The sequence below is a fragment of the Micromonospora sp. CA-248260 genome, assembly GCF_050942205.1.
GTDB lineage: Bacteria > Actinomycetota > Actinomycetes > Mycobacteriales > Micromonosporaceae > Micromonospora > Micromonospora antibiotica.
The window spans coordinates 111,480-225,113 of sequence record NZ_CP192021.1; the positions used below are offsets into that span (position 1 = coordinate 111,480).

Genomic DNA, 113,634 nt, shown 5'->3' on the forward strand with positions numbered 1-113,634 from the left:
TGCACTCCGCGCGGCGGAGTTGGCCGGGCAGGAACTCGCCGATGCCCACCTCCGCGAACCCCTGGCGGGCATACTCGCCGATGCGGAGGTAGATCGGGAACAGTGCGTCCCGGCCCTGAACCTGCTCGCCGTCGATGAGTGCTCGGGCGTGGGTCAGCGCCAGGTAGCGCAGCAGGGTGGTCTTGCCCGTTCCCGGATCGCCCAGGACCAGCAACTGGGCGGTGTCGCGGGCCGCGTCGAGCACCGGCTGGCTGGCCGGCTGTTCGGTCTCGGCGGCGAACCGGTGGCCGTACTCCGTCTGCAACCGGTCGAGGGCGGCCTCGAAGCCGGTGTGGTCCAGCTCCTCCGCGGCCACCAGGGTGGCCAACCGCTCCCGCTCGCGCTCGAACCAGGCCCGCGCTCGGTCGCCGGGGTTGCGGTCCCGTTGTGCCTGCAACCCGACGAACACCTCGCCCAACGGAAGCTGCACGGTGGTGTTCCGGACCACCCCCACGGTACGCAGGTAGCGGTGCTGGTCGATCAGCCAGCGCAGGTAGGCGATCCGGTCGTCATCGGTGGCGTCGACCGCGCCCAGGTGCTCGGCGATGCGGCTGGTCGCCTGGGCGGTCGACGCGGCATCGGAGCGGCCGAGCATCCCCTGGAGGGCCGCCTCACGGCGTACCTCGGTGTCCAGCCCGTCGAGCAGGGCCTTGAACGCCGGCCGCAGCAGGCCGATCCGGTCGAACCGCTCGTCGTCGGAGGCGGCCGGGCCCAACGAGTCGACGGCCCGTTCCGCCAGCCGCACCGGCGAGGTCGGCACACCGGGGACGAGCACCTTTGCCAGCTCGGGAGTGCCCTCGTGCACCCAGAAGCCGTCGTTGACGTCGAACTCGGCCAGCCGGTCGCCGTACGACCGGTTCAGCTCGGTGAGGGCGCGGCGCAACGCGCGCTCCAACGCCTTGCGTTCCGGGTCTCCCCACACGCGGGCCTTGATTTCCTTGGCGGCGGCGGTGCCGATCTCCTTGCCGAGCTGCGCCAGGATCGACTTTGCCAGCGCCGTGGCCAGCGCGACAGGGTCCATGGCCGGCAAGTGTAGGCGTCACCGACCACAAGGGAGGGTCGCATAGCCGACCGGCTCCCAGTCGGCACGCACGTCGATACCCGGCCGGCACGTACGTCGATACCCGGCCGGGCCGGGCATCGTGACCCGGACGTCGGTCGGGACGGTCGACGCGCCGGGCAGCCGCGTCAGCGGGACAGGTCGACGGTGACGGTGACCCGGCCCCGGTCGTCCCGACGGGCGACCGCGTGTCCGGCCCGGTCGGCCCCGTTGAGGTTCAGCGAGATCGGGCCGCCCTCGCCCAGGAAGTTCCGCCACCACTGCTTGGCGTCGGGCATCGCGACCCGGATGACCACCGCGTCGCCGGTCCGTCGGTAGGCGACCGGCGTGCTGAACGTCCGCCCGGAACGGCGACCGGTGTAGGTGACCACGGTCAGGTGCCGCCGGAGGAACCGCCCCCAGCGTGGCGACGACCGCAACGCCATGACCCGGGTGTTGAACGTCCGGGCGAACCCCGAGGGGAACGATCCTCGTTGACCCACCGGGCCTCCGTCGTCGATGTGAAAGCTCCACGCCGACCGTAACACCGACTGGCCGGTCCCGGGATCGTGAGTGAGAGCCGCGATTGCCGGCCGCCACGGGTCGGGGGGAGTGATACCGGCGTACACCGGTATGCCTGTCAGTCATATTTATGCCACTGAGGCATACCACTCGTGCGGGAACACCGTGGAGACGCGGCGCGCCCGGAGGGGCGAGGCGCGGGTCGCCGCCGCGTCCGGAAGGGCGGTGGGTCGCCGCCGCCGCGCCCGGAGGGGTGAGGCGTGGGTCGCCGTCGCCGCGCCGGAGGGGCAGCGGGCACGACGGAGCCGCGCGGGAGGGTCCGACCCTGCCCGCGCGGCCCCGGACGGGACGGTCAGCAGCGACCGACCATCGTCTTGACGTCGTAGGTGGTGTTGACCCAGGTGTCGGCCACGTAGCCGGTCACGCCCGTCGCCGGGTTGGTGATCCGGTCCCAGGTGGACGACGGCCAGTAGCCGCCGCTGACGTACTCGCCGAAGGTGTAGCAGGCGATCTTCACGGTGGCGCCGTAGTTGACGGAACCGGCGATGCCGTAGGTGGTGCCCGGCCCGGTGCGGATGTTGAGCGACGGGTTGGCCAGGATCGTGCCGGTGACGGCCGGCGGGTCGCCGGTGCCGCCGAGGCGGGCCACGGCGGCCTGCGCGGCAGACAGGTAGCCGGCGTACGCCCCGTTGTTGTACGTCGACCAGGGCTGCCAGTTGCTGCCGCCGCTGGAGATGTTGTAGGCGGCGTTGGCGTTGCACTGGGCGTTGTACGCGCAGCTGTCGGTGACGGTGGGGTGGTAACAGTTGTTGATCTGCCACAGCCCCCGGTCCAGCGAACCGTTGGAGCAACCGGAGGTGGGGCCGTTGCTGCCGACCGCCGACGGGTTGCAGGAGGACTCGGCCATCGCCACGGCCACGGCCGTGACCAGCGGGTTGTTCCGGAACCCGGCGGCGTACGCCACCTGGGCGCACAGGTCGATACCGACCGCGTTGACGCCCACCCGGTTCGCCTTCGCGCCGATGGCAGGGCCACCGACGCTGGCCGGCTTGGCCTGGTCGGCCGGGCGGGGTGCTGCCTTGGTCTGGTCGGCCGGGCGGGGGGCCGACGCGGCGTGGGCGGCCGGGCCGGTGGTGGCGGGTGCGGCGGTGGCGGGGGTGGGCATGGCGCTGACGCCGACGACGGCGACCAGCGTCAGGCCGAGGGCCAGGCGCAGGGCACGTCGGGCCGCGGGGGCGGCAAGGGGGAGACGCATCGTGATCCTTTCAGCGGACGACCGGGAGGGGAGCCGGGACGGGTGGGGGCGTCAGCGCCCGGTCCACTCCGGGTCGGCGTAGGACCAGCCGAGGTACGGCGCACCGGGCCAGGACTGCGAGACGCGGCGGACGGTGGCCGCCGAGGTGATGTAGTTGCCGTTGCCCTCGGAGAGCATCACGTGGCCGTAGTACCCGTTGATCGACGCGGCGGCGTAGAAGACCAGCGCGCCGGCCGGCGGGGTGCCCGTGGTGCGGATCATGCCGCGCGAGTACAGCGAGTTGTAGTGCACGATCGCCGACGCGTAGCCGCTGGCCGCCCGACCGTAGGCGTGCCCGACGAAGTTGTCGCACCAGCCGTCCCACTGGTGGTTGGAGTCACCCAGGTCCCCGTTGGTGTACGCCTGGCCGATCACCGACCGGGCCCAGGCCATGGCGCGGTCCTCGCGGGTGCCGGTGGGCGGCGGGGTGGTGGTGCACTCCGGCTCACCGGCCAGGTACTGGTTGAACCCCGGCGTGTTGGTGTAGTAGTCGCTGATCCAGCCGCTGGCCGGGGAGCTGATCCGGTGCCAGACGGTGTTGCCGGAGATGTTGCGCCCGCGTACCGCACACTCGGCGACGAACCCGGTGCCGTCACCCAGGAGCGCCACCGAGCCGGCGTTCGCGTCGTACGGGCTGGTGCGCACCATCAGGCCGGCGCCGCCCGTGCCGGCGACGCTGTAACCGGAGATGCCGGCGAACGACGGTGCGGCCGTGCCCACCAGGACCACCGCCGTGACGGCGCAGGCGGTGAGGATCCGACCCACGAGTCGCGGCAGTGCCCGGCGGGGCACTGCGCCTGTGGCATTCGTACCGTTCGGCTGGTACACGCGGTTCTCCTTGTCGAGAGTTCGGCACCGCCCCGGGATCGGCGCGGTGGGCCCGTCGGACGGTGACTCGCGCGGTCCGGTATCCCCGGGGTGAACGCGATTTCGAGCCGTTCGGATGCGTGCCGGGGCCGACACTCCCCGTGAGATCATATTCAGCGGCACCTATCCGGCGGGTGGCTGCTCCGGGGTCGATCCTGTCCTGACGCCCGCCTGTAAAGCACTGGCATGACGCACGTTGACACCAGGGTTTACACGCAGGGGAGGGCCCATGACGGGGCGAAGTGGACGACTTGACGGCCAGGTTCCCGCCGATGCCGGGGACCACGACGACAACGGCCGCAATCATGCGGGCGTTGCTCGGGACCACGACGGCGAGGGCGGCGGGCACGACGGCGAGGGCGGGGATCACGACGGCGAGAGCCGGTACCACGAATTCGTCGCTGACCTGGCCCGGCTTCGGCGCGAGGCCGGGCAACCGTCGCTCCGGAAGATGTCCGCGACCGCGCACTACTCGCACACCGCGCTGGCGGGTGTGCTGTCCGGGGCCCGCCTGCCGTCGCTGGAGCTGACCATGGCGTTCGTCCGGGCCTGCGGCGGTGACGAGGCGGCCTGGCGGGCCCGCTGGCACCGGGAGGCCGGCTCGGGGCCGCAGCAGCCCGTGCCGGAGCCGGCGGGGTTGCAACAGCCGGGGTCGCAGCCGGTGACGGCAGAGTCACCGGGGGAGTCGACACCGCGACGGCCGGTGACGCGACGGCCGGCGGTGCCCCGGTGGGCGCTGACCGCGACGGCAGGGCTGACCGTGCTCCTCGCCGGCTCGATCGTGCCGCTGCTGGTCGACGCGCGCTCCCACCCGAACCGGCAGGCCGAGCGACCCGTGGACGCGTCGCTCCCGGCACCCGCCGCCGCTCCTCCGACCGACGGGGCCGACCCGCAGGAGGAACGCTGCCAGGTCGACGCGGTCAGCGCGGAAACCGTCCCGGTCCCGGACCCCGATCCGAAACAGCCGCCCTACGGGAGCCTGACGCTGCGCTACTCGCCGCGCTGCCGGGCCGCCTGGCCGCTGTTCGTCTCCACCGAGCGGGTCCCGACCGGGTCGACCGTCCGGCTGTCGGCCACCCGCCCCTCCGACGGGGCGGTCACCCGGTTCGACTACCCGTTCATGGTCAAGCGTCAGGTGTACAGCGTGTTCGGCAACGTCCTGCGGACCACCCCGGGGTGCGTGTCCGTCACCGTCGACATCACCGCGGCGGACAACCGCAGCGTGCTGGCGAGCGCGCGGACCCCCTGCGTACGACCCGACGCCCGGACATGACACCGCCCTCCGCGCCGGGCGCGGAGGGCGGTGCTGGCTCGTCGGTCAGACGTGCTGGGTCTCGGTCGTCGAGGGGTGCAGCTCGGCGGTGGTCTCCGTGACGAACCGGCCGGTGCTCGCGCTGCGGTGGACCTCCTGGTCCCCGCCGCCACCGACCTGCTCGGTGGTGGTGTGCCGGGGGTCCCGCTCGGTGGTGCTCTCCTTGACGAACCGGCCGCTGCGAGCGCTGCGGTCGACCTCGTTCTCGTTGCCTGCCATGGGGGTTACCTCCTCGGGCCACGTCACTGTGCCCCATAGACTGCCCAGCCCACAGCGCCCGAAACACCGACGGCGGGGCACGGTCCACCGTGCCCCGCCGTCGGTACGCCGTTACTGGCCGGCCGGCTTCAGGCAGAGCACCCGGTCGACCCCGCCGCCCGGCAGCACCACGTGCGGCTGGGTCGGATCGGTGCACTTCTCCTTGGCGTCCACCTTGGACACCACCGTGAAGGCACCCGGTTCGTTGCAGCCCGCCGCACTCGCGTTCTCACCGGACTGCTTGACGCAGGAGCCGACGGCCGGGTTGAAGGGAGCCGGCCCGTCGTCCGAGCCGATCTTGCCGAGGAGCATCAGCAGGCCCAGCGGGACGGCCAGGATCAGCACCGCCACGATCAGCACCAGGGCGAGCACCCGCCCGTTGCGTACCTTCGGGGCGGGCTGCTCGGCCTTCTGCTCCGGCTCCGGGTCCGGCTTGAACGCGTCGAAACGCCCCTGCTCCGATTCCGCCGGCCAACTGGCGGTGCCGGGCTGCTGACCAGCTGGTGCGGACTGCTGACCGGCGGCCGGGAACTGCTGACCGGCGGGCGGGAACGGGGAGGCGTACCCGCCGTGCGCGGGGTCGTGCGCCGGGTGGCCGTACCCCGGCACGGGTGCGGCACCGGCCGGTGCGCCGCTGGTCGGGCCGGCACCGTACGGCTCGGCCGGCCGGTCCGTCGGCCCGTGCGGGCGGGTGCCGTTCATCGGTCGGTTGCTGCCGGCCGGGTCGGCGAAGGCCGGGATGCCGCCACCGAACGCGGGCGGGGCGGCCGGCGGCGCGGACGAGGGCGCGTCGGCACCGAAACCGTGCGCCCGGTCCTGATCGTCGAAGCGGGACCGCTCCGGACCGTCGAACCGGGTCCGGTCCTGGTCGTCGAAGCGGGGGCGTTCCGGCTCGTCGAACCGGGGCTGCTCGGCACCGTCGAACCGGCTGCGGTCCTGGTCGGCGAAGCGGGGGTCGTGCTCGGGCCGGTGGTCGTCGTGCTCCGGGGTCTCCTCCGCCGGCTCCGGGCGGGCCGGTCGCCCGTACACCCGGGGCTGCGGAACCGCCGGACCACCCGGACGGGCCACCTGGTCGCTGGGGGGGACGACCCGGCTGGCCATGGGTACCGAGGCGCTGGCGGAGGCCCGGCCGACAGCACCGGCCTCCCCGGCGTCGGCGGCCGGCACCGAGGCGCGACCGGCACCGGCGCTCTCGGCCTCGGGGGCGAGTCGCTGGGCGGGCAGTGCCGGACCGGCCGACAACTGCGGCTGCTCCGGCGCACCCCAGGCCGCTGCCTCACGGCCGTGCGGCGACTGCTCGGCGGGCCCACCGAACGCGGCCGGCGGGACGTAGTCGGCGGGCGGCGCGGCGGCCAGGCTCGCCCCGGGGACGCGCTGCTCCTGCGGCGGGAGCGGCACCGCGTTGGCCGGTGAGATGCCGGGGGCCGGCCCTGGCTGGTAGATCGGCTGGTCCTCGTTGCGTCGGGGCTCCCACGCCCCCTCGGCGGGCTGGCCGGCGGGCTCGGGGTGGCCCCACGCCTGCCCGGGCGCCCACGGCTCGGCGTCCGGCACGACCGGGCGCTCGACACCCGCCCGCTGTGGCGGGTGGTGGTCACCGGCGGCACCGCCCCAGGCGGGGGGGCCGTCGGGTGCGGCCACCGACGCGGACGCCCGTCCCGGCAACTCCGGGGGCGTCCAGGCCCCGGGCTCCGGGTGGTCCTCCCGGGAGGGTACGGCGGCGGCACCACGGGAGCCGGCCTGTGGTGCCGGCCACTCCTGGCCCGGTGCCGGGTCGTCCTGTTCGGTGCGGGGCGGGGCCCCGGCGGGCCAGGCGTCGAGGGCGGGCTGCTCGCGGCGGCCCTCCCAGCGGGCCGTGGCGGGCTCTTCCGGTGCCCCCCACGACGGCTGCCGGTCCTCCTGCGACCCGTTCGACCAGTCACCGGGACGACCGGTGTCGTCCGGTCCGGACCGGTTGGCGGACCAGCCGCCGGAGCGGGCCGGATCGTCCTCGGTGGACCAGCCCTCGGCACCCGGTGCGGTGCCCGGCGACGCGTGGCCGCCCGGGTGTCCACCGGTCTCCGGCTGCGGCCACCCCGCCTGGTTCGTGGGCTCCGGCTGGGCCGGTACGGGCACCGAGGCCCTACCGGCGGAGCGGTGCGCCTCGTCGGGGTGCGCCGGAGCACTGGTCGCCCAGCCGCCGGAGTTGCCCGGCGCGTCCTGCGGGTCGGCCGGCCAGCCACCCCGCGCCGGATCGGCCCCGGCCCGGTCCTCGGCCGGCCAGCCGTTACCCCGGGCGGCGTCGCCCGGCCAGCCGTTGGTGCCCGCTGCCTCGTCCCGCTGTGGCGCGGGCGCGGTACCCCAGCCGTTGGTGCCGGGGGCTGCTTCCTGCTGCGCGGCTTCCTGGCCCGCCCAGCCGGCGGGCGAGGTCGGGGCCGGATCGGCCGGAGTGGACCAGCCACCGCCCGCCGGCTTGTCGGGCTGCGGCACCCGGGCGGCACCCCGGGCACCGGCGTCGGACTGCGCCCAGGCCGGGGCGGGCTGCTCGGACTGTGCCCACGCGGGCTGCGGAGTGGACTCGGCGTTTCCGGCGGCCGGTGCGGGCGCGGTGGCCCAGGCGGGCTGCTCCGGCTGCCCGGCCCAGGCGGGCTGCGACGGACCGGCCGGCGGGGTCCACGCCTCGGTGGGCGGTGACTGCCGGGCCGGCGGGGCCCACGCCTCGGTGGGTTCGGACTGTTGCGGAGCCTGCGCGCCACCCCAGGCCGCCGGTGGGGCGGGGGGTGTCCAGGACGGACCGGTCGGGTTGGCCCGGCCGGTGGGGGGTGGCGGCGCCCAGCCGAGGTCGGGCGTGGCGGGGGTGCCGTACCCGGGGTCCTGCTGCGGCTGTCGGTCGCCGTACGGCACCGGTCCGCCGGAGCCCGGCGGCACCTCGTCCGGCTCCTGGCCGGGGCGGTGCTGGCCCTCGGACGTCATGGGTGCGCCTCCTCCATCACATGTCGGCCGCCGATGCCGTCCGTCCGGTCGGCCGTGTCGCCGGTGCCCGGCGGGTCGGCCGTGCGGGCTCCCCGCACGGTATCCGGTTCGCGCGCGCGGCACCTAGGGAGCACCGGCCGTCACTCCACGTCACCGGGCGGTGTCGATCGGCATCCATCGGGCGCGATCGGTGCCCAGGTCGGCGGTTGGCGACCGGAACCACCGTACCGGGCGTCATGGCGAGGGGGAATCCCGGTCTCAGGGGGTGCGGAACGCCGACGACCCGCCCGGGGCCCGGGCGGGTCGTCGATCTGGAGGAGGGGGAGAAAAGTCGGTGTGGCGTCAGCTCAGGTGACGCTGGGCGATCGCGAGGATCTCCTCGCGGACCGCGGGCGAGTTGGCGGAGCGCAGCGCGTGCTCGATGGCACGGGCCCGACGGGTGGCGTCACGACGGGTGCGGATTCGCTCGATCATGCTCATGGTGTCTTTCCTTCGGCTATTCGGTTGTCGGCCCCTTGATGACTCCATTCAACACCCATCGGCCGCCGATTGCCATCGATTATTAGGTGAGCTGCAACACGGGCCTAAGGATCGTAGGTCAGGGGGCGATGTGGGCCACTGTTTCTTTCCCCAACGGCAACGGCCGGTGTGCCGAGTGTTCACCCTGGGCACACCGGCCGTTGCCGGAACGTCACCGGTCTCAGGTCCAGGCGAGCAACGCCGCCTCCGGGTCGGCGAGGAAGTCCCCGATGTCGCGCAGGAACTTCGAACCCAACTCGCCGTCGATGATCCGATGGTCGAAGGAGAGCCCCAGGGTGGTCACCTGGCGTGGCTTGACCTTGCCCTTGTGCACCCACGGCAGCTCGCGGACCGCACCGAAGGCCAGGATCGCCGACTCACCCGGAGGCAGGATCGGGGTGCCGGTGTCCACCCCGAACACCCCCACGTTGGTGATCGTCAGGGTGCCGCCGGACATGTCCGCCGGAGAGGTCCTCCCCGCCTTGGCCGTCTGCACCAGACCCGTCATCGCATCCGCCAGCTCACGCAGCGTGAGTCGACCGGCGTCCTTGATGTTCGGCACGATCAGGCCACGTTCGGTGGCCGCCGCGATACCGAGGTTGACGTACTCCTTGACGACGATCTCGTCACCGGCCCAGGTCGAGTTGACCATCGGGTGCCGCCGGACCGCCAGCAACACCGCCTTGGCGACCAGCAGCAACGGCGACACCCGGACGTCCCGCCACTCCCGCCGCCCGCGCAGCCGGTCCAGCGCCTTCATCGCCCGGGTCACGTCCACGGTCAGGAACTCCGTGACGTGCGGTGCGGTGAACGCCGAGCGGGACATGTTCTCGGCGGTGAGCCGACGTACCCCCTTGACCGGGATGCGCTGCTCGCGGTCCGCGCCGAAGCTCGCGGCCGAGGTGGCCGGCGACGTCGCCGCCAGCGGCTCGGCCACCGCCGTGCTCCCGTCCACCGCCCGCTGTACGTCCGCACGGGTGATCGACCCGAGCGGACCCGACCCGGTCACCGTGGCCAGGTCGACCCCGAGGTCCTTGGCGAACTTGCGCACCGGCGGCTTCGCCAGCACCGGGCCGGCGACCCGGCCGTTGCCGTTCACCGTCGGCGCGACCGGTGCCGCAGCGACCGGCGCCGCAGCCACCGGCGCGGCCGGAGCCGCCGTCGTGACCTGGGCCGGCTCGGTCGGCCGGGGGCTGGTGGCAGGTTGCCGGGGCGGGCCGTCCCTGCGCTGCCGACGCTTGGCCGGCGCGTTGCGCGGGCCGTAACCGACCAGCACGGCGGTACGCCCACCCGGGGCGACCCCACCGATCAGACCCGGCTCGACCATGCCCTCGGCGGGCGCGACCTGCACCGCCGCCAACGAAGCAGCCGACGGGGTGGGCAGGTCCGCCGACGCGGCGGCGGTCGTCGACTCCGGCACCGGCCCGGCACCCGGGTCGGTGTCGATCGCGATGATCGGGGTGCCGACCTCGACCGTGCTCCCCTCCGGGTGGAAGATCGACCGCACCTCACCGGCCCACTTCGCCGGGATCTCCACAGCCGCCTTGGCCGTCTCCACCTCGACGATCGGCTGGTTCAGCTCGATGACGTCGCCCACCTTGACCAGCCAGGCGAGGATCTCCCCCTCGGTCAGACCCTCACCCAGGTCGGGCAGGTTGAACTCCTTGATCCGGGACATCGCGCTCACCAGCCGAAGGTGCGGTCGACGGCGTCGAGCACCCGGTCGAGGTCGGGCAGGTACTCCTCCTCCACCCGGCTCGCCGGGTAGGGGGTGTCGAAACCGGTGACCCGCAGCACCGGCGACTCCAGGGAGTAGAAACACTCCTCGGTGACCCGGGCCGCGATCTCCGAGCCCAGCCCCAGGTTGCCCGGGGCCTCGTGGACGACCACGCACCGGCCGGTGCGCCGCACCGACTCGTAGACAGCGGTCAGGTCCAGCGGCGAGAGCGTACGCAGGTCGACGACCTCCAGCTCCCGGCCGTCCTCGGCGGCGGCGGTCGCCGCGTCCAGCGCGGTACGCACCATCGGGCCGTACGCCAACACGGTCGCGTCGGTGCCCGGCCGCACCACCCGGGCGGAGTGCAGCGGGTACGCCCCGGACAACGGGGCGTCCAGGTCGACCGGACCCTTCTCCCAGTAGCGCCGCTTCGGCTCCAGGAAGACGATCGGGTCGTCCGAGGCGATCGCCTGCTGGATCATCACGTACGCGTCCTGCGGATTGGCGCAGGTCACCACCTTCAGCCCGGCGGTGTGCGCGAAGTACGCCTCCGGCGACTCGGAGTGGTGCTCCACCGCGCCGATGCCCCCGCCGTAGGGGATCCGGATCACCATCGGGATGGTGACCTTGCCCTGCGAGCGGTAGTGCATCTTGGCCACCTGCGACACGATCTGGTCGTACGCCGGGTAGACGAAGCCGTCGAACTGGATCTCGCAGATCGGCCGGAAACCCCTGATGGCCAGGCCGACGGCGGTGCCGATGATGCCGGACTCGGCCAGCGGGGTGTCGATCACCCGCTGGTCGCCGAAGTCCTTCTGCAACCCGTCGGTGATCCGGAAGACGCCGCCGAGCTTGCCGACGTCCTCGCCCATGATGACGACCTTCGGGTCGTTCTCCAGGGCCCGACGCAGACCGGTGTTGAGGGCCTTGCCGAGGGTGAGCGTCTCCGTGGCCATCAGTGCGCGCTCCCCTCGAACGACTCCAGGTAGGTGCTGAACCGGGCCCGCTGGGCGTCCAACTCGGGCGAGCCGTGCGGGTAGACGTGGTCGAACATCGACACCGGGGCCGGGTCGGGCAGTTCGAGCACCCGTTCGCGCAGGTGCACCGCCTCGGCGCGGGCCTGCTCGTCGACCTCGGCGAAGAACGCGTCGTCGGCGATCTGCTGCTTGTCGAGGAACGCCTTCATCCGGGCGATCGGGTCCTTGGCCTGCCAGGCCTCGACCTCACTGGCGATCCGGTAACGGGTCGGGTCGTCCGAGGTGGTGTGCGCGCCCATCCGGTAGGTGTACGCCTCGATCAGGCTGGGGCCCTGGCCGAGCCGGGCGTTGTCCAGCGCATGCCGGGTCACCGCGTACGACGCGAGCACGTCGTTGCCGTCGACCCGGACACCGGGGAAGCCGAAACCGCCGGCCCGTCGGTAGAGCGGCACCCGGGTCTGGCGTTCCAGCGGCTCGGAGATGGCGTACTGGTTGTTCTGGCAGAAGAAGACCAGCGGGGCGTTGAAGACGCTGGCCCAGACGAACGCCTCGTTGACGTCGCCCTGACTGGTGGCGCCGTCGCCGAAGTAGGCGATCACCGCCTCGCCGTCCTCGGTGCCGGTCTTGCCGTCCATGTGGACGCCCATGGCGTACCCGGTCGCGTGCAGGGTCTGCGCCCCGATGACGATCGTGTACATGTTGAACTTGAACTCGTTCGGGTCCCAGCCGCCCTGGTCGACGCCACGGAACAGGCCGAGCGGCATGATCGGGTCGATGCCCCGGCAGTAGAGGACGCCGTGCTCCCGGTAGGTCGGGAACGCCATGTCCTGGCTGCGCAGCGCCCGTCCGGAGCCGACCTGGGCCGCCTCCTGACCGAGCAGCGAGGCCCACAGGCCCAGCTCGCCCTGCCGCTGCAACGCGGTCGCCTCGGCGTCGAGCTTGCGGACCAGCACGAGGTCGCGGTAGAGGCCGCGGTACTCCTCGTCGGTGAAGTCGACGCGGTACTCGGTGCCGTCCGGGCCGGTCGCGCTCTCGATCCGCTCCCCGGTGGGGGTGAGCAGCTGTACGAGTTCCGGCTCAGCGGTCGCGGCGGCTCGCCGGGACCGGGGTGCGGCTCGCCGGCCGCGGCTGGAGACCGCAGGGTCGCCCTTTGCCATCCGTCTCTCCCTGTCGTGTCTGTGCCCGAGCCGGGGGGTCACCCGTCCGCGCACAACGTGCGCCGGCCCGGCTGTTGCCGGACTGGTTCCTGGCGGCCGTGCCTAGCCCCGGTGGGGGTTGCCGCACGACCTGAGCCGGATCCATGGGTCGAACCCGGTTCGGGAGCGTCGGCGAGCAGCCATGCCTGCCACGGGGTACGCGGAGGTGCGGCTGCGTTGCCGTCGTGCCTGAATGATTGCAGAGGAGGTGAGCGGCCCCACAGTATGGCCCTCCCGCCGGTGGCGACATGTCCGCTTGGTGACCCGTGGACTTTTTTGTCACCGTGCCGCGCCGCGCCTGCGCCGGCCGGGCCTGCGCCCGCGCGGGCCGCGCCGATGTCGGGCGATCGTCGCCGGACCGGCCGGGTGACGGACTTTTTGTGTGTCGACACGCTGTGGTGCCTGGTGAACTGGGCGCCACTGGGTCAAGCTGACCGGTATTGGTGGGCGTTTGGCGCATAATGTCCGTTCTGATCCGTGCTGCCCACCGGCGAACACGTCCAGGTCGACGAGGGAGTGTGCGGTGTCCGAGCCAGGTGACGGTCCTCCGGTCCCCCTCCTCGGCCGGCACCGGGCCGGCGGCGGCAGCTACCGGCGGATGATCGGCGTCCACCGGGCACCCGGCGTCGGTGCGCCGCACCGGGGCTACCTGTTCACCGTCGCCCTGCTCGCCGGGGCCGCCTCGATGCCGGTGCTCGCCGCGATCAGCGCCGGCTCGGCCACCGTGGGCAGCACCGCGTTGCCGGACGACGGCACCCCGTTCCTGCCCACCCCGTCGGTCGGGCCGGTCGTCGTCCCGGTGCCCGCCACCGGTCAACCGGCCCGCCCACCGGCCACCGCCCCGGCACCGCCCGCCACCGCCCCGGCTCCCGCCACCACCGGCCCCGTCCACCGTCGGGCTGTGCCCGCCGCCACGCCCCGGCCGATCCGCCGGACGTCGGCACCCAACGCGCCGTCCCATCCCACCCCCACCCCCCACCCGACCCCCACCGCCACACCCCACCCCACGCCGAGCCCGAGTCCGGACCCGGACCCGGACGTCGAGCCGACCGCCACCCTCTCCGAGCCACCGCCGGACCCGTCGCCGACCTCGGCACCCTCCGACACCGCCACGCCCACCTCCGCACCCCCGCCCACCCCCACCCCCGCACCCACGTCGACCCCGGAGCCCGCCCCGACGCCCGGGTCCACGTCGCCCCCCGCGTCCACCCCGACGCCAGGCCAGACCGCCACCCCCGAGCCCCGACCCACCTTCACGGTCACGCTGGTCCCCACCGCGCGGCCCCGACCCACCGCGACGGCGATCCCGGCCGGCACGACCCACCCCACGCGTCCACGGTCGCAGACCCGTCCCGTACCGCGCGTCGGACCAACCGCCGGTCGCCCGTCGATCCCGGTCGCCCGCCCGTCGGCCACCCCGGTCCCCGCACCGCAGGCACCCGCCGTACCCGTGTCGCAGACCTCCGCCGGGTCCGCGTCGACCCTCCACGACACCACCGACCCGGACGGTACGGTGACGAGCGAAGCCGCAGGCTGAGCCGCGGCGGCCCGGATGCCGTCGGTCGACCCGTCGACCACTGCGGTGTGCCGGATCGGGCACCACGGATGCGGGGGCGGAACGCTGAGTACGCGCGACGAGGGCGGCGACCGGGCCGCCCCCGACCTGGCCGACCCTGCTCCGTTCGGAGGGTCACCTGCCGCTGCCGAGCCGGTCGGGTCGGGGGCGGTGGCGACCCGGGTGGCCCGGCTGGTGACCGAGGTGACCGCGCCGGCCGTGCTGGTCACCGCGCTGACCGTGGTGATCGGCTGGCACGGTGCGGGTGGGGCGCGCGGACTGGCCTGGGGGCTGCTCGCCACGGTCTTCGCCGCCGGTATCCCGTTCACGTATATCCTGGGTGGGGTGCGGCGGGGTCGACTCACCGATCATCACATCGGTCGCCGCGAGCAGCGTCGGGTGCCGCTGCTGCTCGGGCTCGCCTCGGCGGCCACCGGGCTGGCCCTGCTCGCGGCGCTCGGTGCACCGCGCCCGGTGCTGGCCCTGGTCGCGGCCGGGGTGGTCGGCCTGGTGGTCGCGGTGGCGGTCAGTCACTGGTGGAAGATGTCCATCCACTCGGCGGTGGCCGCCGGCACGCTGGTGGTGCTGGTGCTCACCTTCGGCCCCCGGCTGCTGCCGGCCGTGCCGCTGCTCGCCCTGGTCGGCTGGTCCCGGGTGCGGCTGCGCGACCACACGGTCGCGCAGGTCGTGGTGGGCGCGCTGGTCGGCGGCCTGGTGGCCGGGCTGGTCTACGCGCCGCTCTCCTGAGCCCTCGTGCCGAGCCGGGCAGACCTGGCGCAGCGCCCAGACCGGTCGCAGCGCCCGGCGACCGGTGCCGGTGGGACGGGTGCCGGTGGGATCGGTGCCGGGTGGTCGGTCCGGGCAGTGACGAGGTCGGGGGCGGTGATCCGGTCCGGGCAGTGCCCCGGTCCGGGCAGTGACGAGGTTCGGGCGGTGACGAGGTTCGGGCGGTGACGAGGTTCGGGCGGTGACGAGGTTCGGGGCGGTGACCCGGTCGGGGCGTCGGGCCCGGCGGGCGGTTCAGGGTTCGGGGCGGAGCATGGGCGGGTGGAGCCGGGTGGCCGGGCCCCGGCGGAACAGTTGGGCAGGTCGCCCCCGGTCGCCCTCGGTGGCCCGGCCGGCGGGGCTGACGAAGCCGGGGGTGCCGGTGACCTTGCGGTGGAAGTTGCGCGGGTCCAGCCGGGTGCCCCAGACCGTCTCGTAGACGGCCCGCAGCTGGGCCACGGTGAATTCGGGCGGGCAGAAGGCGCTGGCCAGCGGGGTGTACTCCAGCTTCGCGCGGGCCCGTTCCAGGCCGTCGGCGACGATCCGGTCGTGGTCGAAGGCGAGCTGGCCGGGGGTGAGCCGGTCGACCGGCACCCACTCCGCCGAGGCGGCGTCCGAGCCGGCCACCGGGGTGGGCAGGTCGGGCAGCAGGGCCAGCCAGGCGACGGTGACCACCCGTCCGCGCGGGTCGCGGTCCGGCCGGCCGTACGTGCCGAGCTGCTCCAGGTGGCCGGCCGGCTCGGGGAGCCCGGTCTCCTCGGTCAGCTCCCGGACGGCGGCGTCGGGCAGATCCTCGTCGATGCCGACGAAGCCGCCGGGCAGCGCCCACCGGCCCTCGTCCGGCGGGATGCCCCGGCGGACCAGCAGCAGGTGCAGCGCGTCGGCGCGCACGGTGAGGACCACCAGGTCCACCGTCACGGCGAAGGGCGGGTAGTCGGTCATCTCTTTATCACCACCTTGACGATAACCTATCAGAGTGGTTATCGTCGGGTAGACGAAAAAGAGGAAGGTGTGAGACATGGCCGACGTGACGAGGCGACTCTTCCTGCGCCACCTGCGCGGAACACCGACCAACTGGGTGCGGCTGCACGTCGACGGGCGGGTCCGGCGGGAAGGGACCGGCCAGTCGTTCTGGTACCGACCGCTGACCGCCGTGCTGAGCGAGGTGCCGGTCGACGACCGGGAGCTGCCGCTGCTCTTCCACGCGCGTACCGGCGACTTCGCCGACATCACCGTCCAGGCCACCGTGACCTACCGGGTGGCCGACCCGACGCTGGCCGCCGCCCGGCTCGACTTCTCGATCGACCCGCGCACCGGTAAGGCCCGGTCCCGACCGCTCGACCAGGTGGCCACCCTGCTGGCCGAGCTGGCCCAGCAGCCGGCCCTGGACCTGCTCGCCCGGGTTCCGCTGGCCGAGGCGCTGACCACGATCGCACCCATCCGGGAGGCGGTCTCCGCAGCGCTCGACACCGAGCCCCGGCTCGCCGACATCGGGGTGGCCGTGGTCAGCGCCCGGGTGGTCGCCGTCCGGCCCGAACCCGAGCTGGAACGCGCCCTGCAGACCCCCACCCGGGAGGCCGTGCAGGTGCAGGCCGACCGGGCCACCTACGCCCGCCGGGCCCAGGCCGTCGAGCAGGAACGCGGCATCGCCGAGAACGAACTCCAGAACAAGATCGAGCTGGCCCGCCGGGAACAGCAGCTCGTCGAGCAGCACGGCGCGAACACCCGCCGCCGGGTCGAACTCGACGCCGCCGCCGAGCTGGCCACCGCCCAGGGCAAGGCGGAGCGGGAACAGGTCGCCAACGCCGCCGCCGCCGAACGGGCCCGGGTGTCCGCCACCGCCGAGGCGGACAAGGAGCGGCTGCTCGCCGCCGGTGCCGCCGACAAGGAACGGGTGCTCGCCGTGGCCAAAGCCGAGACGGTACGCGCCGTCGGCGCCGCCGAGGCCGAGGCGGAGGCGGCGAAGCTGGCCACGTACGCCACCCTGCCGCCCGGGGTGCTGCAAGCCCTCACCGTCCGGGAACTCGCCGGCCAGCTCCCGCCGATCGGCCAGCTCACCGTCACCCCGGACCTGCTGGCCGACCTGCTCGGCCGGCTCACCGGCCCGACCGGGACGGTGGACCGGTGAGCGGCACACTGACCCCCCGGGTGGTGGTGGTCCGCCGCCGCAGCGAGCTGGAGGAGTTGCTCGCCCGGCACGGCACCCGGGCGGCGGCCCAGTGGTACCTGCGCGCCCGGGGCCGGGACCTGGCCGAGGTGGTGGACCGGCACGAGGCCCTCCAGGCGGCGCTGACCGCCGTCGGGGCCGCCGTACCGGCCGACTGGCGGCGTGGCACGGTCGACCGGGACGACCTGCCCCGGTTCCTGTTCGGCCCGGAGGACGTGATCGTCGCGGTCGGCCCGGACGGTCTCGTCGCCAACGTGGCGAAGTACCTCACCGGGCAACCCGTCGTCGGCGTCGACCCGGAACCGGGCCGCAACGCCGGGGTGCTGGTCCGCTGCACCGGCGACCAGGTGGCCGCCCTGCTGCCGGCGGTGGCCGCCGGGACCGCGCCGCTGCGCCACCGGGCCATGGTCCGGGCCACCCTCGACGACGGACAGGAACTCGTCGGCCTCAACGAGGTGTACGTCGGGCACGCCTCCCACCAGTCGGCCCGCTACCTGCTCGACGTCGGCGGGGACGGCCGGCCCCGGCGGGAACGGCAGTCGTCCTCCGGGGTGGTCGTCGGCACCGGCACCGGGGCCACCGGCTGGTGCGCCTCGATCGCCCGGGACCGGTCGGCAGCCGTCCCGCCGCCCGCCCCTCAGGAGCCGGCCCTGTGCTGGTACGTGCGGGAGGCGTGGCCCTCACCGGTCACCGGGGTCGAGCTGGTCGCCGGCCGACTCGACGGCACCGACGCGCTGGAGCTGACCGCCGAGTCCGACGGTCTGGTGGCGTTCGCCGACGGGCTGGAGGCCGACCGGCTGACCCTGCGGTGGGGCCAGCGGGTACGCCTCGACGTCGCCCCGGGCCGGCTGGCCCTGGTCGAGCCGTAGACCGGCCGGGGACGTCACGGGGCCACCCCGGCGCGTCGCCGGCCACCGCGTCGTCGGGTGGTCAGCGCGTCGCCAGGCCCGCAGCGCGTCGTCGGACGGTCAGGGGGTGTCGTCCCCCAGCCGTTGCCGGTTGGCCTCGATCCAGGCGTCCAGGGCGACCGGGTCGTCGGGGTCGATGCCGTCAGCCATCAGCTGGGCCACCGCCGCCGTCGCCGGGCTGCGCCGCTCGCCTGTTGAATAGAGCCGGGCGAACTCCGGCACCAACTCCTCGATCGCCTCGTCGGTCTGGGTGCCGGCCCGTTCGGGCAGCCCCCGCCGCCGGGCCGCGAACGCCGCCCAGGCCCGCAGCACCCGGGGCAGCAACGCCGCGTCGTCCATGTCCAGCACGGCCCGCCGGTGCACCCAGTCGAGCAGGAACAACCCGGCCACCGCCGGGCTCCAGCGCAACGGGTCGGCGTCCGGGAAGCTCGCCGAGTGGTCGAAGAGCAGCCCCAGGCAGAAGTGCAGCGAGGCCAGCTCGGCGTCGCTGTCGAGGGTGTTCAGCCCATGGCGGGCCGCCTCGGGGGAGGACAGGAAAGCCCGGACCAGCGTGGTGCGCTCGTCGGCGCTGAGCGGCTGCGCGTCCCAGCCGGTGGTGCCGGCGCTCGGCTCGGGCAGCACCGCCAGCCGTGCCCCGACCAACGCCCGGTCGGTGGCGAGCGAACCCTCGGCGGGCAGGTCACCCAGGTCGTCGGTGATCGTCAGGTGACGACCCACCTCGCCGTGCATCCGGGCCGGGTCCTCCTCCCGGAACCATGTCAGGTCGTCGTCGGCGCACATCTGCCGGACCTGCTCCAGGATCCGTTCGGCCGGCCCGCCGACGAAGACGTCCTTGGTGATGCCGATGTTGTGGTCGACCAGTGCCACCAGGGCGTGCTCCGGGCCGCCCGACTCGTCGTCGTAGGCGAAGGTGGCCAGGTAGGAGGTCTGGTCGCCGTACACGTCGCCGTACGACCAGGTGCCGGTGAGATGGACTCGGCCGAGCTGACCGGCCCAGGCCGGGGCCTGCGCGCCGGGGCGGACCTTCGCCGCGCCCTCGGCATCGGGCACCAGCGCGGCGAAGACCTGACGGATGGTGGTGGCGGCGGCCGTCCGGCGGCGGGAGGTGGCGGCGAGGAAACCGGAGACGAATTCCCGGACCGCCGTTTCCCGGTCGGTCTCGGCGATCGCGTAGACGCTGCCCAGCAGCGCCGTGCCGAGCATCTCGGCGTCGAGCGCGCAGTCCAGCCTGGTCACGTCGCGGGCCGCGGAGAGCACCGCGTCGTAGGGGGTCTTTGGCGTGGCCATGGCACGACCCTACGCCGCCGCGCAGCCCCGGACACCTGTGCCGGCGGCGGCGTTCACCGGGTGGCGTCCTGCCAGGCGCAGCGGGCGAGGGCGTACCGGTCGAGGAGGGCCCGGACGGGGATGAGGACGTACTCCGCGCCGACCCGGGCGACCGCCTCGGTGAGCCGCTGCTCGGCCCGCTGTCGGGCCCGTCGGGCCGCCCAGCGGATCACCGGCCGGGTCACCGCGGCCACCAGCAGACCGGCGAGCAGCCCACCGAGCAGGAGCACAGTCGGCAACGGTGCCTCCCCCACCCGGGGATAGTCCAGCGCCGGCAGACCCAGGGCACGCAGCGCGTAGCCGAGCACCAGCCAGCCGAGCCCGGCCACGGCGGCGAGGGTGACCAGCCACTGGAGGGCACCGACCAGCCGCCACCAGAACGGCCGGCGGTCCATGCCCAGGTCGGTGCCGGCGACCGCGCCGTCCAGCGCGTCCGGCAGGTCGGCCAGCCGGGACCGGGCGGCGGCGGTCACCGCGGCCGGCCAGGGTGCCGGGAGTTTCTCGCCGGACCGGTCGCCGACGGCGCGGATGGCCAGCCCGAGGGCGGACTGCTGGGCGGCTGTCGGGTCGGGCACGGAGGTGGCAGCGAGCACGGGCTCCGCCGGGCGCTGCGGATCGGTGGTCGGGCCGGGCAGGTGCAGCCGGTGCAGCGGGTCGGGGCGCAGTTTGCGCCAGCCGCGTACCAACGGCCAGCCGGTGGCCCCGCCGGCCCGGTGCCGGTACGCCCCCTCGACCGCGGCGGCCACCGCCGGCACCCCGGCCGACTCGGCCAACGCCCGGTCCAGGGCGCGGACCGTCGCGGCGTCCGGGACGTGCCCCGGGGCTTCGACGGCGACCAGTTCGCCCAGGGACGCCGCCACCGTGTCGGCGTCGCCGGAGAGCCGGCGCAGCGCGGCCTGCCGGTCCGACACCGCCCGTTCCAGCGCCTCCCGCAGCCCGGTCATCCCGTCCGGCTCGACCGCCGTGGTGGCCAGCAGCGGCACCCCGTCGAGCCCGTCGACGTCGAGCAGCCGGCGCAGGTCGGCCAGCACCCGGGGCAGCTCGGCCGGGGGCAGCCGGTCGGCCTGGTTGAGCACCACCACCGTCACGTCCCGGTGCCGGTGGAACTCGCGCAGGTAGCTGTTGTGGATCACCCGGTCGGCGTACTTCTGCGGGTCGACCACCCAGACCACCAGGTCGACCAGGCCGAGCAGCCGGTCCACCTCCAGTCGGTGGGACCGCTGCACCGAGTCGAAGTCGGGCAGGTCGAGCAGGATCAGCCCGTGCAGGGCCGACTCGTCGTCGCCGTCGAGCGCGCTCTCCCGGACGAACCGGTGCCGGGGCAGCACCCCGACCCAGTCGAGCAGCCGGTTGCCGCCGTCCAGCGGCCCCCAGACGCAGGCGTGCGCGACACCGGTGGTGGGCCGGCGCACCCCGACCGGGGAGAGTTCCATCCCGGCCAGGGAGTTGAACAGGCTGGACTTGCCGCTGCCGGTGGCGCCGGCCAACGCCACGACGGTGTGGTCCCGGGACAGCGACAACCGGGTGCCGGCCCGCTCGACCAGGGTGTGCGCGCCGACCAGCCGGGTGTCGGGCACCTCGCCGTCGACCGCGTCGAGGAACCGGCGGATCGCGTCGAGGCGGGCCACCAGCGCGTCGGCGTCGACCCGCTGGTCACCCCGGAGCGCCTCGCGCATCCGACCGACGATGTTGGTCACCGGGTGCCGTCCTCGGAGGTCGGGGTCGGGATCGGTAGGGCCTGGCCGGTCTGGCCGGCGAGGCCGCTGTGGTGCCGGGCCAGCTCGACCCGGCCGCCGGCCCGGCGCAGCGCCGCGCCGACCTCCGCACCGGGTCGGGCCCCGTCGGTGCGGGCCAGGTAGCGGGCCGCCTCCTCGTCCAGCAGCGCGCGGACCCGTTCCAGCAGGTCACCCCGGGCCTTCGCGGCGAGGGTACGCACCGCCTGGTCGCCGAAGATCGCCTGGAGTACGGCCTGCGCGGCGACGGTGGTGCCGGCCCCGGTGGCCACCTCCAGCCCGGTCGGGATGAACGCGGTGGAGGCGAAGACGGCGATCATCACGGCCAGCCCGGTGGCGTTGACCGCGTACGCGGCCGTCCGGGCCACGAACCGCCGGTCGCCGCCCTCCTCCCGCACCAGCTCCAGCACCCCGCGCTGCCAGTCCCGGACCAGCCGCTCGGCCCGCTCGGGCAGGTCGGCCGACGGGTGCGCCAGCGGCGGGTCGAGTAGCGCGGCCCCGGCCGGGTTCGCCTTCCAGGCGGTGTACGCGTTCTCCGCCGCCTCGGAGGCGACCCCGCGCAGCAGGGTGACCAACTGTGACTCGATGGCGTTGCGCAGGTCGGTGGCGGGGGTGGCGGGCCGGCCGGTTACCGCGGCGACGACCCGGTCGCGCAGCCGGCCGATCCGGGCCTCCAGCGTCCGGAAGAACTCGCCGGTGCCGACGAACTCCTGCCAGCGGGCGAGGACCTCGCCGCGGAGCAGCCGGCCGTCCTTCAGCCCTTCGGCCACGGTCCGGTGCGCGCCCTGGTAGGCGGCCCGGACCCGGTCGTCGAGGGCGTCGGCGGCGACCATCTGCTCGTCGGCCGCGTCGGCGAGCATCTCCACCGTCGGGTGCAGTGAGGCGAGTGCGCCGTCGAGGGTCTGCCGGACCACGGCGGCCCGGGCCTCGGCGTCGGCGGCGAGCCGGGCGAACCAGGTGCCCAGCGGTGCGGTGACCCGGTCGGGCAGCAGGCCCTGGCCGTCGACCCAGGTCTCCGGCAGGACGAACAGCGGTGCCGCGCCCAACTCCTGGGCGGCGAGCATCTCGGACAGGTGGGCGGCGATCTCGTCGGCGGCCTCGGGGGGCACCCGGTCCAGCACCATGGCGATCGCGGCACCCCGGGAGCGGGCGGTACGCAGCAGCTCCCACGGGACGGCGTCGGCGTACCGGGCGGCGGTGGTGACGAAGAGCCAGAGATCGGCGGCGGCGAGCAGTTGGCCGGCGAGGGCCCGGTTGGCGTCGACCACCGAGTCGATGTCGGGGGCGTCGAGGAAGGCCAGCCCCGGGGGGAGCGCGGGCGCGGTGACCAGGTGCAGGGTGCCCGGATCCTCGCTGGGTTCGTTGGTGCGGGTCAGGCCGGGCAGCAGCTCACCCTGGCGGAACCAGGCGGCGTCGGCGGGGTTGCAGACCAGCACCGGGGAGCGGGTGGTGGGGCGGAGCACGCCGGCGGCGCTCACCCGGGCCTGGACCAGGCTGTTGACCAGGGTCGACTTGCCCGCGCCGGTGGAGCCGCCGACGACCACGAGCAGCGGGGCGTCGAGCCGGGCCAGCCGGGGCAGCAGGTAGTCGTCGAGCTGGTCGGTCAGCGCCCGGCCGGTGTGCCGGGCCGGCTCGGCCGAGGGCAGCGCGAGCGGAAACCGGGCCGCGCCGATCGCGGCCCGCAGGCCGGTGAGGGCGGCGGGCAGGCCGTCTCCGGTGGGGCCGGGCGGCGTCTCGTCGGTCTCCGACGGCCCGGTGCGGGCGGCGACGGTGGGCGCGCCGGACCGGGTGGCGGGATCGCCGTGCGTCGTCACCGCTAAAGCGTGCCCGACCGATGCAACAGAGACAACCGGAGGGTAGTAACGGTCGGGTTGCGTCGGGTCGGCTCAAGTCGACTTGCGCTTTGGCGATCGCGTGGCACTATTGAGTCAAGTTCACTCAACTTGTGGTGTGGTCGCTGCGGGCGGCCCTCCCGGGCAGGCCCTCCGACCTGCCCACCCGTAACGAAGCGAGGAAGCGAAGATGGCACGTGCGGTCGGTATCGACCTCGGCACGACGAACTCCTGCGTCAGCGTTCTCGAGGGCGGTGAGCCCACCGTCATCGCCAACGCTGAAGGCTCGCGGACGACCCCGTCGATCGTCGCGTTCGCCCGTAACGGCGAGGTGCTCGTCGGTGAGGTCGCGAAGCGCCAGGCGGTGACCAACCCGGACCGGACCATCCGCTCGGTCAAGCGGGAGATCGGCACCAACTGGACCGTCGACATCGACGGCAAGAAGTACACCCCGCAGGAGATCTCGGCGCGCACGCTGATGAAGCTCAAGCGGGACGCCGAGGCGTACCTGGGTGAGCAGATCACCGACGCGGTGATCACCGTTCCCGCCTACTTCAACGACGGGCAGCGGCAGTCCACCAAGGAGGCCGGTGAGATCGCCGGCTTCAACGTGCTGCGGATCGTCAACGAGCCGACCGCGGCGGCCCTGGCGTACGGGCTGGACAAGGGCTCCAAGGAGCAGACCGTCCTCGTCTTCGACCTGGGCGGCGGCACCTTCGACGTGTCCCTGCTGGAACTGGCCGAGGGCGTCGTCGAGGTCAAGTCGACCAGCGGTGACAACCAGCTCGGCGGTGACGACTGGGACCAGCGGATCATCGACCACCTGGTGAAGACGTTCCGCGGCGAGCACGGCATCGACCTGGGCCAGGACAAGATGGCCCTCCAGCGGCTCCGCGAGGCGGCCGAGAAGGCCAAGATCGAGCTGTCGGCGGCCACCACCACCAACATCAACCTGCCGTACATCACCGCCGGCGCGGCCGGCCCGCTGCACCTGGACGTGACGCTCAGCCGCGCCGAGTTCCAGCGGATGACGCAGGACCTGCTGGACCGCTGCAAGGGCCCGTTCGAGCAGGCCGTGAAGGACGCCGGCATCAAGATCTCCGACGTCGAGCACGTGATCCTGGTCGGCGGCTCCACCCGGATGCCGGCCGTCACCGACCTGGTCAAGCAGCTCACCGGTCGCGACCCCAACAAGGGCGTCAACCCGGACGAGGTCGTCGCCGTCGGCGCGGCCCTGCAGGCCGGTGTGCTCAAGGGTGAGGTCAAGGACGTCCTGCTGCTCGACGTGACCCCGCTGAGCCTGGGCATCGAGACCAAGGGCGGCATCTTCACCAAGCTCATCGAGCGCAACACCACCATCCCGACCAGGCGCTCCGAGGTCTTCACCACGGCCGACGACAACCAGCCGTCGGTGCTGATCCAGGTGTTCCAGGGCGAGCGCGAGATCGCGGCGTACAACAAGAAGCTCGGCACCTTCGAGCTGACCGGCCTCCCGCCGGCGCCGCGTGGCGTGCCGCAGGTCGAGGTCGCCTTCGACATCGACGCCAACGGCATCGTCAACGTGCACGCCAAGGACCTGGGCACCGGCAAGGAACAGAAGATGACGATCACCGGCGGCTCCTCGCTGCCGAAGGACGACATCGAGCGGATGCGCCGCGACGCCGAAGAGCACGCCGACGACGACAAGCGTCGCCGCGAGGAGGCGGAGGCCCGCAACGTGGCCGAGGCGCTCCAGTGGCAGACCGAGAAGTTCCTCGCCGAGAGCGGCGACAAGCTGCCGACGGAGAACCGGGAGCAGCTCAACGAGGCCCTCGGCGAGCTGCGCGGCGCGCTCGGCGGTCAGGACATCGAGAAGATCAAGGCGGCCCACGAGCGGCTCGCCCAGGTCTCCCAGCAGGCCGGTTCGCTGCTCTACGCGCAGCAGGCCGAGCAGGGGGAGCAGCCGGGCGCGGCAGGTCCGGGCGCGGGCGCCGGTGCCGGCGCGGGTGCCGGTGCCGCCGGGGCCCCGAAGGCGGGCGGCCCGGACGACGTGGTCGACGCGGAGATCGTGGACGAGGACAAGAAGTGACGGTCCGCGCCGGACACGAACTCACCGCACAGGGATCGAGGTAGTCGTATGACGGAGAAGCCACGAGTCGCCGACCCGGGCGCCTCCGGGTCGACGCCGGGTGGCTCCGAGCCCGCCGACGACGGGCCGCGGGTCGTCATCCGGAACAACCGCAAGCTGGGCAGGACCGAGGAGCCGCCCGCCGCCGCCGACGCCGGGGCGGACGCCCCGGCCGAGGGGCTGGTCGAGGAGGCCGAGGTGATGGTCGACGAGATCGAGGCCGAGGCGACCGCGCTCGACGGGCCGGCACCGACCGGTCCGCCGGTGGTGGACGCCCCCGCGCAGCCGGTCGACGACAGCCCGACCGGCTCGCCGCTCGGCGCCGAGCTGGAAGCCCTCCGGGCCGAGCTGGACGAACGGACCCGGGACCTGCAACGGGTGTCGGCGGAGTACGCCAACTACCGCAAGCGGGTGGACCGGGACCGGGGCGTGGTCCAGGAGCAGGCGACCGGCTCGGTGCTCGCCGCGCTGCTGCCCATCCTGGACGACCTGGACCGGGCCCGGGAGCACGGCGACCTGGTGGGGCCGTTCGGCACGGTGGCCGAGCAGCTCACCACGGCGCTGGGCAAGTTCGGCCTGACCCCCTTCGGCGAGAAGGGCGATCCGTTCGACCCGACCCGGCACGAGGCGGTCGCGCACCAGACCTCGCCGGACGTGGACGAGCCCACCTGTGTCCAGGTGATGCGCCGGGGCTACCTGCTCGGTGAGCGGCTGCTGCGGCCGGCCATGGTCGCGGTCGCCGACCCGCAATAGTGCACGGCCATCCGGTCGCCCCGCCCACCCGCACCCGGTGGGCGGGGCGACCGGGCCACATCTCACGGAAGGGGGTGGACCGGTGAGTTCCAAGGACTGGATCGAGAAGGACTTCTACGCCACGTTGGGCGTGGAGAAGTCCGCCTCCTCAGACGAGATCAAGAAGTCGTACCGGAAACTGGCCCGGGAATCGCACCCGGACCACAACCCCGGTGACCCGAAGGCCGAGGAGCGGTTCAAGGGCGTCTCCGAGGCGTACGCGGTGCTCGGCGACGACACCAAGCGCCGCGAGTACGACGAGATGCGCTCGCTGTTCGGCTCGGGCGCGTTCCGTCGGGGCGCGCCCGGCACGGGTCAGCCCGGCGGTGCCCCGTTCGACGTCTCCGACCTGTTCGGCGGCGGTGGCGGGGACACCCGGTTCGGTGGTGGCGGCTTCACCGACCTGTTCAGCTCGATCTTCTCCGGCGGTGGTGCCGGTCCGACGCGGGCACGTGGCCCGGCCCGGGGCCGGGACGTGGAGACCGAGGTGGCCCTCGACTTCGGGGACGCGGTGCGTGGTGTCACCCTGCCGTTGACGCTGCGCGCGCCCGGGGTCTGCGACACCTGCCACGGCAACGGCGCGAAGCCCGGCACCCAGCCGACCGCCTGCCCGGTCTGCCACGGCGCCGGGGTGACCACCCGGGACCAGGGGTCGTTCAGCTTCTCCGAGCCGTGCCGCAACTGCCAGGGCGTCGGCACGGTCGTCGAGGAGAAGTGCCCCGAGTGCCACGGCACCGGCGGGGTCACCAAGACCCGCACGTTGAACGTCCGCTTTCCCGCCGGGGTGGCCGACGGGCAGCGGATCAGGTTGGCCGGGCGGGGCGAGCCGGGTCAGCGGGGTGGACCGGCGGGCGACCTGTTCGTCCAGGTGAAGGTCCGCCCGGACGACCTGTTCGGGCGTACCGGTGACGACCTGACGCTGGCCGTGCCGATCACCTTCGCCGAGGCGGTGCTCGGCACCGACCTGCGGGTGCCCACGCTGGACGGCGCGGTGACCCTGCGCGTGCCGCCGGGGACCCCGTCCGGTCGGGTGCTGCGGGCCCGGGGCAAGGGTGTGGTGCGTCGCGACGGTCAGGCCGGTGACCTGCTGGTCACGTTGGACGTGGTGGTGCCGGCGACGGTGTCGGACGAAGCCCGGGCGGCGCTGGAGTCGTTCGCCGACGCGACGCCGCCGGCGGCCCGGGAACATCTCGACGCGCGGGTGCGTCGGGTCGGTTGACCGGTTGACGGGTGCGGAGGTGAGTGGAGATGTCGGACGGGTTCGTCGGTTCGGGTGACGCCGCCTACGAGGCCAAGGTGCTGATGATCTCGGTCGCGGCACGGATGGCGGGAATGCACCCGCAGACGTTGCGTCAGTACGACCGGCTCGGCCTGGTGCAGGCCGGTCGGGCGGCCGGTGGCGGGCGACGCTACAGCGTGCGGGACGTGGTCCTGCTGCGTGAGGTCCAGCGGCTCAGCCAGGACGAGGGTGTCAACCTGGCCGGGGTGAAACGGATCATCGGGCTGGAACGCCTGGTGGAGCAGGCCCAGCAGCGGGTGGCCCGACTGGAGGCGGAGCTGGACGCCGCCTACCGCCGGATCGCCGAGCTGGAGACGCTGGCCAGCGGTTTCTCCCGGGGTGACCTGGTGCCGACCAGTCGCACCTCCACGGCGCTGGTGGTCTGGCGTCCCCGCCGCACCCCCGACCGCTGACCCTGGCCCGGCCCGCCGGGTCGGCGGTGGTCTGCGGTCGGGGTTTTCCGGCGGTGGGTGGTCGTTCCGGCTAGCCTGTTGTCAGGTCCAACCAGGTCAATTCGGACTCCGACGGCGGGGGGAACCGTGGCGGAATCGGCGAAGAAAGTGGCCCGGCAGGCGGAGGAGCGGCTCAACAAGGTGGCCGAGAACGTCCGGGAGAAGTTCGACCGGGTCACCGAGGGCAAGTTCTCCGACACGGTGAAGAACGGCAGGTTCGCCGAAGGGGCCGACCCCGGGGCGGACCGGGAGCGGACCGGGGAGAAACGCCGCAACCAGGGCGGATCGGCACGCTGACGATCCGTCGACGTGCGGGCCGGGACCCACGGGGGGTCCCGGCCCGTTCGCCGTCCGGCTGCGGGTGCGCCGCCGGTCAGCCGAGCCGGCGGTTGTCCCGGACCAGGCCGCCCTCGCACCAGTCGTGGTAGGTGAAGAGTTCCTGCCGGGCCAGCAGCGCCCGACTGTTGTACGCCCAGTTGCGCATCAACTCGTCGCCGTCGCGTTCGGCCTGCTCCACCAGTTTGCGGAAGCGACGCTTGGGGTGGGCGCGGAAGTTCGTCCGGATGCCGTCGGCCGCGTAGATGTAGAGGCAGTGCAGGGCGAAGCGGCGCGCGGGGCAGGCCGGGTCCAACGCCAACTCGAACAGGGTGAGCACCAGGTGGTCGCCGGAGACCAGCAGGTCCCAGTCTTGTGGCAGCGAGGTCAGCGGCACCGAGTCCGGCTGGTACGCCCAGGCCCGTAGCTCCCCCGACGACGGGTCGACGGGGTTGGCGAAGCCGTGGAACGGCGGATCCTGCACGCTCACCGGCAACCTTCCGCTCACATCCACGGGGTGCCTCCGTCCGCCCGCGGGACCCTGTCCTGCTGGGGCGCAACGCTAGCCGCCGCTGCCCGGCCGGCGGAAGACCCCGCCGGGAGCAATTCGGCAACGGAGGCCCTGGCCAGGCCACCTGTGTGAGGGGCCTGGTCAGGCGGTTCTCAGTCCGTGGCGGGTACCGGCTGGGGCTGTCGGGCGGCGATCCGTCGACGCAGCCTCTGCTTGAACCAGCGCATGTCGGGCAGGCGGGCGAGCATCGGACCGGTGATCACGGTGATCAGCACGTACGCCGTGGCGAGCGCCGCCAGTTTGGGTTCGACGGTGCCGGCGGCGACGGCCAGACCGGCGATGACGATGGAGAACTCGCCGCGCGGCATCAACGCGAAGCCGGCCCGCCAACGGCCCGGTTCGGCGATGCCGGCCCGGCGGGCCGCCAGGTAGCCGGTGAGCAGCTTGGTCCCCATGGTGACCACGGCCAGCACGATCGCGGGCAGCAGCACCGGCGGCATGTCCCGGGGGTCGGTGACCAGGCCGAAGAAGACGAAGAAGACCGCGGCGAAGAGGTCCCGCAGCGGGGAGAGCAGTTCGGTGGCGTGGTGCGCCACCGGCCCGGACAGGGCGATGCCGACCAGGAACGCCCCGACGGCGGCGGAGACCTGGAGCCGGGCGGCGATGCCGGCGACCAGCAGGGTCAGGCCGAGCACCCCGAGCAGCAACGCCTCCGGGTCCTTCGCCGACAGGGCGGCGGAGATCAGGTGGCCGAAGCGGATGGCGACGACCAGCACGATCACCACGGTGAACACCGCGACACCCAGCGCGATCCCACCCTTGACCAGGCCCACGCCGGCCAGCAGCGCGGTCACCAGCGGCAGGTAGAGCGCCATCGCCAGGTCCTCGATGACCAGCACGGAGAGGATGACCGGGGTTTCCCGGTTACCGACCCGGCCGAGGTCGCCGAGCACCTTGGCGATCACCCCGGACGACGAGATCCAGGTGATGCCGCCGAGCACCACGGCGGCCACCCAGCCCCAGCCGAGCAGCAACGCGAAGCCGAAACCGGGCAGGGCGTTGAGCGCCGCGTCGATCAGGCCGGCCGGGGCCGCCGAGCGCAGGTTGCCGACCAGCTCGTTGGCGCTGTATTCCAGGCCGAGCATGACCAGCAGCAGGATGACGCCGATCTCGGCGCCGACGGCGAAGAACTCCTCGCTCGCGGCCAGCGGGAGCAGGCCACCGTGCCCGAAGGCGAGCCCGGCGAGCAGGTAGAGGGGGATGGGGGAGACGCCGAACCGGCGGCTGAGCCGGCCGAGCAGCCCGAGCAGAAGCAGGAGCGCGCCGACCTCGATGAGCAGTGTGGTGGTTTCGTGCATACGCCTCAGCCGTCCGGGTCACTGTCGGCGAGGATGGCTGTCACCCCGTCGAGACCCTGCCGGGTCCCGACCACGACCACCACGTCACCGGCCGCGAAGCGGAAGGTGGGATCGGGCGAGACGTTGACCTCGCCCTGCCGGAGCACCGCCACGATGGAGGCGCTGGTGCGGGTACGTGCCTTGGTGTCACCGAGCCGCTTGTTGACGTACTTCGACCCGGCCGGGATGGCGATCTGCTCGGTGAGCAGCCCGGCCGCCTGCTCGCGCAGGCCGGAGAGCTGACCCAGCATCAGCGACGCGCCGAGGATGTCGGCCAACGCCTCGGCCTCGTCGTCGGTCAGCGGGATGTCATGCTGGCAGGAGTCGGGATCGTCCGGGTCGTAGAGGACCAGGTCGCGGCGGCCATTGCGGTGGGAGACCACACCGAGCCGGCGACCGGACTCCGTCATCAGATCATGACGTACGCCGATTCCGGGTAGGGCGGTCTGTTCGACACGTACTCGCACGGACGCGAGGCTATACCCTGCGCCCAAGCTGGGCCCGTTGGACGTCTGTGCTGCTGGCGGGCGCTTTCCGGCAGGCACCGGCTGTGCTCGCCGGCTCGCCGGTCGGTAACCCTGTGGGGCCGGGTGGCTGGCTCAGGACGAGCCCTCGGCGGGTGCGGCGACGAAGACGCCGACCCCTTCGAGGGTTTCGGTGAGCCCGGTGGCACGCAGGATCATCATGGCCTTGCCGACCACGGTGTCCGACACGCCGTATTCCCTGCACAGCTGCGACCTGCTCGGCAGCTTGGTGCCGGGCGGCCACTCTCCTGAATCGATCTTGTTCTTCAGCTCGTCTGCGAGCACCTGGTACTGCTGCTTGGGCATGCTTCACTCCCCGGATGGCACGCCTATCTGATCACGCTCGCACCTCCAACCTCAAGCAATTGTGGGTGGGTCGTTGACCTGCAACCGGTACCGATTGTAGGTTCGAGGTGAACGCCCCCGGATGGCACTCGGGGCGCTCAGACGGTCGGGGCGGGCATCCCCCGTGGCCCGTCCCGACCATGTCACCGGCCCTGTCGTCGTACCGCTGAGGTGGGCTGCGACGGCAGGGCGGGCAGCCCGGCCGAACCGGCAGCGCGGCCGGGCTGCCCTTCCAGCACCGCGACACCGAGCCGTCCAGCGAAGGAGCGCCATGGGGTACGAGTCGCCGCACCCACCGTCGAAGCTCGACCTTGGTCAACTCAGGTGGGGCGATATTGCGGTGTCCGAGCCATCGCTATACCGCCATTGGGCCGATACTGCTTCGGCCCGCCCGGGGTGGCGTGAGCCGGGTCGGGCGGGTGGGGAGGCATGACCGGGCGGTATGTCGTACACCTGCCGGTGGTCGCTGCGGACCTGGCGCGGGCCAAGATGCTCGCCCGGACGGCGGCCCGCTCGCTGGCCTTCCTCGCCCACGTCGACCCCGGCGAGACCACCGTCTCCGCCGAGGACGACCAGGGGGTACGCCACCGGGTCTTCTGCGACAACCGGCTGGACAGTGGTCGGCGGTGCGTGCTCCGGGCCGACCACGAGACCCCTGCGCCGCCCGCCTGCCCCGCTGACTCCTGAGCGGAGGTGGGCGAGGCGGGGTGGAGTGCGGCAGGGTGCGGTGGGTCAACTGAGGTGGGCCGGAGTTCGTCGGCCGACCTCGAACGAGAGTTTGTGACGCGAGTCACATAGCGAGAGTTGAGCGGAATAGGCTCAACTCTGGTGGTGTCTCTTACTAGTGGACACGCCGATCCCGGGGGAGCCCATGAACACGGAACGACTCACCACCAAGAGCCGCGAAACCATCACCGGTGCCGTCGCGCTGGCCAACCAGCGTGGTCACGCCACCGTGGAACCCTGGCACCTGCTGTCGGCACTGCTCGACACCGACGGTTCCACCGCTGCCGGCCTGCTGCGCGCCGCGGGTGCCGACCCCGCCGAGCTGCGCCGGGTCGCCCAGCGCGCGGTCGACGCGCTGCCCGCAGCCCGTGGGTCCAGCATCGCCGAGCCCACCCTCGCCCGCGAGTTCGTCAACGCCATCGGGGCCGCCGAGCAGATCGCCCGGCCGCTCGGCGACGAGTACACCTCCACCGAGCACCTGCTGGCCGGTCTGGCCCGGGTGGGTGGCGCGGTGTCCAACGCGCTGAAGTCGGCTGGGGCCACCGAGGAGAACCTGGTCGCCGCGTTCCCGACGGTGCGGGGCGGGGACCGGCGGGTCACCACCGCCGACCCGGAGCAGACCTACCAGGCGCTGACCAAGTACGGCGTCGACCTCACCGCGAGCGCCCGCGACGGCAAGATCGACCCGGTGATCGGCCGGGATTCGGAGATCCGCCGGGTGATCCAGGTGCTCTCCCGGCGTACCAAGAACAACCCGGTGCTGATCGGCGAGCCCGGCGTCGGTAAGACCGCGATCGTCGAGGGCCTGGCCCAGCGGATCGTGGCCGGCGACGTGCCCGAGTCGCTGCGCGACAAGAAGCTGGTCTCGCTCGACCTCGGCGCGATGGTCGCCGGGGCGCAGTACCGGGGGCAGTTCGAGGAACGGCTCAAGTCCGTCCTGGAGGAGATCAAGAACTCCAACGGGCAAGTCATCACCTTCCTCGACGAGCTGCACACCGTGGTCGGCGCGGGCAAGGGCGAGGGCTCGATGGACGCCGGCAACATGCTCAAGCCGATGCTGGCGCGCGGCGAGCTGCGGATGGTCGGCGCGACCACCCTCGACGAGTACCGCGAGCACATCGAGAAGGACCCGGCGCTGGAGCGTCGGTTCCAGCCGGTGCTGGTCGGCGAGCCCACCATCGAGGACACCATCGGCATCCTGCGCGGCCTCAAGGAACGCTACGAGGTGCACCACGGCGTCCGGATCACCGACGCCGCCCTGGTCGCCGCCGCGTCGCTGTCCGACCGGTACATCACCGACCGGTTCCTGCCCGACAAGGCGATCGACCTGGTCGACGAGTCCGCGTCCCGGCTCCGCATGGAGATCGACTCCCGGCCGGTCGAGGTGGACGAGATCGAACGGGCGGTCCGCCGGCTGGAGATCGAGGAGATGGCGCTGGCCAAGGAGCCCGACGCCGCCTCCGCCGAGCGGCTGGAGCGGCTGCGTAAGGAGCTGGCCGACAAGCGCGAGCAGCTCACCGCCCTGTCCGAGCGCTGGCAGACCGAGAAGAGCCACATCACCAAGCTCTCCACCGCCAAGGAGGAGCTGGAACGCCTCGGCGGCGAGGCCGAACGGGCCGAACGCGACGGCGAGCTGGAACGCGCCGCCGAGCTGCGCTACGGCCGCATCCCGGCGCTCAAGGCCGACCTGGCGCGGGCCGAGGAGGAACTCGCCCGGCTCCAGGCCGACGGCGCGATGCTCAAGGAGGAGGTCGGCGCGGACGACATCGCCTCCGTCGTCGCCTCCTGGACGGGCATCCCGGCCGGCCGGCTGCTGGAGGGCGAGACCGCCAAGCTGCTGCGGATGGAGGAGTCGCTGGGCGGCCGGGTCGTCGGCCAGGCCGAGGCCGTCGGTGCCGTCTCCGACGCAGTGCGCCGGGCGCGGGCCGGCGTCGCCGACCCGGACCGCCCCACCGGCAGCTTCCTGTTCCTCGGCCCCACCGGCGTCGGCAAGACCGAGCTGGCCAAGGCGCTCGCCGAGTTCCTCTTCGACGACGAGCGGGCCATGGTCCGCATCGACATGAGCGAGTACGGCGAGAAGCACTCCGTCGCCCGCCTGGTCGGTGCCCCGCCCGGCTACGTCGGCTACGAGGAGGGCGGGCAGCTCACCGAGGCGGTGCGCCGCCGCCCCTACTCGGTGATCCTGCTGGACGAGGTGGAGAAGGCCCACCCGGACGTCTTCGACATCCTGCTCCAGGTGCTCGACGACGGTCGGCTCACGGACGGTCAGGGTCGTACCGTCGACTTCCGCAACGCGATCCTGATCCTCACCTCCAACCTGGGGTCGTCGGTGATCAGCGACCTGACGCTCGCCGACGAGCAGCGCCGGGAGGGGGTGCTCGCGGTGGTCCGCTCGCACTTCAAGCCGGAGTTCCTCAACCGGCTCGACGACATCGTGGTCTTCGCCGCGCTGCGCGGGGACGACCTGCGGTCGATCGTCGACATCCAGCTCACCCGGCTGCGTCGGCGCCTCGGCGACCGCCGGCTGGCGTTGGACGTCAGCGACGCCGCCCGGACCTGGCTCGCCGAGCACGGGTACGACCCGATCTACGGTGCCCGCCCGCTGCGCCGCCTGGTCCAGTCGGCCATCGGCGACCAGCTCGCCAAGGCCCTGCTGGGTGGCGTGATCCGGGACGGCGACACGGTACGGGTCGACCTGTCCGACGACAAGAACGCCCTCACCGTCACCTCCACCTGACCCCCGCCCCCGCCGCCCCTCCCCCTCCCGCCCCGCCCCCCCGCCCCGCCCCCCGCCCTGGTGATCAAGAGGTTTACGTCACGAGAGCGCTTTCCCTCGACGTAAACCTCTTGATCACCCCCCGCCCCGGCCTTCCTGCGCCGGTGATCAAGAGGTTTACGTCACTGGGAGCGCTCTCTGGTGACGTAAACCTCTTGATCACCGCGGTTGGCGAGAGCTGAGTGCGGTTGGGCGGAGGTTGAGTGGGGGCGGGGTGGGTCGAGTGGGGGGTGGGGCGGGTTGGGTGGGGGTGGGGTGGGTGGTCAGGGGTGGGGCGGGGAAAGGAGAGGGGCATGTTCGGGATGCGGAAGAAGAGCGGCGACCCGGAGCTGGACGCCGCCGTGCGGGAACTCGCCGGGGCGGACACTGTCGCCTTTGGCGGGGTGGGGTTCGCCGGCACGCTGCTGCCGGTGACCGAGGCGTACCGACGGGTGGGGGAAGCGTTCGCGCAGCGCCCCCGGCAGGCCCGTGAGCAGGTCGACTGGCTGCTGCGGCACGGCTCGCCGGCCGGCCGGGCGTACGCGGCGACGCTGTTGGAGGGGGTCGATCCGGCGGCGGCCCGGGATGCCTGGGCGGCCCTACGCGGCATCGACGACGAGTTCACCACCTTTGCCGGCTGCACGATGGGCAGCACCACGCTGGGCGGGTACGCGGCGGACCGGCTGGCTGGTCAGCACACCGACGATGACACTCGGTAGCTGACTGTTTACTCAGGATTCGCTGAGTTTCCCCAGGTGCGCGGGGTGCGCGGGGTTGTTACCGTCTCCGCCGATGCACTTGGGGAGGTGGTCGGGGTGAACGGTTCGGTCGCGTACGTCGTGGCAACGTTGGGATGTCTGATCGGGGTCGCCGGGATCGTGGTGGCGGCGGTGGCTTTCAGCCGGAGTCGGGAACCGAACCGGCCGACACCGGCGAAGGACCCGTTCCGCGACACCGACTCCGACGCGCTGCGCGGGGACCCCCGCAAGCTCAAGCCCGGCGACATCGTCGAGATCCGTGGGGTGTCCTACGCGGTTCGTGGCTCGGTGCACCTGGTCGAGGGCGGCTGGAGCTGGGCCGAGCACCTGCTGGACACCGTCGAGGGCGACAAGCGCTGGCTCTCCGTCGAGGAGGACCCGGACCTGGAGCTGGTGCTCTGGACGGCCGAGCCGGCCGCCACGATCACCCCGGGCGCACCCACCCTCGACTTCGCCGGCCGCCGCTACTCCTGGGAGGAGTCCGGCCAGGCCCGCTATTCGGCCACCGGCAGCACCGGCCTCGACCCGTACGGCACCGTCCGCTACCAGGACTACCGGGGCCAGGGCGGCGAGCGGCTCTCCTTCGAGGCGTACGGGGACGCCGGCTGGGAGGTGGGCCGGGGCGAGCGGCTGCACCGCGCGGACGTGATGGTGTACCCGCAGTCCGGCCCGGGGGGGTCCTGATCGTGCTGGTCAGCCTGGACACCCCGTACGTCGACACCTGCGCCGCCGACCTGAGCCTGGCGCTCGGTGGCCCGGAACGCCCCGCCCTGCACATCCGTGACGTGACCCTGCCCGGCGGCGTACGGCTGCGGCTGCGCCTGCTCGGCGCGTCCCACCAGGTCGTCCTCACCACCCCGACCGGGTTCACCACCCCGGCCGCTTCGACCGGGCTCGCCGACGCGGACATCCCGACCGGGCTCGGCACCCCGGCCGCTCCGACCGGGCTCGGCACCCCGGCGGCTTCGACCGGGCTCGCCGACGCCGACACCTCGACCGGGTGGGCCGACGCGACGGGTCCGGCAGCGGCGGGTGGGCTGGTCGAGACGGTCGCCTGCCTGCCCGGTCGGCCCCCGCACCTGCCCGGCGACCTGCACGACGAGGCGGGTGGCTACCGGTTCACCGCGACCGTGCTGCGCCCCGCCGAGGGGGAGCTGCACACCCGGATCGCCGCGCTCCGCGCCGACCTGGCCGACGACCCGTACGCCCTGGTCGGGGTCTTTCCGGGGGACCCGGACGCGGTCACCGCGCTGGCCGTACGCCCCGACGCGCCGGACGGCACGGTGGGCTGGCGCACCTGGCACGCGTACCCCCAGACCAACGAACTGGTCCTGACCGAGACGGTGGTGGACCTTCTGCGAGCCCCGCAGTCGCGAACGGAGGAGGCACCGTGAGCGCGAGGAGTGAGCCGGTTCTGCGAGCCCCGCAGTCGCGAACGAAGGAGACACCGTGACGTACCGACGTTGGTTCGTGGTGGGGGTGGCGTTCGCGGTCGTCGGCGCGCTGGTCGCCGCCTTCGCGATCTTCTACGGCAACTTCTCGCCCCGGGGCTACATCGAGGACCGCTACACCCGGGCGGCGGCCCGGGACATCGGGCGGGACGCCGTCGCGTACACCTCGAACCGGACCCCGAGCCAGGTGGCGGACGACGTCACCGGTGCCTGGAAGCCGGCCGACCAGTACGTCGACGGCAGCGGCGTCTACCTGCGCTACGACGACGACTCGTTGGTGATCCTGCCGATCGCCGCCGGCTCGCTGATTTTGCTGGAGCGGATGCGCACCGCCTACCCGCGTTACCACTCGACGGTGGGCAGCCACTGGGGTTGGGGTCGGGGCAGCACCGTGCGTGGTGGCGGCCCCGGCTCCGGCAAGTGACGCGTATCGATCCCGACCGAACGAACCCCTGGAGCACGCTGTGCAGAACCTGGTCACCGACCTGCTGGTCACCCTCGCCTACGGGGTGGTCGGTGTCGTCCTGATGGCCGTCGGCTACGTGCTGGTGGACGTGGCCACCCCGGGCAAGCTCCACGAGCTTATCTGGACCGAACGCAACCGTAACGCCGCGCTGCTGCTCACCTCGAACCTGGCCGGCGTCGGCATCATCGTGGTGGCCGCGATCGCCGCCAGTGAGGACGACTTCCTGCTCGGCCTGGTCGGTTCCGCCGCGTACGGGATCGTCGGCCTGGTCATCATGGCCCTGGCGTTCGTGCTGCTCGACGCGTTGACCCCGGGCAAGCTGGGCACGCTGCTGGTCGACCAGCAGCCGCACCCGGCGGTCTGGGTGTCGGCGATGGTGCACCTCGCCACCGGCGCGATCATCGCCGCCGCCATCAGCTGATGACCACGGCGAAGCAGCCGGCGAAGCCGAAACAGAACGCGGGTGCCTGGGTCGTCTGGATCGTCCTCGGCCTGGTCGTGGTGGTCTGCGTGGGCAGTAGCCTCTTCAACCGGGACTCCGGCGGCACCGACGTCCCCGCCCCGGCGGCCGACGAGCGCGCCGACACCGTGCCGCTGCTCGCCCAGGCGACCGCCAGCCAGGGCATCTGCTACGGCTGGCGGCTGGAGGAGTCGTTCCTCTCGCCGGTGAGCGTCGGCTCCAACCTGGGTGACGGGGTGGCGGTGGAGGAGGACGACCGCTGCCCGCGCTGGGTGCAGGTCCGGGCCCGGATCACCTACACCGCGGAGAGCAGCGAGAGCAGCGACTCGGCGACCATCACCGTGACCGGCTCGGGCGACTTCTCCCGGGCCGACCTCTACGCCGTGCAGACCGGTCTGACCCGGTTCGGCCTGCACGAGGACGTCTTCGTGGACGACCCGGGCTGGGCGATCTGCCGCGCCGCCGTGGCTTTGCCGCTGCTGGTCGCCGAGACGGGTGCGGCACCACCGGCGGCCACCCCGACCGCCGACCCCGGCGCGGTGGCGGCCCCGCTGCCGGACACCGGCAGCGACTTCTGGCGGGACCGCTGGGGTACGGTGCTGGCCGCCGCCGGCCTGCTGCTGGTCGCCGTCCTGCTGATCACCGTCGGGTTCGTCCAGCGCGGCCGGCAGCGGGCGGCGACGCCGGCCGGGCGTTTCCGGGGGGCGCGGTGACCACGGTCGACGAGACTCCGGCGGTCCGGCCGCGCTGGCGGTGGGCCCGCGCGTCGGTGCTGCTCGCGGTCTTCGTCTGCGCCGCCTGCGGCCTGGTGTACGAGTTGGCCCTGGTCGCGCTCGGCAGCTACCTGATCGGCGACACGGTCGGGCAGGCGTCGATCGTGCTCGGCGTGATGGTCTTCGCGATGGGGATCGGGGCGCTGGTCGCCAAGCCGTTGCAGCCCCGGGCCGCCGCCGCGTTCGCGGTGATCGAGCTGACCCTGGCCCTGCTCGGCGGCCTGTCGGTGCTCGGCCTCTACGCCGCGTTCGCCTGGCTCGACCTGTACGGCCCGGCGCTGGTCGGCACCGCGTTCGTGCTGGGTCTGCTGATCGGCGCGGAGATCCCGCTGCTGATGGTGATGCTGCAACGCATCCGGGAGCAGGCCGCCGGCAGCGCGGTCGCCGACCTGTTCGCCGCCGACTACGTCGGCGCGCTGCTCGGCGGGCTCGCCTTCCCGTTCCTGCTGATCCCGGTCTTCGGCCAGCTCAAGGGCGCGTTGGTGGTCGGCGCGGTGAACGCGGTGGCCGGCCTGGCCCTGGTCTGCACGGTGTTCCGCGCCGAGCTGAGCCGCCGGGCCCGGCTCGTGCTGGGCGCCGGCTCCGTGGTGGTCGCCCTCTGCCTGGGGTACGCCTGGGTCACCGCCGCCGACTTCGAGGTGACCAGCCGTCAGCAGCTCTACCGCGACCCGGTGGTGCACGCCGAACGCTCCCGCTACCAGGAGATCGTGCTGACCCGGTCGGTTCGCGAGGTCGGCCACTCCGTCACCGACCTGCGGCTGTTCCTCAACGGCGACCTCCAGTTCAGCTCGATCGACGAATATCGCTACCACGAGGCGCTGGTGCACCCGGCGATGCGTGGCCCGCGCGGTGAGGTGCTGGTCCTCGGTGCCGGCGACGGTCTCGCGGTCCGCGAGATCCTGCGCTATCCGGACGTGCGCCGGGTGACCGTGGTCGACCTCGACCCGGCGGTGGTGGCGCTGGCCCGCTCCGAGCCGCAGCTGCGCGCGCTCAACGGCGGTTCCCTCGACGACCCCCGGGTCCGGGTGCTCAACACCGACGCCTTCGGCTGGTTGCGGACCGCCGGCGAACGCTTCGACGTGGTCGTCGCCGACCTGCCCGACCCGGACGAGACGGCCACCGCCAAGCTCTACACCGTCGAGTTCTACGCCCTGATCCGTTCGGTGCTCGCCGAGGGCGCCCGGCTGGTGGTGCAGTCCGGGTCGCCGTACTTCGCGCCCCGGTCGTACTGGTCGATCGAGGCGTCGATCCGTGAGGCCGGCTTCGCCACCGTGCCGTACCACGTCGACGTGCCGTCGTTCGGTGACTGGGGGTTCGTGCTCGCCGCGCCGGGCGGGACCCCGCCGCCCCTGGAGTTACCGGCCGACGCGCCCCGGCTGCGTTTCCTCGACCCGGGGGTGCTGCGGGCGGCGGCGGCCTTCCCCGCCGACCGGGGCCGCCTGGACGTGCCCTCCTCCACCCTGTTGCGGCCCAGGGTGCTCGACTACGCCCGCAGCGAGTGGCGCGGCTACTAGCCTCGGACTGATGTCACCGTCGCTGCGCCGCCGGCTGCCACCGCGTGCGGTGGACGCTGCGGCGTACCTGCAGGCGTTCGTGCTGTCCGGGGTGGCGACGGTGCTGGTCACCCGGGCGTTCCTGCACGCCACCGGCTACCCGCAGCTCGGCGGCGGTGGCCTGCACATCGCGCACGTGCTCTGGGGTGGCCTGCTGATGACCGTCGGCCTGGGCGTCGCGCTGATCTTCCTCGGTGGGGCCGCCCGGATGGCCGGCGCGGTGCTCGCGGGGGTCGGTTTCGGGCTGTTCATCGACGAGGTCGGCAAGTTCGTCACCGCCGGCACCGACTACTTCTACCGGCCGGCCGCCGGGATCATCTACGCCGTGTTCGCCCTGCTGGTGGTGATCACCCAGGCGCTGCGCGAACGGATCCGGCTGACCCCCGGCGAACGGGTGGCGAACGCGTTGGACGTGATCGTCGGCGGGGTCGGCCGGGGGTTGACCGACCGGCGCAGGGTGGCCACCCTGCGGCTGGTCCGGGGTGCCGGCCCGGAGGTCGAGTCGGCGGTCTCCGCGCTGCTGGACGTGGTGCCGCGCCGGGAACCACCGCCACGGCGGTTCTGGCAGCCCTGGGTGGCCCGGCTGCGCGGCGCGCTGCTCCGGCTGACCGCCCAGCGTTGGGTGGTCCTGCTGGTGGTGGCCTACCTGGTCATCGAGCCGGTGGCGACGGTGGTGGCGGTCACCACCGAGGGGGTGACCGGCGAGCTGGACCAGCTCGGCGAGTGGGGCGCGGTGCTCGGGGTGTCGGCCTCGGCGGTGGTCGCCGGGGTGCTGAGCATCCGCGCCGCGTTCCTGCTCCGCAACGACCGGCGGGCCGCGTTCCGGCTGTTCAAGCTGGCCCTCCTGGTCGACCTGCTGTTCGGGCAGATCTTCAACTTCACGGTCAACCAGTTCGGCGCGGTGACCGGGCTGGCGGTGGACCTGCTCCTGCTCGGTGTGGTGACCGCCGAACACCGCCGGTTGGTGCGCGAGTCGTGACCCGGGGAAGCGCCCGCCTGATCCGCTTCGGTCGCGGCCCCGCGCCCGGCCGATGGATGATTCGGCAGGTCGATCATCGGGTACGGCTCCGTCGTAGCCGGTACGACGGGACTGCGGACGTTACCGTGGTGCGGTGATCTAGGAAGGAGAATCATGGTCGATTCCCACAGCACGCCCGCCCGGACCCGTCCGGGTCTGGTGACGCTCTCCAGCTATCTGCTGATGTTCTTTGCGGCGCTCCAACTGATCGGGCTGATCCTCACCCTCGCGATCAGCGGCAAGCTCCGCCAGGCGTTCGAGGACGCGTTCGAGGGGACCGCGAGCGAGGTCGAGGGGCTCGGCACCGCCGTCGTGGTCTTCGCCGTCGCCGCGTCCGCCATTCTGCTGCTGATCGCGCTGGCCCTCGTCGTCCTGGCGATCTTCAACAACCGGGGCAAGAACGGCAGCCGGATCGCCACCTGGGTGGTCGGCGGCATCATGGTCTGCTGCGTCGGTGGTGGACTGGTCAACGGTTCCGCCGGTTTCAGCGGTTCCGCCGGCTCCGGCTCCGGCAACGCGCCGAGCGCCGAGGAGTTGGAGCGCAGCATGAACGCCGTGCTGCCCTCCTGGTACAACCCGGTCAGCACCCTGCTCGGCGTGCTGAGCCTGTTGGCCCTGCTGGCGGCGCTGATCCTGCTCGCCCTGCCGAAGTCCAACGAGTTCTTCCGCAAGCCCAAGGGCGGCTGGGAGCCGCCGGTTCCCGGTGCCGCCTACCCGGCCACCCCGGGCTACCCGGCTACCCCCGGTTACCCGGCCACCCCGGGTTACCCGGCGACGACGGACTACCCGCAGCCCGGCACCCCCGGCCAGCCCGGCACCCCCGGACCGTCGTCGACCCCGGGTCAGCCCGGCCCGTCGGCGTCCACCCCGGGCGTGCCGGATCAGCCGCAGCCGTCCGACGGCCAGTCCTGGCAGCCGCCGTCGGGTGGGGAGCCGGACCGGCCCGCCGGAGGCAGCGGCCCGGACGACCCGCAACGCCCCGCCGGCAGCTGACGGGCGCGTAACAGCGACACCGACGATTCCCTCCGAGTAGGTTGCACACCGACGCCTACCGGAGGGAATCGTCGTGTCGTACCCGGATCAGGTGCCGGCCCGCCGGCCGGTCGTCGTCACCACGGCGGCGGCGCTGCTCGGGCTGATGGCGCTCGCTGCCGGGGTCTACGCCGTGACCACCCTGCTCGCCCTGGGCGGCACCGTCGACCGGTTCCGGGTGGCCGCCGCCGACACCGCCGCCGACCCGGGCGACGTCGACGGCGTGGTCCGACTGCTGCGGCTCGGCACGGTCGGCGCGGCGGTGCTGACGGTGCTGGTGGGGCTGCTGCTGGTCGGCCTCGCCGGTGGGCTGCTCGCCCGTCGTCGGGCGGCCCGGATCGGCGTCTGGGTGGTCTGCGGGCTGGGCCTGCTCGCCGGTGGGTGCGCGCTCGCGGCGCTGGTCGGCCAGCGGGTCAGGCCGCTGCGGCTGGGCAGCGGGGACCAGGGCGTCGCCGACCTGTTCGGCACCCTCGACGACGCCTACCCGTCCTGGTGGGTGCCGGTGAACGCGGGGGTTTCGGTGGGCCAGGCCCTCGGCTACCTTGTGGTGGCCGTGCTGCTGGTGCTGCCGGCGGCGAGCACCTGGTTCGCCACCCGCCGCCCGGTGGGCCCCGGCTCCGGGCCGCCCCCGTTCACCCCGGCGTCCGAGCCTGACCCCGGTGCCGTTCCGCCGGTGCCGCCGCCCCGTTGAGGAGCAACCGTGACCGCCGACCGACCGGCTCCGGGCCGCCGCGCGCTGATCACCGGTGCCACCGCCGGCATCGGTGAGTCGTTCGCCCGCCAACTCGCCGCCGAGGGCTGGGACCTGATCCTGGTGGCCCGGGACGCCACCCGGCTCGACGCGACCGCCGCCGAACTGACCGGCCGGTACGGCAACCAGGTCCAGGTCGTACCGGCCGATCTGTCCACCGACGACGGTTGCGCCCGGGTGGAACGGCGACTGACCACGGGCGACCCGGTGCACCTGTTGGTCAACAATGCCGGGCTCAGCCTCAGTCGGCCGTTTCTGCGTTCCACCGTCGCCGACGAGACCCAATTGCTCCGGTTGAATGTGCACGCGGTACTCCGGCTCACTCTCGCCGCGCTCGGGCCAATGATCGAACGCGGCGATGGGGCAGTGATAAATGTCTCTTCGGTTGCCGGGTTCGGCCCGGTGATGCCGGGCTCCACCTATCCAGCCAGCAAGGCATGGGTCACCAGCTTCAGCGAGTCGATCGGGCAATCCACCCGGGTGGCGGGCGTGCACGTGATGGCGCTCTGCCCCGGCTACACCCGCACCGGCTATCACGAGCGCACCGGCATCGACATGTCCGGCATGCCACGGTGGATCTGGCTGCGGGCCGACGACGTGGTCGCCGAAGCCCTGCGTGACCTGCGGAAAGGCAAAACGGTCAGCGTGCCGGACTGGAAGTACAAGCTGGCCGTCGCGAGCCTTCGACACGTACCGCGGCGGTTGTTGCGGGGTGCCTTCCGGGACCGGCGGGGGCAGCTCGATCCGGCCGGGGAGTGAGCGGGCGTCGGCGCGGTACGGCGCGCGGGCCGCCCGCTGTCCTGCGACAACTCTGCCCGTGCGATCGCGCAGCGTAGCCGTCCATCGCCAGTCATCGGTCGATCGGGTGACCGATCCGGGTGGGCCGCACACACGACCCACAGACTTGCGCAGTACCCTCTATCGGCATGGGGGACCACGACGACCTGCGTAAATTCATCACTGACCTGGCTGTGGTCCATGGCCGGGTCGTGCTCTCCTCGGGGCGGGAGGCGGAGTGGTACGTCGATCTGCGTCGCGTGACTCTCCATCACCGGGCCGCTCCCCTGGTCGGTCGGGTGATGCGGGAGCTGACCGCCGACTGGAATTACGACGCGGTCGGTGGGTTGACCCTGGGTGCCGATCCGATCGGCATCTCGATGTTGCACGCCGCCGCGGAGACCGATCGACCCCTGGACGCCTTCGTGGTCCGCAAGGCCGGCAAGGCGCATGGTCTCCAACGGCGGATCGAGGGTCCTGAGGTGGCCGGCCGGCGGGTACTGGCGGTGGAGGACACCTCGACGACGGGCGGCAGCGTGTTGACGGCCGTCGAAGCACTACGCGAGGCCGGGGCGGAGGTCGTGGGCGTGGCGGTTATCGTCGATCGTGGCGCCAGCGACGTCGTACGCGCCGCCGGACTGCCGTATCGGGCGGCCTTTACGTTGGCTGACCTCGGCCTTGTGGCGTGAAAATTTGCCGATTCGGATCTGCTGATATGCAGGCGGATCGATGCTGCTGGTGGAAGGATGGAATACGTGGGAACTGCGTTGGCTGAAATGACCATGCCTCAGATCTCGCCGCTTGCCGGCGAGCCGATCGAACGTGCCGACGCCGAGCGGCTGGCGGGGGTCCTCAAGGCCCTCGCCGACCCCGCTCGGCTGCGGCTGCTCAGCCTGATCCAGTCGGCGCCCGAGGGCGAAGCGTGCGTGTGTGACCTCACCGCGCCGCTCGGCCTCTCGCAGCCGACGGTCAGCCACCACCTCCGCATCCTCACCGAGGCCGGCTTGCTGGAGCGGGAGAAGCGTGGTGTGTGGGCCTACTACCGGCTGGTGCCGTCGGCGATCGCTACGATCGCCGACCTCCTCACGCCGCCGCGCAAGCGGGCCACCAAGAAGGCCCGCTGACTGCACCCGTCGCCCCCACCAGGGGGTGACGTCCGATGGCGTACCAGGGGTGGCGTCATCGGGTGGTGACGGTTCTCCGTCACCGGTCAGTTTGCTGATCCACCACCGTGCCCGCGGTGGCGTACGCGTATGCAACGGCCGGTCCTCTCCCCGAGGGCCGGCCGTTCGTCGTCCCGGCGTTCAGCGGCCCTGACCGTGCTCCGGGTACCGTCCACCGTCCTGCGGCGGCTGGGGCTGACCGTAGGTCTGCGGCGGGAACTGCTGGTCGCGGCCGTGCGGCTGGCCGGGCTGCCCACCGCCGTAGGGCTGCTGCTGCGTTTCACCGTGCTGCTGCCCGTGCTGCTGCGTTTCACCGTGCCGCTGCCCGTGGTGCGGGTGGTGGTGCTCGACGGCGTCCCGGACGGCCTCGACCGCCCCCACCGCGCTCGCGGCGGCGACCACCGCGACGGCCTCACCGCGTCGACGGGCCTTACGGTCGCGCAGGAACTCGAAGAAGATCGGCAGCACCGAGATCAGGATGATCAGCGCGACCACCGGCAGGATGTACCGGTCGATCTTGTCGCCGATGGCGTTGTAGATCTGGTCGGCGAGCAGGTAGCCGATCAGCAGGATGCCGTCGACCCAGAGGATCGCCCCGACGACGTTCCACAGGAGGAACTGCTTCGCCGGCATGCCGAGCGCACCCGCCACCGGGTTGAGGAACGTCCGCACGATCGGGATGAACCGGGCCAGCACCACGGCCTTGGCCGGGCCGAACTTCTGGAAGTAGAACTCCGCCTTCTCCACGTACTCCTTCTTGAAGAGTCGGGAGTTGGGGCGCTCGAACATCCGGCGGCCGTAGCGGGCCCCGAGCCAGTGCCCGAGCTGGGCCCCGACGATCGCGCAGATCGGCCCACCGATCAGCAGCCCGACCAGGGAGAGCCGGGTGCCGTCGCCGAACATCGCATCGGCCACCGGCGAGGCGGCGACCCCGGCCAGGAAGAGCAGCGAGTCGCCGGGGAAGAAGAACCCCACCAGCAGACCGGTCTCGGCGAAGAGGATCACCCACACGCCGACCAGTCCGAAGGTCTGGAGCAGATCCTTGGGGTCGAGCGGATTCAGCGCGACCGTCTCGGCGACCACCCGCGTCTTCTCACCTGTGTCCACGGCCACACACCATACCGAGCCCGCGAAGCGTCGGTCGCGGCACGCGCCCCTTCGACCGTGATCTCACCCCGGGCCCGCCCGGACGGGCCGCGACGCGGCCCCACCCAGGCCACGACGCGCCCGGGTCGGGCCACGACGCACACCCGCCCAGACCACCCGCGTCTGCTCAGGCCACGACGTGCGCCCGCTCAGGCCACGAAGTGCGACCGGCGGCGGCGGGCCGCCAGGTAGCTGCCGACCCCGGCCACCAGCAACAGACCACCGACGGTGGCCACCAGGCCGGTCGGGGAGCCGGTGATCGGCAACGAGCCGTCGTCGCCACCCTGACCACCCGAGGCGGGATTCACCAGGATCTTCGCGGTGTCGTTGCTCGGGTCGAGGTCCTTCGCGCCCACCGGGCCGTTGCTCAGCTCGACCTTGCCCGTCAGGGCGCCCGCCCGATCGATGCGGAACGAGAACGGCAGGGCGACCTTCCCACCCTTGCGGATGACGTCGTACTGGTAGCAGAGGTAGGCGCGGGCACCCGGCCGGCCGCCCTCCTCGTCCTGGATGTCGGCGTCGAGGCAGTTCTTGGGTGCCTTGACGGCGGTGACACCCTTCGGCACGGTCATCGTGACGACCGTGTAGAAGTCGCGACCGCCGTTGGACGACGAGGCCGGTCCCCGGTTGGTGTAACCGATCTTGACCGGCACGGTCTCGCCCACCCTGGCGGTGATCCGCACCTCGTCTGCCGCCAGGTCGGCCCGCTGGTTGCCGGTGACGGTCAACTCGACGGCGGTTTCGTTGTCGGTCGGCCTGACGTCGGTCTGTGCTGCCCGGGACGTGCCGCCGGGCAGGCGGGTACCGGTCGACTCCAGCCGCAGCACACCGCCGGTCCCCTGCTGGTCGAGCGTGTAGCTGGGCTGCGCGTCCGCCCAGTCCTGCGCGGTGAACCAGGTGGCGGTGCCGGGCTGGATGTTCGGCGCCGAGACGTCACGGGGCACGGTGACACCGAAGCCGCCGTCGACCCGGAGTGCCCGGCCCGGCGCGATCTCATCGTCGAAGGTGCAGGCGAACAGGTTCGGCGTGAAATGCACCAACCCACCCTTGCTGCCGTAACGGCAGTTCTGGTAGCGCTTCGACGGGGTGAGCCCGTACGCGGCCGAGACGAGGAGCACCACGCCCCGCGCGGTCTCCTTCCCCCGGTTGCCGACCGACAGGCCCATCGGCACCGTGGCACCGGGACCGCCGGCCAGCGTGACTGCGGGACCCGCCACCAGGTCGACCCCCTCGCCGATGAGAACGGTCGAGGCGGTGGTGCTCGTACCCGTCTGAGGGCTGGTCACGGTGATCCGGATGCGGCCCTCCTGACCCACCTCGGCCCCGGGGCGCGGCAGCACCGGGATCAGCAGCAGGTTCGACCTGTCGTTGTCGATGGCCGAGCAGGTCAGGACGGTGCCCTTGCGGGTGCAGGCACGGCTTGAGGGATTGCGTACGTCGGCGAAGGCCTCGACGGCGCCGAAGTCCACGGTGGCGGTGTACTCAAGCGGGAGCCGGTCGCCCAGCACGTTGAGGGACACGTCCTTGCCCGGACCGCCCGGGGCGAGGGTGATGTTGTTGGCGTAGGTGGTGAACCCGGCCACCGTGACCACATCGGGGGAAGCTCCGGGGCTGGCGGGGGCGGCCGGGGCCGGAGCGGCGGAGGCGACGACGCACACGCCCACCACACCGAGTCCGGCCAGCCAACGACGCGTCGCGTGCTTGCGCATCAGTGGATCCTGTCCTGAGGAAGGGCTGGGGCGGTTGTCGCAGCCTACGGAATCCGTCCCGGTCGGGCGCCCCGCGACGACGGGTGTCGGCGGAATGGACCGAACGGTCGTCGACTCCACCCAACGACCCGACCCACCCTGCGACCCGCCCTCTGCCCGACCCGACCCCCTGCCCGACCCGCCCTCTGCCCGACCCGACCCCCGGGCTGTCCGCCCTGGGCCGGGTTCGCTCACCCGGCCCGGGGCGGGCGGTCAGAGGCGTGGGTCGACCGGCTCCGACTCGCAGGCGAGGATCGCGAAGACCAGCGCGTGCCGACGCCACAGCGGGACGTCGGCGGCGTACCCGTCCAGGGCGGCCAGGCCGAGCGCGTGCTCGCGCAGCGCCAGCCCCCGCTTACGGCCCAGCGAGCGGCGACGCAACGCGGCGAGCTGGTCGGGAGCGGTGTAACCGGGGCCGTAGATGATCCGCAGGTACTCCCGGCCCCGGCACTTGATCCCCGGCTGGAGCAGCGAACCGCGTGCCGACCGGGCCGCCGGACCGGCGTACGGCTTGACCACCATCCCCTCGCCACCGGCCCCGGTCAGCGCCGACCACCACTCGGTGGCCGTCGCCACCGCCGCCTCGTCGGCCAGCTCCACCACCTGCCGTCGGGTCGGCGTGAAGAACTCCGGGTCGGCCGCGCAGAGCCGGTCGGCCAACGCCAGGTGCCAGCCGTGGTCCCGGTCGGTGAAGGTCACCGTCGCCCCGGCCAGCACCGCGAACGGCGCCAGGGTCACCCCGCGCAGCCCTTCGGTGGGGGCCACGTACGCCCGGTAGGCCGCCGAGTAACCCTCGATCTCCGCCCGGCGGGCCGCCATCCGGTCCCGCAGCGCGTCCACCGGCAACCCGCGGGCGCTCGCGGCCTCCAGCGCGGCCAACGCCGCCGGCACCGCCGCCCGGCCGGCCGCCCCGACCCCGGCATACTGCTCGCGGATCAGCCCGCCCGCCTTCGCCGACCAGGGCAGCAGCTCACAGTCCAGCAGCAGCCGGTCGGTGCCCAACTCGTCCCACAGCCCGGCCGTGCCGACCGCCGCCCGGACCCGGTCCAGCAGCTCCCCGTCCCACGGCGGGCCGAAGAATGGCCGGCCGGTGCGGGTGTGCACCACCCCGCCGCCGAACGGACCCGGTTCCCGTTCGACAAGCACCACCGCCCGGGAACCCATGTGCTTCTCCTCGCACACCACCCGCTGCACGCCGGCCGACCGGTAGTCGTCGAACGCCTGCGCCGGGTGTTCCAGGAACCCTGGCACGGTCGACGTCGAGCAGGGTGCCATCGTCGGCGGCAACCAGACCAACCGGCCCGGGTCCACCGCGAACCGGCTCATCACCTCCAGCGCGGCGGCGGCGTTCTCCGCCGGCACGGTCAGCGTGCCGTAGGCGTGCTCCAGGTGCCGCCGCCCGGTCACGTCGGCCAGGTCGAGCACCGTGTCCGGGCGGGTCGGGGTGCTGACCAGCGGCCGGGCCGGGGCGTACCACTCCCGCTGGGCGTCGACCGAGACCAGCTCCCGTTCCGGGTAGCGCAGCGCGGTGAGCTTCCCGCCGAAGACGCAACCGGTGTCCACGCAGATCGTGTTGTTGACCCATTCCGGCGTCGGGGTCGGGGTGTGCCCGTACACGACCGTGGCCGCACCCCGGTAGTCGCGCGCCCACGGGTAGCGCACCGGCAGGCCGTACTCGTCGACCTCGCCGGTGGTCTCGCCCCAGAGCGCGAACGAACGGACCCGGCCCGACGTGCGGCCGTGGTAGGCCTCCTTCAACCCGGCGTGCGCCACCACCAGCCGGCCGCCGTCCAGCACGAAGTGGCTGACCAGGCCGTCGATGAAGGTCGCCACTCCGGCCACGAACGCCGGGTCCTCGGCGTCGAGCTGCGCCATCGTCTCGGCCAGGCCGTGGGTGAGCTTGACGTCCTGGCCACGCAGCTTGCGCAGCAGCTTGTGCTCGTGGTTGCCCGGCACGCAGATCGCGTGCCCGGCCGCCACCATGCCCATCACCAGGCGCAGCACGCCGGGGGAGTCCGGGCCGCGGTCCACCAGGTCACCCACGAAGACGGCGGTACGACCAGCCGGGGGCACCGCGTCCACCGGGCGACCCGCGTCGTCGCGGTGCAGCAGGTAACCCAGCCGCGTCAACAACGACTCCAGCTCCGCCCGGCACCCGTGCACGTCACCGACGACGTCGAACGGCCCGGTCAGCTCCCGCCGGTCGTTGAACAGCTTCTCCAGCCGGATCCGCGCGGCGTCGATCTCCTCGACCCCGCGCAGCACGTGCACTGTGCGGAACCCCTCCCGGGCCAACTGCCCGTACGACCGGCGCAGGTCACGTTGCATCCGGGCCAGCACCTGCCGGCCGTGCGTGCGGTCGGTGCGGGCCCGGGTCCGTTCCCAGGCCAGCGCCTCCGGCACGTCCAGCACGATCGCCACCGGCAGCACGTCGTGCTCCCGGGCCACCGCCACCAGCCCGGCGCGGGCGTGCGGCTGGAGGTTCGTCGCGTCGACCACGGTGAGCCGGCCCCGCCGCAGCCGCACCCCCGCCACGTGGTGCAGTGCCCCGAACGCGTCGGCGGAGGCGGACTGGTCGTTCTCGTCGTCGGCGACCATCGCCCGGAACGCGTCCGAGGCGAGCACCTGACTGGGCGCGAAGTGCCGGGCGGCGAAGGTGGACTTGCCCGAGCCGGAGACACCGACCAACGCCACCAGGGCCAGCTCGGGAATGTCGAGAGTGGTCATCGGGTCGCCTCCTGGCTGCCCACGGCGGTGAGGACGGCGAGCTGGGTGGGGTGGCCCAGCTCGGGGTCGTGGTCGCCGACCCCGCTGATCGTGGCCGTGTAGCCGTGCGCGGCGGCCACCCGGTCGACCCACGCCGCGAACTCGGCACGGGTCCACTCGAACCGGTGGTCGGGGTGCCGGAACCGACCCGCCGGCAGCCCCTCGTACCGCACGTTGTACTCCGCGTTGGGGGTGGTCACCACGACCGTGCCCGGCCGGGCGTGACCCAGGACGGCATCCTCCAACGCGGGCAGCCGGGCCGGGTCCAGGTGCTCGACGACCTCCATCAGCACCGCCGCGTCATAGCCGCGCAACCGGTCGTCCCGGTAGGTCAACGCCGACTGCCACAGCCGGACCCGGTCCTGCTGCCGCTGGGGCAGCCGGTCCAGCCGCAGCCGACGGGCGGCCACGGTCAGCGCCTGGGGAGCGACGTCCACGCCCACCACCTCGGTGTAACGCCGGTCGGCGAGCAACGCGGTGAGCAGCGCACCGCCGCCACACCCCAGGTCCACCACCCGGCTCGCGCCGCTGGCCGCCAGCGCGGCGAGCACCGCCTCGCGCCGCCGCACCGCCAGGGACGCCCGCCCAGGGTCGGCGTCCGCCGGGCCGGTGGCCTCGTCGACACTGTCGTCCGGCACGGGTACGTCGGCCAGCCGCAACTCGGCCAGCCGGGCCATCGCCTGCCCGGCCAACGCCCGCCGGTGCGCCAGGTAACGCCGGGTGATCAACACCCGGTCCGGGTGGTCGGCCAACCAGCCCGCCCCGGCCCGCAGCAGCTTGTCGATCTCGTCCGGGGCGACCCAGTAGTGCTTGGCGTCGTCCAGCACCGGCAGCAGGACGTACAGGTGATTGAGGGCGTCGGCGAGGCGGACCGTGCCGGTCAGGCAGAGGTCGACGTACCGGCTGTCACCCCATTCGGGGTGCTGTTCGTCGAGCGGGAGCGGGGCTGCGGTGACCGCCCAGCCGAGCGGGGCGAACAGCCGTACCGCCAGCTCCGCACCGCCCCGGCAACGCAGCACCGGCACCCGGATGCTCAGCGGGATCGCCGTGCCGGCCAGCTCCGGGCGGTCCCGGGACACCCCGCGCAGCGCGGAGCGGAACACCGTGGACAGCGCGGAGGACAGCAGGCTCGACGCGGCGTAGGCACGGTCGTTGACGTACTGCCCGAGGGTGAAACTCTCGGGGGTGGACGCCGCCCGCCGCCGCCCCACCCCGAGGCGCTGCGGATCGACCTCGACCAGCAGGGCGGCCGTGCACCGCTGCTCCGTCGCCTCCGGGTAGAACACGTGCGCGGTGCCCGTCGGCAGGTCGAACTCCTGCACCCGGTCGGGGTGCTTGACCAGTAGGAAACCGAGATCCGTCGCCGGCCGGTGGGTGGTGGTCAGGGTGAGCAGCACGCGCCCATGATCCCAGCGTGGCCGATCCGGCGTCGTCCTCATTTCCCCCGGGGCCGCCGCTCTCCGGGGCCGCCGCTCTCCGGGGCCGCCGCAGTCCGGGTGCGCGGGCGGCGAGGCGCAACGCCCGGCGGTCCGGCCCGGTCGGGTGCGCGGGCGGTGGAACGCGACGCCCCGCCGACCCGGGCGGGTCGACGGGGCGTCGAAGGTGCAGCGGAGATCAGGCCACGAAGCGGGTCCGGCGGCGGCGGGCCACCAGGTAGCCGGCGGCACCGGCGACGAGCAGCAGTGCGCCGACCCCACCGACCAGGGCCGTCGAGCTGCCGGTGATCGGGAGCGGGCCACCGTCACCGGCGCCCGCGCCCCCGTCACCCCCGCCGGGGCCGTCCGTGCCGCCGTCGGGGCCGGTCGCGTTGACGAGCAGCTTCGTGACGTCGTTGGCCGCGTTGGTGTCCTCGGTGAACCCGTCGCACGCGCACTTGGCGTTGATCGTCACGGTGCCTGCGGCGTCCGGGACCACCTTGTCGATCCGCAGGTCGAACGAGAAGGTCTGCTTCTCGTTCACGGCGAGGTAGGTGTCCGGGAGGCAGCGGTACGCCTTGGCGCCGGGCGTGCCGGCCTCCGACCAGTCCGCGTCGCCATCGTTGAAGGGCATGCAGGTGTCGGGCACCTCGACGGCGGTGGTGCCGGTCGGCACGACGACGTCCACCTTCGTGACGGGGGTGCCGCTACGGCTGAAGTCCAGCGACGCCGGTCCGTCGTTACGGACGCCGATGGTGGCATTGACCACCTCACCGGCCTTGCCCTTCACCGAGTTGCCGATCGCGGCCAGGTCCGTCCCGTTCTTACCGGTGGCCTTGACCACCACGCTGGACCAGTTGTTGTAGGGGTCGGTGTCGGACTGGAGACCCCGGCGGTTGCCGCCCTTGCCCAGGCTGAGTTCACCGCCGTCACCGGGCTTGCCGATCGAGATGTCCAGATGCGCCAGGTACGTCGTGAAGTCCTCGAACTCCGCCACCGTCATCCAGTTGTGGTAGCCGTAGCTGCGGCCCGGGGCGTAGGCGTCCTTGCCGAGCAGGTACGGGGCGTCAGCGGTCCAGCTCTCACCGGGAGCCGCGACGAGGTCGGTGAAGCTGCACGTGCGTAGCTGGTCACCCTCGTAGGTGCAGTTGCTGTACTTCTTGCCGGGGCGGATGGCCCGGTCGTGGTCGAAGACCGCCACGGCACCCTTGACGGTGCTCTGCCCGACGTTCTGCACCGTCAGCGGGGCGGTGAAACTCCCACCGGGGGCCGTGGACCGCGTCACCTCGGTGCCGCCGGCGAGGTCGACACCCTCCCCGACCCGGACCTTGGCGGTGTGGCTGGCCGACTTGGCACCGTCCGCGCTGACCGTCACCTTGAGGTCGCCGCTGTCGCCGTCCTGGGCGTCGGCGGTCGGTGCGATGACGACGTTGAAGTAGCCGCCGATGCCCCACTCATCGAGCTCGACCTCGAACGGGTCGGTGCAGACCAGGACGCCCTGCTGCGGCGAGGTGCAGTCACCGCTGCCCACGCTCTCCGGCTTGACCGTCACCTTTGCGCTGAGCCCGGCGAAGTCGTAGCGCACGCTCAGGCCGCGCAGGACGGCCGGCACGGAGCTGTGCAGCGTGGGCGAGTTCGTCTTGCCTTCGGAGCCGAGTGCGACGGTCGTGTCATCGAAGTAGATGCCAAGATTGACCTTTGCGCTCTCGGCCGACGCCGGGGTGGCCGAGGCGGCGACGAATGCTCCGGCCACGCTCAGCCCGGCGAGCCAGCGCCGGGTCGAGTGCTTGAGCATCATGGATTTCCTCCCGTGGGTGAGCAGCGAAGCCTGCGAATCCTATGGATCTCGCGCTTCCCGTGCTGCCCGTGCTGCCGCGCGGGTCCAGAGATGGGCCGAACGGCCGGCTGAACCGACACAACGGCCGGGTCGGGTCCGTGGACGGTTGCGGCGACCCGCCGGACCGGGTCGCCGACGGGACTCGGATGGTGGAGGAGGATCAGGCGACGAAGCGGGTCCTGTGACGGCGGGCCACCAGGTAGCCGCCGAGGCCGGCAATGAGCAGCCCCCCACCCAGCGCGGCGAGAGATGCGGCGGCGCTGCCGGTGATCGGCAGTGAACCGTCCCCGTCCGGTTCCCCACCGGCACTGCCGTCGGCGGCCGGCAGGAACACGATCTCCGCCCGGTCGTTGCGGTGATCGGTGTCACCGTCGAGGGCGGTGGTCACCGCCCCGGCGGTCCGTCGGGTCAGCCGGTCGACGCGCAGCGTCAATGCGTAGGAGAAGGTCTCCCCGGCATCGGCGAAGTCCCCGGGACCACCGCACCCGTAGGACCGGGCACCGGGCTCGCCTATGTCGCCACCGTTCCACTTCCCGTCGGTGACCGGGTAGCAATCCCAGACGATGTCGACCACCGTCAGGCCGTCCGGGATGTCGACCTGCACCAGGGGTTGTTCCCGCCACGTCTCCACGGTCGTCGGCCCCAGGTTGCGGAAGCCGATCGTCATCTTCACCCGGTCACCGACCCGCACCCGGGCCTCGTCGCCCACGGCGGCGGCGTCCGCCGTCCGGTCGCCGGTGATGGTCACCCGGACGTCGGTCCAGCTGTTCCGGACGGCGGGATCGGTCCGTGCCGCGGACGGTTGGGCGACCAGGCGCAGCTCGATGCCGTTGCCGGGAGTGTCGGGCGGTTTCGGGGCGGTCGGATCGTTCTCGACCAGCGCCCAGTCGTCGGTGGTCCACCACTGGAGCCGGTTGGTCAGCACCAGGCCGCTGCGGGCGATCCGGTTCACCCTGAACGGCAGCGGATCCGAGAGGCGGTAGGTGACGCCCGGTTCGAGTTCCGTGTCGAAACGGCAGACGAGCGGGGTGCCCTCCCTCCACCGGCAGTTGCGGAAGTTGTCGCGGTACGTCAACAGCCAGTCCGGATCCATGGTGAGCACGACACCGCGTTGGGGTCCGGGGCCGGCGTTGCGCACGGTGCCGGTGACGTCGAGCAGGTCGCCGGGTTCGACGCTCAGCTCCGCCTTCGGTGCGGTCTGCAGGTCGACCCCCTCGACGACGGTCACCGTGGTGGTCCGGGTGCCGCTGGCCGCGGACGACGTCACGTCGAAGCGAAGCTCGACCCGGGTGTCCAACGGCGCGTCGGACCGGGCGTCGATCTGGAAGAACAGGGTGGGAAACTCGTTCGACATGGCCGCCTTGCCCTTTTTGGCGGTGCAGCGCAGGTGCCTGTCGGGCTGGGCGCAACTCCAGCCGTCGCCCGAGGTGGTGAGGCGGCCGACCTTGTCCAGCTCGGACAGGTCCAGGCCGAGGTGGAAAGGCTCGCCCTCGGCAAGGTAGGTGATGTCGATGCGGACCTGACCCGAGGTGCCGTGCCCGGGGGCGACCAGCAGGTCCCGCGATTCGATCTTCACCGCGCCGGCTGCGGCCGGCGCGGCGGCGGAGACGAACGCGCCAACGGCCAGGGCGGGGGTGGCGGCCGTGCCGACGAACACGCCGACGGCGACGAATGTGGCGAACCAGCGCCGTAGGTGGTGCCGAAGCATGAGGACTACCTCCCGGCGGGTGACGGAAAGTGGTCAGCCTCTCACGCAGGTCACACTCCGCGTTGCCCCGCCACGCCGGGACGACGTCGGTCGGCCCGCACCGTCAGCGGTAGTCGTCCTCGTCGGCGGTGACCACCCGGGCCTGCTCCATCGCGTCCCAGTCGTCGACCTCCAGGCCCCGGTGCGGCTCGGCGTCGGTCTCGTCCGGACCGACCACGGCGGCCTGCTCGACCGCGTCGGCCGGCTCGGCCTCCAGGTCGCGTTCCTGCGGGTCGAGGTGGTCGCTCGGGGTGAAGTCCTCGTGGGGCTGACCCATCGTCCCTCCCTGGTGCCGGCGGCCTGTCCACCCCACCGTACGGGCTGGTGGCGCAGGTCGCCCGGTGGGCGCGGGAACGCGGGAACGTCCCACCGGGGACGTCGGGTGGTGTCAGGATGGGTCGGTGGGCTTCCTGATCCGACTGGTGATCACGGCGATCGCGCTGTGGGTCACCACGCTGATCGTGCCCGGGGTCGACGTCACCGGGCGCAACGGCGCGAACACCGCGCTCACCCTGCTGGTGGTGGCGCTGATCTTCGGCGTCGTCAACGCGGTCCTCAAGCCGGTGATCAAGGTGGTCGGCTGCGTGTTCTACCTGCTCACCCTCGGGTTGTTCGCGCTGGTGGTGAACGCCCTGCTGTTCATGCTGACCGATTGGCTCGCGCGCGCCCTCGACCTGCCGTTCCGGGTGGACGGTTTCTGGGCCGCCTTCTGGGGGGCCATCGTGATGGCCGTGGTGACCTGGTTGATCAGTGTCGCCGTACCGGACCGGTGGGAGCGCCGGTGAGCCGACCGGTGGACGGCCACCGGGGCGGTGGTGCCCGCCGTCGCCTCCTGCGGGATACTGCCGACGGTGGACAGCGCGGTCCGGCGCACCGATGGAAGTCAGCGGCCAGCGCGGCCGAGAGCGGTAAGTAAGGAGCTTTTCACATGCCCATCGCTTCCCCCGAGGCTTACGCGGAGATGCTGGACCGGGCCAAGGCCGGCCGGTACGCGTACCCCGCGATCAACGTGACCTCGTCGCAGACCCTGAACGCGGCGCTGAAGGGCTTCGCCGACGCGGAGAGCGACGGCATCATCCAGGTCTCCACCGGTGGTGCCGAGTACCTGTCCGGCCCGTCCGTCAAGGACATGGTGACCGGCGCCGTGGCGTTCGCCGCGTACGCGCACGAGGTGGCCAAGAAGTACCCGGTCAACATCGCGCTGCACACCGACCACTGCCCGAAGGACAAGCTGGACGGTTTCGTCCGGCCGCTGATGGCCATCTCCCAGGAGCGGGTGAAGGGCGGCCAGGAGCCGCTGTTCCAGTCGCACATGTGGGACGGCTCGGCCGTGCCGGTGGCGGAGAACCTGCAGATCGCCGCCCAGCTCCTCGACGAGGCCGCCAAGGGCAAGATCGTCCTGGAGATCGAGGTCGGCGTCGTCGGTGGCGAGGAGGACGGCGTCGAGAACGCCATCAACGACAAGCTCTACACCACCGTCGAGGACGGCCTGGCCATGGTCGAGGCGCTCGGCCTGGGTGAGAAGGGCCGCTACATGGCGGCGCTGACCTTCGGCAACGTGCACGGCGTCTACAAGCCGGGCAACGTCAAGCTCCGGCCGGAGATCCTCAACCAGATCCAGGAGGCGGTCGGCGCCAAGTACGGCAAGGACAAGCCGCTCAGCCTGGTCTTCCACGGCGGCTCCGGCTCGCTGCTGGAGGAGATCCGGGAGGCGCTCGACTACGGCGTGGTGAAGATGAACATCGACACCGACACCCAGTACGCGTTCACCCGGCCGGTCGCGGACCACATGCTCCGCAACTACGACGGCGTCCTCAAGATCGACGGCGAGGTCGGCAACAAGAAGCAGTACGACCCGCGTACCTGGGGCAAGCTGGCCGAGGCCGGTCTCGCCGCTCGGGTCATCGAGGCGTGCGAGCACCTGCGTTCCACCGGCACCCGGATGAAGTGACCCTGACGTACCCCGTCGACGGCCGGCTCCCCCACGGGAGCCGGCCGTCGCCGTCGGAGCCCGGCCACGACGGTGGCCGGGACGGCCGTCAGCCGGTCGCGGTGAGCACCCGGACGGCCTCGTGGACGTCGTCGGTGAGGTGGATGCTGGCGGACAGGTCACCGGCCGGGGACCCGGCGAACAGCGGGCGCAGCAGCGACTCGATCGGCAACTCCCGGGTCCAGTACGCCTGGTCGAGGAAGACGTACGCCCCGCTCGCGCCGTCCGTGCCGTAGTACGTCTTCGTCGCCGCCTGGAACACCTCCTGCACGGTGCCGGCCCGGCCGGGCGCGAAGACGATCCCGCCCCGGGCCAGCCGCAGGATGGTGTCCTCCCGGATGGCGTTGGAGAAGTACTTGGCGATCCGCCCGGCGAACAGGTTCGCCGGCTCGTGGCCGTACAACCAGGTGGGGATGGCCAGCCCGCCGGAGCGGGCCCAGTCCAGGCCGGGGCCGCGCTGCTGCGGCACGGTGGCGACGTAACGGTCCCGCACCGCCAGCGCGGCGGCCGTGTACCGGTCGTGATCGGTGAAGTCGGGGGCCACCGCCAGCAGGTCGATCGCGGTGTCCAACTCCCGCGCCGGCCAGGCCGCCAAGAACGCGCCCAGGTTGGCCGCCTCCATCACCCCGGGGCCGCCGCCGGTCACCACCAGCCGGTCGGCCCGCGCCAGCTCCCAGCCCAGCACCGCCGCCATCCGGTACGGCACACTGCCGCGCGGCACCGCGTGCCCACCCATCACCCCCACCACCGACTGCGGCCCGTGGGTGGCGAGCCAGGTCCGGGTCGCGTCGGCCAGGGCGTTGTCCACCCCGTGGTCGTGCAACCGCTGCCCGAGCGCCTCCTTCACGTCGGGCAGGGCGCCACCGTGGGCGCGGAAGTGCTCGTAGACCCGGGTGTCGTACATCCCGGCGAACCCGCCGTCGGCGAACCCCTCGGCCAGGTCGGTCGGGGTGTACAGGTGGGCCGGCTGGGTCGGGTAGGGCAGGCCGGAGAAGGGCGGCACCACGTTCGCCCCGCGCCGGACCAGGTCGGCCCCGACCTCCCGGCCGGCGAACCGGCAACCCACGAAGAGGGTCCCGGTCACCTCCGTGGCGGTCAGGTCCGGAACCGGATCGAGGTCGAGGCGCAGCCCCTGCACGGTCAACCCGGCGAGGCTGCCGGCGACCAGGTGCCTGTCGAACTCGGCCCGGGTCTCGATCTCGTCATGACTGGTGTCGTGCGGCGCGATGACGTCCGCAGGAGGTGGGGTCGGCACCCCGCCATCCTGCCCCCACCCCGCCACCCCCGCGCGGCGGCCGGGGCCGGCATCCGGCGGGCCGGGGCACCCGCCGCGCGGCGGCCGGGGCACCGACGACAGGAGCCCGGCGACCGAGGTCGCCGGGCTCCTGCGTAACCGGGTCCTGGGGAGGCTCCGGACCAATAGTTGTAGTGGAAAATATCTTCGTGCGGCATGGGCCGCAGGGCCGACCGGCGGGACCGCTGGGGTGGATCGTCCGAGCCGCGCGGGTCGCCGGTACGACCGCAGGGCCGGTACGGTTGGCCGAGGGTTCACCCGACAGGGTCCCGGGCGTGACGTAGACCTCCACCGTTCAGCCACCGTATGCGTCCGACCCCCTCGCGCGGTGCAGGGCGAAGCGGGTTGAATGGGGCGATGCAGAACCTGTTGCCTGAGCCTCCGGCCACCCTCCTGCCCGCGCACGACGACGCGGACGCCGCGCTGGCCACCGCCGCCGAGCACGGCACCGACGAGGCGTATGCCGAGGTCGCGGCCCGCTTTCCCACCCACAGCGCGGCCTGGGCGGCCCTGGCCACCCGTGCCCTCGACGGCGGTCAGGTGATCGCCGCGTACGCGTACGCCCGCACCGGCTACCACCGTGGCCTGGACCAGTTGCGGCGCAGCGGCTGGAAGGGGCACGGCCCGGTCCCGTGGTCGCACGCCCCGAACCAGGGCTTCCTGCGCTGCCTCTACGTCCTGTCCCGGGCCGCCGGGGAGATCGGCGAGGCGGACGAGGCCGCCCGGTGCGCCCAGTTCCTCCGCGACTGCGACCCGGCGGCCGGGGACGCCCTCGCCGGCGCCTGACCGTCCGGTCGACGCCGGCCCGCCCCGGACGGTCCGTTCGGGGTGGGCCGGTGCCGACGGTCGCGGGGCCGCTCAGAGCCCCTCGGCCACCGCTGCGGCGATCTTCAGCCAGGCGTCCCGGGTGGCCGAGGAGAGCCCGCCGTACCGGATCGGCTCACCGGTGTCGATCAGCCGCTCGTACGGTGCGAGCAGCACCGCCCTGGTCCGGGCGGCGAAGTGTTCCTGGATGGCCGGCAGGTCGATCTCCTTGCGCGACGGCGGCATCGACACCACCGTCACCGCCTGCCGGACGAGCCGGTGCCGGCCGCTCTGTTCCAGGTGGTCGAGCATCCGGGCGGCCGTCTCCGCCGAGTCGTTCCGGGCCGACATGGTGACCACCAACTGGTCGGTGGCGTCCATCGCGGCCTGCCAGTTCTGCGCCCGGACGTTGTTCCCGGTGTCCACGAAGATCAGCTTGTAGAACCGGCTCACCACCTCGCGGATCTCGGCGAACGCCGCCGCCGTCAGCATCTCGCCCCCGGTGGCCGACTCGTCCGAGGCGAGCACGTCGAACATCCCCTCGCCCTGCGAGCGGACGTACTGCGACAGGTCCCCGATCCGGCCGTGCGGCCCCTGGAACTGCCCGAGGTCACGCAGCATGTCCCGGACCGTCCGGGAGTGGAAGTCCTGCTGCGCCCGCATCCCCAGGGTGCCCTGGGTCTCGTTGTTGTCCCAGGCCAGCACGTAACCGCCGCGCTTCTGCCCGAAGGTCATGGCGAGCAGCAGGATGGCCACCGTCTTCCCGGCGCCGCCCTTGGGGTTGACCACGGTCACCTGGCGCAGCCCGCCGAAGTTGCGGCGCACCATCTCGATGTCCCGCTTCACCTCCTGCTCGTGCTGCCCCGGTGGGAGTTTCACCAGGCCGATCCGGTTGACCACGGCCCGTACGCCCATCGTGGCGATCGGTTCGGCCGGCCGGATCTGCCGACGGCGGGCGAAGTCCTCGGCGGTCGGCGCGATCCCGCTGTCCGGTGACCAGCCCAGCTCCGGGTAGCCCGCCGGGTCGGGATAGGCCGCCGGGGGCCCGGCGGCCGGTGCCGTCCCGGCCGGCGGGGGCTGCTCCGGCCACGACGACCGGTGCCACCCGCCGGGCACCTGCGGTCCGGGCAGCAGACCGGATTCCCCGGGACCCGTCACCCCGGGCCGGATCGGTCCGGGAGTTGCGGGTCCGGTCGGCCCGGGGCCGTGGGCGGCGGGTCCGGGGCCGTGGGCGGCGGGTCCGAGAGTTGCGGGTCCGGTCGACCCTTGGCCGTGGGCGGCCGGTCCGGGCGTGGCCGGCGCGGAGGCGATCGGGTCGAGCGCGCCCGGACCGGCCTCCTCCGCCGCGTGGCGCTCCGGCCCGAGGCGTTCCGGGCCGGGATAGGTCGGGCCGGGATGGGGCGGGCTGAGGTGCTCCTGGCCGGGATAGGTCGGACTGAGGTGCTCCGGCTCGGGGAAGGTCGGGCTGAGGTGCTCCGGGTCGGGGTGGGCCGGATCGGATGCGGCGGTGTGGCCGGGTCCGGGTCCGGTGGGGCCGAAATCCGCGTCGGGGGCGGTGGGCCTCGGCGGCGGTCCGGCAGCGGTCGGGGCCGACTCCTCGACGCCGACCGCGAGTCGCTGGGGCGGCAGCGCCCAGGGCGACTCGCCTCGGCCTGCGGGCTGGGCCGGCACCGCCGCCACGACTGCCGCCGCCTCCGGTCCGGGCTCCTGGACCGGGGCGGATCTCGGCCGCTGGAGGGGCCCGAACCTGCCGAGATTCCACTCGGTCGGGTCAGTGCCGTGCGCCACGACGGTCGCGTTACGCGCCGGGGACGGCGGGGCGGGGTGGGGTGGGCCGTCGGGCGGGTCCGTGGGCGCCGACGGAGCTGCCCCCCGGGCCGGGCCGGGCGGCGGCACCGGTGGGCCGGCGAGCGACGGGTCCAGCGAGAAGGGCAGGTCGATGTCCACCCGCCCGGCCCGGCCCGTCGCCGCCCGCCCGGGTGGGTCGTCGTACCCCGGGGGGTCGTCGTACCTCGGGGGGAGGGCGGGGGTGGGGGTCGGTTCCGGGTGGGCGGGCGTCCAACCGTCACCGGGTGGGGCCCAACCACCGTCGGCCGGCGTCGGAGTCACCTCCGCCGCGAGCGACGGGTACGCCGTCGGCGGAAAGACCGGCGGGGGTTCACCGGCCCAGTGCGGCACCGGTTCGGTCGGGTCGGGCGGCCAGAGCGGTTCGATGTCCCGCTCCGGCACCGGCGGCTGGCCGGGCAGTCCTGCCCGGTCGGCGTTGTCGTCCACCACGGCTCCTCCCCATTCCTCCCGCCGAGGATAGGCCGTCCCGTTGCCGTCACGCCGGGTGACGGACTCGGGTGGGTGGTCAGCCCGTGAAGACCGCCCAGGCCCCGGGCTCGGTCCACCAGGAACGCTTCCGGCTCAACTCGCCCTCGACCCCGTCGTCGAGGAACGGCACCCGTTCGTCACGGGGGATCACGGCCACCGCCCGGCCCCGGGCCCGACGTACCTCGTAGCGGATCTTCTTCTTCCTACCCAACGTGGAGCGGGTCGGCACGGGAACGGCCACCGCGACCTCCACCAGACCGTCGGTCGGGTCGCCGGCGGTGAGCAGCGGCAGCGAGTCGAGGGTGGCGTACCCGCCGGCGTTGCCGATCGCGCAGGCCAGGATCGGGTCCGCGCCGTCGGTGAGCACCGCGTCGTCCACCTCGACCCGACCACGCCAGTGCAGCGGCCGGCCCGAGTCGTCGGCCGCGCCGAGCAACGCGCCGTCCAGGGTCACCGAACCGCCGTCGTTGCGCAGCAGGTCGAGCCGGCGTACCCAGCCGTCGAGCACGGCCGCCGCCACCGCCGCCGGGTCCCGGGGCAGGCCGAGCTGCGCGGCCAGATCCCGGTGCGGGCCCCCCCGGGCCGGATCGAGCGGGAGTACGCCGATCGGCGGCAGATCAGGCACCGTACGGTTGCCGGCCAACTCGGCGGGGCGACGGCTCGGCGGTGGGGCGTACCGGCGGACCAGGCGGCGCACGACGGCGCGCAACTGGGCGTCGGTGGCGGTGGCGACGACCAGCCGGACCTTGCTGTCCGGGTCGGGCCAGGTGAGGCCGTCGGGTCGGGCCGGGGCGTCCAGCCGGGCCAGCACCTCGTCGACCTCGGCGTCGGAACGGGCGACGACCGTCTCCACCCGGGCACCCCGGGCGGTCAACGCGTCCGCACAGGCCAGCACCGGCACCCGGGGCGTCTCGCAGCGCCCCTGCTCCGTCCCGTGCCCACCGGCCTCGGCCTGCTCGTGCCCACCGGCCCCGGTCTGCTCGTGCCCACCGGTCGGACGGCCCGTGGGGGTCTGCCCGGCGGTCGGGTCGGTCCGTTCTCCGGCCGGTTGCCCGGCGGCCTGCGGAGCACCGCCGCAGCAGCCGTCGCCGCTGCCGCAGCCCCCACCGGGAGCGTCCCGCTCCGAGCCGAGGGTGAGCAGCACCACGTCGTACAAACCGGGCCTCCTGACCTTCGACGCGAACCCCTGCTGGCCACGCCGTTCCTACTTGTTAGCCTGACACCCCGGGCTCGCCAACCGGTCGCCACCTGGCACCCGAGCCTTCTGGAGGCGGAAAAGATGCCAGCGATCGTGCTCATCGGTGCTCAGTGGGGCGACGAGGGCAAGGGCAAGGTTACCGACCTGCTGGGTGAGCGGGTCGACTACGTCGTGCGCTACTCCGGCGGCAACAACGCCGGCCACACCGTGATCACCCCGGACGGGCAGAAGTACGCGCTGCACCTGATGCCGTCAGGTGCGCTCTCCCCGAGCGCCATGATCGTCATCGGCAACGGGGTGGTGGTCGACCCGAAGGTGCTGCTCGCCGAGATCGACGGGCTCGCCGAGCGCGGGGTGGACGTGTCCCGGCTGCGGATCTCCGGCGACGCGCACCTGATCATGCCGCACCACCGGGCGCTGGACCGGGTGGTGGAGCGCTACCTCGGCTCGGCCCGGATCGGCACCACCGGGCGCGGCATCGGCCCGGCGTACGGCGACAAGGTCGCCCGGATGGGCATCCGGCTCCAGGACCTGCTCGACCCGGGCATCCTGCGCAAGAAGCTGGAACTCGCGCTGCGTGAGAAGAACCAGCTGCTGTTCAAGGTCTACAACCGCAAGGCGATCGACGTCGAGGAGACCGTCGAGGAGTACCTGCGGTACGCGGAGCGGCTGCGGCCGTACATCGCCGAGACCCGGGTGATGCTCTGGGACGCCCTCGACCGGGGCGAGACGGTGCTGCTGGAGGGTGCCCAGGCCACCATGCTCGACATGGACCACGGCACGTACCCCTTCGTCACCTCGTCGAACCCGACGGCCGGTGGGGCGTGCGTGGGTGCGGGCATCCCGCCGACCGCGATCACCGGGGTCATCGCGGTGAGCAAGGCGTACACCACCCGGGTGGGGTCCGGTCCGTTCCCGACCGAGCTGTTCGACGACAACGGCCAGCACCTGCGCAAGGTCGGCCACGAATACGGCACCACCACCGGCCGGGAACGCCGCTGCGGCTGGTTCGACGCCGTCGTCGCCCGGTACTCCTGCCGCCTCAACGGCGTCACCGACCTGGTGATCACCAAGCTGGACGTGCTCACCGGCCTGCCCAAGGTCCCGCTCTGCATCGGGTACGAGATCAACGGCGAACGCTTCGACGACATGCCGATGACGCAGACCGACTTCCACCACGCCACCCCCATCTACGAAGAGCACGACGGTTGGTGGGAGGACATCAGCAAGGCCCGCACCGAGGACGAGCTGCCGGACAACGCCCGCCGCTACATCGCCCGCATCGAGGAACTCACCGGCACCCGCGTCAGCGTGGTGGGCGTGGGCCCCGGCCGCGAGGAGAACGTCGTCCGCCACCCCCTCCTCCCCTAACCCCGCCCCTCCCTCCCTCCCCCTCCCTTCCCCGCCCTCCCCCGTCGCGGTCCCGCTCTGCCCCCGGTGATCAAGAGGTTTGCGTCACGGATTCGCCTTTCGTTGACGTAAAGCTCTTGATCACCTGTGGAAACCCGGGGGTTGTCCACAGGTTTATCCACAGGGGTGGAAGTGGGGGTGGGTGGGGCGTGAGGGTGGCGGGGTGATGCCGCTCGAAACTCTCCGTCGGATCGCCCTCAGGCAGGACGGGATGGTCACCACGACGCAGGCCCTCGCGGCCGGGCTGACCCGGGACCATGTCCGGCAGCTCTGCCGCTCCGGCCGGTGGACGCGCCTGTCCCGTGGCTGCTACGCACCCACCGGGCGGCCACCGGACGCGGTCGCCCGGCGGGCCCGCATCCGGGCGGCAGTGACGAGCCTCGGCCCTGACGCCTTCGCCGTCCTCGACAGCGCCCTCCTGCTGCACGACATCGCCGGGCCACGCCGACCCGCGGTCCACGTCTCGGTGCCGGTGGACCGACCCCGACCGCAACGGCACACCGACCCCACGCTCGTCGTCCACCAGTTCACTGTGGCCCCGGGCGACCTCGCCGAGGTGGATGGCATCCTCACGACCTCGCCGTTGCGCACCGTGACGGACATGATTCTCCGGCTCGACCGGTACCCGGCGGTGTCCGTGCTCGACTCGGCACTGAACCGCGGACTCGTCACCCCGGAGGACCTGGCCAGCGCACCGACGCTCATCCGGGGCCGGCGAGGTGCCCCGGCGGCCCGCAGTCACCTCGCCGAGGTGGACGGACGCGCCCAGTCACCACTGGAGACCTGGTCACGCTTGCGTTGCGTGGACGGTGGAGTCCCGCCCGACACCCTGCAACAGGAGGTCCGGGACGAGGACGGGCACCTGCTCGGCATCGGTGACCTCGGCTGGCGGGCCGCGCGGCTGATCGCCGAGGCCGACGGTGCCGCCCCGCACGGCACCCCCGAGGCACTCTTCGCCGACCGTCGTCGACAGAACCGTCTGATCAACGCGGGGTGGCGGATCCTCCGCTTCACCTGGTCCGACGCGCTCCGCCCGGACTACATTCCCCACACCGTCCGCCAGGCCATGTCCCTCACCCGCACCCCGCCCCACCCCGAATCCCCACACTGACCCCGTCCCACACCGGATTCCACCCACCCCGCCGGGCCCCCACTCCGCCGGGCCCCCACTCCGCCGGGCCCCCACTCCGCCGGGCCCCCACCCCATCGAGCCCCACCCCACCCCGCCCCGCTGCCCTCACCCGCCCCACCCGCCCCACCCGCCCTAGCCGGTGATCAAGAGGTTTGCGTCGGCTGATCAAGAGGTTTGCGTCAAAGTTGATCTCCAATCTGACGCAAACCTCTTGATCACCGGGGCGAGGCGGGGGTGAGGTGGCGGCGAGGCGGGGGTGAGGTGGGGGCCGGGGTGGGGGCGAGGCGGGGGTGAGGTGGAGGCGGGGCGGGGCGGGGGCGGGAGTGGGGCGGGTGGGGGCGAGGCACGGTGGGGTGGGGGTGGGGTGGGTAGGATTCGTCGCCGTGCGCGTACTTCTTCTGGGTGGTGGCGGGCGGGAGCATGCGCTCGCGCTGGGGTTGGTCGAGGATCCGGCGGTCGAGGTCCTGTTCGCGGCACCCGGTAACCCGGGGATCGCGGGTGTGGCGGAGCTGCGGCAGGTCGATGCCGTCGATCCCGCCGCGGTGGCCGGGTTGGCGGTGGAGGTCGGTGCCGACCTGGTGGTGATCGGGCCGGAGGCCCCGCTTGTCGCCGGGGTGGCCGACGCGGTACGCGCCAAGGGCGTCCCCGTGTTCGGTCCGTCGGCCGAGGCGGCCCGGCTGGAGGGTTCCAAGACCTTCGCCAAGGAGATCATGACGGCGGCCGGGGTGCCGACCGCCCGCGCGTACACCTGCACGGATGCGGAGAGCGTCGGGCGGGCGCTGGACGAGTTCGGCACGCCGTACGTGGTGAAGGACGACGGGCTGGCCGCCGGCAAGGGCGTGGTGGTCACCGACGACCGGGACGTCGCGTTGCGGCACGCGCAGGAGTGCGGCCGGGTGGTGATCGAGGAGTACCTGTCCGGGCCCGAGGTCTCCCTGTTCGTGGTGACCGACGGTGAGGCGGCCCTGCCGTTGTTGCCGGCGCAGGATTTCAAGCGGGTCGGCGACGGCGATGCCGGTCCGAACACCGGCGGCATGGGGGCGTACGCGCCGCTGCCGTGGGCACCGCCGGGCCTGGTCGACGAGGTGCTGGCCGACGTGGTCCACCCGACGCTTGCCGAGATGCGCCGCCGGGGCACCCCGTTCGCCGGTCTGCTCTATGTCGGGTTGGCGCTGACCGCCGCCGGCCCCCGGGTGATCGAGTTCAATGCCCGCTTCGGTGACCCGGAGACCCAGGTGGTGCTGGCGTTGCTGCAGACCCCGCTCGGTGGGCTGCTGCACGCCGCCGCGACGGGCACGCTGGCCGCGCACCCGCCGCTGCGGTGGCGCGACGGTGCGGCCGTCACCGTGGTGGTGGCCGCCGAGGGTTACCCGGCGACCCCACGTACCGGTGACGTGATCACCGGTGCCGACCACCCGGGCGTCATTCACGCCGGCACCGCCCGCCGGGCCGCCGACGGCGCGTTGGTCTCCGCCGGCGGCCGGGTCCTCTGCGGTACGGCCACCGGCCCGGACCTGACCGCCGCCCGCGATGCCGCCTACGCCCTGGTACGCGGCATCGAGTTGGCCGGCTCGCACCACCGCAACGACATCGCCGCCACCGCGATCGACGGCCGGATCACCGTCCCGGACTGACCACAGCCGGGGCGGCTGCCCCAGCGCCCGCCCGACGCCGGGCGCGATGGATCGTGCCCGGGCCAGCGGTCGGATCACTCTCCCGAGGCCGACCGCCACCGCGATCGACGGCCCGGGGAGCCGCCTGGGCCGGTGGACTCCGGGCGGGGCCGACCCGTTCCCGGGCCGGCGACCAGTTCACCGTCCCGGCGACGGACCCGTCGCTGGCCGGGTCGTGCCCCGTCGGGTCGGCGGTCAGAGCAGGGACAGGGCGGCGGCGATGACCCGTTGGGCGGTGGCGCTGAGTTCCTCGCCCTTGGCGTCGGTGCTGGTGATCGAGTATTCCACCCGGAAGCGGCCGTCCCGGGTGGAGGCGGTCCCGGCGAGGTAGCCGTACCGGGAGCCGGTCTTGATCCACAGGGTTTCGCCGTCGGGCAGCGGGAACGCGGTGAGCCCGGCGCTGTAGCGGGCCGGCCCACCGCTCACGTCCGGCACTCCGGGCAGGGTGAACATCGTGCTGAGCTGGGCGGCCGGCACCACCCGACCGGCGAAGAGCGCGGTGAGGAAGGTGTCCAGGTCGGTGAGACTGGAGATGATGTTGCCGGCGGCCGGGGTGAAGGTCTGGCTCCAGGTGGTGACGTCCACCAGTTCCGTCCGGCCGTCCCGGTCGACTGCCTGGTAGCCGTGGGCGTGCGGGCCCCGGAGGCGGGGGTCGTCGCCCGGTGCGTAGGTGTCGCGCAGGCCGAGCGGTCGGGCGATGCGCCGGTCCAGTTCCGTCGCGTACGGGTGGCCGGTGACCTTCTCGATGAGCAGCCCGGCGACGATGTAGCCCATGTTGGTGTAGTGCTGCCTCGTGCCGGGGTCGAACTCGCGGGGGTTGTCGAGGCCGAGCCGGACCAGCTGTTGCGGGGTCCACCTGTCGTACCGGTGGGCGAGTTGCCACTCGATGTCGTCCGGCACGCTGGGGCTGGGTAGGCCGCTGGTGTGGTCGAGCAGCTGCCGGACGTTGACCGTCGGGTAGTCGGCGGGGAGCAGCCCTGGCAGGAGCCGCTGCACCGACGCGTCGAGGTCGAGCCGGCGTTCGGCCACGAGTTGCAGCACCATGGCCGCGGTGAAGGTCTTGGTGACGCTGCCGACCCGGAACCGGGCGTGTGGCGGTACGGGTTGCTGGCTGCGCAGGTCCCGTACGCCGGTGGTGCCGGTCCAGCAGCCGTCCGGCGTGGTGATCCTGACCTGGGCGCTGGTGGCGTCGGCGTCGGGCAGTCCGGCTATCGCCTGCCGGACGGGGGTCGGGTCGAGGGTGCCGGGCCGGCAGCCTGGAGCTGCGCGCCGGTCACCGACGGTGGAGGTGGGAGCGGCGAAGGCGAGCGTCCCGGGTGCCGTGACGCCGAGCAGGGCGCCGAGCGTGGTGGCGACGAGGACCGTACGCCGATTCATGATCTTCATGGTGTCGAGCCTGCCGGTCACGGGGAGCGACGGCATCGGGGACAGCCCCCCACGGCACCCGGATCGTCGGCTCGGGGAGACCACCCCGGGGTCGACGGCCCACCGAGCGTCCACCGTGCCCGTGCCCGCGCCCGGAACCCGCCCGGCACCCAGGTCTACCCTGCCCGCAGACCGTCGCCCGACGAGGTCAGGGACAGGTCAGCCGTAGTAGCGGCGGAGTTCCCGGGTGAGCACCTTGCCGGTGGCGTTGCGCGGCAGGTACTTCACGAAGATCACATCCCGGGGTACGGAGAACCGGGCCAGGTAGTGCCGGACGTACTCGCGTACCGCCTCGGGGTCGAGGGTCTCGCCGGGGTGCAGGGCGAGGAACGCGGCGAGCCGTTGCCCGTACTCCGGATCGGGTACGCCGAGCACGGCGGCCTCGCGGACCTGCGGCAGCCGGGCGAGCAGGTCCTCCAACTCGGACGGGAACACGTTCTCCCCACCGGAGACGATCATGTCGTCGGCCCGGCCGTCGACGAAGACCAGCCCGTCGGCGTTGACCCGGCCGAGGTCGCCGGTGTCGAGCAGCCCGTCGTGGGTCTCCCGGCGGGCCCCCGAGGTGTAGCCCTCGAACAGCATCTCGTTGCCGACGAAGATCCGGCCGACCCGCCCGGCCGGCACCGGCTTCCCGTCGTCGCCGAGGATCTCCAGTCGGGTGCCGTGCGGGGGGCGACCGGCGGTGGTGGGGGCCTGGCGCAGCTCGGCGGGGCCGGCGATGGCGGCCCAGGAGACCTCCGTCGAGCCGTACAGGTTGTAGAGGACGTCGCCGTAGGTGTCCATGAACCGGGTGGTGAGGTTGCCGGGCAGCGCCGAGCCGCTGACCGCGACCACCTTCAGCGCCGGCCGGGGCTCCGGTGGCGGCACGTCGAGCAGGCGTTGCAGCATCACCGGTACGGCGAACAGCGCCTGGCACCGGTGGGTCACGAGCGCGTCCAGCGTGGCGGCCGGGTCGAACCGGCGGTGCAGCACGATGGTGGCGCGCAGCGCGAAGGCGACCTGGAGTGCCGCGTACCCCCAGGTGTGGAAGATCGGGGCGGCGATCAGCACGGTGTCGTGGGTGTGCAGCGGGATGCGGTCGATGATGGACACCAGCGGGCCGAAGCCGGTCGGGACGGGCCGGCGGGCACCCTTGGGTGTGCCGGTGGTGCCGGAGGTCAGCACGATGGTCCGGCCGTCGTGGGCGGGCGGGGTGAGCCGGTCGGCGGGGAGCGCGGCGGCGATCAGGGCGTCGAGGCCGGCTTCGTCGACCCGGTGCACCTCGGCGGGGACGCCGAGGACCCGCTCGGCGAACTCGGTGTCGTGCACCAGCAGCCGCAGCCGTTGCTCCTCGGCGACGGTGGCGAGTTGCGCGGCGGACAGTCCGCTGTTGACCAGCACCGCGTCGGCGCCGAGCAGGGTGGCCGCGACGATGCCCTCGATGAGCCCGTGGTGGTTGCGGCACAGCAACCCGACCCGGTCCCCGGCCTGTACGCCGAGCACGCTGCGCATCGACCGGGCCAGTCGTTCGGCCCGGTCGAGCAGTTCCCGGTAGGTGAGTTCGTGGCCGTGCTCGTCGACGACGGCGACCCGGCCCGGGTCGCGGGCGGCGGCCTGCCGTAGTTCGCCGGCCATGCCCCAGCCCCACTGGCGCAGCGCGGCGAGTTGCGAGGCGACCCGGACGGGGTGCCCGGGGGTGAGCAGTCCCCGCCTGGTCAGTGTGGCCACGATGAACGGCAGGTCCATCCGGCGACCTCCTTCGGGGTACGACGTGGGGCCGGCCGGGGCCCTCACCAGGGATTCCTTTCCGATCATGCGTCGTCGCCGGCCGACCGCCCAGTCGACGTCGCCCATGGTGGACGGGCGGTGACGGGGCGGTCGACCGGTGGCGACGGTCAGCGGATCTGGACGCCGGAGATGGCGCGGGAGATGACCAGCCGTTGGATCTCGGAGGTGCCCTCGAAGATGGTGTAGATCTTGGCGTCCCGGTACCAGCGTTCGACCGGGTGGTCGCGCAGGAAGCCCGCCCCGCCGAGGAGCTGCACGGCCCGGTCGGTCACCGAGACGGCCACCTCACCCGCCTTGAGTTTGGACATCGAGCCTTCGCCAGCGGTGAACGGCCGGTTGTTGCGGCCCATCCAGGAGGCCCGCCAGACCAGCAGTCGGGCGGCGTCGATCTCCATCTTCATGTCGGCCAGGGCGAACGCGACGGCCTGGTTGGCGATGATCGGCCGGCCGAACTGGACCCGGTCCTTGGCGTAGTCGAGGGCGTACTCGTAGGCGGCGCGGGCGACGCCGAGCGCCTGCGCGCCGACGGTCGGCCGGGACAGCTCGAAGGTGCGCATCGCGGCCTGGCCGCTGGCCCGCTGGCCGGACCGGGCCCGCGCCAGCCGTTCGTCCAGCGCGTCCTTCCCGCCGAGCAGGCAGCGCCCGGGCACCCGGACGTCGTCGAGGAAGACGTCGGCGGTGTGCGAGGCGCGCAGGCCCAGTTTCTTGAGCTTGCGGGTCGCGTGCAGCCCGGCCGTCCCCGGCGGTACGACGAACGCGGCCTGCCCACGGGAGCCCAGTTCGGGGTCGACGGAGGCGGTGACCACGTGCACCCCGGCGATCCCGCCGTTGGTGGCGTACGCCTTCTGCCCGGTCAGCACCCACTCGTCGGTGGCCTCGTCGTAGACGGCTCTGCTGCGCATGGCGGAGACGTCGGAGCCGGCCTCCGGTTCGGTGGTGCAGAACGCGGCGACGGCGGGGGCGTCGACGGTGCCGAAGCACTGCGGCACCCATTCGACCATCTGGTCGGGGGTGCCGGTGCCGTAGATGGCGGCGACGGCGAGCGAACTGCCGAAGAGGCTCAGCCCGATGCCGGCGTCGCCCCAGAAGAGTTCCTCACTGGCGATCGGCAGGGACAGCCCGGTGGGGTCGGCCCAGCAGGTGGCGAGGAACTCGAAGCCGTACAGGCCGATCTTCGCCGCCTCCTGGATGATCGGCCAGGGGGTCTCCTCCCGGGCGTCCCACTCGGCGGCGGCCGGGCGCACGACCTCGGCGGCGAAGCCGTGCACCCAGTCCCGCAGATCCCGCTGTTCCTCGTTCAGGTCGAGCGAGAACTCGGCCATCGTCAGGCCTTGGGGATGTCGAACAGGTTGGCGATGTTGGCGGCCAGGCCCAGGTCGCCCTTGGCCTTCAGCTTGCCGGTCATGAACATCATCACCGGGTTGGCCCCACCGGAGACGATCCTCAGGAACTCGACCGGGCCCATGGTGAGGGCGAGCTTGGGGTCGTGCTGCGGCGGCTCGTTGACGGTGCAGGTGCCGTCGGCGATGACGATCTCGTAGGTGTCGGTGCCACCGTCGGGCCGGCCGGTGATGTTCCAGTGGATGACGGCGCTGGTGGTGCCGGCGCGGTCGGCGCGGAAAATCTGCGGCATCCGACCGAAGACCTCGCTGAGCACCTTGCCGCGCAGGTCGCCGGACATCACCTCGGCGATCTTGTCGTCCGGGGTGGACTTGACCAGCTGGGCGAACTCCTTGGGGCCGAAGTTGGCGAAGTTGGCCGGGTCGAAGTCAGTCATGGGAGTGGCACCTCTCGGGGCGGACGATTTTGGTTACTCAAGCGTAACCTTACGCACGAGTAGGTATGCTCGCAAGAGTGTCCAGCACACCCAGCTTCAAGCGCCTCCCCCGGGCCGTACGCGAGCAGCAGATGCTCGACGCGGCCGTCAAGGTCTTCTCCCGACGCGGCTTCCACGCCGCCAGCATGGACGAGATCGCCGAGGACGCGGGCATCTCCAAGCCGATGGTCTACGCCTACCTCGGCACCAAGGAGGAGCTGTTCATCGCCTGCCTGCACCGGGAGACCGCCCGGATGATGCTGGCCATCGCGGGGGCCGCCGCCCCCGACCTCCCGCCCGACCAGCGGCTCTGGCGTGGGCTGCGGGCCTTCTTCGGCTTCGTCGGGGCGCACCGCGACGGCTGGGCGGTGCTCTACCGGCAGGCCCGGGGCTCCCAACCGTTCGCCACCGAACTGGCCGCGATGCGCGCCCGGCTGGTCGAGGTGGTCGCCGGGATGCTCGACCACGCGTTGCGCGCCCGGGGCCGGGAGGTCGCCGCGACCGAGCTGGAGGTCGTCGCGTACGCCCTGGTCGGCGCGAGCGAGTCGCTTGCCGACTGGCTGGCCGACCACCCCGAGGCCGAGCCGGAGAAGACCGCCACCCAGATGATGAACGTCGCCTGGCTCGGTGCGGCCCAACTCCTCGACGGCGTCACCTGGCGGCCCCCGACGGACTGACCGCCCCACCCGCCCCACCCGCCGACCCCGGACGCCCGGACCTCGGGACCGATCACACCACCCGCCGGCCCCGGACGCCCGGACGCCCGGACCGACCGCGTCACCCGCCGGCCCCGGGCCGGTGCGTGGCTCGTTCCCGGCCCCACCTGGCCGGACTGGTCAGTGGTGGCCGGCGGCGCGGCGGCGGGCCCGCAGACGCCACCAGCGGGCCAGCTCCAACAACCCGGTCACGGCCAGCGAGAGGCCGACACCGACGAGCAGCCCCCGGACCGGATCGCGTTCGAAGGCCAGCCCGCCGAAATAGCCGAGCAGCCCGCAGTACAGGCTCCAGATGACGGCGGCGACGGCGTCGAAGACCAGGAACCGGGGGAGCGGATACCGGACGGCACCCATGGTCAGGGTGACGGCGGTCCGGCCGCCGGGGACGAAGCGGGAGGTGGTGAGGATCGAGCCACCCCGCCGGTCCACCGCCCGCCGGGCCCAGTCCGAGCCGCTCCGGCGGCGGCTGCCGTCGGGCAGCCGGGCCAGCCGGTGTGCGCCGCCGCCCCGACCGATGCCGTACGAGACGTGGTCGCCGCTGAGCGCGCCGAGGGCCGCCACCGCGATCACGGCGGTGAGGTTCGGCTCGCCGCTGGCCGCGAACACCCCGGCGGTGATCAGGACGGTCTCGCCGGGCACCGCCGGGAAGAAGGCGTCGACCGCGGTCACCACGAAGATCACCAGGTACACCCAGGGTGAGGTGACGGTGTGGTGGAGCAGGTCGAGCACCGACTGCATGCCCTCATGCTCGACGCTGCGCCGCCGGCCCGGGGCCGAGTCGCCGGATCAGGGCCGCGGGGCCGGGGCGGAGTCGCCGGGTCAGGGCCGCCGGGCCGGGGCGGTGGATCAGGTCTTCTGCGGGACCTGGTCGCTGGTCGGGGCCGGGAGCGGCTCGCCGGACGGCGGGGTGTGCTCCCGCTTGTCGGCGGCGGTGGGACCGTGCGAGGTGAGCACCACCGGGGCGGCCAGCGCCCCGGCCACCGCCGCCGGCCAGTCGGTGGGCGTGGGGTCGTACACCGGGCGGGTCCGCAGCAGGCGGGCGGTGAGGGCCGCCTGCCGGTCCAGGTCGCCGGGCGGGCCGGGGTGCAGCCGGTCGACGTCCTCGTAGCGGCGGCAGAGCCGCAGCGCGGGACGGGCGGAATCGGTGCGGGCCGGGTCGGGGTGGGTCAGGTCGAGGTGGGTGAGGGCGAGGCCGTCCACCCCACCGGCCACGTCCAGGGCGTACCGGTGGGCGACGGCGTCGAAGTGGCCGAAGCGGAACCGGCCCTGCCACGGGTTGGTCGGGTTGTGCGGATCGGTCAACGGCAGGGTCCGGTCCTCGGTGACCAGCGGACCGGGCCCGTGCCGGGTGGTGACCGTCCGCACCACCCCCAGCCGGTACGCCGACCCGGCCGCCCCCGCCTCGGCGAGCAGCGCCTCGGCGTTGGCGAAGGTGGTGGTGCTCCACGTGGTGTACGGGTGGAAGCCGTGCCACTCGTCCAGCAGCACCCCCTGTGCCCCCTCGAAGACGCAGGTCCCCGCCCGCAGCACCCCGGCCAGGTACGACCGGTCGACGATCGCCACCCGGTCGGCGAAGCCGGTGAACGCGGGCAGGCAGTCCGCCACCGGTGGGGCGTCCAGCGGGCCGAGTTCGGCGGTCAGCCGGTCCCGCAGCACGGTGAGCCGGCGGCGCAGCAGTTCCGGGTCCCGGCAGTCGGCCACCCGGGGCGCCTCGTCGGGGTGGGCGAGCCCGTACCGGACGGACTCGCCCACCCCCAGCCCGCAGGAGCCGTGCCGGGCGGCCCCCCGGGCGATCTCCCGGAGCCGGTTGGCGGCCCGGTGGTACGGCGTGGCCAGCAACGCCTCCCCGTCGACGGTGAGCCGGTCGAGGGCGTCGGGTACCCCGACCGAGGCGAGGTGGTCGGCCTCGGCGGCCAGCGCCAGCGGGTCCACCACCTGCTGCCGGGCCAGGTGGGTGCGAACCCCCGGGTGGAACGTCCCCGCCCCGAACTGGGCGAACGTGTGGTGCCGGCCGTCGGGCAGCACCACGTTGTGGGCGGCCTGCGCACCCCCGTTGAACCGCACCACGGTGTGCACGTGGCGGGTCGCGCAGAGCCAGTCCACGACGGTGCCCTTGCCGGCGTCGCCGTAACCGAGATCGACCACGATCACGTGCCGGCCCGGTCCGGTCCCGTCCGGTCCCGTCGGGCCCGGACCGGGCCGCCGGGTCGCGGGGGCGGGGACGTCGGTCACAGCCGGGTCACCCCACCGGCGTGGCGCGACCCGGTCGGGGCCGGCAGCGTGGAGACCTCGGTACGCCGGCCGCCGGCCAGCGGGGCCAGCGCCTTCGACACCGTGCCGCCCGCGGTGGAGCCGGCCCGGTCGAGGTCCCGCAGCCCCTCGTCGAGGTCGATGGCCTGCTCGCCGAGGCCGACGGTGAGCGCGATGGTCTCGCAGACCGCGTCCAGGTCGTCGAGGACGACGGCGCGCTGCCCGAGCAGGTCCCGCCAGAAGTCGAGCACCTTGGCGTTGCCGGCGTAGTGGCTGCCGGCGGGGAGCAGGTAGTAGGTGTCCCAGCGGCGGGTCACCTCGTCGAGGATCTGCCGCAGCGGCACGTCCTCGCCGAGGTCGTCGCCGATCAGCCGGCGCACCTCCCGCCGGCTCACCCGGGGGTACGCCAGCTCGTCGCCGATGATGAACAGGTAGCCGCGCCGCCCGCGCTTCTCCCAACTGTCGGTGACCGTGTGCCGGGCCATGAAGTACATCGCCAGCTCGTACGACTCGGTCATCTGACCGCCGCCGCCGCCTTCCAGCACGATCCGGCCGAGGTCGGCGTCCATCCGGTTGTCCGACTCGAACTGCCCCACCTGCAACGGCACCCGGTCGCAGGTGGCGTCGCCGATCGCGCCGAACATCACCTGCGGGTCGCGGGCGTAGCCCTGGCGCAGCAGCAGCCCGAGCAGCTGCGGCAGCTTGGCCTGGAGGGTACGGGGCACGTGCCCCATCGAGCCGGTCACGTCGAACAGCACCGCGATGGGTGTCGACTGCGGGTGCTCGGCGTTGTCGCGGCTCTCCCGCAGGGCGTCGCGCGGGTCGAGCGCCGGGTGCACGGTGCGGGCCCCGCTGTCGCTGTAGGAGAACGCGCTGGTGCCCTTCTTCTTCCGGTAGCGGTCGGCGGCGTCGTACACGTCGGTGGACCAGATTCCGCTGCCCATGGCAGCCTCCCTAGGGGTTGAGGGTGAACGGTCGGAAGGTGCGCGGCCCGTAGAGCCGGTCGAGCACCTCGTCGAGTTCGCCCAGCAGTCGCCAGGCGTCGTCGGGTCGGGCGGCCAGCGCCGGGCGGCGGCAGCCGTCGGCGAAGGCGCGTAGTTCACGGGGGGCACGGTCGCCCATCAGCCAGCTCATGCACGCCGCGGCCATCGCCAGGTCGGTGCCGGGGCCGGCGGGCCGCCGCGCGGTGACCTCCGGCGGGTACCAGTCCTCGTGCCCGGGGACCAGCGCCGGGACGGTGCCGCCGTCGACGGCGGAGAAGCACCAGTCGACGAGCACCACGCCGTGCGCGTCCGGCTCGATCAGCACGTGCCGGGGGAGCACCGCGCCGTGCACCACGCCGGCCCGGTGGGCCAGGCCGAGGGCGACCAGCAGCCGCCGCCACATCCAGGCCGCGTCCCGGGCGTCCAACCCGTCGGGGTACGCCCGGCGTACCGCGTCGAGGTCGTGCAGCCCGGGTACGGCGGCGAGCACGGTGATCCGGCGTTCGGCCCCGCTGGCGGCGTCCCGGTGCCGGAAGGTGTCGACCAGCCGGGGCACGTACGGCAGGTGGCGCGGGTCGCCGCGTTCCTCGATCTGCCGCAGGGCGTGCGCCTCGCGGGCCAGCAGGTCGTTGTCGGCCGGGTCGCGGGGCAGCTTGAGCAGGCGGTCGGCCCCCACGTCGTAGAGGTCGGCGAGGTCACCGACGTGGGCGAGCGCCCCGAGCCGGTATCCCCCCAGCACGACGGTGGCCGGGTCGGTGGCGGCGCGGCCGTCCGGTGCCTGTCGGCCGGCGGTGGCCGTCGGGTCGCCGGGGGTGCCGGTCGGGTCGCCGGGTGCCGGGGTCCGGGTGGCCTGCCAGCGGGTGGTGACCTCGATGAACGCGTCGGTGGCGGCGGCGCGTACCTGATGGTCGAGCGCGCCCAGCCGGTCGGGGTGCAGGGCCGCGACCAGCTCGCGGTAGCGCTGCGCCGGGGTGTCGACGCCGAACAGGTCGGCGTCGGTGCGGGCCGCCGCGACCAGCCCGATCGCCTCGTCGGTCCTCACCGGACGGTCTCCTCCCGGGCGGGGCGCAGCAGCGCCGGGTGCAGCAGCCGGGCGTCGCCGGCCCGGTAGAGCCGGGCCCGGGGACCGCCCCGGGCGCCGCCGCGTTCGGTGTTGCCGCCGGTGCTCTCGACGAAGCCGGGGACGGAGAGCACCTTGCGGTGGAAGTTGCCGGCGTGCAGCGGGTGCCCCCAGACCGTCTCGTAGACGCCGCGCAGCTCGGCGATGGTGAACTCGGGGCCGAGGAAGCGGGTGGCCAGCGGGGTGTATTCGAGCTTGGAGCGGGCCCGTTCCAGCCCGTCGTCGACGATCCGGGCGTGGTCGAAGGCGAGCTGCCGGCTGGGCAGGGCGGTGACCGGCAGCCACCCGGCCTCGTCGGCGTCGCTGTCGGCGACCGGGTCGGGCAGGTCGGGGGCGAAGGCGAGGTGGGCGACGGAGACGATCCGCATCCGGGGGTCCCGGTCGGGGGCGCCGTAGCTGGCGAGTTGTTCCAGGTGGACCCGGCGCAGCCGGTCGCCACCGAGGCCGGTCTCTTCGGCGAGTTCGCGGCGGGCCCCGGTGGTGAGGTCCTCGTCGGGCTGGACGAAGCCGCCGGGCAGCGCCCAGTGCCCCTGGTAGGGGGGTTGGCCACGCCGGATCAGCAGCAGGTGCAGCGCGCCCTCGCGGATGGTCAGCGCCACCACGTCCACGGTGATCGCGGTCGAGGGGTAGGCGCTGGGGTCGTATCCGGCGAGGAAGTCCTGCTCGTTCACGGCGTCCCTCTCAGGTTGAGAATTACTCGATCTGAGAACAACTTAGCTCACGAAACGGCGGTGGGCAACCGCCGTGCGTCGTTCAGCGGACGGTGCCCACCAGGTGGGGGCGTCCGGTCCGGGTGTCGTGCAGGGCGAAGTCCCAGCCCGGGGCGGCGCTGAACGCCACCGTCGACGGCAGCGGCACCGGCAGCTTGAACCCCACCTCCACGGTGTACGCCTCCGGTAGCCGGCTCTCCAGGGCCGCCAGGCAGCGCGCCTTGCTCCACATGCCGTGCGCGATCGGCCGGGCGAACCCGAACAGCCGGGCCCCCAACCGGGAGGTGTGGATCGGGTTGTGGTCCCCGGAGATCCGGGCGTACTCCGTACCGACGCGGGGGGTGAGCCGCCAGTGCGCGGTGGCGGCCGGCGGCGCGGGGCGCCCACCCGGGTCGCGCCCGGCACCCCCGCCGGCCCCGCGCTCCCGACCGAGGTACGTCGACACCCCGCGCCACACCTCCTCGCCACCGACCGAGCCGACCAGGACGACGTCGACCTGCCGCCCCCGGGCATGCGGCCGGAGATTCTCGGCGTACGCGACGAAGTCCCACGGTTCGTCGGCCCGGACCGGGCGGTGCACGGTGATCCGGTTGCCCACGTGCACCACCCCGGCCAGCGGGAACGGGAACTCCGGCAGGGTCATCAACCGCAACGCCAGCGGGAACCCCAGCACGTGCGGGTAGGTCGCCGGCAGCGTGTCGGCCAGCCGGAAACCGCAGACCCGGTCGTACCCGGCGAGGTGGGCCCGGTCGACGGTGACCCCGGCGACGGCCAACTCGACCGGGGGCGCGGCGTCCGGCCGGCGGGACCTGCCGATGCCGGGCAGCGCGTCGCGCAACGCCCGCCGGTAGAGCACGCCCGGCCTGGGCAGACCGGGCAACTCCACCCGGGCCCGCCCGGCCCGCGCCGCCAGGTCCCCGTCGGCGTGCCCCGTGGTCGGACCCCCGGTGGCGTACGCCGACAGGTCGTGGGTCTCGTCGACGCTGCGGTCGGGTCCCGGGCCGGCGGTGCGGGCGGCGGCCAGCGCGGCCGGTGAGATGACCTCCGTCGGCCCCTCGATCAGGTCGCCGACCGACAGTTCGCCGTCGCCGGACTCCTCGGGTCGGTTGCTGCGCCGCGCCATCACGCCCCCAGCAGACTCTGGCCGCAGACCCGGACCACGTTGCCGCTGACCGCGCCCGAGGCCGGCCAGGCCAGCCAGCCGATCGTCTCGGCGACGTCCACCGGCAGGCCGCCCTGGGCCAGGCTGTTCATCCGGCGACCCGCCTCCCGGACCACCAGCGGAATACGGGCGGTCAGCCGGGTCTCGATGAAGCCGGGGGCGACCGCGTTGACGCTGATCCCCCGTCCGGCCAGTACCGGGGCGAGCGAGTCGACCAGGCCGATCACCCCGGCCTTGCTGGTCGCGTAGTTGGTCTGGCCCCGGTTGCCGGCGATCCCGGCGATCGACGAGACGGCGACCAGCCGGCCGCCCTCGGGGATCAACTCCCGTTCCAACAGCACGTCGTTGATCCGTTCCTGACTGGAGAGGTTGACGTCGAGCACCGCGTCCCACCGGTCGGCGTCCATCCGACCCAGCGTCTTGTCGCGGGTGATGCCGGCATTGTGCACCACCACGTCGACCCGTCCGTGCCGCTCGGCCAGGTGGTCGGCGAGCCGGGTGGGGGCGTCCGCCGTGGTGAGATCGAGCTGTACGGCGGTGCCGCCGATCTCGTTGACGACCGCCGCGAGGGCGTCCCCGGCCGCCGGGACGTCCAGCGCGACGACCTGCGCGCCGTCGCGGGCGAGCACCCGGGCGACCGCCGCGCCGATGCCCCTGGCCGCGCCGGTGACCAGCACCACCTGCCCGGCCAGCGGCCGGTTCCAGTCCGCCGGTACGACGGCCGGCCCGGTGCCGACCCGCACCACCTGCCCCGAGACGTACGCGGAGCGGCCGGAGAGCAGGAACCGCAGGGTCGCCTCCAGGCTGGTCGCGGTGCCTGCGTCACCGGTCGCGGTGACGTGGACCAGTTGCGCGGTGACGCCCCGACCGAACTCCTTGCCGATGCTGCGGGTCAGCCCCTCCAGGGCCCGCTGGGCGGTGGCCTCCCGGGGCGAGCCGCACTCGGCCGGCGGGGTGCCCAGCACGATCACCCGACCGCTGGGCAGCACCGCACGGGCCTGCGGGTGGAAGAAGTCGTAGAGCTGGCGAAGGCCGGTGGAGTCGGTGATGCCGGTGGCGTCGTAGACCAGGGCCCCGAACCGGGCGGACGTCCCGCCCCCGGCCGGTGCGCCGCCGTTCCCCGCCCGCTCGTCCCGGCCGGCCGCTTCGGTGGGTCCGTCGGCTGCGGCGGCGGCGTCGTGCCCGGCGGTCGGCCCGTCGGCTGCGGCGGAGTCGTCGTGCCCGGCGGTGGGTGGCGTGGTGCCGGTGCCGGTGCGCACGTCGACCCCGGCGGCGGTGAGGATGGCGGCGACCGGGTCGGCGAGTCGGCCGCCGGTGGCCGCGCCGAGCAGGACCGGGCCGGGCAGCAGTGGGTCGCCGGGGCTGTGCCGGCGCAGTCGCGGTGGATCGGGCAGCCCGAGGCGCTTGACCAGCGCGCGGCCGGCCCCCGATTGGACGAAGCTCGCGTACCTGTCGGTCATGGGCGTAGCCTACTGGCCAGTAGGTTGTGGGCAAGTCCTGAAACGGAGGCGGGATCGTGCAGAGCATCCGGCGGGTCGCGGTCATCGGCGGCAACCGCATCCCCTTCGCCCGGTCCAACTCCCGGTACGCCAGCGCGTCCAACGCGGACCTGCTCGGCGCGGCGCTGGACGGGCTGATCGCCCGGTTCGGACTGGCCGGGCAACGGGTCGGTGAGGTGGTCGCCGGGGCGGTCCTCAAGCACTCGAAGGACTTCAACCTGACCCGCGAGGTGGTACTCGGCTCGAAACTCGACCCGCACACCCCCGCGTACGACATCCAGCAGGCATGCGGCACCGGCCTGGAGGCGGCCATCCTGGTCGCCAACAAGATCGCCCTCGGGCAGCTCGACGTGGGCATCGCCGGTGGCGTCGACACCACCTCCGACGCGCCGCTGGCGATCAACGAGGACATGCGCCGCACCCTGCTGAAACTCAACAGCGCCCGGACCCTCGGCGAGCGGTTGAGGATCGCCGCGAAGCTCCGCCCGCACCAGCCGTTCAAACCGGAGCTGCCGCGCAACGCCGAGCCCCGCACCGGGCTGTCGATGGGCGAGCACGCCGCCCGGACGGCGCTGCGCTGGCAGATCGACCGGCAGGCCCAGGACGAGTTGGCGCTGCGCTCGCACCAGCGCCTCGCCGCCGCGTACGACAGGGGGTTCTTCGACGACCTGATGACGCCCTACCTGGGGCTGACCCGGGACCAGAACCTCCGCCCCGACACCAGCCTGGACAAGCTCGGCGCCCTCCGGCCGGTCTTCGGCACCCGGGGCCCGGACGCCGAACAGGCCACCATGACCGCCGGCAACTCGTCCCCGCTGACCGACGGGGCGTCCACCGTGCTGCTCGCCTCCGAGCAGTGGGCGCGTGAGCACCAACTGCCTGTGCTGGCCTGGTTCTCCTGGTCGGAGACGGCGGCGGTGGACTTCGTGCACGGCGACGAGGGGCTGCTGATGGCCCCCGCGTACGCGGTGCCCCGGATGCTGGACCGGGCCGGGCTGACCCTCCAGGACTTCGACTTCTACGAGATCCACGAGGCGTTCGCGTCGCAGGTGCTGGCCACCCTGGCGGCCTGGGAGTCGCCGGAGTTCGGCAAGGACCGGCTGGGGCGGGACACCCCGCTGGGCGCGATCGACCGGGACCGGCTCAACGTCACCGGCTCGTCGCTGGCCGCCGGGCACCCGTTCGCCGCCACCGGTGGCCGGATCGTGGCGACGCTGGCGAAGTTGCTCGCCGAGAAGGGCGGCGGCCGGGGGTTGATCTCGATCTGCGCGGCCGGCGGGCAGGGCGTCACCGCCATCCTGGAGCGCTGACACCGCACCGGCCCCGAGTCCGGGCCGCACCGTCCCGGGCCGCACAGCACCGTCCCGGGCCGCACCGCACCGCACCGGGCCGCACCGCACCGGGCCGCACCGCACCGGGCCGCACCGCACCGGGCCGCACCGCACCGGGCCGCACCGCACCGGGCCGCACCGTCCCGGGCCGGGCCGACGGATGCGACAACGGCCCCCTTTGGGGGACGAACCTTCCAAAGGCTCACGTTCATGTGCTGACCTCCGCACGATGAGGGCGCTCGTTCGTCCCTTATCAGGAGGTTTGTGGTGAAAAGCAGACGCTGGCTCGTCGCCGTACTCTCCGCCGCGGCCCTGGCCGTCTTCCCCGGGGTCGCGCCCGCGGCCGGTACGCCGACCACCACGGCCGAGGCCGCCGCGCTCTCCGACGACGGCACCCGGGGGCCGGACGGCAGCCGCCCCGGCCGCACCCAGCCCAACGCCCGAAACATCCGGTCCGACCAGCCATCCGCTCTGCCCGGTGCTGCGCAGCCCGGTCGATCCGGTGGTCAGCAGCCCCCGCCGGACGAGAGTCACTGCCGCCCCGGCCTACCGCCGGATGCGCCGCAGACCACCCGGTTCTACGACGACAACCGACTGCTCGGGCCGACCACGTTGCCGAGCCCGTCCCCGGTCGGCCCGCTGCTCGCCGGCTACCAGCGGTTCGGCGCACAGGGCGAGTCCCGGTGGGTCCAGAACTACACAGTGAACGGAGCCGGCACCACGCTGGTCTTCCCGCCGGAGAGCGGCTTCTTCCTCGGCCCGGACGGCACACCGGTGAAGCAGCGGCAGACCATGCTGCCGGGATACCGCCTGGACCGCTTCGGCTTCACCGGCGGCGCCTTCCTGGCCCCGCTCGGTACCCCGTTCGGCTCCCGCTCCCTCGCCCCGCAGAGCCTGAACACCCCACCGACGCCACCGGCCACCACGCCTGCCGCTCCGCTGGCGAACTACCACACCTACTGCGTGCTCACGCCGTTCGACGTCGACTCCGGTCCGATCGCGCCCTGGTTCGCGCAGCCCGGCATGGGCACCCAGTTCCAGCTCAACCCGGCGTACGTGCCGCAGGCCGGCAACCTGCTGAACGTGCAGTGGCTGCTGGACCACCACGTCATCGTCGAGGAGTATCTGGGTGGGAGCACCCCGCCCTGCCCGACCGACGCCGTGCCGCGTCAGGGTGGGGCGGGCGGCGGGCTGCGTACCGCGCCGGTCTGCTGATCCGCTGCCGCCCCGACCCGGCCGGCTCCTGTCGTGTCCGGCCCGGCCCGGCCGTCCGGGCGGCGGCCGGGCCGGTCGCTGGCCCGGCCCGTTCCCGCATCCAGGAGGTCACCGTGGATCGGCACGAGCTGCGTAACGCCCTCTTCGCGACCGGGGTCTCCCCGGACGCCTTCGAGTTGGAGAGGGTGCACGAGCACGTTCCCCTGCCACCCGACTTCTGGTTCCTCCGCCGGTCCGCCGACGGGCGGTGGGAGATCGGGGCGTACGAACGCGGGGTGTACGACGTCCGCCTTGCGTACGACACCGAGCCGGAGGCGTGCGCGGGGCTGTGGCGGGCACTGACCGGTCGCCCCACCCCACCCTGACGTGCCGCCCGGCCCCGGCCTGGCCGGGTTGATCCACTCATCGGGGGCGGAACAGCGGTGTCCCGGCCCGCGCGATACCGCTGTTCCGCCTCCCGGGAGTCGATCAGTCCGCCCCTCTGGGATCGATCAGGTCGGTCTCAGCCAGCCGAGGAAGCGCGCGTGCAGGTCGCTGGCCGGCTGACGGGGTAGGTCCGACAGCGCGTCGGCCAGTTGCAGGCCGAGGTAGATGCCGAGGGTGGTGCGATCGTCCGCGTACTCGCTGAGTAGTCGGTCGCGTCGGTCCCGGCAGGGCCAGGGCTCGCCGCACCCGGCGCACTGCCAGCTGGGACGGGCCGGCACGTGAGCGACCAGGGCAGCCGCCGGCTGGACCCGGATCGCCTCCAGCCGGGCGAGCACTCGCCGCTGCCGTGACCCGGACGGATGGCCCAGTTCGACGCCGCGCAGACGGATCCAAAGCCCGTCGCTGTGTCGTTCGCGGCGGCCCACCTCCACGATCCTTAGGGTCAGGGTGCCGAGCCCGTAGCAGTAGTGCTGCTCGGCCACCTTCACCACGTCGCCGATCCCGAACGGAACTGTCGGTCGGGCGGTCATGACGTCACCGAGGCGTGCGACCCGGTGGTGGGCGCGCATATTTCGACCGTCCAGACGAACGTCAGCAGTGGTGCCGGCCGAGGCGTGCGTCGTCGCTGGGGCCCGAACCAGCCTCGCCAGCCGATCCGCCGACGCGGCTGATCGGGTGGCAGTACCGGTCGACCCAGGTCGATCAGGCGGTTCGCCGCCGCGTTCGCCGACTGGCACGGCCCCGGCACGAGGCAGACCACGCAGAGGTGGGTTTCCGGATCGGGTACGTGGCTGTCGAGGACCCTGCGTGCCGCATCCGCCGCCGCCTCGTCGCGGTGCCACACCTGGCTGTTCCTCGACCGATAGACGCCCATCTTCCACTCCTTTCGTGCGAGGGTCCGCGTACGGCCGTTCCGCCGGTTGCGAACCGCCATCGGGTCGGGCCACCGCGAGATCCGTCGTGGTGCGTCCCCTCGACTCGCGCCGGGACGAAACTGGAAGGTCACCGGATCGATCACCCACCCCGGCGGCGTCCCGGGCAACCTTACTGCCTATCCGATAAGGCATCAAGGATGGACGGGTGGGCGGTTTCTGCTGAACTACCCTTGGCCAGTGCCGGCGCAGAGGAGTCGAAGGTGAGTCACCCCGAGTGGATCAGTGTCTCTATGCCCTACGTGACGCCCCGATCGCGAGCGGGCGGGGACGCATGGGCGGCCGAGGCGGCGCAGCAGGGTGGGCTCGGCACCCAGAACCTGTTGGAGGTGGCGGAGGTGTCGCCGACGGCTGAGGTGGCGGAGGCGCTCCTGGTGGATGCCGAGACGCCGGTCATCGTTCGACGGCGGCTCATGATGTTCGACGGGCAACCGGTCGAGTTGACCGACTCGTACTACCCCGCCTCGATCGCTCGTGGCACCGCACTGAGCGAGCACCGGAAGATTCGAGGAGGGGCGGTCGGTCTGCTCGCCGAATTAGGCTATCGTCCCGGGCGGGTCACAGAGGACGTCTACACCCGGCAGCCCACCGAGCATCAGCGGAGCGCGCTCGGGTTGACGGCCGGAGAGTGGGTGCTCGGGCTGACCCGGGTACTCAGCACCGCCGAGGGCGTGCCGGTCGAGCTGAGCGTCATGACGATGGTGCCGCAAGGCCGCCGCCTACGGTACGAATTGATCGTCGAATAGCGGATCGAGGGAGCGGCGCATGGCCAGCGAAGGCGACGGCCGGCCTCGGCACGAGCAGATCGCGGCCGACCTCCGGGCCCGCATCATGTCCGGCGATCTGCCTGCCGGCGCTCAACTGCCGTCGATCCCCACCCTGACGACGCGGTATGCCGCTGCCACGGCAACTGTCCAACGGGCGCTTGCCACATTGAAGGCGGAGGGAGCGGTGCGCAGCGAGATGGGCAGAGGCGTCTACGTACGTGACCGCCAGCCTCTTGTCATGGAGGCTTCGGCATACCTCGCGCCGCAGCCGAGCGGGATCAGCTACCGCCTGCTCGCCGTAGCGGAGGTGGAGCCCTCCCCGGAGGTGGCGCGGCTACTGGCGCTGGGCAGCGACGACCAGGCGGTGCTCCGGCAGCGGTTGATGCTGCACGGCGGAGAACCGACGGAGTTGTGCTGGTCGTACTACCCGGCCTCGATCGCGCGGGGCACCGAACTCGCCGAACGCCGCAAGATCAGCGGTGGGGCCGCCCGGGTCCTGGCGGACCTCGGCCATCCGGAGCACGAGGTGGTCGATCACGTGTCGGCCCGCATGCCGACCTCCGAGGAAGTGGAGAGGTTGGCGCTGCCGCCGTACGTACCTGTGTTGCGCCAACTGCGGGTGGTCCGTACCGCGACGGAGCAGCCCGTCGAGGTGTCGGTGCTGATCAAGGGCAGTCATCTGCACGAGCTTCGTTACGGTTTCCGTATCTGACAGTCGTCGAATTCACCGGGCCAGGCGCAGTTGGTGCGCCCACGCCACCAATCGAATCCTGACCGCCCGCTGTGACCTGCTGAGTGTTCGCGCAGTTCGGGGCGGTGTTGTCGGGGCTTCCTACCGTGGTGTCAGCCCGCCCTGACGTCATGGTGGCGGCGCCCCGTCGAGGAGTGTCATGCCCGGTCGTGCCCTGCTGCGTACCGCTGCCGTTGCTTTTGCCGTCGTGCTCGCCGCCGGCGGTTGTGCCGCCACCACGACGGGTTCCGAGGGGTCCCCGGCGATCGGGGCGGCCGGCGGCCCGGCGGGGCCGGGCCACGCGAGGGCCGGCTCCGCCGACACCGGCACGGTCACCGACGGCGGGGCCCCGGGCGTCGCGGTCGGGGGTGCCGGCCCCACCGCCGCTCCCACCGCCAGCCCTTCGACCGGCGGTGGTGGGGACAGCGGCGGTGCCAAGTCCGGTACGAAGGCGAGCGGCCCCACCATCAGCTACTTCCGGGTCACCGACAAGCCGCGCTGCCCGGCCGGCACCACGGTCAACCCGATCGCCGGCGGCGGGGTGCTGATGGAGTGGCGGGTCGGCAACGTGACCTCGGTGGCCCTGTCGGTCGACGGCCCCGGCATCTACCGCGACGACTACCCGTCGGCCGGCAGCGAGGAGTTCACCTTTCCCTGCTCGGGCCGGGAGGGCGACATCCAGCGGCACACCTACACGTTGACGGCGCGCAACGCGCACGGCACGCAGACGAAGACCATCGTGGTCACCGCCCCGGTGCACGACATCCCGAAGGTCTGACCCGGGCCGCCGCTGATCACGCACCGACGGCAACCCCGCTGCACCGCAGGGAATACCTGGCACACGTACTCAAACGGGGGTGACCGGTCGCCGGCTTCACGCGGACACCGGGTGGCACGCGACCGCCGCCCTGGTCGGCCCGACCAGGGCGGCGGTCGTCGGGTAGGAGACAATGAGGTACGTGACGACGATCCCGAACGTGCTCGCCCACCGGTACGCCTCACCCGAACTGGTCGCCCTCTGGTCCCCGCAGGAGAAGGTACGGATGGAGCGGCGACTCTGGCTCGCCGTGCTCCGCGCCCAGCGGGACCTCGGCGTGGCGGTGCCGGACGGCGTGGTCGAGGCGTACGAGCGGGTGGTCGACCAGGTCGACCTGGCGTCGATCGCCGAGCGGGAGCGGGTCACCCGGCACGACGTGAAGGCCCGGATCGAGGAGTTCAGCGCGCTCGCCGGGCACGAGCACGTGCACAAGGGGATGACCTCCCGCGACCTCACCGAGAACGTCGAGCAGCTCCAGGTGCGTGCCTCGCTGGAGCTGATCCGGGACCGGGTGGTCGCCGCGCTGGCCCGGCTGGCCTGGCTGGCCCACGAGCACTCCGGCCTGGTGCTGACCGGCCGTTCGCACAACGTCGCCGCGCAGGCCACCACGCTGGGCAAGCGCTTCGCCTCGGCCGCGGAGGAACTGCTCATCGCGTACGAGCGGCTGGAAGACCTGATCGAGCGGTACCCGCTGCGTGGCATCAAGGGTCCGGTGGGCACCGCCGCCGACCAGCTCGACCTCTTCGACGGGGACGCGGAGAAGGTCGCCGAGCTGGAGCGTCGGGTCGCCGGTCACCTCGGTTTCGCCCGGGTGCTGGACAGCGTCGGGCAGGTCTACCCGCGTTCGCTGGACTTCGACGTGCTGTCCGCCCTGGCGCAGGTGGCTGCCGCGCCGTCGTCGCTGGCCACCACGATCCGGCTGATGGTCGGTCAGGAGCTGGCCACCGAGGGCTTCAAGCCGGGTCAGGTCGGCTCCAGCGCGATGCCGCACAAGATGAACACCCGTTCGTCGGAGCGGGTGAACGGCTTCGCGGTGATCATCCGGGGCTACCTGTCGATGGTCGGCGAGCTGGCCGGCGACCAGTGGAACGAGGGGGACGTCTCCTGCTCGGTGGTCCGCCGGGTGGCCCTGCCGGACGCTTTCTTCGCCGCCGACGGGTTGTTCCAGACCTTCCTCACCGTGCTCGACGAGTTCGGGGCGTACCCGGCGGTGATCAGCCGGGAGCTGGAGCGCTTCCTGCCCTTCCTGGCCACCACCAAGATCCTGGTCGCGGCGGTGCGCCGGGGCGTCGGCCGGGAGGTCGCCCACGAGGTGATCAAGGAACACGCGGTCGCGGTCGCCCTCGCCATGCGGGAGAAGGGCGCCCCGGAGAACGACCTGTTCGACCGGCTGGCCGCCGATTCCCGCCTCGGCCTCACCCGCAGCGAGATCGACACCCTGGTCGCCGACCCCGCCACCTTCACCGGTGCCGCCCAGGCCCAGGTGGACGCGATCACCCGCCGCATCACCGCGGTCGTCACCGCCCACCCCGAAGCCGCCACCTACTCCCCACCCCCCATCCTCTAACCCCCTCCCCCTCCCCGCCCACCCACCTTCCCCACCCGCCCTCCCCGCCTTCCCCACCCACCCACCCTCCCCGCCCGCCCTGCCCGGTGATCAAGAGCTTTGCGTCACCAACGAAGATCAACCAGCCCCAAACCTCTTGATCACGCCCCGCACGCGTGGCCGGGCATCGGCTCACCCCCGTGATCAAGAGGTTTACGTCAGCCGTGGAGATCAACCAGCCCCAAACCTCTTGATCACGCTCTCCGGGCCTGGCCAGGCGTCGGCTCTCCCCGGTGATCAAGAGGTTTGCGTCACTAATAGAGATCGAATTGGCGTAAACCTCTTGATCACCGGGGCCGAGGGGGCGGGGGCGAGGGGAGTGGGTCAGGAGTTTCGGGTGGGGGTTTCGGGGGCGGAGGTGAGGTTGGGGGCGCTCGCCGGTTCGGCGATGCCGCCGGGGGCTTCGGTGAAGCCGGGGTCGTGGGCGGTCGCGGCGGCGATGAGGGGCTGGTCGTGCGGCATCACGTCGGGGACCTTGGGTGCCACGATCACCGCGGTGCCGTAGGCGCAGATCTCCATCCACATCTCGCCGCAGTCGCGGCTGTCGAAGCGCATTCCCACCACGGCGTTCGCGCCGATGCGCAGGGCCTCCTCGCCGAGCCGGGCCACCGAGTCGGTACGCCAGCGGGTGAGGTTGTCCGGGGCCATCGGGTCGTACGCGCCGCCGCGCAGGTTCTTGACCCCCTCGCGGTACGGGTTCCGGGTCCGCGCCATCGACGACACCACTTCGCCGAGGATCTGGCGGATCTCGTAGCCGGGCAGTTGATCCGTCGTCACGACCAGCACGGTTCCGATGCTGTCAGTAGTCGCAGAGCGTCGGAGCGTGCCGTGTGTGGCTGGTCGGATGCTGCAAAACGAGGCGGCGCGGACGGCCGGCACGCGACCGGCCATCCGCACCGCGCGGGGTGGTAACCGTCAGACACCGGCCGTCGAGGTGATCCAGGCCCGGTTGTACGCGACGCTGCCGTAGTTCTGGATGCTGGACCCGTCGGCGGTGGAGGCGACGCCGACCTGCCTGCCGTCGTAGAACTGCGGGCCGCCGGAGTCGCCGCGCCACGCGTTGCCGTTGACCCGGGTGCTGCGGATCGCCTGGCCGCCGTACGCGTCGCTGGCGTTGGTGCTGGTCACCCGCACCGAGGCGGTCTTGAGCTGGCTGGACGCCCCGCAGCCGCTGTAGCAGGTCATGCCCCAGCCGTAGATGGTGTTGGTGGAGCCGACGGGCGGGTTGCTGCCGGCCAGGCTGACCGGGGTGTTGGTGACGGTGCTGGCGAGCCGCAGCAGGGCGAGGTCGTTGCGGGTGTAGGAGGCGCTGACCGTACGGGTGGTGCCGCCGGAGGCGTAGTAGACGCTGCCGACCCGGACGGACATGGCGCCGCTGACGCAGTGCCGGGCGGTGAGTACCCACTGGGCGGCGATGACGCTGCCGGAGCAGGTGAACGACCCGTTGCTGAAGACGGCGGCGGCCCAGGGGGCGGAGGAGACGGTGCTGCCGCCGATGATCGGCTGTGGGCCGGCCGGGGCGGCGGTGGCCCCGGAGGCGGCGACGAGGACACCGGCGAGGGCGGTGGTCAGCACCGCGAGCGTGGAGCGGAGGCGCATGTCGGGGGGCTCCTTCGGGTCGGGCCCGGGATCGCCGGGCCGGGTCGGCCGCCGGGGCGGGGGTGGCCCGCCGGTACGGCGACCATGCATCGACACTTGGCGATAGAGGTTAGGGGTGACCCGGCTCGTTCACAAGATTCTGATCTGGATCGGTCGATGTGACAGAGCTGACCCACGACGCGCTCGTCCCTGTTTGTCGGATACCGGTCGCAAATCTGGCGTTGGACCACGTATTGCCTGCTCAGGACGGGTGTGTGGAGGCGACGCGTCGACAATCGGCAACAAAACCGCATCAGAGCGGCAACGAACGGATCTCGGCCGCCCGTCCGGACGACCGGTAACGTCGATCACTGCCTGAACTGCGCCCGGCCGGTGCGTCCGGACCGGAATCTGCCAGGTACGCTGGCCTCGCTCGCCCGTAGTGGGCCGGCACCCAACTGCGTACACAGTCAGGAGTGCCCAGTGCCTCGCGTCGTCGTCGACGTCATGCTCAAGCCCGAGATCCTCGATCCTCAGGGCCAGGCCGTCGCAAACGCGCTGCCGCGGCTCGGCGTCAGTGACGTCGCCTCCGTCCGGATCGGCAGGCGGATCGAGATCGAGTTCACCGGCGAACCGGACCTGGACCGGGCCCGGGAGATCGCCGACAAGCTGCTCGCCAACCCTGTCATCGAGGACTTCACGGTCCGGGTCGAGGCCGACGAGACCGCGGACGCGCACTCGTGACCGCCCGGGTCGGAGTGGTGACCTTCCCCGGCTCGCTGGACGACGGGGACGCCGCCCGCGCCGTGCGGATCGCCGGCGCGGAGCCGGTCCGGCTCTGGCACGGTGACCCGGAGCTGCACGGGGTGGACGCCGTCGTCCTCCCGGGTGGCTTCTCCTACGGCGACTACCTGCGTTGCGGGGCCATCGCCCGGTTCGCCCCGGTGATGGAGACCCTGGTCGACGCCGCCCGGGGCGGCCTGCCGGTGCTCGGCATCTGCAACGGCTTCCAGATCCTCTGCGAGGCCCACCTGCTGCCCGGCGCGCTCACCCGCAACCAGCACCTGCACTTCCGCAACCGGGACCAGGTCCTCCGGGTCGAGTCGGTCGGCACCGCCTGGACGAACACCTTCCAGTCCGGCCAGGAGATCCTCATCCCGGTCAAGAACGGCGAGGGCTGCTACGTCGCGGACACCGCCACCCTCGACGCACTGGAGGCCGAGGGGCGGGTCGTCGCCCGTTACGTCGGCGGTAACCCGAACGGTTCGCAGCGGGACATCGCCGCGATCACCAACGCTGCCGGCAACGTGGTCGGCATCATGCCCCATCCGGAGCACGCGGTCGAGGCGCTCACCGGCCCCTCGCTGGACGGCCTCGGCTTCTTCACCTCCGTGCTCAAGCACCTGGTGGGGACGCCGGCGTGACGGTGCGCGGCGGGAACATCGGTCGGCTCCACCGCCCCACGGGCGGGTACGAGCGCAGCGAGGAGAGGTCATGACCACCCACCAGGACCCGGCCGTTCGGGCAGCCGCGGGCTCCGGCCCGGCGGAGCCGCACGCGGCTGTCGCGCCCCCGGCCGGCACAGCCGCAGCCGGCCGGCACAGCGGTCCGACACCGGCCATCGACTGGACGGACGGCGTGGACACCGTGCAGCGGGCCACCACCACCGGCGACGAGCTCCAGCCGTACGCCGAGCTCGGCCTGCGCGACGACGAGTACGACCGGATCCGGCACATCCTCGGCCGCCGCCCCACCCAGGCCGAGCTGGCCATGTACTCGATCATGTGGAGCGAGCACTGCTCGTACAAGTCGAGCAAGGTGCACCTGCGCCAGTTCGGCGAGAAGGCCCCGCCCAGCGACCGGCTGCTCGCCGGCATCGGGGAAAACGCGGGCGTCGTCCGGGTCTCCGACACGCTGGCCGTCACCTTCAAGGTCGAGTCGCACAACCACCCGAGCTTCGTCGAGCCCTACCAGGGCGCGGCGACCGGTGTCGGTGGCATCGTCCGGGACATCCTGGCGATGGGCGCCCGCCCGGTCGCGGTGATGGACCCGCTGCGCTTCGGTGCGGCCGACCACCCGGACACCGCCCGGGTACTGCCCGGCGTGGTGGCCGGCGTCGGCGGCTACGGCAACTGCCTCGGCCTGCCCAACATCGGCGGTGAGCTGGTCTTCGACCCCTGCTACCAGGGCAACCCGCTGCTCAACGCGCTCTGCCTGGGCGTGCTGCCGGTCGACCGGTTGCAGAAGAAGGACGCCGCCGGCCCCGGCAACATCGTGGTGCTGCTCGGCGCGAAGACCGGCCGGGACGGCATCGGCGGCGTCTCGGTGCTGGCCAGCGCCACCTTCGACGAGGGCAGCGAGCAGCGCCGCCCGTCGGTGCAGGTCGGCGACCCGTTCATCGAGAAGCTGCTGATCGAGGCGTGCCTGGAGCTGTACGACGCCGAACTGGTCGTCGGCATCCAGGATCTCGGCGGCGCGGGCCTGACCTGCGCGCTCACCGAGACCGCCGCGTCGGCCGGCACCGGGATGCGGGTCTGGCTGGAGCGGGTCCCGCTGCGCGAGCCGTCGATGGAGCCGCACGAGATCCTGGCCAGCGAGTCCCAGGAGCGGATGCTGCTGGTCGTCACCCCGGACAAGCTGGAGTCGGTGCTCAAGACCGCCGAGAAGTGGGGCGTGCTCGCCACCGCGATCGGCGAGGTCACCGCCCCCGCTCCCGACGGCCGGCCGGGCCGGCTGCTGGTCACCTGGAACGACCACGTGGTGGTCGACGTGCCGCCGGGCTCGCTGGTCGACGACGGTCCGGTCTACGCCCGCCCGATGCGGGAGCCGGCCGACCTGATCCTGCTCCAGGCCGACCGGGCCGAGACGCTGCCCCGGCCGAGCACCCCGGAGGCGCTGCGGGAGACCCTGCTGCGCATGATCGCCTCGCCGAACCTGGCCGACAAGACCTGGGTCACCGAGCAGTACGACAGGTACGTGCTGGGCAACACCGTGCTGGCCCAGCCCGAGGACTCCGGCGTGATCCGGATCGACGAGCAGAGCGGCCTCGGGGTCGCCCTCTCCGTCGACGGCAACGGCCGCTACGCCCGCCTGAACCCGTACCAGGGGACGAAGCTGGCGCTCGCCGAGGCGTACCGGAACGTGGCGGTGACCGGTGCGAAGCCGATCGCCGTGACCAACTGCCTCAACTTCGGCTCGCCGGAGGACCCGGGCGTGATGTGGCAGTTCGCCGAGGCCGTCCGTGGCCTGGCCGACGGCTGCCTGGAGCTGGGCATCCCGGTGACCGGCGGCAACGTCAGCTTCTACAACCAGACCGGTGCCGCCGCGATTCACCCGACCCCGGTGGTCGGTGTGCTCGGGGTGCTGGACAACGTGGCCGACCGGGTGCCGATGGGCTTCGTCCCGCGTACCGGCGGCGACCACGACCAGTTGTTCCTGCTGGGCGACACGCACGTGGAGCTGTCCGGCTCGGAGTGGGCCTGGGTGACGCACGAGCACCTGGGCGGGATGCCGCCGCAGGTCGACCTGGGCCGGGAGCGTCAGCTCGCCGAGCTGATGGCCGAGGCCGCCCGGGTGGGTCACCTCAGCTCCGCACACGACCTCTCCGACGGCGGTCTCGCCCAGAGCCTGGTGGAGTCCTGCCTGCGTCGGGGGGTCGGGGCCCGGATCGGGGTGCCGGAGCGCTTCGCCGACGGTTCGCTGCCGTTCGTCTTCCTCTTCAGCGAGTCCGCCGGCCGGGTGCTGGTGACCGTCCCGCGCGGGCACGAGAAGGCGTTCACCGCCCTCTGCGACGAGCGGGCCGTGCCGTGGGAGCAGATCGGCGTGACCGACCCGGCGAGCGGCGCCCTGGACGTGCACGGCCAGTTCCGGATCGGTCTGGACGAGCTGCGGGCCGCGCACACCGCGACCCTGCCCCGGCTCTTCGGCGGGCCGGAAGCGGCCCAGGTGCAGGTCGAGGCGGTCCGGACGGGCACCACCACGATCGCGCCGGCCACCGTCGGGCAGCCGGTGGACGTGCCGGACCGGCAGCAGCCGGCGGACGCGGACGACCCGGCCGGCGAGGTCGTGGCCGCCCCGACGACCGCCGCGCCGGTCTCGGGTGGCCCGGTGCCGGGTGGTCCGGAGACCGGGACCGCGCCGGACGCCTCCGCTGACTCCACGCCGGCACCGGACGCCCCGACGGGCACCGCCCCGGCGGACGCCCCCTCCGGGGCGGGCGACGCGCCGACGGCCGGTGGACAGGGCACCGACGTACCGACGGCGGGGTCCACCCCGCAGGCCGGCGCGGACGACGCCGCAGCCTCCGGGGCCGGTGACGGCGACGGGCAGCGTCCGACGCCCGACCAGCGCTGAGGCGGTGGCCTCGGTCGTCCACGCCCAGCCCGGATCGGGTGCCCGGTTCGACTGGGGGCTGACCGGGGCGGCGGAACTCGGCCGGGTCTGCGCGGCACTGGTGGTGGTGGACGTGCTGTCGTTCACCACCGCCGTCGAGGTGGCGGTGGCCCGGGGGATGCGGGTCCACCCGTTCCCCTGGGGCGAGCAGGCAGCCGACTACGCGGTGCGGGTCGGCGCGGTGGCCGCGGTGGGTCGCCGGCAGACGAGCGCGGAGCACCCGTGGTCGCTCTCCCCGGCGGCCCTGATCAGCGCACCGCTCGTCGCCGACCTGGTGCTGCCGTCACCGAACGGTTCCGCGATCAGCGCCGCCGCCAGTGCCACCGGGCGGCCGGTGGTCGCTGCCTGCCTGCGCAACGCCCGCGCCGTCGGGCATTGGCTGCTCCGCCACGGGTACGGCGGGACGGACGCACCGGTGGGGGTGGTGGCCGCGGGTGAACGCTGGCCGGACGGCACGCTGCGCCCCTCGGTGGAGGATCAGTTGGGCGCGGCCAGCGTGCTGGACGCGATCTCCGGGGTGCCCGGGGGACTCTCGGTGGAGGCGGCGGTGACGCTCGCCGCCCTGGCCAGCACCCCCGACATACCGGCGGCGGTACGCGGGTGCGTCTCCGGTCGGGAGTTGATCGAGGCGGGTTTCGCCGGTGACGTCGAGGTCGCCGTGCAACGGGACGTCTCGACCGTGGTGCCGGTGCTCCGCCAGGGTGTCTTCTCAGCCGGCTGAAGCGGCCCGGTGTCTTCTCACCCGGCTGAAGCGGCCGGTGTCTTCCCACCCGGCTGAAGCGGCCCCGGCCGGCCCGACCGGCCCGCTGCCGGTGGCTACCCCGCCGCGACCCCCGGGCCGGAGGCGGCGGTCGACCTGGGCTGTCGGGCGTTCCCGGCCTGACCGTTGGTCGCCCGGGTGTGGGTCAGCGCGACTGCGGGCCGCCCGGTGTGTCGGGCGGCCCGCAGTCGTCGGTGTCGTCGGTGGGTCAGTCGTCCAACCAGTCGAGGCGGCGTCCGCCGCGCTCCGGAGCAGCCGGCCCGTCCGGCCGGGCCCGTCCGGCCGGGGGCTGGTCGCGGCCGGCCGGGGGCTGGTCGCCGTAGTATCCACCCTGCTGCTGGTCGTAACCCTGCTGGTCGTACCCGCCGGTGCGCTGCGGCGGCGGCTCCTGACCGTATCCGCCCGGTGACTGCTCGGCACCGTAACCACCGGTCTGGCCGTACCCGCCCTGCGGGGAGCCGTAGCCGGGTTGCTGGTCGTAGCCCGGGCCCTGCTGGTCGTACCCGGTGGGCTGGTCGTAACCACCCTGGTGGGCGCCACCACGCTGCTCGTAGCCGCCGTGCTGACCGCCGCCACGAGGGTCGTAGCCGCCCTGGTGGGCACCCCCGCCCTGCTGGCCCCCGGCGGGCTGGTCGTAGCCGCTCTGGTGGCCCCCGGTGGGCTGGTCGTACCCGCCGTGCTGGCCGCCGTAGCCCTGGGCCGGACCGGAGTCGTAGCCGGCCTGCTGGCCGTAGCCGCCGCCGGGGTAACCGCCGGTCGGCTCCCCGCCGCGGCCGTAGCCGCCCTGCTCGGGCTGGCCGTAACCGGCCGCGCCGGACTGGCCGTAGGCGTCCGGCTCCGGCTGGTAGGTGCTGGTCGGGTAGGGGTCGGCCGCCGGGGCGTACGAGGTGCTGTCGCCGGTGTACCGGCCGGTGGGCTCGTCGTAGCGGTCGCCGCCGTAACCGCCGGCCTGCTCCTGCGCCGGATAGCCGGCGGCACCGGCCGTCGCGCCGTAGTCGCGACCGCCGTAGCCACCGCCCGAGGCGGGGGCGTCGCGGTAACCGCCGCCGGAGGCGGGGGCGTTGCCGTAGCCGGCGCCCGAGGCCGGGGCGTTGCCGTAGCCGGCGCCGGAGGCGGGCGCGTTGCCGTAGCCACCAGCCGGTGCGGGCGACGCACCGTAGGCACCCGCCGCGCCGGCAGCTCCTGCCGCACCGGCTGCGCCGTAGCCGCCACCGGAGGCGGGCGCGTTGCCGTAACCGCCCGGCTGGCCGTAGCCGGCCTGGCCGGCGGGCTCCTCGCCGTAGCCGCCGGCACCGGCCCAGTTGTCCTGCGGTGCGCCGTAGGGCTGCGGCGGCGCAGCGTACGGGTCCGGCGGGACGTCGTCGACGACCGGTCGTTGCAGCATCGTCGGCGCGTCGCTCAGCGCGGAACTGCCGACCATCGTCGGGTCGGGGCCGGCACCGACCCGGTTGACGACCCGGGTCTGGTCGTCGGTGCCGCGTGGGCTGCGGGGACCGGGGACGCCGCCCGCCGCTCCGGCACCGGCCGGACCGTCGCCGTCGTCGGCGTTCTTGCGGCGGATCCAGAGCAGCACGATGGTGCCGACACCGGCCGCCACCAGCAGGCCGCCGAGCAGGATGATCAGGAAGGAGCCGAATCCGCTGTCGTCGTCCTGGGACGCCGCCTGCTGCTGCCCACCGGTCGGTTCGGTGGTCTCCTCGGCGGTGGTCTCCCCGGTCGTCTCGTCCGTCGGCGTCGCCTCAGCCGTGGTCGACGGGGTGGCGCTCGGGCTCACCTCGACCTTCAGGGCCAGGCTGATCCGCTGGTTGCTCAGGCTCTGCCCGGCCCCCGCGCTGATCGGCTTGGTGGCGACGATGCCGTCCTTGCTGGCACCGAGGACCATCGAGCCGGGCGCGATCGGGTTCGCACTGGACCCGGTGATCCGGAAGTTGCCGCTGCCGTCGCTGGTGGTGTTGAACTGCTTGCCGGTGGAATCCTCCAAGCCCACCACCGCGTTGGGCACCGCGTCTCCGGTGGCCGTCACGACCACCTTGCCGGAGATCGACTTGACCGTCGGCTTGTCCTGCGGCGCGGTGGTCTGCGGCGCGGCCTTGGCCACCAGGGTCACGGTCGTGCTGGCCGAGTTCTCGGCACCGTTGGCGTCGACGGCCTTGACGGTGATGGTGGCGGAGCCGTTCGACGCGTCGTCGGCGAGGCTGAAGGTGGCGCTGGACCCGCCGCTCTGGTCGACTTTGGTGCGACCGCAACCGTCCACGCAGCGGAGCTTGCCGTTGCTGGAGGTGACAGAGACGTCGACCGGGGAGTCGTCACCCACGGTGAGCGAGTAGTTGACCCGGGTGGACTTCCCGGCCTCGACGGAGCTCGGGGACGCCGACACGTTGGTGACGCTCGGAGCGGCGAAAGCGGGTGTGGCGGGGACGGTGAGCAGGGCGCCGGCCACCAGCGCTACGACCACACCGGCCCGCTGCGTCCAGGCACGTCGGTGTGTTGACACGTCAACCGCCTTCCGGTCTGACCTCCCCGGCGGGGGCCGGGGATCATCACGGTACGAATACGCCGTCGGCAACTATGCCTTGTCTGACCGGATCGGCGCGACCCAGGGGCCAGCGTGGCATCCGAGAGTCGGGGGTCGTATCGTCCCGTCGTGTCCTCTCCGCACATTAAGTCCGCCGCGGTGCTGGCGGCGCTGACGGCGCTCGATGAGGGGCGTACGCCCGAACGACCGGTGTATCGGGAGGCGGTCCGTACCCTTCTGACCGTCCTCGCGGAGCGTGCCCCCGGCCGATCGGTGGAGGTGCGTGTCCCACCTTACGGTGCAGTTCAGTGCGTAGCGGGTCCGCGACACACGCGGGGCACCCCGCCGAACGTGGTGGAGATGGCGCCGGACACCTGGTTGGCGCTCGCTACCGGTCGGTTGTCGTGGGCGCAGGCGGTCACGGACGGTCGCGTACAGGTGAGCGGAAACCGGGCGGACCTCACCGACCATCTGCCGCTCTAGCTGCACCGTTAGGCGCGAGCGGGTGACTGGGTGGAGGGGGATCGTGACTTTCTGTATTGACTCGTGTTCGCGTACACTGTCAGGCGACGACAGTGGTCCAGGGCCGAAAGGCGCGGAGCAGCCCCCGGCTCCGCCAGGCCAGTCCAGACCAGCATGAGGGAGCGGCAGTGCCCCGAGGCGATGGCCGGCTGAGCCACGACCTTGACCCCCAGCGACCCGGCCCCCAGGACGCCTGTGGCGTCTTCGGCGTCTGGGCCCCGGGTGAAGAGGTTGCCAATCTCACCTATTTCGGTCTGTACGCCCTCCAGCACCGCGGCCAGGAGGCCGCCGGCATCGCGGTGAGCGACGGATCGGGTGTGGTGGTCTACAAGGACCTGGGTCTGGTGGCCCAGGTGTTCGACGAGCCGACGCTGAAGAGCCTGCGGGGCCATCTGGCGATCGGGCATGCGCGTTACTCCACCACCGGTGGCTCGACCTGGGAAAATGCCCAGCCGACGATCCGTTCGACCACCTCGGGCACCACGATCGCCCTGGCACACAACGGCAACCTGGTCAACACCGCCGAGTTGCAGAAGGAGGTCGCCGAGCGCGGCCTGCTCGACGACGGGGCCACCAACGACACCTCACTGGTGACCATGCTGCTGGCCAGCCGCCCCGACCTGTCGGTGGAGGCCGCCGCGCTGGAGGTGCTGCCGCAGCTGCGCGGCGCGTTCAGCTTCGTCTTCATGGACGAGTCGACCCTCTACGCGGCCCGTGACCCGCACGGCGTCCGCCCGCTGGTGCTCGGCCGGTTGGAACGCGGCTGGGTGGTGGCCAGCGAGACCGCCGCGCTGGACATCGTCGGCGCGAGCGTGGTGCGCGAGGTCGAGCCGGGTGAGCTGATCGCGATCGACGAGGAGGGGCTGCGGTCCAGCCGGTTCGCCGCGCCGGAGCCCAAGGGCTGCCTCTTCGAGTACGTCTACATCGCCCGCCCGGACGCCACCATCGCCGGCCGCAACGTGCACGCCGCCCGGGTGCAGATCGGCCGGCAACTCGCCAAGGAGCACCCGGTCGAGGCGGACCTGGTGATCCCGGTGCCCGAGTCGGGCACGCCGGCCGCAATCGGTTACGCCGAGGCGTCCGGCATCACCTACGGCGCCGGCCTGATGAAGAACCCGTACGTCGGGCGTACCTTCATCCAGCCGTCGCAGACCCTGCGTCAGCTCGGCGTACGACTCAAGCTGAACCCGCTGCGGGAGAACGTGCGGGGCAAGCGGCTGGTCGTGGTCGACGACTCGATCGTGCGCGGCAACACCCAGCGGGCGATCGTGCGGATGCTCCGCGAGGCGGGTGCGCTGGAGGTCCACGTCCGGATCTCCTCCCCGCCGGTGAACTGGCCGTGCTTCTACGGCATCGACTTCGCCACCCGGGCCGAACTGCTGGCCAACGGGCTGGACAACGAGGGCATCCGGCGGTCGATCGGCGCCGACACCCTCGGTTACGTCTCGCTCCCCGGTCTCATCGCCGCGACCGAACAACCCCGCAGCCGGCTCTGCCGGGCCTGCTTCGACGGGGAGTACCCGATCGACCTGCCGGCCGGGAACCTGATCGGCAAGCACGTGCTCGAAGGGGTGGGCCGGCGGGTCGCCGACGCCCCTGACGCTCCGGAGCACCACACACCGCTCGTCGCCACTCCGGGCGGCGCGACCGCCCACCGCCCGTAGTACACCGGGGCCGTCCGGCCACCGTCGGCGCGGCACCGAGAACCACAAAGGGGAGAACCGTGACCTACGTGTCCGAGCGCAGCGGCGCAGGAAGTAGCCCGAGCGGCGCCGGTGGCGACCGCCAGCCCTGGACGGCGGGCACCAGCCGCACCAGCCGCAAACGCTCGGTCTCGTACGCCGACGCCGGGGTGTCGATCGAGGCGGGCGACCGGGCGGTGGAGCTGCTCAAGTCCAAGGTGAGGGAGACCCGGCGGCCGGAGGTCATGGGTGACCTGGGCGGCTTCGCGGGCCTGTTCCGGCTGGACACCAAGAAGTACAAGAACCCGATCCTGGCGTCCTCCACGGACGGCGTGGGCACCAAGCTGGTCATCGCCCAGCAGCTCGACATCCACGACACGATCGGCATCGACCTGGTCGCGATGGTCGTGGACGACCTGGTGGCCTGCGGGGCCGAGCCGCTGTTCCTGCTCGACTACATCGCCACCGGCGAGGTCGTGCCGGACCGGGTCGCGGAGATCGGCGCGGGCATCGCCGACGGCTGCCGGTACGCCGGCTGCGCGCTGCTCGGTGGCGAGACCGCCGAGCACCCGGGGGTGCTGCGTCCCGACGAGTACGACGTCTCCGCCACCGGGGTCGGTGTGGTCGAGGAGAGCGAGATCCTCAGCCCGGACCGGGTCGAGGTGGGCGACGTGGTGATCGCGATGCGTTCGTCCGGGCTGCACTCCAACGGCTACTCGCTGGTGCGGCACGTGCTGCTCGGGGCGGGCCGGATGCGGTTGGACGTGGTGATCGACGACTTCGGTCGGCAGCGCACCCTGGGCGAGGAGCTGCTCACCCCGACCAAGATCTACGCGCAGGACTGCCTGAAGCTGATCACCGAGGCGGAGGTGCGCTCGATCGCCCACGTCACCGGCGGCGGCATCCCCGGCAACCTGGTCCGGGTGCTGCCCGAGCACGTCGACGCGGTGGTCAACCGGGCCACCTGGAAGCCGCAGCCGATCTTCGACCTGATCCAGTCCAAGGGCCGGATCGAGGACCCGGAGATGGAGTCGACGTTCAACATGGGCGTCGGCATGTTCGCCATCGTCTCCGCCGAGGACGCCGACCGTGCGCTGGCCACCCTGGCCGGCCGGGGGGTGGACGCCTGGCAGGCCGGCGAGATCATCGAGGGCACCGGCAACGTCCAGATGATCGGCCAGCACACCCGGGGCTGATCGTCGGGGTTGATCGGACGGGCACTGGTCGGGGGTTCACCCGAGCGGCCGTCGCCGCCTAGCCTGAAGGACACTTCGGGCAAGCGGGAGGAGGGTCGATGACTGCTCGGGCCCCGGCCGTGACGGGTATGCGGGGCGTCGCGACGATCCCGTCGTACGTGGTGATGCAGCCGACGACGCTGTGCAACCTCGACTGTGCGTACTGCTATCTGCCGCACCGGGCGGTCGACCGGCGGATGCCGGTGGCGGTGGCCGAGGCGGTGGCTGCCGCGGTGGCCCCCTGGGCGGCGCAGGGCCGGTTCTCGGTGGTCTGGCACGGCGGGGAGCCGCTCGCCGCCGGGCGGGAGCATCTGGCCGCGCTGATCGCCCCGTTCCCCGCCGGGGTCGAGCACCATGTGCAGACCAACGCCACGTTGATCGACGACGCCTGGTGCGCGTTCTTCGTCGAGCACGGGGTGCGGGTCAGTGTGAGCGTGGACGGCCCACCCGACCGCAACGGGGAGCGGGTGACCCGGGCCGGCCGGCCGGCGTACGACCGGATCGTCCGGGGGATCGCCGCGTTGCGTCGGCACGGTCTGCCGTTCTCGGCGCTGGCGGTGGTGAGCCGGCCGACGCCGGGGCTCGCCACGGAGCTGTACGACTACTTCCTCGACCTGGGTTGTGACGTCCTCGGCCTGAACATCGAGGAGACCGAGGGGGTCAACACCCGCAGCAACGCCTACGACGCGGCGACGGTGACCGCGTTCTGGGCGGAGCTGGTGTCGGCCTGGCGGCGGACACCGCGGCTGCACCTGCGGGAGGTGGAGTGGTCGTTGCGGTACGCGGCGGCGGTGCTCGACGGCGCGGAGGGTGACCTGCTGCCCCGGCAGCTCGACCCGATCCCGACGATCGGGCACGACGGCTCGGTGACCGTGCTCTCCCCCGAGCTGGCCGGCTTCTCCGACGCCCGCTACGGCGACTTCAGCAGCGGCAACGTGCTGGTCACCCCACTGGCCGAGATCCTGGCCGGGGCGGCGGGCACGGACTGGGTGGGTGAGTTCCTCACCGGTGTCGAGGCGTGCCGGTCGTCCTGCCCGTACTTCGGCTTCTGCGGCGGTGGCCACGCGGCCAACCGCTACTTCGAGCAGGGGCGGTTCGACGGTACGGAGACCGAGCACTGCCGCAACAGCAAGATCCGCCTATTGGAGGGAGTGTTGGAGCATGCCCGAGACCACGAGTCGCCGGTCGCCTGAGCGCGTCGGGGCTGGCACGGACCAGGTCGCCGACCGGGTGCGGGAGGCCGCTGGGGAGATCTCCGCCCTGCTCCACGAGGCTGACGCCGCGCGTCGTTCCCGGTCGGAGGCGTCGGGCGGGGAGGGTGCCGGCGCGGTGTGCGCCTGGAACCACTTCGAGAACATCCCGACCTTCTACAACTGGAACAACCGACCGCGTTGAGCCCAGCGACGACGGTTCACCGCACCGGCAGGGTAGCGGTGGCCGCCGGGATCAGGGACCGCGCCGATCGGCCGGAGCGTGCTCCGGGACGGCGGGGTCCCTGATCGTCGGTGGTAGCGCCGCTCTGGTCGGGCACATGCGTGAGCACGCGGAGAGTTGCCGCGTGCTCAATGTGACCGGAGGTCAGCGGGTCGCCGGAGCCCAGGGGTCCGGATCGTCGCCCGCATGATCCTCGTCGTCGTCGTCGACATACTCTTTGTAGTCGTCGTCGAAGTGCTGTTCGGACTTCCCACCAGCACTCGCCAATTCGCGCTGCAAGGCGGTGAGGTCGGTGTTCGGGGAGTGGTACTTCAACTCCCGGGCCACCTTTGTCTGCTTGGCCTTAGCACGGCCGCGCCCCATGGCTCGACCCCCTCGCACAGAATGCGGGGCAGCCCGAAGGCGGGCCCCGATGACGTCAGGCATCTCTCGTGGCTCTTACGGTACATGGGGATGCCACCGTTCGGCACCTCGGGTTACCGTCTGCCGGCCCTGCGCGTCGCAGTCACCCGGCCGTCACCGATTGTACCGGGTAAGGGGTGATCGCCGGAGCTGCCCATGACGCCGGTCAAACCCCCCCAAAAGCCAAGTAATCCCCATGCTGTCGAGCGGGTTTCCCCACCCCGGCGGCGGTCGGGTCGGGACCCGGTGGGCCGCCGGGGGGCGGTGTCCCGGGCGCGGCCGGCCGCCAGGCCCGGGACGGGCGCTCACCGCAGGTGGATGGCGCGCAGCCGGCCCACCTCGGCCATCCGGCGCTCGGCCAGCCGGTCGGCCGCCACGGCCGGCGGCACCCCCTCGTCGTCGGCCAGCCGCAGGATCTGCCGGGTGGTGTCGAAGATCCGGGTGGCCCGCAGCTTCGCCCGGTCGAAGTTGAAGCCCTCGATCTCGTCCGCGACCTGGATCACACCGCCGGCGTTGACCACGTAGTCGGGGGCGTAGAGGATGCCCCGGTCGGCGAGCTGCTTCTCGATGCCCGGGTGGGCGAGCTGGTTGTTGGCCGCCCCGGCGACCACCCGGGCCCGCAGCGCCGGCACGGTGTCGTCGTTGAGCGCCCCGCCCAGGGCGCACGGGGCGTACACGTCGATGTCGGCGGCGGCCAGCGCGGAGGTGTCGTCGACCAGGGTGACGCCGGGATGGTTGGTCCGGGCCCACGCCAGTGCCCTCGGGTCGACGTCGGTCGCCACCACCTCGGCCCCGTCATCGACCAGGTGGCCGGTCAGGTGCCGGCCGACCTTGCCGAGCCCGGCCACCCCGACCCGACGCCCGCGCAGGCTCGGGGTGCCCCACACGTGCTCGGCGGCGGCCCGCATCCCCTGGAAGACCCCCCAGGCGGTGAGGACCGACGAGTCGCCCGCGCCGCCGTGCTCCACGCTGCGGCCGGTCACGTAGCGCGTCTCCCGCGCGATCACGTCCATGTCCGCCACGAAGGTGCCGACGTCGCAGGCGGTGTAGTAGCGCCCACCCAGGGACTGCACGAACCGGCCGTACGCGCGCAGCAGCGACTCGCTCTTGAGCTGGTCCGGGTCACCCCAGATGACCGCCTTGCCGCCGCCCAGGTCCAGCCCGGCCAGGGCGTTCTTGTACGCCATCCCCCGCGACAGGTCCAGCACGTCGGCCAGTGCCGCCGCTTCGCTGGCGTACGGGTAGAACCGGGTGCCGCCGAGCGCGGGGCCCAGCGCGGTCGAGTAGATACCGATGATCGCCCTGAGGCCGCTCTGCCTGTCCTGACAGAAGACGACCTGCTCGTGACCGGCTGATCCCGGGTCGTCGGTGCTCGCGAATACGCCCATGGCACGCTCCTGTGTCGGTGTGCGCCCTCGTGGGGCGCGGACCTGGTCGGCTGCCGGCGGGGATGGTGCCGGCCCCTGACCAGCCTAGTGGCGGTCGGAGACCGTGCCGTAGCCCGACGGGCCCGGTGCCGGGTCGTCCGCCGCCGACCGGCCCCGGTCCGGCCGGACCACCCGGCACCGGGTCACCTGCCGCCCGCCGGGCACCGGCCCGGCCGGGCACGACGGCGGCGGCACCGGCACCGGGTTTCGTGGGAGGATCGCGCGGTGCCGTCGCTCTTCGCTTCTTACCTGCGCGTGTACGAGCCGCTGACCGCCTTCGACCGGGACCGTCAGTCGTACTGGCGGCGCTACGTGCGGGAAGGGCGGGCGGTGGCCCCGTTGGAGGGGCCGGGTCGGCAACGGACCTCGGTCATCGCGGCGCTCGGCGCGGGCTGGACCCGGCTGCCCGACCTGCCCGACGAGGCGTACGTGCTGGAGATCGACGATGCTCTGCTGGTCTGCCCCTGGAACCTGCGGGTCCGGGTCGCCGAGGCGGCGCTGAGCGCCCGCGAAGGGGTGCCGTCGGTGATCGCCGACGCGTTCGTCCCGCCGATCCTGGCCGGGCAGGCCAAGTCGGTGGTGGAGGACTGGCGCAGCGGTGCCCGGGTGCTGGAGCACGGGGTGCCCAGGCTGCACGAGCAGATCGCCACCTGGGGCGTACCGCTGCGGTGGTTCGTGCTCTTCGAGGGGGGCGAGCGGGACCTGGTCACCCGGCCGGGGCGGCGGGCGTTGCGCTACCGGACGGAGATCTCCAGGGCCCGGCGACGGGCCTCCCGGGCGCTGTCGGTGCTGAAGAAGTCGATCGGTGAGGCGCCGATCACCGAGGCGGTGGAGGAGGCCGCCCGGTGGTTGGAGGAGTTCCACCCGCGCTCGGTGGTCGAGCTGGACTACGGCGGCCTCGTGCAGTTGCTCTCCGACGAGACGCTGGCGGGGGACGACTCGCCGGAGCTGGTGGCGACGGGTCTGGCCGGGCTCTCCCGGGGCGAGGCGGACGAGGCGTCGGCGGCCTATGACCGGCTGGTTGCCAGGTGGCGGGCGATCCAGCTGCTGGAGCGGTGCAATTAGCCATAAAACGCCCAGTAGCAACGCCAACCATGAGACAGTCTCGTAGTTGACGCATCACGAACCGTGATCATGAGTCCGAATAAGGTACTTTCTGCCGTGTAAAAGTCAGATAAATCGGGCATGGTTCATCCGTCCGTCTAGGGACCTTCGGCCGTTCGGCCCATGTCGGACATCGGGGACTAGCCGGACCATGGGAGACGCGTCGGCCGGCGGGACCCCGGCCGATGTCTATCCATGTGGAGGAGTGACCGATGGCATCGCGAACGCACGAACCAGAGCCGCTACTCACGCCGGCCGAGGTGGCGTCGATGTTCCGTGTCGACCCGAAGACGGTGACCCGGTGGGCCAAGGCGGGGAAGCTCAGCGCGATCCGAACCCTGGGCGGACACCGTCGGTACCGTGAGTCGGAGGTGCGGGCGTTGCTACAGGGACAGATCCCCCAGCAGCGCCAGGGGGACTGACCCGGTCAGAGCGTTTCGACCTCAGGGGCGGGCGGACGTCGCGGCAAGCGGCGACCGACCGCCCCTGAGTCATGTACGTGGTCGGTGCGGTCACCGGCCGGGCCGACGGTCACGGCCCGACGGTGACCCGGATACCGATGGTTCCCGCCTCGCCCCGGCGCAGCCGGCTGCCGAGCAGGGTCAACCGGCCCAGCAGCCGGTACTTGCGCTTGAGCAGGTCACGCACCCGGCTGCTCTCCTGCGGCCCACAGAGCACCGCGTGGCCCGGCACCGCCTCGCCCAGCGGACGGCCGCGCACGTCACAGGGGGCCACCGTCACCGTGCCGTCCCGCCGGATCCGCTTGACCTTGCCCGAGTCGGCAACCGTCCAGATCGCCAGGGTGTCGTCGTCACGGACCGCCCAGACCGGGGTGGACACCGCACGACCGTCCTTGCGGAACGTCGTCAGCAGGACGTACTTCTCCGCCGCCAGGCGGTCCAGATCGGTCACGCCGCCCAGGATACGGCGACCGCTCCCGGATAACGTGCAGGTCGTGACCGGAGAACCTCGGCTGGGCGACGTGTTCGGAGAACTACTGCGCGACGCGTACGCGGTGCACACCGGGATCGGCCCCCGGCCGTTGGTCGGCGGACGGCTGCCCCGACCGGTCATCGAGATCATCGAACGGGACGACGGACTGGTCAACGGGGCCCCCGCCGCGCACTACCTCGACGGGCCGGAGCACTGGCAGCCGTACGACCACCGGGCCGTGGACCGGACCCGGGGGGCCACCCTGGACGTCGGCGTCGGGGGCGGGCGGATCGCGCTGGTGCTCCAGGAGCGCGGGGTACCGGTCACCGGGCTGGACACCTCACCGGGGGCGCTGCGGGTCAGCCGGCACCGGGGGGTCCGCGACCTCGTCCTCGGCACCGTCGACGAGCACGTCGCCGATGGCCGCCGCTACGACACGTTCCTGCTGCTCGGCAACAACCTGGGGCTGATCGAGGGACGGGAGCGGGCCCCGGCGTTCCTCGCCGCGCTCGCCGCGCTGGCCCGGCCCGGCGCGCAGGTCATCGCGCACGGCACCGACCCGTACGGCACCACCGACCCGGTGCACACCGGCTACCACGAGTGGAACCGGCAGCGGGGGCGCCTGGGCGGGCAACTACGGTTGCGGCTGCGCTACCGCGAACTCGGAACCGAGTGGTTCGACTACCTCGTCTGCTCCGCCGAGGAGTTGGCCGAACTGGTCCGGGGCACCCCGTGGCGGCTGACGGACGTGGACGACCGCGACGCCCCGTACTATCTGGCCACCCTGCGGCTGGCGGGGCCCGGCGGGCGGTGAGCGGGGCCGGCAGGCGGTGATCGGGGCCCGGGGGCGGGTGGGCGGTGAGCGGGGGCCCGGTCGGGCCCCCGCGTCCGGATCAGACCTGGACGGTCGGGGGAAGCGGCTCCGGGGGGAGGCCGCCGTCGCCGTCGACCACCTCGTCCGGGGTGCCGTCCTCGTCGATGTCGACCATGGTGATGTCGACCTTGCCGTCGCCGTCGGTGTCGAACTGGAACAGGTCCGCCCGGCCGTCGCCGTCGGTGTCCACCACCCACACGTCGGTCTTGCCGTCGTTGTTGGTGTCGGCGCGGAGCAGGTCGACGCGCTCGTTGCCGCGCGTCTCCACGACCGCCGTGCCGTCGGTGGTGCCGCTGCCGTCCACGGTCTCCGGTGCCTGGCTCATGTCGACTGGTTCCTTCCCTTGACGTTGGCCCGTCTGTACCCGGTGCGGCGATCCCCCACGCATGCCGCCGGGAACGGTGCTGCATAGGGTCGCACCCATGAGCGAGCGAAGCGAGCGGTCGGGCGTGCCGGAGACCCCGCACGTCACCGTGCGCAGTGAGGGAGCGTCCATGAGTCGTCTTGTCGTCGTCGGGGCCGGCACGATGGGGCTCGGCATCGCCTACGTGGCGGCCGGCGCGGGCTACGCCGTCGAGTTGGTGGAGGTGGACCGGGGGCGGGCCGAGGCCGCCGCCGTCCGCCTCGACGAGCTGTGCGCGCGGGCGGTGCAGCGGGGCAAGGCCGGTGCCGACGAGGCCGCCGCGCAGCGGGCCCGGATCACCCTGCGGGGCGCGCTCGCCGAGGTCGCCCCGGTACCGGAGGTGATCGTCGAGGCGGTCCCCGAGCGACCGGAGCTGAAGCGGTCGGTGCTCGCCGAGGCGGAGCGGCTGCGCCCGGCGCTGCTGGGCAGCAACACCTCCAGCATCCCCATCGGCGAGCTGGCCGAGGGCCTGGCCCGGCCGGAGTCCTTCCTCGGGCTGCACTTCTTCAACCCGGTCTGGGCGATGGCCCTGCTGGAGGTGGTGGTCGGCGCGGCCACCGCGCCGGAGACCACCGCGGCGGCCGTCGCGCTCGCCGGCCGGCTGGGCAAGGACCCCGTCGTGGTACGCGACCTGCCCGGGTTCGCCACCTCCCGGCTCGGGGTGACCCTCGGCCTGGAGGCGATCCGGATGGTGGCCGACGGGGTGGCCGCACCCGCCGACGTGGACAAGGCGATGGTGCTCGGCTACCGGCACCCGGTCGGCCCGCTGGAGCTGACCGACCTGGTCGGGCTGGACGTGCGGCTGGACATCGCCCGCACCCTCCAGGCCGCCTACGGTGACCGGTTCGCCCCGCCACCGCTGCTGGTCGAGATGGTCGCCGCCGGGAAGCTCGGCAAGAAATCCGGCCAGGGCTTCTACGCGTGGAAGGACGGTCGCCGGCAATGAGCGGACTGCGGGTGGAGGAGCTGCCCGACCGGGTGGTGGTGACCCTGGACCGGCCGGAGAAACGCAACGCCATCGACGCCGACCTGATCCGTGCGCTGCACGACGTCTGTGCCGCGCTGGAGGCCCGGCCGCGGCTGCTGCTGCTCACCGGCGGCGCCGACGGGCTCTTCGCCGGCGGGGCCGACATCGGTCAACTGCGCGAGCGGGGCCGGCTGGACGCCCTCGCCGCGATCAACTCGGCGGCCTTCGCCCGGCTCCGGGCGCTGCCCATGCCGAGCGTGGCCGCCGTCGACGGCCCCGCGTTGGGCGGCGGCGCGGAGCTGGCGTACGCGTGCGACCTGCGGGTGTGCACGGCGCGGGCGGTCTTCGGCCAGCCGGAGGTGCGGTTGGGCATCCTGGCCGGCGCGGGGGCGACCCACCGGCTGCCGGCGCTGGTCGGCGAGGGCCGGGCCAAGGAGCTGCTGTTCACCGGCCGGCGGGTCGACGCCGACGAGGCGCTGCGGATCGGCCTGGTCAACCGGGTGGTGGCCGAACCGGCGGAGCTGCTGCCCACCGCGCACGGACTGCTCGACGAGATGGCGAAGGGTTCCGCGTTGGCGTTGCGGCTGACCAAGCTGGCGGTGGACGCCCCGCCCGCCGCCCACCCGCAGCTGGACCTGGTCAGCCAGGCGGTGCTCTTCGAAGACGAGGAGAAGCACCGTCGGATGACGGACTTCCTGGAACGTCGGCGACCCCGCTGAACGTCGGTGGGGCGGCACCGCACCCGGTGCCGCCCCACCCACGTCGCGTCAGTGCCGGATCGGTACGCCCGCGTCGGCCAGTGCCTTGATCAGCCCGGCGGACTCACCGAAGCCGATGACCAGCACCGCCTCCGGCTTGTAGTTCTTGATCTCGCCGGCCAGGCTGCCGAAGTCGACGGGCGGGGCCTTGGCGTCGGCCGGCGGCTCGTAGGTGAACAGTTTCACCCGGTCGGTGCCGAAGCCGGCCCGCTCCAGCTCGGCGCGGACGGTCTCCTGGAGGCCCTCGCCGTAGGAGTCCTTGCGGGCCACCACCACGATCTTGTGCGGGCCGTCGCGGAGGATCACGTCGGCCAGGGCCCGGCCCTGGAGGCTGTCCGGCGGGGCGGTCCGGAAGTAGAGGCCCTTGTCGTCGGCCTGGCTCAACCCGGAGTCGGTGTTGGACGGCGAAAAGAGGATCTTGCCGGCCGCCACCACGTCCGGCAGCACCGCGCTGGAGATGCCGGAGGCGGCGGCCCCGATGATGACCTGGACCTTGTCCTTGACGTGCGAGGCCACGGTGGCCTTGGCGACGGCCGGGTTGGTGCCGTCGTCACCGTCGATCCACATCACCGGGTCGCCGAGCACCCCACCGGCGGCGTTGATCTCCTTGAGTGCCAGCGCCACGCCGGCCGCCAACGGGGGGTTGGCCAGGGCCAGGTCACCGGTCTTGGGCAGCAGGCCACCGAGGATCAGCGGGGAGCCGTCGCTGCTGTCGTTGCGCCCGCCCCGCTGCTTCTTGGGCTTGGGGGCGGCCTTGGTGCTCACCCCGGACTCGTCCCCCGCACCGACGAACTCGGTCTTCGCGTCGTTGATCTTCTGGTTGTCGAAGTGCAGGGTCGCGTAGCTGGCGGTGGCCGGCTCCCCGAGGTCGGTGAAGCCGGCGCGGGTCAGCGACGGGCCGCGGTACTCGATGTCCTGGGCGTCGCGGGCCAGGGACAGGCAGCTCGCCGCGTCGGTGCAGCGCTGACCGTTGGTGGTCACCCCGACGATCTGCTTGGCGATGTCGGCCGGATCGGTGCTGCCCGCCAACTGGGCGGCCAGCGCACTGATCATGACCGCGTCGTACGACTCCGCCGCGTAGAGGTAGTCGGTCAACTTCGGGTCGATGGAACGTAGCCGCTGCTTGAAGTCGTCGGTGAGCGGCGTGAGCGGGGTGGTGCCCTTCATGCCGTCGACGAGATCCGCCCGGTCCTTCAGCTCGGCGGCGAAGGAGTTGAGCATGTTGCCGTCGGTGCCGTACAGGCGTACCTGCGGGGCAGCCGTCTCCTCGGGCTTGTCGGTCGTCCCGCAGGCGCTGGTGACGAGCAGGAACGACGCGCAGGCCGCCAGGATGGCCGCGCGCGGGCCGCGTGTAACGAGCATGGTCGTCCTTCCTCCGGCGCAGGTCCGGTGGGCACCATAGCGTGCCGACGACAACCGTGGGACCAGGGAGGCTGCCCTGGTCGCCGGCCCGACAGCGGACCGTACGCTCTGTCACGTCGGCTCAGCGGGTGGTCACCATCTCGGCGCTGTCTTCGCTTGACCTGGCGTCCTACTGTGCCGCAGGTGACCGACGTACCGGATCAGACGCTGGCCGACGCTACCGCCGTGCTCCATTCGGCGCTGACCGGGGACGGCGCCGCGGTGGCCGGCACCTTCGACGCCGTGGTGGACCGGTCCGGCCTCGCCGGTGCCTACACGGTCGCCTGGACGCTGGCCGCCACCATGGTCGGCGACCCGCCACCGCCGGGCGCCTGCGCGTTGGACTTCCCGGGCATCGACGACGCGGGGTACGACACCCGCTGGGTGGCCCGCTTCGTCAGCGCGTACGCCAACCACGACGCCGACACCGGTGAGGCGCTGTTCGGGGCGGCGGTCGCCGACGGGCAGCTGCCGGACTGCCTGCTCACCCTCGCCGGTTCGACCGTGGCGACCCTGCGCAGTCGGGCCGGTTGACGGCGCGACGCCCGTGCGGACGCCGCGCCGGCCGGCTCAGTACGCGTGGTACGCCACCAGCGGCTCGTACTCGTAGCGCAGGTTGGTGAAGCGGACCTTGAAGTTCGCGCCGTCGCGCACGTTGGTGGCGACGGTGATCCAGTCGGACTTCGCCGGCAGGTAGGTCAGGTAGTTGCACTTGTTGGTCTTGTCGATGAAGACCACACACGCCTCGGTGCCGAACTCGCTGCTGTTCTTGACGTTGACGTCCTTGCACCGGGTGCTGGCCTTGTACGGCCCGGCGTCCCCGCCCCAACCACCGACCTGGAAGTACGACCGGACCGCCCCGCCATAGCAGGTGGCAGCCGATGCGGAGAGGTTCGTCTCCGGGGCGGCCTGGGCGGGTGCGCCGAACCACAGCAGGGGCAGGGTGGCGACGATTGCGGTCAGTCGGGCGGTCCGGGATGCCATGGTGGTGCCTCCAGGGAAGAGGGGCGGACCCTGCGTCGTGCACAGGGTGCGGTGAGTGGCGATGATATCTGTCGATCTCTGATCCCGCTGTGACACAACCGTGAACCTTTTGTGGTAACTGTGACCCATGTCCGAGGCGATGCTCAGCAAGGTGCGGAAGCTGTTGGCCCAGGCAGAGGACGCCGCCTGCACCCCCGCCGAAGCGGCCGCCTTCACCGCCAAGGCCACCGAACTGATCGCCCGCTACGGCGTCGACCGCGCCCTGCTGGCCGCCCGCGACCCCACCACCGACCCGGTCGGCGACCGGGTGGTCGACGTCGTCGCCCCGTACGCCCGGGACAAGGCCGGGCTGCTCGCGGCGGTGGCCGACCCGCTGCGCTGCCGCTGCATACGCCGACCTGCCGGCACCGGCTTCGCGCTGCACCTGTTCGGCTTCGCCAGCGACCTGGAACGGGTCGACCTGCTCTTCACCTCACTGCTGGTGCAGGCCGCGCACGGCCTCGCCGGCACCGTGGTCCCACCCGGCGAACACCCGGCGGCGTTCCGGCGCTCCTGGCTGGCCGGCTTCGCCCGGGTGATCGCCGAACGGCTCCGGGCCGCCGAGGCGGGCGCGGTGGCGCAAGACGGCACCCCGTCGGTCGCGCTGGTGCTGGCCGACCGCTCCGACCGGGTGGCCCGCCGGGTCACCGAGGTCTATCCCCGGCTGCGGACCGCGCCCACCCGCCGGCTCGCCGGCTCCGGGTTCGGCGCGGGGGAGGCGGCCGGCCAACGGGCCGACCTCGGCGGGCCCGACGCGGTGCACGCCCCGACCACCCCACCCCACCCCGGACTCCCCGGACGGTGAACACCGGTGGGGTCAGTGCGGGCCCGGGGCGGCGCCGGTGAGGGTGGCGAGATAGCGGCCGAGCAGCTCGTGCCAGCCGGCCGTCAACGCCGCACGGTAGCCCTCGGCGGCCTCACCGTGCCGGTCGAAGTGCCGGTGCTCCAGCTCGATGCGGGTGCGCCCCGACTCGTCCGGCAGGAACAGCACCTCCACCTCGCTGGCGCGCGCCGGGTCGGGCACCGGGAGCCGGTCGGGGCCGAGCTGCCAGGTGAAGACGAGCCGCCGTGGCGGGTCCCAGGTGAGCACCCGGCCCCAGTCGCCCCGGAAGCCGTACGGGCCGATCTCGTAGAGCATGCCGCCGGCCCGGGGCTCCATCCCCAGCTCGGCGAGCGCCGCCGGGCCGGACCAGGTGTACTCCCGGACCCACCAGTCGGCCAGCGAGCCGGTGAAGACCGCGAAGGCCTGCTCGGCGGTGGCGGGGACGAGGAGCGTGGAGCGCAACGAATATCGGTCGACGTCCTGATGGACGCCCTCCGGATTCGCCTTCTCCTGCCCCATAGGCCCGGACCATACCGGCTGATGAGGCGCTCTGCAGCCTCGCGTACTGGCCCCTTCCGGACAATGGACCTGGACCGGGCGCGGTTGGGCATCACCGGGCGGGAACGGGCTCAGGTGACGGCCACCGTTCAGCCGCCAAGCGGACGGCCCGTGACTGCGCGACAGGGACACTGTGGCCGGCGGCTACCGGGGCGCGGTGGTCGCAAGGGGAGGTCTTGAGTGGTGCAGGGTCAGATCGCGGGTGCAGCTACCCGTGGCCGGGGCGGCGGTGGGCTGCCAGTGGGCATCCGGCCGGAACGGGGCAGGCCGGGTGGACACCACATCTGGGCCGGATACACGAAAACGGTGACCGCGTTTCCGCAGGTCACCGCTCTCTGTAGCCCGGCGAAAGGCTATGTGGCCAGGGGCGGGGTCGAACCGCCGACCTTCCGATTTTCAGGCACCCGCATTTTCCCAGCTCAGAGGCTTGCGGGCGGTCCGCGTGCAACCACCCGTGCAACTAGCTCCGCATCGTGATGTGTCGGGGCAGCCGTGCGACATCCCCGTGCGCGGCCAGCTCTGACAGGGCCTTGGCGATCTCCCGATCCCGCCCGTCAACCGCGTGCAGATACCGACGAGCCGCCGCCATCGACGAGTGGCCGAGGCGCTTCATCAGGTCCGCCAGGGTCGCGCCGGTCTGGGCTGCCAAGGTCTGCCCGGTGTGCCGCAGGTCGTGAACGGTCAGCGCGTCAAGCCCTACCTTCCTGCGTGCCCG

The 113,634-nt window shown here is 72.9% G+C and carries 105 protein-coding genes and 2 pseudogenes (2 of these 107 running past the window's edge); 55 read left to right on the forward strand and 52 right to left on the reverse strand.

The window, feature by feature from the left end:
- The 4 genes from ACQP2H_RS00550 to ACQP2H_RS00565 all read right to left on the reverse strand — a co-directional run.
- On the reverse strand, positions 1-1,060 hold the start of the coding sequence (locus ACQP2H_RS00550; protein ID WP_433230397.1) for a HEAT repeat domain-containing protein. Its footprint begins 3,017 nt before the window's first position; 1,060 of the gene's 4,077 nt are visible here — the first part of the coding sequence; the start codon lies at positions 1,058-1,060; its stop codon lies beyond the left edge, outside the window.
- A 167-nt stretch (positions 1,061-1,227) separates the two neighbouring features.
- Entirely contained in the window at positions 1,228-1,581 is a 354-nt protein-coding gene (locus tag ACQP2H_RS00555) for a nitroreductase/quinone reductase family protein (RefSeq protein ID WP_433230400.1), read from the reverse strand.
- Between the two features lie 371 nt (positions 1,582-1,952).
- Positions 1,953-2,855, reverse strand: coding sequence for a hypothetical protein (locus ACQP2H_RS00560; protein WP_357532769.1), 903 nt, complete (start codon positions 2,853-2,855; stop codon positions 1,953-1,955).
- Positions 2,856-2,906: 51 nt separating this feature from the next.
- Complete coding sequence (locus tag ACQP2H_RS00565; RefSeq protein WP_357532771.1) at positions 2,907-3,722, reverse strand: hypothetical protein; 816 nt, start codon at positions 3,720-3,722, stop codon at positions 2,907-2,909.
- 268 nt (positions 3,723-3,990) lie between these two features.
- On the opposite strand from ACQP2H_RS00565, the gene ACQP2H_RS00570 reads away from it, so the two are divergent.
- Positions 3,991-5,034, forward strand: coding sequence for a DUF2690 domain-containing protein (locus ACQP2H_RS00570; protein ID WP_433230404.1), 1,044 nt, complete (start codon positions 3,991-3,993; stop codon positions 5,032-5,034).
- A 45-nt stretch (positions 5,035-5,079) separates the two neighbouring features.
- Here the strand turns inward: ACQP2H_RS00570 and ACQP2H_RS00575 are convergent, their stop codons facing one another.
- The 6 genes from ACQP2H_RS00575 to pdhA all read right to left on the reverse strand — a co-directional run bounded on the left by ACQP2H_RS00575 (position 5,080) and on the right by pdhA (position 12,650).
- Positions 5,080-5,292 carry a hypothetical protein gene (locus tag ACQP2H_RS00575; protein WP_208565277.1) on the reverse strand — a complete coding sequence of 71 codons (213 nt, stop codon included), beginning with the start codon at positions 5,290-5,292 and terminating at the stop codon, positions 5,080-5,082.
- Between the two features lie 111 nt (positions 5,293-5,403).
- Entirely contained in the window at positions 5,404-8,280 is a 2,877-nt protein-coding gene (locus ACQP2H_RS00580) for an LppU/SCO3897 family protein (protein WP_363817899.1), read from the reverse strand.
- A gap of 342 nt (positions 8,281-8,622) precedes the next feature.
- Positions 8,623-8,760 (reverse strand): hypothetical protein, encoded by a 138-nt coding sequence (locus tag ACQP2H_RS00585; RefSeq protein ID WP_208565279.1) that lies wholly within the window; start codon positions 8,758-8,760, stop codon positions 8,623-8,625.
- A 220-nt stretch (positions 8,761-8,980) separates the two neighbouring features.
- Positions 8,981-10,477 carry a dihydrolipoamide acetyltransferase family protein gene (locus ACQP2H_RS00590; RefSeq protein ID WP_219470509.1) on the reverse strand — a complete coding sequence of 499 codons (1,497 nt, stop codon included), beginning with the start codon at positions 10,475-10,477 and terminating at the stop codon, positions 8,981-8,983.
- Positions 10,478-10,482: 5 nt separating this feature from the next.
- Positions 10,483-11,472, reverse strand: coding sequence for an alpha-ketoacid dehydrogenase subunit beta (locus tag ACQP2H_RS00595; protein ID WP_208565280.1), 990 nt, complete (start codon positions 11,470-11,472; stop codon positions 10,483-10,485).
- The gene (gene pdhA / locus ACQP2H_RS00600; RefSeq protein ID WP_208565281.1) at positions 11,472-12,650 is read right to left on the reverse strand and encodes a pyruvate dehydrogenase (acetyl-transferring) E1 component subunit alpha; all 1,179 of its coding nucleotides are present in this window, start codon (positions 12,648-12,650) and stop codon (positions 11,472-11,474) included. The genes ACQP2H_RS00595 and pdhA overlap by 1 nt, the downstream gene beginning before the upstream one ends.
- Positions 12,651-13,212: 562 nt before the next feature.
- Here pdhA and ACQP2H_RS00605 point away from each other — a divergent pair.
- Entirely contained in the window at positions 13,213-14,226 is a 1,014-nt protein-coding gene (locus tag ACQP2H_RS00605; protein ID WP_433230410.1) for a hypothetical protein, read from the forward strand.
- Positions 14,227-14,415: 189 nt separating this feature from the next.
- Positions 14,416-14,991 carry a phosphatase PAP2 family protein gene (locus tag ACQP2H_RS00610; protein ID WP_308290962.1) on the forward strand — a complete coding sequence of 192 codons (576 nt, stop codon included), beginning with the start codon at positions 14,416-14,418 and terminating at the stop codon, positions 14,989-14,991.
- Between the two features lie 273 nt (positions 14,992-15,264).
- Here the strand turns inward: ACQP2H_RS00610 and ACQP2H_RS00615 are convergent, their stop codons facing one another.
- Complete coding sequence (locus ACQP2H_RS00615; protein ID WP_219465507.1) at positions 15,265-15,951, reverse strand: NUDIX hydrolase; 687 nt, start codon at positions 15,949-15,951, stop codon at positions 15,265-15,267.
- A gap of 76 nt (positions 15,952-16,027) precedes the next feature.
- Between ACQP2H_RS00615 and ACQP2H_RS00620 the strand changes: the two genes are divergently transcribed.
- Both ACQP2H_RS00620 and ACQP2H_RS00625 read left to right on the forward strand, forming a co-directional pair.
- Positions 16,028-17,137 carry an SPFH domain-containing protein gene (locus tag ACQP2H_RS00620; RefSeq protein WP_357532782.1) on the forward strand — a complete coding sequence of 370 codons (1,110 nt, stop codon included), beginning with the start codon at positions 16,028-16,030 and terminating at the stop codon, positions 17,135-17,137.
- Positions 17,134-18,045 (forward strand): hypothetical protein, encoded by a 912-nt coding sequence (locus ACQP2H_RS00625; RefSeq protein WP_357532784.1) that lies wholly within the window; start codon positions 17,134-17,136, stop codon positions 18,043-18,045. Before ACQP2H_RS00620 ends, ACQP2H_RS00625 begins: the two co-directional genes overlap by 4 nt.
- A 99-nt stretch (positions 18,046-18,144) precedes the next feature.
- Here the strand turns inward: ACQP2H_RS00625 and ACQP2H_RS00630 are convergent, their stop codons facing one another.
- The 3 genes from ACQP2H_RS00630 to ACQP2H_RS00640 are packed head-to-tail and all read right to left on the reverse strand — an operon-like array spanning position 18,145 to position 22,957.
- Positions 18,145-19,371, reverse strand: a complete 1,227-nt coding sequence (locus ACQP2H_RS00630) for a hypothetical protein (protein WP_219465514.1) — start codon at positions 19,369-19,371, stop codon at positions 18,145-18,147.
- Between the two features lie 53 nt (positions 19,372-19,424).
- Entirely contained in the window at positions 19,425-21,107 is a 1,683-nt protein-coding gene (locus ACQP2H_RS00635; RefSeq protein WP_357532787.1) for a GTPase, read from the reverse strand.
- Entirely contained in the window at positions 21,104-22,957 is a 1,854-nt protein-coding gene (locus ACQP2H_RS00640) for an ABC transporter (RefSeq protein WP_357532789.1), read from the reverse strand. Before ACQP2H_RS00640 ends, ACQP2H_RS00635 begins: the two co-directional genes overlap by 4 nt.
- A gap of 208 nt (positions 22,958-23,165) precedes the next feature.
- Between ACQP2H_RS00640 and dnaK the strand changes: the two genes are divergently transcribed.
- From dnaK to ACQP2H_RS00665, 5 genes are all read left to right on the forward strand, one after another.
- Positions 23,166-25,043, forward strand: a complete 1,878-nt coding sequence (gene dnaK, locus ACQP2H_RS00645; protein WP_219465519.1) for a molecular chaperone DnaK — start codon at positions 23,166-23,168, stop codon at positions 25,041-25,043.
- A 48-nt stretch (positions 25,044-25,091) separates the two neighbouring features.
- Positions 25,092-25,835 carry a nucleotide exchange factor GrpE gene (gene grpE / locus ACQP2H_RS00650; protein ID WP_219465520.1) on the forward strand — a complete coding sequence of 248 codons (744 nt, stop codon included), beginning with the start codon at positions 25,092-25,094 and terminating at the stop codon, positions 25,833-25,835.
- Between the two features lie 82 nt (positions 25,836-25,917).
- Positions 25,918-27,093 carry a molecular chaperone DnaJ gene (gene dnaJ, locus ACQP2H_RS00655; RefSeq protein WP_357532793.1) on the forward strand — a complete coding sequence of 392 codons (1,176 nt, stop codon included), beginning with the start codon at positions 25,918-25,920 and terminating at the stop codon, positions 27,091-27,093.
- A 29-nt stretch (positions 27,094-27,122) separates the two neighbouring features.
- Complete coding sequence (locus ACQP2H_RS00660; protein ID WP_219465524.1) at positions 27,123-27,566, forward strand: heat shock protein transcriptional repressor HspR; 444 nt, start codon at positions 27,123-27,125, stop codon at positions 27,564-27,566.
- A gap of 126 nt (positions 27,567-27,692) precedes the next feature.
- Entirely contained in the window at positions 27,693-27,902 is a 210-nt protein-coding gene (locus ACQP2H_RS00665) for a hypothetical protein (RefSeq protein ID WP_219465525.1), read from the forward strand.
- Between the two features lie 76 nt (positions 27,903-27,978).
- Here the strand turns inward: ACQP2H_RS00665 and ACQP2H_RS00670 are convergent, their stop codons facing one another.
- The 4 genes from ACQP2H_RS00670 to ACQP2H_RS00685 all read right to left on the reverse strand — a co-directional run bounded on the left by ACQP2H_RS00670 (position 27,979) and on the right by ACQP2H_RS00685 (position 30,658).
- A complete protein-coding gene (locus tag ACQP2H_RS00670) occupies positions 27,979-28,410 on the reverse strand; it encodes a hypothetical protein (RefSeq protein ID WP_219465526.1) in 432 nt (143 codons plus the stop codon).
- Positions 28,411-28,583: 173 nt separating this feature from the next.
- A complete protein-coding gene (locus tag ACQP2H_RS00675) occupies positions 28,584-29,789 on the reverse strand; it encodes a cation:proton antiporter (protein WP_219465527.1) in 1,206 nt (401 codons plus the stop codon).
- Positions 29,790-29,794: 5 nt separating this feature from the next.
- Positions 29,795-30,295, reverse strand: a complete 501-nt coding sequence (locus tag ACQP2H_RS00680; protein ID WP_088641912.1) for a cation:proton antiporter regulatory subunit — start codon at positions 30,293-30,295, stop codon at positions 29,795-29,797.
- 132 nt (positions 30,296-30,427) lie between these two features.
- On the reverse strand, positions 30,428-30,658 hold the full coding sequence (locus ACQP2H_RS00685) for a winged helix-turn-helix domain-containing protein (RefSeq protein WP_219465528.1): 231 nt from the start codon (positions 30,656-30,658) through the stop codon (positions 30,428-30,430).
- Between the two features lie 468 nt (positions 30,659-31,126).
- Between ACQP2H_RS00685 and ACQP2H_RS00690 the strand changes: the two genes are divergently transcribed.
- The 15 genes from ACQP2H_RS00690 (at position 31,127) to ACQP2H_RS00760 (ending at position 44,341) form a co-directional block, all read left to right on the forward strand.
- Positions 31,127-31,384, forward strand: coding sequence for a hypothetical protein (locus tag ACQP2H_RS00690; protein ID WP_433230421.1), 258 nt, complete (start codon positions 31,127-31,129; stop codon positions 31,382-31,384).
- Positions 31,385-31,568: 184 nt separating this feature from the next.
- Positions 31,569-34,160 carry an ATP-dependent chaperone ClpB gene (gene clpB / locus ACQP2H_RS00695; RefSeq protein ID WP_433230424.1) on the forward strand — a complete coding sequence of 864 codons (2,592 nt, stop codon included), beginning with the start codon at positions 31,569-31,571 and terminating at the stop codon, positions 34,158-34,160.
- A 332-nt stretch (positions 34,161-34,492) separates the two neighbouring features.
- Positions 34,493-34,897 (forward strand): hypothetical protein, encoded by a 405-nt coding sequence (locus ACQP2H_RS00700; RefSeq protein WP_219465533.1) that lies wholly within the window; start codon positions 34,493-34,495, stop codon positions 34,895-34,897.
- Between the two features lie 96 nt (positions 34,898-34,993).
- Complete coding sequence (locus ACQP2H_RS00705) at positions 34,994-35,620, forward strand: DUF4178 domain-containing protein (protein ID WP_433230427.1); 627 nt, start codon at positions 34,994-34,996, stop codon at positions 35,618-35,620.
- A gap of 2 nt (positions 35,621-35,622) precedes the next feature.
- Positions 35,623-36,330, forward strand: a complete 708-nt coding sequence (locus tag ACQP2H_RS00710; protein WP_374197540.1) for a DUF2617 family protein — start codon at positions 35,623-35,625, stop codon at positions 36,328-36,330.
- A gap of 55 nt (positions 36,331-36,385) precedes the next feature.
- The gene (locus ACQP2H_RS00715; RefSeq protein WP_208565302.1) at positions 36,386-36,811 is read left to right on the forward strand and encodes a DUF4247 domain-containing protein; all 426 of its coding nucleotides are present in this window, start codon (positions 36,386-36,388) and stop codon (positions 36,809-36,811) included.
- Positions 36,812-36,851: 40 nt separating this feature from the next.
- On the forward strand, positions 36,852-37,274 hold the full coding sequence (locus ACQP2H_RS00720; RefSeq protein WP_219465535.1) for a DUF350 domain-containing protein: 423 nt from the start codon (positions 36,852-36,854) through the stop codon (positions 37,272-37,274).
- Entirely contained in the window at positions 37,274-38,026 is a 753-nt protein-coding gene (locus ACQP2H_RS00725; RefSeq protein ID WP_357532798.1) for a hypothetical protein, read from the forward strand. The genes ACQP2H_RS00720 and ACQP2H_RS00725 overlap by 1 nt, the downstream gene beginning before the upstream one ends.
- Complete coding sequence (locus tag ACQP2H_RS00730) at positions 38,023-39,600, forward strand: polyamine aminopropyltransferase (RefSeq protein ID WP_433230432.1); 1,578 nt, start codon at positions 38,023-38,025, stop codon at positions 39,598-39,600. The genes ACQP2H_RS00725 and ACQP2H_RS00730 overlap by 4 nt, the downstream gene beginning before the upstream one ends.
- A gap of 34 nt (positions 39,601-39,634) precedes the next feature.
- Positions 39,635-40,618 carry a hypothetical protein gene (locus tag ACQP2H_RS00735; RefSeq protein WP_219470515.1) on the forward strand — a complete coding sequence of 328 codons (984 nt, stop codon included), beginning with the start codon at positions 39,635-39,637 and terminating at the stop codon, positions 40,616-40,618.
- Between the two features lie 153 nt (positions 40,619-40,771).
- Entirely contained in the window at positions 40,772-41,650 is an 879-nt protein-coding gene (locus ACQP2H_RS00740) for a hypothetical protein (RefSeq protein ID WP_433230434.1), read from the forward strand.
- Between the two features lie 73 nt (positions 41,651-41,723).
- Complete coding sequence (locus tag ACQP2H_RS00745; protein WP_219465539.1) at positions 41,724-42,380, forward strand: hypothetical protein; 657 nt, start codon at positions 41,724-41,726, stop codon at positions 42,378-42,380.
- A 9-nt stretch (positions 42,381-42,389) separates the two neighbouring features.
- Complete coding sequence (locus ACQP2H_RS00750) at positions 42,390-43,199, forward strand: SDR family NAD(P)-dependent oxidoreductase (RefSeq protein WP_219465541.1); 810 nt, start codon at positions 42,390-42,392, stop codon at positions 43,197-43,199.
- A 167-nt stretch (positions 43,200-43,366) separates the two neighbouring features.
- Positions 43,367-43,906 carry an orotate phosphoribosyltransferase gene (pyrE, locus tag ACQP2H_RS00755; RefSeq protein ID WP_091252187.1) on the forward strand — a complete coding sequence of 180 codons (540 nt, stop codon included), beginning with the start codon at positions 43,367-43,369 and terminating at the stop codon, positions 43,904-43,906.
- Positions 43,907-43,963: 57 nt separating this feature from the next.
- Positions 43,964-44,341, forward strand: coding sequence for an ArsR/SmtB family transcription factor (locus tag ACQP2H_RS00760; protein WP_007454255.1), 378 nt, complete (start codon positions 43,964-43,966; stop codon positions 44,339-44,341).
- 369 nt (positions 44,342-44,710) lie between these two features.
- Here the strand turns inward: ACQP2H_RS00760 and ACQP2H_RS00765 are convergent.
- From ACQP2H_RS00765 to ACQP2H_RS00795, 7 genes and pseudogenes are all read right to left on the reverse strand, one after another.
- Positions 44,711-45,493: pseudogene (locus tag ACQP2H_RS00765) on the reverse strand (DedA family protein); the annotation flags it as partial.
- Between the two features lie 182 nt (positions 45,494-45,675).
- Positions 45,676-47,235, reverse strand: a complete 1,560-nt coding sequence (locus tag ACQP2H_RS00770) for an LPXTG cell wall anchor domain-containing protein (protein ID WP_433230439.1) — start codon at positions 47,233-47,235, stop codon at positions 45,676-45,678.
- Positions 47,236-47,487: 252 nt separating this feature from the next.
- On the reverse strand, positions 47,488-50,001 hold the full coding sequence (locus ACQP2H_RS00775) for a polynucleotide kinase-phosphatase (protein WP_433230441.1): 2,514 nt from the start codon (positions 49,999-50,001) through the stop codon (positions 47,488-47,490).
- Positions 49,998-51,437 carry a 3' terminal RNA ribose 2'-O-methyltransferase Hen1 gene (locus tag ACQP2H_RS00780; protein ID WP_433230444.1) on the reverse strand — a complete coding sequence of 480 codons (1,440 nt, stop codon included), beginning with the start codon at positions 51,435-51,437 and terminating at the stop codon, positions 49,998-50,000. The genes ACQP2H_RS00775 and ACQP2H_RS00780 overlap by 4 nt, the downstream gene beginning before the upstream one ends.
- Before the next feature lie 217 nt (positions 51,438-51,654).
- Positions 51,655-53,253, reverse strand: coding sequence for an LPXTG cell wall anchor domain-containing protein (locus ACQP2H_RS00785; RefSeq protein WP_433230446.1), 1,599 nt, complete (start codon positions 53,251-53,253; stop codon positions 51,655-51,657).
- A gap of 199 nt (positions 53,254-53,452) precedes the next feature.
- On the reverse strand, positions 53,453-55,000 hold the full coding sequence (locus tag ACQP2H_RS00790; protein WP_219465548.1) for an LPXTG cell wall anchor domain-containing protein: 1,548 nt from the start codon (positions 54,998-55,000) through the stop codon (positions 53,453-53,455).
- A gap of 103 nt (positions 55,001-55,103) precedes the next feature.
- The gene (locus ACQP2H_RS00795) at positions 55,104-55,316 is read right to left on the reverse strand and encodes a hypothetical protein (protein ID WP_219465549.1); all 213 of its coding nucleotides are present in this window, start codon (positions 55,314-55,316) and stop codon (positions 55,104-55,106) included.
- A gap of 124 nt (positions 55,317-55,440) precedes the next feature.
- On the opposite strand from ACQP2H_RS00795, the gene ACQP2H_RS00800 reads away from it, so the two are divergent.
- A complete protein-coding gene (locus ACQP2H_RS00800) occupies positions 55,441-55,824 on the forward strand; it encodes a phage holin family protein (protein ID WP_208565315.1) in 384 nt (127 codons plus the stop codon).
- Positions 55,825-55,967: 143 nt separating this feature from the next.
- Positions 55,968-56,990 (forward strand): class II fructose-bisphosphate aldolase, encoded by a 1,023-nt coding sequence (gene fbaA, locus ACQP2H_RS00805; RefSeq protein ID WP_208565316.1) that lies wholly within the window; start codon positions 55,968-55,970, stop codon positions 56,988-56,990.
- An 88-nt stretch (positions 56,991-57,078) separates the two neighbouring features.
- On the opposite strand, the gene ACQP2H_RS00810 is transcribed toward fbaA, so the two are convergent.
- Complete coding sequence (locus ACQP2H_RS00810) at positions 57,079-58,284, reverse strand: LOG family protein (RefSeq protein WP_208565317.1); 1,206 nt, start codon at positions 58,282-58,284, stop codon at positions 57,079-57,081.
- 396 nt (positions 58,285-58,680) lie between these two features.
- On the opposite strand from ACQP2H_RS00810, the gene ACQP2H_RS00815 reads away from it, so the two are divergent.
- Positions 58,681-59,109 carry a DUF3151 domain-containing protein gene (locus ACQP2H_RS00815; RefSeq protein WP_219465550.1) on the forward strand — a complete coding sequence of 143 codons (429 nt, stop codon included), beginning with the start codon at positions 58,681-58,683 and terminating at the stop codon, positions 59,107-59,109.
- Positions 59,110-59,181: 72 nt separating this feature from the next.
- On the opposite strand, the gene ACQP2H_RS00820 is transcribed toward ACQP2H_RS00815, so the two are convergent.
- Positions 59,182-61,401, reverse strand: coding sequence for a chromosome partitioning protein (locus ACQP2H_RS00820; protein ID WP_433230453.1), 2,220 nt, complete (start codon positions 61,399-61,401; stop codon positions 59,182-59,184).
- 79 nt (positions 61,402-61,480) lie between these two features.
- Entirely contained in the window at positions 61,481-62,599 is a 1,119-nt protein-coding gene (locus tag ACQP2H_RS00825; protein WP_433230456.1) for a hypothetical protein, read from the reverse strand.
- 123 nt (positions 62,600-62,722) lie between these two features.
- Here ACQP2H_RS00825 and ACQP2H_RS00830 point away from each other — a divergent pair, with 123 nt between their 5' ends.
- From ACQP2H_RS00830 to purD, 3 genes are all read left to right on the forward strand, one after another.
- The gene (locus ACQP2H_RS00830; protein ID WP_208565321.1) at positions 62,723-64,012 is read left to right on the forward strand and encodes an adenylosuccinate synthase; all 1,290 of its coding nucleotides are present in this window, start codon (positions 62,723-62,725) and stop codon (positions 64,010-64,012) included.
- A 205-nt stretch (positions 64,013-64,217) separates the two neighbouring features.
- The gene (locus tag ACQP2H_RS00835) at positions 64,218-65,162 is read left to right on the forward strand and encodes a type IV toxin-antitoxin system AbiEi family antitoxin domain-containing protein (RefSeq protein ID WP_357532815.1); all 945 of its coding nucleotides are present in this window, start codon (positions 64,218-64,220) and stop codon (positions 65,160-65,162) included.
- A 404-nt stretch (positions 65,163-65,566) separates the two neighbouring features.
- A complete protein-coding gene (gene purD / locus ACQP2H_RS00840; protein WP_219465558.1) occupies positions 65,567-66,817 on the forward strand; it encodes a phosphoribosylamine--glycine ligase in 1,251 nt (416 codons plus the stop codon).
- A 234-nt stretch (positions 66,818-67,051) separates the two neighbouring features.
- Here purD and ACQP2H_RS00845 read toward each other — a convergent pair whose 3' ends face one another.
- From ACQP2H_RS00845 to ACQP2H_RS00860, 4 genes are all read right to left on the reverse strand, one after another.
- Entirely contained in the window at positions 67,052-68,242 is a 1,191-nt protein-coding gene (locus ACQP2H_RS00845; RefSeq protein WP_363817962.1) for a serine hydrolase domain-containing protein, read from the reverse strand.
- A gap of 198 nt (positions 68,243-68,440) precedes the next feature.
- On the reverse strand, positions 68,441-70,006 hold the full coding sequence (locus tag ACQP2H_RS00850; protein ID WP_357532819.1) for an AMP-binding protein: 1,566 nt from the start codon (positions 70,004-70,006) through the stop codon (positions 68,441-68,443).
- A 149-nt stretch (positions 70,007-70,155) separates the two neighbouring features.
- On the reverse strand, positions 70,156-71,370 hold the full coding sequence (locus tag ACQP2H_RS00855) for an acyl-CoA dehydrogenase family protein (RefSeq protein ID WP_219465563.1): 1,215 nt from the start codon (positions 71,368-71,370) through the stop codon (positions 70,156-70,158).
- Between the two features lie 2 nt (positions 71,371-71,372).
- Complete coding sequence (locus ACQP2H_RS00860) at positions 71,373-71,825, reverse strand: SCP2 sterol-binding domain-containing protein (RefSeq protein ID WP_208565327.1); 453 nt, start codon at positions 71,823-71,825, stop codon at positions 71,373-71,375.
- Positions 71,826-71,902: 77 nt separating this feature from the next.
- Here ACQP2H_RS00860 and ACQP2H_RS00865 point away from each other — a divergent pair, with 77 nt between their 5' ends.
- Positions 71,903-72,541: a TetR/AcrR family transcriptional regulator gene (locus tag ACQP2H_RS00865; protein WP_219465564.1), complete on the forward strand. Its 639-nt coding sequence runs from the start codon at positions 71,903-71,905 to the stop codon at positions 72,539-72,541.
- 159 nt (positions 72,542-72,700) lie between these two features.
- Here ACQP2H_RS00865 and ACQP2H_RS00870 read toward each other — a convergent pair whose 3' ends face one another.
- The 7 genes from ACQP2H_RS00870 to ACQP2H_RS00900 all read right to left on the reverse strand — a co-directional run bounded on the left by ACQP2H_RS00870 (position 72,701) and on the right by ACQP2H_RS00900 (position 80,265).
- Entirely contained in the window at positions 72,701-73,318 is a 618-nt protein-coding gene (locus tag ACQP2H_RS00870; protein WP_219465565.1) for a DedA family protein, read from the reverse strand.
- 108 nt (positions 73,319-73,426) lie between these two features.
- Positions 73,427-74,728 (reverse strand): adenylosuccinate synthetase, encoded by a 1,302-nt coding sequence (locus ACQP2H_RS00875; protein ID WP_363818276.1) that lies wholly within the window; start codon positions 74,726-74,728, stop codon positions 73,427-73,429.
- 80 nt (positions 74,729-74,808) lie between these two features.
- Positions 74,809-75,774, reverse strand: a complete 966-nt coding sequence (locus ACQP2H_RS00880; protein ID WP_219465566.1) for a hypothetical protein — start codon at positions 75,772-75,774, stop codon at positions 74,809-74,811.
- A gap of 10 nt (positions 75,775-75,784) precedes the next feature.
- Positions 75,785-76,855, reverse strand: coding sequence for a serine/threonine protein kinase (locus ACQP2H_RS00885; protein ID WP_433230464.1), 1,071 nt, complete (start codon positions 76,853-76,855; stop codon positions 75,785-75,787).
- Positions 76,852-77,604 carry an NUDIX hydrolase gene (locus ACQP2H_RS00890; RefSeq protein WP_208565336.1) on the reverse strand — a complete coding sequence of 251 codons (753 nt, stop codon included), beginning with the start codon at positions 77,602-77,604 and terminating at the stop codon, positions 76,852-76,854. The genes ACQP2H_RS00885 and ACQP2H_RS00890 overlap by 4 nt, the downstream gene beginning before the upstream one ends.
- Positions 77,605-77,686: 82 nt before the next feature.
- Positions 77,687-78,766 (reverse strand): MaoC/PaaZ C-terminal domain-containing protein, encoded by a 1,080-nt coding sequence (locus ACQP2H_RS00895; RefSeq protein WP_357533333.1) that lies wholly within the window; start codon positions 78,764-78,766, stop codon positions 77,687-77,689.
- Entirely contained in the window at positions 78,766-80,265 is a 1,500-nt protein-coding gene (locus ACQP2H_RS00900; RefSeq protein ID WP_433230468.1) for a 3-oxoacyl-ACP reductase, read from the reverse strand. Before ACQP2H_RS00900 ends, ACQP2H_RS00895 begins: the two co-directional genes overlap by 1 nt.
- Positions 80,266-80,321: 56 nt before the next feature.
- Here ACQP2H_RS00900 and ACQP2H_RS00905 point away from each other — a divergent pair, with 56 nt between their 5' ends.
- From ACQP2H_RS00905 to ACQP2H_RS00915, 3 genes are all read left to right on the forward strand, one after another.
- On the forward strand, positions 80,322-81,614 hold the full coding sequence (locus ACQP2H_RS00905; protein ID WP_433230471.1) for an acetyl-CoA C-acetyltransferase: 1,293 nt from the start codon (positions 80,322-80,324) through the stop codon (positions 81,612-81,614).
- Between the two features lie 288 nt (positions 81,615-81,902).
- Positions 81,903-82,850, forward strand: a complete 948-nt coding sequence (locus ACQP2H_RS00910) for a TNT domain-containing protein (RefSeq protein ID WP_433230473.1) — start codon at positions 81,903-81,905, stop codon at positions 82,848-82,850.
- A gap of 113 nt (positions 82,851-82,963) precedes the next feature.
- Complete coding sequence (locus tag ACQP2H_RS00915) at positions 82,964-83,215, forward strand: hypothetical protein (RefSeq protein ID WP_433230476.1); 252 nt, start codon at positions 82,964-82,966, stop codon at positions 83,213-83,215.
- 126 nt (positions 83,216-83,341) lie between these two features.
- On the opposite strand, the gene ACQP2H_RS00920 is transcribed toward ACQP2H_RS00915, so the two are convergent.
- Positions 83,342-83,806, reverse strand: a complete 465-nt coding sequence (locus ACQP2H_RS00920) for a hypothetical protein (protein WP_433230479.1) — start codon at positions 83,804-83,806, stop codon at positions 83,342-83,344.
- Entirely contained in the window at positions 83,803-84,150 is a 348-nt protein-coding gene (locus ACQP2H_RS00925; protein WP_433230481.1) for a hypothetical protein, read from the reverse strand. Before ACQP2H_RS00925 ends, ACQP2H_RS00920 begins: the two co-directional genes overlap by 4 nt.
- A 291-nt stretch (positions 84,151-84,441) precedes the next feature.
- Here ACQP2H_RS00925 and ACQP2H_RS00930 point away from each other — a divergent pair, with 291 nt between their 5' ends.
- From ACQP2H_RS00930 to purB, 4 genes are all read left to right on the forward strand, one after another.
- Complete coding sequence (locus tag ACQP2H_RS00930) at positions 84,442-84,954, forward strand: GntR family transcriptional regulator (RefSeq protein WP_433233404.1); 513 nt, start codon at positions 84,442-84,444, stop codon at positions 84,952-84,954.
- 19 nt (positions 84,955-84,973) lie between these two features.
- Positions 84,974-85,687, forward strand: a complete 714-nt coding sequence (locus tag ACQP2H_RS00935) for a GntR family transcriptional regulator (protein ID WP_433230484.1) — start codon at positions 84,974-84,976, stop codon at positions 85,685-85,687.
- A gap of 178 nt (positions 85,688-85,865) precedes the next feature.
- Positions 85,866-86,483: a hypothetical protein gene (locus ACQP2H_RS00940; protein WP_363817975.1), complete on the forward strand. Its 618-nt coding sequence runs from the start codon at positions 85,866-85,868 to the stop codon at positions 86,481-86,483.
- 181 nt (positions 86,484-86,664) lie between these two features.
- Entirely contained in the window at positions 86,665-88,089 is a 1,425-nt protein-coding gene (gene purB / locus ACQP2H_RS00945; protein WP_219465572.1) for an adenylosuccinate lyase, read from the forward strand.
- 363 nt (positions 88,090-88,452) lie between these two features.
- Here purB and ACQP2H_RS00950 read toward each other — a convergent pair whose 3' ends face one another.
- On the reverse strand, positions 88,453-89,019 hold the full coding sequence (locus ACQP2H_RS00950) for a YbjQ family protein (RefSeq protein ID WP_357533335.1): 567 nt from the start codon (positions 89,017-89,019) through the stop codon (positions 88,453-88,455).
- A gap of 24 nt (positions 89,020-89,043) precedes the next feature.
- On the reverse strand, positions 89,044-89,727 hold the full coding sequence (locus tag ACQP2H_RS00955) for a S1 family peptidase (RefSeq protein ID WP_433230488.1): 684 nt from the start codon (positions 89,725-89,727) through the stop codon (positions 89,044-89,046).
- Between the two features lie 462 nt (positions 89,728-90,189).
- Between ACQP2H_RS00955 and purS the strand changes: the two genes are divergently transcribed.
- From purS to ACQP2H_RS00975, 4 genes and pseudogenes are all read left to right on the forward strand, one after another.
- Positions 90,190-90,450 carry a phosphoribosylformylglycinamidine synthase subunit PurS gene (gene purS / locus ACQP2H_RS00960; protein WP_208565347.1) on the forward strand — a complete coding sequence of 87 codons (261 nt, stop codon included), beginning with the start codon at positions 90,190-90,192 and terminating at the stop codon, positions 90,448-90,450.
- Entirely contained in the window at positions 90,447-91,130 is a 684-nt protein-coding gene (purQ, locus tag ACQP2H_RS00965) for a phosphoribosylformylglycinamidine synthase subunit PurQ (protein WP_219465578.1), read from the forward strand. Before purS ends, purQ begins: the two co-directional genes overlap by 4 nt.
- A 70-nt stretch (positions 91,131-91,200) precedes the next feature.
- A pseudogene (gene purL / locus ACQP2H_RS00970) lies at positions 91,201-93,643 on the forward strand (phosphoribosylformylglycinamidine synthase subunit PurL); the annotation flags it as partial.
- 420 nt (positions 93,644-94,063) lie between these two features.
- Entirely contained in the window at positions 94,064-94,819 is a 756-nt protein-coding gene (locus ACQP2H_RS00975; RefSeq protein WP_357532830.1) for a 2-phosphosulfolactate phosphatase, read from the forward strand.
- Between the two features lie 247 nt (positions 94,820-95,066).
- On the opposite strand, the gene ACQP2H_RS00980 is transcribed toward ACQP2H_RS00975, so the two are convergent.
- On the reverse strand, positions 95,067-97,352 hold the full coding sequence (locus ACQP2H_RS00980) for a carboxypeptidase regulatory-like domain-containing protein (protein WP_433230492.1): 2,286 nt from the start codon (positions 97,350-97,352) through the stop codon (positions 95,067-95,069).
- Positions 97,353-97,532: 180 nt separating this feature from the next.
- Here ACQP2H_RS00980 and ACQP2H_RS00985 point away from each other — a divergent pair, with 180 nt between their 5' ends.
- The 5 genes from ACQP2H_RS00985 (at position 97,533) to amcA (ending at position 102,207) form a co-directional block, all read left to right on the forward strand.
- Positions 97,533-97,856 carry a sterol carrier family protein gene (locus ACQP2H_RS00985; RefSeq protein WP_372443957.1) on the forward strand — a complete coding sequence of 108 codons (324 nt, stop codon included), beginning with the start codon at positions 97,533-97,535 and terminating at the stop codon, positions 97,854-97,856.
- Positions 97,857-98,023: 167 nt separating this feature from the next.
- Positions 98,024-99,559, forward strand: coding sequence for an amidophosphoribosyltransferase (gene purF / locus ACQP2H_RS00990; RefSeq protein ID WP_204958527.1), 1,536 nt, complete (start codon positions 98,024-98,026; stop codon positions 99,557-99,559).
- 59 nt (positions 99,560-99,618) lie between these two features.
- A complete protein-coding gene (purM, locus tag ACQP2H_RS00995; protein ID WP_219465588.1) occupies positions 99,619-100,773 on the forward strand; it encodes a phosphoribosylformylglycinamidine cyclo-ligase in 1,155 nt (384 codons plus the stop codon).
- Positions 100,774-100,901: 128 nt separating this feature from the next.
- Positions 100,902-102,005 carry a cyclophane-forming radical SAM peptide maturase AmcB gene (gene amcB / locus ACQP2H_RS01000; protein ID WP_219470523.1) on the forward strand — a complete coding sequence of 368 codons (1,104 nt, stop codon included), beginning with the start codon at positions 100,902-100,904 and terminating at the stop codon, positions 102,003-102,005.
- Positions 101,974-102,207, forward strand: a complete 234-nt coding sequence (amcA, locus tag ACQP2H_RS01005; RefSeq protein WP_219465589.1) for a multiple cyclophane-containing RiPP AmcA — start codon at positions 101,974-101,976, stop codon at positions 102,205-102,207. The genes amcB and amcA overlap by 32 nt, the downstream gene beginning before the upstream one ends.
- Positions 102,208-102,390: 183 nt before the next feature.
- Here amcA and ACQP2H_RS01010 read toward each other — a convergent pair whose 3' ends face one another.
- Positions 102,391-102,609: a DUF3073 domain-containing protein gene (locus ACQP2H_RS01010; RefSeq protein ID WP_208565355.1), complete on the reverse strand. Its 219-nt coding sequence runs from the start codon at positions 102,607-102,609 to the stop codon at positions 102,391-102,393.
- Positions 102,610-102,953: 344 nt separating this feature from the next.
- Positions 102,954-104,036 carry a Glu/Leu/Phe/Val family dehydrogenase gene (locus ACQP2H_RS01015; RefSeq protein ID WP_219465591.1) on the reverse strand — a complete coding sequence of 361 codons (1,083 nt, stop codon included), beginning with the start codon at positions 104,034-104,036 and terminating at the stop codon, positions 102,954-102,956.
- Positions 104,037-104,300: 264 nt separating this feature from the next.
- On the opposite strand from ACQP2H_RS01015, the gene ACQP2H_RS01020 reads away from it, so the two are divergent.
- Positions 104,301-105,140, forward strand: coding sequence for a hypothetical protein (locus ACQP2H_RS01020; RefSeq protein WP_219465593.1), 840 nt, complete (start codon positions 104,301-104,303; stop codon positions 105,138-105,140).
- A 251-nt stretch (positions 105,141-105,391) separates the two neighbouring features.
- Positions 105,392-105,601: a BldC family transcriptional regulator gene (locus tag ACQP2H_RS01025; protein WP_007073996.1), complete on the forward strand. Its 210-nt coding sequence runs from the start codon at positions 105,392-105,394 to the stop codon at positions 105,599-105,601.
- Positions 105,602-105,710: 109 nt separating this feature from the next.
- Here the strand turns inward: ACQP2H_RS01025 and ACQP2H_RS01030 are convergent, their stop codons facing one another.
- Positions 105,711-106,091 carry a PPOX class F420-dependent oxidoreductase gene (locus tag ACQP2H_RS01030; protein ID WP_208565358.1) on the reverse strand — a complete coding sequence of 127 codons (381 nt, stop codon included), beginning with the start codon at positions 106,089-106,091 and terminating at the stop codon, positions 105,711-105,713.
- Positions 106,092-106,134: 43 nt separating this feature from the next.
- Here ACQP2H_RS01030 and ACQP2H_RS01035 point away from each other — a divergent pair, with 43 nt between their 5' ends.
- Positions 106,135-106,926 (forward strand): class I SAM-dependent methyltransferase, encoded by a 792-nt coding sequence (locus tag ACQP2H_RS01035; protein WP_208565359.1) that lies wholly within the window; start codon positions 106,135-106,137, stop codon positions 106,924-106,926.
- 79 nt (positions 106,927-107,005) lie between these two features.
- On the opposite strand, the gene ACQP2H_RS01040 is transcribed toward ACQP2H_RS01035, so the two are convergent.
- Entirely contained in the window at positions 107,006-107,311 is a 306-nt protein-coding gene (locus tag ACQP2H_RS01040; protein WP_208565360.1) for a hypothetical protein, read from the reverse strand.
- Positions 107,312-107,480: 169 nt separating this feature from the next.
- On the opposite strand from ACQP2H_RS01040, the gene ACQP2H_RS01045 reads away from it, so the two are divergent.
- Both ACQP2H_RS01045 and ACQP2H_RS01050 read left to right on the forward strand, forming a co-directional pair.
- Positions 107,481-108,335: a 3-hydroxyacyl-CoA dehydrogenase family protein gene (locus ACQP2H_RS01045; protein WP_219470525.1), complete on the forward strand. Its 855-nt coding sequence runs from the start codon at positions 107,481-107,483 to the stop codon at positions 108,333-108,335.
- Positions 108,332-109,075: an enoyl-CoA hydratase/isomerase family protein gene (locus ACQP2H_RS01050; protein ID WP_357532840.1), complete on the forward strand. Its 744-nt coding sequence runs from the start codon at positions 108,332-108,334 to the stop codon at positions 109,073-109,075. The genes ACQP2H_RS01045 and ACQP2H_RS01050 overlap by 4 nt, the downstream gene beginning before the upstream one ends.
- A gap of 48 nt (positions 109,076-109,123) precedes the next feature.
- Here the strand turns inward: ACQP2H_RS01050 and ACQP2H_RS01055 are convergent, their stop codons facing one another.
- Entirely contained in the window at positions 109,124-110,476 is a 1,353-nt protein-coding gene (locus ACQP2H_RS01055) for an ABC transporter substrate-binding protein (RefSeq protein WP_208565362.1), read from the reverse strand.
- Positions 110,477-110,659: 183 nt separating this feature from the next.
- Between ACQP2H_RS01055 and ACQP2H_RS01060 the strand changes: the two genes are divergently transcribed.
- Positions 110,660-111,049, forward strand: coding sequence for a hypothetical protein (locus tag ACQP2H_RS01060; RefSeq protein WP_219465597.1), 390 nt, complete (start codon positions 110,660-110,662; stop codon positions 111,047-111,049).
- A 36-nt stretch (positions 111,050-111,085) separates the two neighbouring features.
- On the opposite strand, the gene ACQP2H_RS01065 is transcribed toward ACQP2H_RS01060, so the two are convergent.
- Positions 111,086-111,499, reverse strand: a complete 414-nt coding sequence (locus tag ACQP2H_RS01065; RefSeq protein WP_219465599.1) for a hypothetical protein — start codon at positions 111,497-111,499, stop codon at positions 111,086-111,088.
- A gap of 127 nt (positions 111,500-111,626) precedes the next feature.
- On the opposite strand from ACQP2H_RS01065, the gene ACQP2H_RS01070 reads away from it, so the two are divergent.
- Positions 111,627-112,343, forward strand: coding sequence for a DUF2786 domain-containing protein (locus tag ACQP2H_RS01070; protein ID WP_219465600.1), 717 nt, complete (start codon positions 111,627-111,629; stop codon positions 112,341-112,343).
- A gap of 12 nt (positions 112,344-112,355) precedes the next feature.
- Here the strand turns inward: ACQP2H_RS01070 and ACQP2H_RS01075 are convergent, their stop codons facing one another.
- Both ACQP2H_RS01075 and ACQP2H_RS01080 read right to left on the reverse strand, forming a co-directional pair.
- Positions 112,356-112,880 (reverse strand): SRPBCC family protein, encoded by a 525-nt coding sequence (locus ACQP2H_RS01075; protein WP_208565366.1) that lies wholly within the window; start codon positions 112,878-112,880, stop codon positions 112,356-112,358.
- A 499-nt stretch (positions 112,881-113,379) separates the two neighbouring features.
- Positions 113,380-113,634, reverse strand: the end of a protein-coding gene (locus ACQP2H_RS01080) for a tyrosine-type recombinase/integrase (protein ID WP_433230503.1). The gene runs 879 nt beyond the window's last position; 255 of the gene's 1,134 nt are visible here — the last part of the coding sequence; its start codon lies beyond the right edge, outside the window; it ends in the stop codon at positions 113,380-113,382.

Bases quoted from the DNA above. Each gene is read 5' to 3' on its own strand.
- ACQP2H_RS00920 (WP_433230479.1), bottom strand. From the start codon at position 83,806: ATGACCGCCCGACCGACAGTTCCGTTCGGGATCGGCGACGTGGTGAAG.
- ACQP2H_RS00630 (WP_219465514.1), bottom strand. From the start codon at position 19,371: ATGGCCACGCCAAAGACCCCCTACGACGCGGTGCTCTCCGCGGCCCGC.
- ACQP2H_RS00685 (WP_219465528.1), bottom strand. From the start codon at position 30,658: ATGCCCAAGCAGCAGTACCAGGTGCTCGCAGACGAGCTGAAGAACAAG.
- ACQP2H_RS00615 (WP_219465507.1), bottom strand. From the start codon at position 15,951: ATGACCGACTACCCGCCCTTCGCCGTGACGGTGGACCTGGTGGTCCTC.
- amcB (WP_219470523.1), top strand. From the start codon at position 100,902: ATGCGGGGCGTCGCGACGATCCCGTCGTACGTGGTGATGCAGCCGACG.
- amcA (WP_219465589.1), top strand. From the start codon at position 101,974: ATGCCCGAGACCACGAGTCGCCGGTCGCCTGAGCGCGTCGGGGCTGGC.
- ACQP2H_RS01025 (WP_007073996.1), top strand. From the start codon at position 105,392: ATGGCATCGCGAACGCACGAACCAGAGCCGCTACTCACGCCGGCCGAG.
- ACQP2H_RS00585 (WP_208565279.1), bottom strand. From the start codon at position 8,760: ATGAGCATGATCGAGCGAATCCGCACCCGTCGTGACGCCACCCGTCGG.
- ACQP2H_RS00900 (WP_433230468.1), bottom strand. From the start codon at position 80,265: ATGACCGACAGGTACGCGAGCTTCGTCCAATCGGGGGCCGGCCGCGCG.
- ACQP2H_RS00830 (WP_208565321.1), top strand. From the start codon at position 62,723: ATGCCAGCGATCGTGCTCATCGGTGCTCAGTGGGGCGACGAGGGCAAG.
- fbaA (WP_208565316.1), top strand. From the start codon at position 55,968: ATGCCCATCGCTTCCCCCGAGGCTTACGCGGAGATGCTGGACCGGGCC.
- dnaK (WP_219465519.1), top strand. From the start codon at position 23,166: ATGGCACGTGCGGTCGGTATCGACCTCGGCACGACGAACTCCTGCGTC.
- pyrE (WP_091252187.1), top strand. From the start codon at position 43,367: ATGGGGGACCACGACGACCTGCGTAAATTCATCACTGACCTGGCTGTG.
- ACQP2H_RS00575 (WP_208565277.1), bottom strand. From the start codon at position 5,292: ATGGCAGGCAACGAGAACGAGGTCGACCGCAGCGCTCGCAGCGGCCGG.
- ACQP2H_RS00815 (WP_219465550.1), top strand. From the start codon at position 58,681: ATGCAGAACCTGTTGCCTGAGCCTCCGGCCACCCTCCTGCCCGCGCAC.
- ACQP2H_RS00955 (WP_433230488.1), bottom strand. From the start codon at position 89,727: ATGCGCCTCCGCTCCACGCTCGCGGTGCTGACCACCGCCCTCGCCGGT.
- ACQP2H_RS00850 (WP_357532819.1), bottom strand. From the start codon at position 70,006: ATGGACCTGCCGTTCATCGTGGCCACACTGACCAGGCGGGGACTGCTC.
- ACQP2H_RS01050 (WP_357532840.1), top strand. From the start codon at position 108,332: ATGAGCGGACTGCGGGTGGAGGAGCTGCCCGACCGGGTGGTGGTGACC.
- ACQP2H_RS01045 (WP_219470525.1), top strand. From the start codon at position 107,481: ATGAGTCGTCTTGTCGTCGTCGGGGCCGGCACGATGGGGCTCGGCATC.
- ACQP2H_RS00740 (WP_433230434.1), top strand. From the start codon at position 40,772: ATGGTCGATTCCCACAGCACGCCCGCCCGGACCCGTCCGGGTCTGGTG.
- ACQP2H_RS00895 (WP_357533333.1), bottom strand. From the start codon at position 78,766: ATGGCGCGGCGCAGCAACCGACCCGAGGAGTCCGGCGACGGCGAACTG.
- ACQP2H_RS01055 (WP_208565362.1), bottom strand. From the start codon at position 110,476: ATGCTCGTTACACGCGGCCCGCGCGCGGCCATCCTGGCGGCCTGCGCG.
- ACQP2H_RS00870 (WP_219465565.1), bottom strand. From the start codon at position 73,318: ATGCAGTCGGTGCTCGACCTGCTCCACCACACCGTCACCTCACCCTGG.
- ACQP2H_RS00835 (WP_357532815.1), top strand. From the start codon at position 64,218: ATGCCGCTCGAAACTCTCCGTCGGATCGCCCTCAGGCAGGACGGGATG.
- ACQP2H_RS00660 (WP_219465524.1), top strand. From the start codon at position 27,123: ATGTCGGACGGGTTCGTCGGTTCGGGTGACGCCGCCTACGAGGCCAAG.
- ACQP2H_RS00935 (WP_433230484.1), top strand. From the start codon at position 84,974: ATGGCCAGCGAAGGCGACGGCCGGCCTCGGCACGAGCAGATCGCGGCC.
- ACQP2H_RS00950 (WP_357533335.1), bottom strand. From the start codon at position 89,019: ATGGCCGGTCGCGTGCCGGCCGTCCGCGCCGCCTCGTTTTGCAGCATC.
- ACQP2H_RS00590 (WP_219470509.1), bottom strand. From the start codon at position 10,477: ATGTCCCGGATCAAGGAGTTCAACCTGCCCGACCTGGGTGAGGGTCTG.
- ACQP2H_RS00675 (WP_219465527.1), bottom strand. From the start codon at position 29,789: ATGCACGAAACCACCACACTGCTCATCGAGGTCGGCGCGCTCCTGCTT.
- ACQP2H_RS00855 (WP_219465563.1), bottom strand. From the start codon at position 71,370: ATGGCCGAGTTCTCGCTCGACCTGAACGAGGAACAGCGGGATCTGCGG.
- ACQP2H_RS00845 (WP_363817962.1), bottom strand. From the start codon at position 68,242: ATGAAGATCATGAATCGGCGTACGGTCCTCGTCGCCACCACGCTCGGC.
- pdhA (WP_208565281.1), bottom strand. From the start codon at position 12,650: ATGGCAAAGGGCGACCCTGCGGTCTCCAGCCGCGGCCGGCGAGCCGCA.
- ACQP2H_RS00620 (WP_357532782.1), top strand. From the start codon at position 16,028: ATGGCCGACGTGACGAGGCGACTCTTCCTGCGCCACCTGCGCGGAACA.
- ACQP2H_RS00930 (WP_433233404.1), top strand. From the start codon at position 84,442: ATGCCCTACGTGACGCCCCGATCGCGAGCGGGCGGGGACGCATGGGCG.
- ACQP2H_RS00925 (WP_433230481.1), bottom strand. From the start codon at position 84,150: ATGGGCGTCTATCGGTCGAGGAACAGCCAGGTGTGGCACCGCGACGAG.
- ACQP2H_RS01075 (WP_208565366.1), bottom strand. From the start codon at position 112,880: ATGGGGCAGGAGAAGGCGAATCCGGAGGGCGTCCATCAGGACGTCGAC.
- ACQP2H_RS01015 (WP_219465591.1), bottom strand. From the start codon at position 104,036: ATGGGCGTATTCGCGAGCACCGACGACCCGGGATCAGCCGGTCACGAG.
- grpE (WP_219465520.1), top strand. From the start codon at position 25,092: ATGACGGAGAAGCCACGAGTCGCCGACCCGGGCGCCTCCGGGTCGACG.
- ACQP2H_RS01010 (WP_208565355.1), bottom strand. From the start codon at position 102,609: ATGGGGCGCGGCCGTGCTAAGGCCAAGCAGACAAAGGTGGCCCGGGAG.
- ACQP2H_RS00770 (WP_433230439.1), bottom strand. From the start codon at position 47,235: ATGCGCAAGCACGCGACGCGTCGTTGGCTGGCCGGACTCGGTGTGGTG.
- ACQP2H_RS01040 (WP_208565360.1), bottom strand. From the start codon at position 107,311: ATGAGCCAGGCACCGGAGACCGTGGACGGCAGCGGCACCACCGACGGC.
- ACQP2H_RS00570 (WP_433230404.1), top strand. From the start codon at position 3,991: ATGACGGGGCGAAGTGGACGACTTGACGGCCAGGTTCCCGCCGATGCC.
- ACQP2H_RS00580 (WP_363817899.1), bottom strand. From the start codon at position 8,280: ATGACGTCCGAGGGCCAGCACCGCCCCGGCCAGGAGCCGGACGAGGTG.
- ACQP2H_RS00775 (WP_433230441.1), bottom strand. From the start codon at position 50,001: ATGACCACTCTCGACATTCCCGAGCTGGCCCTGGTGGCGTTGGTCGGT.
- ACQP2H_RS00760 (WP_007454255.1), top strand. From the start codon at position 43,964: ATGGAATACGTGGGAACTGCGTTGGCTGAAATGACCATGCCTCAGATC.
- ACQP2H_RS01065 (WP_219465599.1), bottom strand. From the start codon at position 111,499: ATGGCATCCCGGACCGCCCGACTGACCGCAATCGTCGCCACCCTGCCC.
- ACQP2H_RS00795 (WP_219465549.1), bottom strand. From the start codon at position 55,316: ATGGGTCAGCCCCACGAGGACTTCACCCCGAGCGACCACCTCGACCCG.
- ACQP2H_RS00725 (WP_357532798.1), top strand. From the start codon at position 37,274: ATGACCACGGCGAAGCAGCCGGCGAAGCCGAAACAGAACGCGGGTGCC.
- clpB (WP_433230424.1), top strand. From the start codon at position 31,569: ATGAACACGGAACGACTCACCACCAAGAGCCGCGAAACCATCACCGGT.
- ACQP2H_RS01070 (WP_219465600.1), top strand. From the start codon at position 111,627: ATGTCCGAGGCGATGCTCAGCAAGGTGCGGAAGCTGTTGGCCCAGGCA.
- ACQP2H_RS00790 (WP_219465548.1), bottom strand. From the start codon at position 55,000: ATGCTTCGGCACCACCTACGGCGCTGGTTCGCCACATTCGTCGCCGTC.
- ACQP2H_RS00560 (WP_357532769.1), bottom strand. From the start codon at position 2,855: ATGCGTCTCCCCCTTGCCGCCCCCGCGGCCCGACGTGCCCTGCGCCTG.
- ACQP2H_RS00700 (WP_219465533.1), top strand. From the start codon at position 34,493: ATGTTCGGGATGCGGAAGAAGAGCGGCGACCCGGAGCTGGACGCCGCC.
- ACQP2H_RS00880 (WP_219465566.1), bottom strand. From the start codon at position 75,774: ATGGGCAGCGGAATCTGGTCCACCGACGTGTACGACGCCGCCGACCGC.
- ACQP2H_RS00785 (WP_433230446.1), bottom strand. From the start codon at position 53,253: ATGATGCTCAAGCACTCGACCCGGCGCTGGCTCGCCGGGCTGAGCGTG.
- ACQP2H_RS00595 (WP_208565280.1), bottom strand. From the start codon at position 11,472: ATGGCCACGGAGACGCTCACCCTCGGCAAGGCCCTCAACACCGGTCTG.
- ACQP2H_RS00860 (WP_208565327.1), bottom strand. From the start codon at position 71,825: ATGACTGACTTCGACCCGGCCAACTTCGCCAACTTCGGCCCCAAGGAG.
- ACQP2H_RS00690 (WP_433230421.1), top strand. From the start codon at position 31,127: ATGACCGGGCGGTATGTCGTACACCTGCCGGTGGTCGCTGCGGACCTG.
- ACQP2H_RS00940 (WP_363817975.1), top strand. From the start codon at position 85,866: ATGCCCGGTCGTGCCCTGCTGCGTACCGCTGCCGTTGCTTTTGCCGTC.